Source organism: Streptomyces rapamycinicus NRRL 5491, assembly GCF_024298965.1.
In the GTDB taxonomy this organism is placed as follows: domain Bacteria; phylum Actinomycetota; class Actinomycetes; order Streptomycetales; family Streptomycetaceae; genus Streptomyces; species Streptomyces rapamycinicus.
Map to the genome: position 1 here is coordinate 10854970 of NZ_CP085193.1, position 114265 is coordinate 10969234.

Here is a 114265-nt window from a genome sequence, read left to right on the forward strand (position 1 = left end):
GGAGGCGTCCAGCTCCGAATCCAGCACGGACTCTCCTTCGAGGAAACAACAGGCGAAGGGCGACGCCGGGGAGATGGTGATCGGATCGCCGCGCGCCGCGATGGACTCGGGACAGCCCTCGTGGATGGACGCCTGGCCGGCGCGCCGGAAGGCCGGGATGGTCCGGGTCGGCCGCGCCGAGGGCTCCTCGCCGCGCAGGACGGACTCCAGCAGATCCACGGTAACGAAGTCGGCGAGCCTGGGCACCGCGAAGTCGGCCACCTCCTGCGCGGTGCGCATGACGTCCAGCGTGCTGCCGATCTGCTCGCTGGCCTCGTTGAGCAGTGCCAGCCGCTCCCGGGCCCGCCAGCGGTCGGTCACGTCGATGCCCATGTAGCACACGGCCACCGGACGTCCCTCGGCGTTGTCCAGGCGGAAGAAGGAGGTCGAGTACGCGTGCTCGCGGTGGGGCGCGGCCATCGTCCAGCCCCGGTACTCGTAGTCGATCACTGGCTTGCCGGTCTTCAGCACCTGCCGCATCTGCGCCTCGAGCGCCTCGGTGTCCAGCCCCGGCAGGCACTCCGCCATCCGGCGCCCCATCCGCTGCTCACGGGGCAGCCCGCCGTAGCGCTCCAGCGTGTCGTTGAGCCACACATACCGCAGATCCGGGCTGAGCACGGCGATCCCGACCGGCGACCGGGTGAGGAACGCCTGGAGCAGCGAGCCGCTGAGCGCCCAGGTCGGGATGGAGCCCACATCGATCCCGGAGACCAGCCAGGAGACCTCGCCGTCCGGGTCGCGCATGGCGGAGATCCGCAGCCCCACCGCGATCCGGCGGCCGTCCCGGTGCCGGAGCCGGCCCAGACCGCCCCAGCCGTCGTGCTCCTGGCACCACGAGCCGATCGCCTCGGCTTTCGCCGCGTCCTCCGGCGCCGCCAGCAGCATCCTGGCCGACTGCTTCATCGCATCCGCCGCCGGATAGCCGAGAAGTCTTTCCGCCGCCGGGGTCCAGCCGATGATGGTCCCTGTGGCGTCGATCAGCGCCGAGGCCGCATCCGCCATGTCGAACGGGACATGCGTCTCGGTCGGCGCGATTCCCTGGGGGATGGCCATCGCACCCGTCCCATCTGCGGATACATTTCCCTTAATACTATGACTCCTGCGCCTCCCCGGTGGTGAGCCGTGCGACCACGAGCGCGACGAGGATGATCCCGCCGTAGATCGCCTGGATCCAGAACGACGACACCTGGGCGAGGGCCAGCAGGTTCTCCAGCATCCCCAGCAGCAGGGTGCCCAGCAGCGCCCCCAGCAGGGAACCCCGGCCGCCCCGGAGACTGATCCCGCCGATCACCGCGGCCGCGAAGACGGTGAAGATCAGACCGCTGCCCTGATTGGCGCCCAGCGCCCCGACCCGCCCGGCCAGCACCAGCCCGGCCACCCCCGACAGCGCCCCGCCGATCACCAGGACCGCCCACCCCACCCGGCCGGTGCGGATGCCCGCCGCCCGGGCGGCGGGGGCGCTGCCGCCGATCGCGTACACCGCGCGGCCGTGCCGGTGGTAGCGCAGCATGAACCCGGCGAGCGCGAAGCACAGCGCCGTCAGCCACACCGAGATCGGCACCCCCAGCCAGTCCCGGGACCCCAGGGCGAAGAACGCGTCCGGCGCGCTGAACAGCGTCCTGCCCGAGACCAGGCCGATCAGCACGCCCCGCAGCACGATGTTCATCGCCAGGGTCACGATGAATCCGTTCAGCCCCAGCCCCACGATCAGCGCCCCGTTGACCGCGCCCACGCCCGCGCCCACCAGCGGGATCAGCAGCAGCCCCGCCCAGGTGGGCCACCGGGTGCCGAAGCCCGCGTCGGCGGCCGGGATGACGACCAGGAAGCCGAGCGCGGGGGCCAGGCCCGCGATGGACTCCAGGGAGAGGTCCATCCGGCCGCTGATCAGGATCATCGCCTCGGCCAGCACCAGCAGCCCCAAGCCCGAGGACGCCCCCAGGATGTTGACCAGGTTGTCCCCGGTGAGGAAGCCGGGGTTGCCGAGCGCGCCGATGACCAGCAGCAGGACCACCGCGGGCAGCAGCGCCAGATCGCGGATGCCGAGCGGGACGAGGCGGCGGACGCGGCCAGGCGCGTGGGGTGTGCGGAGGTCAGCCATGGCCGAGGGGGACCCCCTCGATCGCGGCGATCAGCTCCCGCTCCGCCCAGCCCGCCCGGTACGCGGCGGTCACGAAGCCGCCCGCCATCACCAGCACCCGGTCACAGGCCCGCAGATCCTCCGGCTGGTCGGAGACCAGCAGCACCGCCCGCCCCTCGGCCCGCGCCCGCAGCGCGACGTCCAGCAGAGCGCGCCGGGACCGCACGTCCACCCCGGCCGTGGGGTCGATCAGCACCAGCACCCGCGGATCCGTGGCCAGCGCTCGGGCCATGGCCACCTTCTGCTGATTGCCGCCGGACAGCGCGGTCACCGGCTGCGCCGGGCCCTCGGTGGTGATCTCCAGCTCGTCGATGGCGCGGCGGGCGACGGCGTCCCGGGCCGAGGGCCGGATCAGCCCGCCGGGCCCGAGCCGTCCGCTGACCGGCATGGTGATGTTCTCGGCCACCGACAGCTGGGGGACCAGCCCCTCGGTGTGGCGGTCGCGGGGCAGACAGCCCACCCCGGCGGCCAGCGCCGCCGGGACGCTGCCGGTCCGCAGCGGCCGGCCGAGGATCTCGATCCGCCCGCCGGTGGGCCGGTGCAGACCGGCCAGGGCGGCGCCGAGCTGATGGCTGCCGGAGCCGGCCAGTCCGGCGAGGCCCACCACCTCCCCGGCCGCGAGGGTGAGGCTGACGTCGTGGAAGTACGGACCGCTGAGCCGGTCGATCCGCACCGCCACCGGCCCCGCGGCGCCCGGCCTCGGCGGGGCGGCGGGGGCCGGGGCGCGGTACGGCTCGGCGGGCCCGCCGGTCATCGCCTCGATCAGCGCCCGGGTGGGGAGTTCGCCGACCGGGGCGGTGACGATCCGGCGGGCGTCCCGCAGGACGGTGACGGTCCGGCAGACCTCGTAGATCTCGCCCAGCCGGTGGGAGATGTAGAGGAAGGTGACCCCGGCGTCCTGGAGCCGCCGCATATGACCGAACAGCCGCGCGGCGGACCGGCCGTCGAGCTGGGCGGTGGGCTCGTCGAGGATGATGAAGCGGGTGCCGCGGGACAGCGCGCGGGCGATCTCCACCAGCTTGGCGTCCTCGACGCTCAAGACCCGCGCCACGGCGTTCTCGGGCACCGGCACGCCCCAGGTGTCCAGCAGGGCACGGGCCTCCCGGCGCAGCCGCCGCCAACTGACCGGCAGCCCCCGGGAGGTGACCGGACGGCGGCCGAGGAACAGGTTCTCCGCGACCGTCAGTTCGCCGATGACCATCGAGCGTTGGTGCACACAGGCCACCCGGCGGTCCCACGCCGCCCGGTCGGCGGGGGCCGGGGCGGGCTCGCCGTCGTACGCCACCGTCCCCGCGTCCGGCCGCTCGAGGCCGGTGAGGATCGCGACCAGCGTGGACTTGCCCGCGCCGTTGCGGCCGACGAGGCCGTGCGAGGCGCCCGTCCGTACGGCGATCCCCGCGTCCCGCAGGGCCACCGTGGGCCCGTACCGCTTGGTGATCCCGCGCGCCTCGGCCAGCGGGGGCGGCTCCCTGGTCATACCCGGTTGCCCCACAGGGAGCGGTCGTCGACATTGGCCCGGGTCACCAGCGGGGCGGGCAGCTGGTCCTCCAGATTGCCGCCGGGCAGCCGGACGATGGTGCTGCCGTGGCCGGTCGGCCCGGCTCTGAAGGGCTTCCCGGCCATGGCCTGCTTGATGTAGCGCATGCCGTAGACGGCGTAGAGGTCCGCCGGCTGGGAGACGGTGGCGTCGATGAGGCCCTTACGGATCGCGTCCAGCTCCTGCGGGATCCCGTCGTTGGAGACGATGGCGATATGGCCGCGCCGGCCCGCCGGGACCAGGGCGCGGTGGCGCTGGAGGGTGCGCAGGGTGGGCGCCAGATAGACGCCGCCGGCCTGGAGGTAGATGCCCTTGATGCCGGGGTGGGCGCTGTAGAGGGCCTCCAGACCGGCCGCGGCCTTCTCCGCCTGCCAGTCGGCCGCGATGTCCAGGATCTTGATGTCCGGGTGGTGCCGCGCCATGCAGCGGTCGAAGGCGGCCGTGCGGTCCCGGCCGTTGACCGAGGCCAGATCGCCCTCGATCTGCACCACCGTGCCCCGCCGCACGGCGCGGCCGAGGCTGTGGCACGCCTTGACGCCGTACGCGCGGTTGTCGGCCCGGACCACGATGGCCACCCTGCCCCGGTCGGGGGCCACATCGACGGCGACCACCGGCACATGCGCGCGCCGGGCGGCGCTCAGCCCGGGGCCGATGGCCGCGGAGTCGATCGGGGAGACGACCAGGCCCTTGACGTCCTGGGCCAGCAGATTGTCGATATCGGTGATCTGTTTGCCCGGGTCGCTGTCGGAGTTGACCGTCGGCAGCACCCGTACGCCCGCCTTCCTGGCCTGCTCCGGGATCTCGTCGTTGTACGCCTCCCAGAAGGGGGAGGTGAGCAGCGGCAGCACCACCCCGACCTGGTCCGAGTCCGCGCCCCCGCCGCAGCCCGCGGCGGCCGGGCCGCACAGCAGGAGCAGGAGCAGGGCCGCGGTGGCGGTGGTGAGGCGGTGGGGCATGGGGTCTCCGGCACTCAGGACGAATACTCCATATCAACACAGAACGGGCGGCAAGGAGGGGAAAGCCGACCCTTGACAACCCTCCGGTGTACGCCTGAGGATCGCCGCGTGAACTTGTCAGACAGCCAGACAGGTGGTTCCGGATTCACCGCCCCGCGTCGCGTCAGCGCGATGGAAGCGGTTCTCAACCACCTCCGGGAAGCGATCGAGCGCGGCGATTACGCGGTGGGGGACAAACTCCCCTCCGAGGCCGAGCTCTGCCGACGCCTGGAGGTGAGCCGGCCGGTGCTCCGCGAGGCCCTCAGGGCCCTTCAGACCATGGGGCTGACCGCCTCGCGCACCGGCAAGGGCACCTTCGTCATCTCCAGCGGTCCGGTGGAGGACCCCACCTTCGGCGACTACGTCGCGAGCGACCTGCTGGAGGTGCGCCGGCACATCGAGATCCCGGTGGCGGGCTACGCGGCCCGGCGCCGCTCCGCCGAGGACCTCGACCACCTCTCCCATCTGCTGGAGCGGATGGAGCGGGAGACCGACACCACCGCATGGGTGGCGATGGACACGCTGTTCCATCTCGCCGTCGCCCAGGCGGCCCGGAACCCGGTCTTCCGGCGGGTCATCGAGGAGATCCGCGATGCCCTGGCCCGGCAGTCGGCATTTCTCAACGAACTCGGCGGCCGCCGCGAGCAGTCGAACCGGGAGCACCGGGCGATCGTCGAGGCGCTCGCCGACGGGTCCGAACACGACGCGGTGGAGGCCATGTCCCACCACCTCGAACGCGTGGAGACCACCCTGACCTCCATCGTGCGGCCCGCTGCGGCGGACAGCCGGACGACAGCACCGACAGAAGGCGGACAACAGGCGTGAGCGAGCAGTCCCTCCGGCAAGAAGACCGCCAACAGCACCAGGCCGGCAGCCCCGCGCACGTGGACGCGGGCGACGCCGGTTACAGCAAGTCCCTCAAGGCCCGGCACGTCAACATGATCGCCATCGGCGGCGCCATCGGCACCGGCCTCTTCCTCGGCGCCGGCGGGCGGCTCAAGGACGCCGGGCCGTCGCTGGCCCTGGCGTACGCGGTCTGCGGCGTCTTCGCCTTCCTGGTCGTACGCGCCCTGGGCGAGCTGGTGCTGCACCGGCCCTCCTCCGGCGCGTTCGTCTCCTACGCCCGTGAGTTCCTCGGCGAGAAGGGTGCCTTCGTCGCGGGCTGGATGTACTTCCTGAACTGGGCCACCACCGGGGTCGCCGACATCACGGCCGTGGCGACGTACACCCACTACTGGGGGATGTTCACCGAGATCCCGCAGTGGGCGATCGCCCTGATCGCGCTCGCCGTGGTGCTCACGGTCAATCTGATCTCGGTGAAGATCTTCGGTGAGCTGGAGTTCTGGTTCGCGATCATCAAGGTCGGCGCGCTCGTCGTCTTCATGGCGATCGGCATCTTCCTGCTGGTCACCCGCGAGCAGGTGGCCGGTGGCAGCACCGGCCCCAGCCTGATCACCGACCACGGCGGCGTCTTCCCGCACGGTGTGCTGCCGATGCTGCTGGTCATCCAGGGCGTCGTCTTCGCCTACGCCTCCGTGGAGCTGGTCGGCGTGGCCGCGGGCGAGACCGAGAACCCCGAGAAGATCATGCCCAAGGCGATCAACTCCATCATGTGGCGCGTGGGCCTGTTCTACGTCGGCTCCGTGGTGCTGCTCTCGATGCTGCTGCCCTCCGGCTCCTACTCGGGCGACGAGAGCCCGTTCGTCACCGTGCTTTCCAAGATCGGCGTCCCGGCGGCCGGCGGCGTGATGAACCTCGTCGTGCTCACCGCCGCGATGTCCAGCCTCAACTCGGGGCTGTACTCCACCGGCCGGATCCTGCGCTCGATGGCGATGTCCGGCTCCGCGCCCAAGTTCACCGGCGCCATGAGCCGCACCCATGTGCCCTACGGAGGCATCCTGCTCACGTCCTTCTTCTGCGTGCTGGGCGTGGGCCTGAACTATGTGGTGCCGGACAAGGCGTTCGAGATCGTGCTCAACTTCGCCGCGATCGGCATCCTCTCGACCTGGGCCGTGATCATGCTCTGTCATCTGCTGTTCTGGCGGCGGGCCCAGGCCGGCCAGGTCAGCCGCCCCGGCTACCGGCTCCCCGGCTCCCCGTACACCGAGATCGTCACCCTGGGCTTCCTCGCCTCCGTACTCGTTCTGATGTGGGCGGACGGCGGCGCCAGCCGACTGACCGTGATGGCGCTTCCGGCGATCCTGGCGGCGCTGGTCATCGGCTGGTACGCGGCCCGCGGCCGGATGAAGGACCCCTCGTGAACCCGCACTGAGGAATCGTTTCTCCGCGCGGCCGTACCACCCCCGGACGCCCTCTCCCTCCACCACCAGCCGGAGGAATCCCACCCCGTGAACACCCCCGACCACGAGAGCACCACCATGAACACCCCCCTCGGACGGACCGACGACGCGACCCGCCGCACCCCGGCCGAGCCCCCCGCCATCCGGGAACCCCGCCATGTGCCGCTCGCCCATGTGGTACGCGGCGGGGCCATCGAGGGCGTCCACCACGGCTCGGTCGTCGTCCTGGCCGCCGACGGCCGGGTCGCGTTCCAGGCCGGCGACATCGACGTGGCCTTCTACCCGCGCTCCGCGCTCAAGCCCGTCCAGGCCGTCGCCCTGCTGCGGGCCGGGCTGCCGCTGGACGGGGAGCTGCTGTCGCTCACCGCCGCCAGCCACTCCGGCCAGCCGCGCCATCTGGACGGCGCCCGCCGCATCCTCGACCGGGCCGGGCTCACCGAGGCCGACCTGCGCAACACCCCGGACCTGCCGTACGGCGCCGCCGAGCGCGACGCCTGGCTGCGCGACGGCGGCGAGCCCACCCGGCTCGCCCAGAACTGCTCCGGCAAGCACGCCGCGATGCTGCTCACCGCCCAGCTGCGCGGCTGGCCGCTGAGGGACTACCTCGACCCGGCCCATCCGCTGCAGCGGCTGATCGCCGAGACCGTGGCGGACCTCACCGGGCAGGGCATCGCCCGGGTCTCGGTCGACGGCTGCGGCGCGCCGCTGTTCTCCGTCTCCCTGCGCGGGCTCGCGACGGCCGCCGGCCGGATCGCCTCCGGCGCCATGGACACCCCCGAGGGGCGGGTCGCGGCCGCCCTGCGCGCCCATCCGGACATGGCGTCCGGCACCGACCGGGACGTGGCCCGGCTGATGCGCGCCGTACCGGGCCTGATCGCCAAGGACGGCTTCGAGGGCGTGCAGATCGCGGCGCTGCCCGACGGCCGGGCCGTCGCCGTGAAGATCGCAGACGGTGCGGACCGCGCCCGGATGCCGGTGACCGCCGCGGCGCTGGCCCACTGCGGGATCGACCCCGGCGCCCTCGCCGAGTTCGCCACCACACCGGTGTACGGCGGCGGGGCCGCCGTCGGCGGTGTGCACCCCACCGACGTCCTGGCCCAGCCCACCACCTGACCGCCCACCGTTCCCAGGAACCGAGGAAGACCGCACACCATGAGCGCCACCGGCCATCGCCGCGAACACGACCTGCTCGGCGACCGCGACGTCCCCGCCGACGCCTACTGGGGCATCCACACCCTGCGCGCCGGCGAGAACTTCCCCATCACCGGCACCTCCATCTCCGCCTATCCGCATCTGATCAGCGCCCTGGCCGCCGTCAAGGAGGCCGCCGCCCGCGCCAACGAGGACCTCGGGCTGCTCACCTCGGAGAAGGCCGACGCCATCGCGGCCGCCTGCCAGGAGATACGCCGGGGCGCCCTGCACGACCAGTTCATCGTCGATGTGATCCAGGGCGGCGCCGGGACCTCGACCAACATGAACGCCAACGAGGTGATCGCCAACCGGGCGCTGGAACTCCTCGGCCACGAGAAGGGCGACTACGCCCACCTCCACCCCAACGAGGACGTCAACCTCAGCCAGTCCACCAACGACGTCTACCCCACCGCCGTCAACGTCTCCACGATCATCGCCGTCCGTGAGCTCCACACGGCCATGGAAACGCTGCGCCAGGCGTTCGCCGCCAAGGCCGAGGAGTTCCGCGACGTCCTGAAGATGGGGCGCACCCAGCTCCAGGACGCGGTGCCCATGACGCTGGGCCAGGAGTTCTCGGCGTACGCCGTGATGCTGGAGGAGGACCAGAGCCGACTGCTGGAGGCCGCCACCCTGGTACACGAGATCAACCTCGGCGCGACCGCCATCGGCACCGGCCTCAACGCCCCCGAGGGCTACGCCGAGGCCGCCCGCCGCCACCTCGCGGCCATCACCGGACTGCCCCTGGTCACCGCCGCCAACCTGGTGGAGGCCACACAGGACTGCGGCGCGTTCGTCCATCTGTCGGGCGTCCTCAAGCGCATCGCCGTCAAGCTCTCCAAGAGCTGCAACGACCTGCGGCTGCTCTCCTCGGGCCCGCGGGCCGGGTTCAACGAGATCAACCTGCCCCCGGTGCAGGCCGGTTCCAGCATCATGCCCGGCAAGGTCAACCCGGTGATCCCCGAGGTGGTCAACCAGGTCGCCTTCGAGGTGATCGGCAACGACGTCGCCATCACGATGGCAGCCGAGGCCGGACAGCTCCAGCTCAACGCCTTCGAGCCGATCATCCTGCACTCCCTCTCGGAGAGCGTCACCCATCTGCGCGCCGCCTGCCTGGTGCTGGCCGAGCGGTGCGTCGCGGGCATCACCGCCAACACCGAGCGGCTGCGCACCTCCGTGGAGAACTCCATCGGCCTGGTCACCGCGCTCAACCCGTACATCGGCTACGGCGCGGCCACCAGCATCGCCAAGGAGGCCCTCGCCACGGGCCGCGGCGTGGCGGAACTCGTCCTGGAGAAGGGCCTGCTGCCCGCCGACCGGCTGGCCGAGGTGCTCCGGCCGGAGGAGGTGGCCGGACAGCCCTCAGGGCTCCGTTCGTAGCCGCGCGACCGCCGGGGCCGAGCTGCGGGGGAGCAGTTCGCCGGGGTGGTCCGGGCCTGCCACGTCGATGCGGACGCTGTCGGCGATGCGGTAGGGGCGGTGCGCCAGCACCGCCCCGACGCGTCCGCGCAGCCGGGACATCGCGGCCCGTACGGTCACCGTCCGCGTCGGGTCCCCGAACAGGTCCTGGGCCAGCTGGGCCGCCGTGCGCCCCTCGGGGTGCGCGGCGAGCACCAGCAGCACTTCGGCCTGGCGGGCGCTGAGTTCATGGGTCCAGGTGCCCGAGGGGCCCGAGAAGGTCAGGGACCAGTGGTGCGGATGGCGTACGTCCAGCAGCAGATCGCCCCAGCCGGCCGGACCGCCCCCCTCGGCGGGCTCGCCGTCCAGCACCCGCAGCAGATGGCCGCCGGGCAGCGGCTCCACCGCGCACGCGCCGAGCGCCGGGAGCCACACCGGCCCGTCGTACGGCGCCTTCGCCAGCGGCAGCCGGCGCTCGCGCGGGGTCACCCCGGTCACCCCGGCGATCCAGCCGTGCTGATCGATCACCACGGCCTTGCCGCGGATCCGTGCCAGCAGCGGCGCGGCGACCGCGCGCAGGCCTTCCAGCTCCCGGCTGTGGGCGATGCGCAGTTCGCCCTCGGCCCACCGGGCGGTCGCGGTGACCAGGGAGAGCACCGTCGGATGGGCGGTCCCGGCGGGGCCGCTGACGTCGATGACGCCCAGCAGCCGTCCGTCGCGCGGGTCGTGGACCGGGGCGGCGGCGCAGCTCCAGGTGTGGAAGGCGCTCACGAAGTGCTCCGCCGAATGCACCCGTACGGGGGACTTCACGGCGAGCGCGGTGCCGATTCCGCTGGTCCCGGCGACGTCCTCGGCCCAGTGCGAACCCTCCACGAGCGCGATGCCGTCGGCCTGCCGACGCACCCCCCGATGGCCGTCGATCCACAGGATCCGGCCCTCCGCATCGGCGATGATCATGATGTGCGCGGCCGCCTCCGCCGCCTCCAGCAGTCCGTCCCGCAGGGTGGGCAGCACCTCGGCCAGCCGGGTCTGCCGCCTCCGGCGCTCCAGTTCGTCCAGGCCCAGCGGCCGTGGCGCGCGGCCGTGATCGGGGTCGAGGCCCAGGCGCAGCATCCGGTCCCAGGAGGCGCCGATCACCGGGCGGGCGGGCAGCGGAAGCCGCCCCCGGCTCAGCGCCGCCTCGCGGATCACCGCCATGAGACGGGCCGATTCGGCGGGGCTCAGCGCGGCCAGGGGACTGGCGTCGCGCGGGTGCTGGATACGCATGGATGGCAGCCTTCAGCCTCTGCTGAGCGGGGCTTCGTTGCTCCGCGATTGTAGTGAAGAGGTGCGGCGGGGGCTGCGGTCGTGAAGCCGTGGAGAAGCGGCGATGACGAAATGCGAAGCTCTCCGGGCCATGGCTCCTACGGGGCGGGCATGGCCAGTTCGGCCCAGATGGTCTTGCCCGTGGCGGTCTGCCGGGTGCCCCAGCTCTCGGTGAGCTGGGCCACCAGCAGCAGTCCGCGGCCGCCCTCGTCGAAGGCGCGGGCGCGGCGCAGATGCGGTGCGGTGGCGCTGCCGTCGGAAACCTCGCAGATCAGGGCCCGGTCACGGATCAGCCGCAGCCCGATGGGCGGGGTGGCGTGCCGGATGGCGTTGGTGACCAGCTCGCTGACCACCACCTCCATGGTGAAGGCGGCCTCTTCGAGCCCCCACGCGGCCAGCCGTTCGGCGGCCTCCCGGCGGGCCCGGGCCACCACGGCCGGGTCGTCCGGCAGCTGCCAGGTGGCCACGCTGTCCGCGTCCAGCCCCCGGGTGCGGGCCAGGAGCAGGGCGATGTCGTCGGTGGGGTGGCCCGGCAGGAGCTCGGTCAACACCGCCTGGCAGAGGCCGTCCAGGGCGGCGGCGGGCCGGGCGAGGGTGGCGCGCAGGGTGTCGATCGCCCTGTCGACGTCCCGGTCGCGGGACTCGATCAGACCGTCGGTGTAGAGGGCCAGCAGGCTGCCCTCGGGCAGTTCGAGCTCGGCCTTCTCGAACGGCAGGCTCCCCAGCCCCAGCGGTGGCCCGCCGGGCAGGTCGAGCAGGGTGGCGGTGCCGTCGGGCGTCACCAGCACGGGCGGCGGATGCCCGGCCCGGGCCAGCGAGCAGCGGCGGGAGACCGGGTCGTAGACGGCGTACAGACAGGTGGCGCCGACCTGCGCGTTGGTCACCCCCACGGCCTCCGCCGAGTCCACGGCCTCCGCCGGGTCCGCACCACCGTCGTCGTTCTCCGTCTCCTCCGACAGATGGTTGATCAGATCGTCCAGATGGGTGAGCAGCTCATCGGGGGCGAGATCGACGTCGGCGAGGGTGCGCACCGCCGTCCGCAGCCGCCCCATGGCCGCTGACGCCCGTACGCCATGGCCCACCACATCGCCGACGACCAGGGCGACCCGGGCGCCCGACAGCCGGATGACGTCGAACCAGTCGCCGCCCACCCCGGACCGGGAGTCGGCCGGACGGTAGCTGGAGGCGACCTCCACCGCGGCGCTCGGGGGCAGGGTGCGCGGCAGCAGACTGCGCTGCAGGGCCAGCGCGGTGTGCCGCTCGTGGGTGTACCGCCGGGCGTTGTCGACGCAGACGGCGGCCCTGGCCGTCATCTCCTCGGCGAGCAGCAGATCGTCCTGCTCGAACGGCTCGGGGCGGCGATGCCGGGAGAACGTGGCCACGCCGAGGGTGGTGCCGCGGGCCCGCATCGGAACGGCCATCGTCGAATGGAGCCCGAACCGGCGGATCATGGCGGCCCGCTCCGGTGCCTCGTCGGCCCACCGGGCGACGGCGGGGTCGGTGACCCGGTTCAGCATCGCCCGCTCGGCCTTCAGACACTCGGCCGCGGGGGAGAACTCGGGGTAGGCGGCCACCTGCCCCGGCTCCAGCACGGCCTCCGGGCAGCCCGCGAAGACCGACCGGCAGGCGACCCGGCGCAGCAGCACATGGCCGCCCGGCGGGCCGGGGCGCGGTTCGCCGCCGTCGTGCACCGCGGGCAGCAGATCGACCGTCACGAAGTCGGCGAGTGCCGGGACGGCCACATCGGCCAGCTCCTGCGCGGTCCGGTCGATGTCCAGGGTGCCGCCGATCCGCACACTGGCCTCGTTGAGCAGGGTCAGCCGCTGCCGGGCGGTCAGCTGGGCGGTCGTGTCGTGCGCGGACAGCATCACGGCCGCCGTCCGGCCCTCGCCGTCCAGCAGCGGGGCGACGACGGCGGACCAGGCGAGCGGGCGGGGATGGCCGGGCATGGGCGTGGCCAGCTCCAGCCGCTGCCCCTCGCCCGTCTCCAGCGCCCGCCGCATCGTCCGCTCGGCCGACTCGGATTCGGGGCCGGGCAGGATCTCCGGGATCCGCAGCCCCCGCATCTCCGCCTGCTCCAGGCCCATCACCCGTTCCAGGTCGTGGTTGGCCCAGCGCAGCCGCAGCCCGGTGTCGCAGACCGCCATCGTGCAAGGGCCCTGGAGGAAGGAGCGCCGCATCAACTCCTCGTCCCCCGCGGCGTCCCCGGCGCGCGGCACGGCGGAGATGATCAGCCACTCGGGGGCCCCGGCGGACGAGGTGCGGCGGTGCGCCAGCAGCCCCAGCCGCACGGTGGAGCCATCGCGGCGCAGCAGCGTGACCCGCCCGTTCAGCCGGGCCGGCGGGGAGGGGGAGCGGAGCGCGGCCGGCACCTCGGCGCGGGCGGACGAGGAGTCCTGGAGCAGCTCGGCCACGGGCCTGCCCACGATCTCGGCGGGGCGGTAGCCGAGCAGCCCGCGGGCCGCCTCGTTCCACTGGGTGACGATGCCGTGCTCGTCGACCGTGGCCTTGGCGGTGGCCCCCTCGCCGAGGAGATCGCCCGACCGGACGGACCACTCGTCCCGCGGGGTGTCCGGTCGCGTCATGCTGTCATCTCACCCTTGTCCCGGTCCTCCGCCGTGGACGAGGTGACGGCTCCGCCGTGGCGCCCTTGGCGGAAAGTGAACCAATGGTCGCGTCTTCAAGTATGCCCACGGTGAGAGGGGTCGGCACACGGTGCGCGGCCTGCGCATGATGGCCGGAGCCGGCTGTCACTCTCTGCTGGTACTGTCCCGGATCACAGCGAAACGAACAGAAGTTCTGCAAGGGGTGGGGTTTATGGCCATGGTCGTACATGGGGGACATGGCAGGGGCGCCCGTGCGGCCGGTGCCGTACTCACCGCCGTGCTGCTCTGCGGCGGCGCGGTCGGCTGCGGATCGTCGGGGGCGGACGGGAAGTCCGAGGGCAAGGCGGGGGAGAAGTCCTCGGAGCAGGTGCGGATGGCCCCGGCGGCGGCCGTGCGCGCGGCCGCCGAGAAGAGCGAGAAGCTCACCTCGTTCCGCTACCGGATGAGCGGCCGCACCCCCGAGGACGGGCGGATCGAGGGCGAGGCGGCGATGAGCACCAAGCCGCTCGCCGTCAGCATGAAGATGCGCGCGGCCGGCCAGGGCTCGGACGCGGCGGTGGAGATCCGGATGGTCGACGGGGCGATGTACCTCGACGGGGGCAAGGAGGCCGCCGCCGGGCTGGACGGCAAGACCTGGCTCAAGCTGGACCTCGGGGCGCTGGGCGAGAAGGCGACCGGCGCGCTGGCCGGCGGTTCGCTGTCCCGCCAGGCCGACAAGAACCCGGCCGAAGAGTCGGCCTTTCTCTCCGGCGCCGACGATGTGAAGCGGGTCGGCGAGGAGACCATCGACGGGGTGCGCACGACGCACTACCGGGGCACCATCAGCCTCCGCCAGATGCGCGCGAGCCTGAAGGGCGAGGACGCGGCGACCCGCGAGCGCCGCGAGAAGAACCTCAAGGCGTACGAGGGAATGGGGGTCGACCGGCTGTCCATGGACATGTGGATCGACCCGGACGGCCACACCAAGCGGTTCCGCATCCGCGGCGAGGGGGACAAGGGCCCGCTCGACATGACCATTACGTTCTCGGCCCTCAACGAGCCGGTCACGGTGCAGGCGCCGCCGGCGAACCAGACCATGGACCTCTCCGAGCTGGCGCGGGGGGCCGAGGGCTGATCCGGCGGGGGCGGCTTCGCCTGTGGGCGGCCGCGGCGGGCTCAGGCGCCCGGTGCCCCCGCCCCGGCCGTGAGGGCCGAGTCGTCCTCCACCCGCGCGCCGGGCAGCCGGTGCCGGGCGGCGATGAGGGCGGCGTCCACGTCCCGCGTCCCGGTGGAGACGCACAGGGTGTAGGCGAGGTCGTCCATCCGCTGCCGTACCTCGGTGCCGCCCGAGTCGGCGTGCAGCGTCCGCAGCGTCTCGTACTGCTCGATGAGGTTCTGAAGTACGACCGGGTGGGCCATCAGCACGGCAAGTGATCCTTTCTCAGCCGACGGGTTGACGCCAGGCGTGTACCCCCGTGGCCGGGGGCCATGTACGTGATTCGGCTGACAGGGCCCGCGGGGGGATCGGACGCGGGTCAGATGTCGTGCCGCTCCAGGGGCTGGTTGGCCGGGCCCTGGAGCACCCGGCCGTCGGTGCCGAAGCGGGAGCCGTGGCAGGGGCACTCCCAGGCCCGCTCGGCGGTGTTGAACGCCACGAGACAGCCCAGATGGGTGCACCGGGCCGAGACCGCGTGAGCTGTGCCGTCCTCGTCCCGGTAGACGGCGCGGCGCCGCCCGTCCAGGCGGACCACGGCCCCGGTGCCCGGGGCGATCCGGTCGACCGAGTCGGCGCCCGGGGTGCTCAGCCGGTCGCCGACGAAATGCTTCCCGACGTGGAACTGGTGGCCGAGCAGCGCCGGGGCCTCGCGCAGCGCGGTCCCCAGCCGCCGGGGGTCGTACAGCCCGGCCCACTCCGGCCGCTCACCGCCGATGAGCGCGGTGAGCAGCCGGCCCGCCATGATGCCGCCGCTCAGGCCCCAGCCCGCGAAGCCCGTCGCGACATAGGTGTGGCGCGCGCCGGGGTGGAAGGGGCCGATCAGCGGCACGGTGTCGGTCGGGTCGTTGTCCTGCGCGGCCCAGCGGTGGGTGATCTCCACGCCGGGGAACCGCTCCCGGGTCCAGTCCGCCAGCCGCTCGAAGCGCTCGGCGGTGTCCCCGGTGCCGGGGGTGAAGCTCTCCCCGGTCACGATCAGCAGCCGCCGCCCGTCGCCGTACGGCGCGGTGCGCACCGACCGGGTGCGCTGGTCCGGGGTGATGTACGCGCCCCGCGGATCCCGGTCGGCGGGAAGGGGACCGGCCACGACGAGTTCGCGGCGCGGCGAGAGCCGGGCGAACAGCAGCGCCCGGTCGAACACCGGGTAGTGGGTGGCGATCACCACGTCCCCCGCCGTCACCACCGCCCCGCCCTCCGTGGTGACCCGGCAGGGGGTGCCCTCCTCCAAGCCGGTGGCGCGGGTGTGCTCATGGATCCGGCCGCCTCGGGCGCGCAGATCCTCGGCCAGCCCGAGGAGATAGGCGCGCGGATGGAACTGCGCCGCTCCCTCGACCCGGACCGCGCCCGCGACCGGGAAGGGCAGCCCGGTCTCCGTCACATACGAGGCGGGCAGCCCCGCCTCGCTCGCGGCCTCCGCCTCGGCGCGCACGGTGTCCGCGCGCGCCGGGTCCTCGGTGTAGGTGAAGGCCGGGACGCGCTCCAGATCGCAGTCGACACCGAGCTCGGCCGCGATCGCCACCGCCCGCTCGACGGCCTCGGACTGCGACCGCGCGTACATCCGCGCGCCCTCCGGCCCGCGGGTGCGCCGCAGCCGGTCGTAGATGAGCGAATGCAGCGCCGTGAGCTTGGCCGTGGTGTGGCCGGTGACACCCGCCGCGATCCGGCCCGCCTCCAGCACCGCCACCCGGTGCCCGGCCCGGGCCAGCTCCCACGCGGTGCTCAGCCCCGCGATCCCGGCGCCGATCACGGCGACATCGACCTCCAGGTCCTCGGTGAGGGCCGGGTGGGGGGTGCCGGGCGGGGCGGTGGCCATCCAGTACGACTCGGGCGCGCCGGGAAGTTCCGTCATCGTCCCCGAGTGCCCACCGGCGCCCGCCTGAAGCGGCTGGGCGGACGCGGCGGGCGAACCGGCCGCCGCCTACACCGGGCCCTCGGCCGCGATCAGCGCCGAGGCGGCCCGGGAGTGCGGCGAGTCCAGGGTGGTGAGCTGCTGCCCGGCCCGCTTCAGCAGCGCAGCCCGCTTTCGTCTGGGCTGGCGTTGATTGAGCATCGGGGCAGGTGGGGGCGGGCGCGGGCCGCATCGCCGACCACCGGCCAGTGGGGGCGAGGCCTGGTGGCGGCATCTGTGGCCTGGAGCCGAGGCCGTTGCCGGACTGCGGATCCCCATGGTCCGGAGCCCCGGTGGGGGTGCCCCCTTCACGAAAACACTTGATCTGATGCAACTAATTCGTCAAACGTCTTCGAGAGGGGTACCCCGACCCCCCGCGGTCCGGATCGGCGCGAAGACCGGGCCGGAGGGGGCCGCGACCGGGGCCCGCCCCCACCGGCCGACCGCCGGCGACGGGCCTTGGCCAGGGCACCCCCGCCCCCATGCTCAAAGGCGCCGAAGGCGCGAAACGGCGCCGCACAAACTAGTCAACGCGGCCCCGGTGCGCGCATGGCGTGCAGCGGTCCGCGGTGCAGCGGCGTGGTGCGCCACCGCGCGGTGAAGACGCGGTCGGCGAGGGAGCAGGTGACCACCAGGTGGTGTGGGGTCTCCAGGAACGCGATGTCCACGGTCAGCGTGTCCGGGTCCGTCCAGCCCCCGCTCACCGCCGTCGGAACGGGCGCCTCCGGCCCGGTGTGCACCCGCCACCCCGCGCCGTCGAACCCCAGGTCCAGCCGGGACGCCCGCTCGGCCAGCGAGACGGCCCAGCCGCCGGAGCCGTCCTCGGCCACGGTGACCCCGGTCAGGGTCGGCTGGTCCGCGCAGACGCCGCCTTCGGGGGTGAACTCCGCGCCCGACCAGGCGCCGGGGTCCGAGAGCGGCGCGGGCTTCGCCGCCGGCGGAGGCAGGGCGAGCCGGGACAGCCGCCGCTCCAGCGCGGCGTCCTCGTCCTCGCGGCCGGTGAGCGGCGCGTCGCCGAACGCGGGCAGCAGATGTTCCCAGACCGCGTCCAGGACGGCCTGCATCCGCTCGGTGTCCGCCGTCGTGGCGATCACCACATCGTGCTCGGGCAGCACCAGGCAGAACTGCCCGTACGCCCCGTCGCCCCGGTACCCGTGCCGGGACATCCAGAACTGGAGCCCGTACCCACGCCGCCAGTCCGGCCCAGAGCCGCCCGCCATGGGCTCCTCGGTCGGGATCCACAGCCGGGTCGCGTCCTCGACCCAGGAGGCCGGAAGCAGCCGCTCGCCCTCCCACTCACCGCCGCGCAGATACAGCAGCCCCAGCCGGGCGATCGCGTCGGTGGCCGCGAACAGCCCGCTGAAGCCGAGGTCGCGCCCGGCCGGCACCTGCAGCCAGGCCGTCTCGCCGATGCCCAGCGGATCGAACAGGCGAGGCCGCAGGTACTCCGTCAGCGACTGCCCGGTGACCCGCTGGACGATCGCGGCGAGCGTGTACGTGGCGGGCTGGTTGTACGCGAAGACGGTGCCCGGCGCGCGATCCGGCGGCAGTCGCAGGAAGCCGCGCACGGGCTCCTCCGGATCCAGCCCGAACGCCCGCTCCAGCGTCTCCTCGAGGTGTCCGCTGGCCATCGACGCGACATCGCGTACGAGCATGGCGCGACTGCCCGGGTCGGTGATCTCCGCCTCGAACTCGGGGAAGTACGAGATCACGGGGGCGTCGAGGTCCAGCAGACCGTCGGCGGCGGCCAGCCCCGCCGCCGTGGAGGTGAAGCTCTTGCTGAGGGAGTAGAGCAGATGCGGCCGCTCGGCGGTGTACGGCGCCCACCAGCCGGAGGCGACCAGCCGGCCGTGGCGCAGGATCATCAGACTGTGCGGCTCGATGTCCGGCGCGCCCTCGACGGCGTCGAGGAAGGCGTGGACGCCCCGCGCGTCCACGCCCTCGGCGGCGGGGGTGCTGGTGGGCAGCGGATGAGCACTCATCAGACGGGTCCTCGTGGGGTCAGGAGTGGGCTGCGCCAACCCTCCCCGGCGGGGCGGCGGGTGTCCAGAGGGTTTTGTGCCGCCCGGCCGGGCGGAGGGCGCGGCCGCGGCGGGCCGGGGGCTCGCTGAGAGGATCGGTGGTGACGGATCGACGGTGACGGATCGCCGGTGATCCGCGAACGCACCAGACGCCGGAAGGAACGAACACCTCGTGACCGACTCCGTGACCGATCGCGTGACCGACGACGACGCCGTGCTGACGCGCGTCGAGGGCCGCGCCGGACATCTCACCCTCAACCGGCCCCGCGCCCTCAACGCCCTCACTCATCCGATGGTGACCCGCGTCGCCGAGGCCCTCACCGCCTGGGAGCGGGACCCGGCCGTGGCGGCCGTGGTGCTCGACGGGGCGGGGGAGCGCGGGCTGTGCGCGGGCGGCGACATCCGCCTGATCCACCAGGACGTGACCTCGGGCGGCGGCGCGGCCTCGCGGGCGTTCTGGCGCGACGAGTACACGCTCAACGTCCGGATCGCCCGCTACCCCAAGACCTACGTGGCCCTGATGGACGGCATCGTGATGGGCGGCGGCGTCGGGGTCTCGGCCCACGGCGGTGTGCGGATCGTCACCGAGCGCTCCCGGGTGGCCATGCCCGAGACCACCATCGGCTTCGTACCGGACGTCGGCGGCACCCATCTGCTGGCCCGCGCACCGGGCGAACTGGGCACGCATCTGGCGCTCACGGGAGCGTCGGTGGGCGCCGCCGACGCCCTGCGCTGCGGGCTGGCCGACCATGTCGTCCCCTCCGGGGAACTGCCCGCGCTGACCCGTGACCTGGCCGCGGAGCCGGTGGCGGACGTCCTGCCCCGGTACGCCGTCGAGGCCCCGGCCGGGACCCTGGACGGCCACCGGGAGTGGATCGACCAGTGCTATGCGGCGGACACCGTCGAGGAGATCGTGGACCGGCTGATGGCCGTCGGCGAACCGGCCGCCAAGGAGACCGCCGAGACCCTCCTCGCCAAGTCCCCCACCGCGCTGAAGGTCACCCTGGCCGCCGTCCGCGGAGCCCGGGCGCTCGGCTCGCTGGAGCGCGTCATGGAACAGGAGTACCGCGTCTCCTGCGCGGCCCTGTCCCGCCCGGACCTCGTCGAGGGCATCCGCGCCCAGGTGATCGACAAGGACCGCCGCCCCCGCTGGACCCCGGCGGCCCTCGCCGAGGTCACGGACGCGGAGGTGGCCGGTTTCTTCGCGCCGCCCGTCGACGGTGACCTTCGCCTCGGCGACGCGCCGTAGCCGGACGATCCGTCGACGTCGATGGGGGGACCGTCGGCGTCGACGGAGCAAAATAGTGTGCCAAGCGGCACGCCTCGACGGGGCGACCCGGCCCGGCGTGCGGTCACCAGCTGCTCTTGGTCACCCCGGGGAGTTCGCCGGCGTGGGCCATCTCGCGGAGCCGGATGCGGGACAGTCCGAAGGTGCGCAGATGGTTGGTGCTGAGGGTGAGCCGGATGCGGCGGCCCTCGCTCGGCAGCCAGTAGCGCTTGCGCTGGACGTTGGGATCGAACCGGCGCTTGGTGCGGCGGTACAGCCCGGTATCCACCCCGCGTACCGGCCCGTCGTCTTCCGCGACCGGGCCGCCGGCCGCGTCGAGCGGTTCGAGTGGCGCTACGGACACGGGCTGAACGCAGCAGCAGCGCCGGCCGGCCCGTGCGATCACGAACGCGCGGGGGATGGCGCTGCTGCCCTACGTCCCGGGCCACGGGGTGCCCGCCGTGTGGCAGGAGGGGGATCAGCCCGCCGCAGGCGTCACGATCCGTCGGACGTCCTCCAGGAATTCACCGGCGCACCGGCTCGGTGCTGTCGGCCGCCGTGTTCAGATCGCGGTCGAGGGTCTCCGGGGACATCCGGGTGGCGACGAGGCTGACCGCCGTGACCAGCGACATATAGATGGCGACCGGTATCCAGGAGCCGGAGAACGCGGTGAGGAGCGCGCTGCAGATCAGCGGGGCGACCCCGCCGCCGATCAGCGAGGAGAACTCCCGGCCCAACGTGACGCCCGCGTAGCGGTAGCGCTTGCCGAACAGTTCGGGGAAGTAGCTCATCTGGACGCCGACCGAGCCGTGGCAGGCCAGGATGAAGCCGATGACGATGGCCACGGTGATGGCCACGTGGGAGCCGGTGTTCAGCGCGATGAAGGTCGGGGCCGGGAGCAGTACCAGCGCGGCGGCGATGGTGGAGTACACCGGGCGCCGCCCGAGGCGGTCGGAGAGCGTGCCGAAGCAGATGGCCGCCAGACCGCCGCACAGGGCCCCGATCAGCAGCACCTGGGGGACGAAGTCCTTGTCGACGCCGACGCTGGACACCAGGTAGGAGGCCATGAAGACCTGGTACGTGTAGGACTGGGTGCTGACGCCGAAGTTCATGAACAGCGCCAGCAGCATGGGCTTCCGGCCGTGCTGGAAGACCTCCTTCACCGGTGAGGCGGGCCGCTCCCGCTGCTCCTTGAGTTCGGTGAAGACCGGACTCTCGTTGAGCTTGCGGCGCAGCACCAGGGCGATCACGGTCACGAGGAGGCTGCTGCCGAAGATCAGCCGCCAGCCCCAGCTCATCAGAGCGTCGTCGGACAGGCGTTGGGCGAGGATCCAGGCCACCGCGCCCAGGGCGGTGCCCAGCGCGGCGCCGGTCATGACGAGGGAGGACAGTCTGCCGCGACGTCCTGGGGCGGCGGTCTCGGTGAGCAGGATGGCGCCGCCGGACTGTTCGGCCCCGGCCCCGAACCCCTGTCCCATACGGCAGATGAGCAGCAGGATCGGGGCGAGCAGCCCCACCTCGTTGTAGGTGGGCAGCAGTCCGATGGCGAGGGTGGAGCCGCCCATCAGGAGCAGGGTCGCCACCAGCACCCATTTGCGGCCGAGGCGGTCGCCGTAGCGGGAGAAGAAGAGCCCGCCGAGCGGGCGGGCGGCGAAGCCCACGGCGTAGGTGCTGAAGCTGGCCAGGATGCCCACGGACGGTGAGGCGTTGGGGAAGAACAGATCGCTGAAGATCAGCGCCGATGCGGTGCCGTAGATGACGAAGTCGTACTGCTCGAGCGCGGTGCCGATGAGACCGGCCAGGGCGGCGCGGCGCACCGTGCGGGGGTCGGCGGGTGGTTCGGAAGGGGTGGAAGGGCCGGAGGGGGAAGTGGCCGGCGACGGGGGACGCGCCGTGGCGGGGGTGGGATTGCTGTCCATGATCCATGCCTCCTTGAACGGATCGATGCAGCGGAGCGGTGGAGGGGAGGGCAGGCGAAAGGGGACGGGGGAAGTGGGGAGGGACGGGGGAAGTGGCGAGATGGGCGGGATAGGGGGCGGGGTCAGCGGTGGGCGGGGGTCCGGAGGGCCCCGGCGGCGTCGGCTGCCGCGGCGGCGGGGCCGTGGCGGACGATGAGGTCGATCAGCTCGGATACCCGGGCGGCGAAGTCCGGGTGGTCTCTCAGCCCGTCGCCGAGCAGCCCGCTGTCCAGGACGGCCTCGACGAAGGACGGCCCGGAGGCGGTGGCGCCCCGTGCGGCGATGGTGGCGAGCGTCTCCCGGGCGGGGTCCGCCATCGCGGTGGCGTGGGGGCCGGGGGAGAAGCCGGGGCGCGGTGCCACGCAGCACAGATAGGCGGCGACGGTGAGGGCGAGATGGTGGGGCATGCGCCCGGCCCGCAGGTGGAACAGGGCGGGTTCGGGGACCCGTTGGCGCAGTTTGACCGAGCCGTCGGAGCCGACCTGCCGGGTGCGGTGGCCCAGGGCGGTGTTGGCCCAGCGGTCGAAGAGCTGTCCGATGTAGTGGTCGAGGTCGATGTCGGTGGGCACGGTGAGGGTCGGCAGATAGTCGTCGTGGAGCACCGCGCGGGCGGCTTCGGCGATGAACGGCCGGGCGGTGGCGCCCGGGATGGTCTCCCGTCCGTCCAGCGCGCCGAGGTAGGCGATGAGGGAGTGGGTGCCGTTGAGCAGGCGCAGCTTGAGCAGTTCGTAGGGTTCGACGTCGTCGGTGAAGAGCGCCCCGCCGGTTTCCCAGCGCGGGCGTCCGGCGGCGAAGCGGTCCTCCATGACCCACATGCTGAAGGGTTCGGCCGGCACCGGGACGGTGTCGCGTACGCCGAGGTGGGTGGCGACGGCGTCGCGGTAGGTGCCGGTGGTGGCGGGGACGATGCGGTCGACCATGGAGTTGGGGAAGGCCACGGCGGATTCCAGCCAGGGCGCGAGGTCGTCGCGTTCGGCCGCCGGGAGGGCCTGGGTGAACTCGTGGACGAGCCGCCTGGTCTGGGCTCCGTTGCCGACGAGGTTGTCGCAGCTGAGCACGGTGACGGGCCGGGCGTGGGTGCGCATGCGGCGCTGGAGGCCGCGGACGATCTGGCCGATGGTGGTCCGTGGTGGCGTATCGCCGCGCAGGTCGGCCTGGACGGCGGGGGCGTCGAGGTCGAGGCCGCCGGTGCGCGGGGAGAAGGTGTAGCCGTGTTCGGTGACGGTCAGGGTGATGACGGCCGTGGTGCGGGCCGCGAGGGCGTCGAGGAGGTCGTCGGGCTGTTCGGTGGCCACGAGGGTGCCGGTGTGCACGGCGGGGACGGTGACGCGGGTGTCGTCGGGGGAGATCTCCACGACGGCGTAGGCCATCTCCTGGTCGCGCATCGCCCGCGCCACGGTGGCGGAGTGGCTGGCGACGCCGAGGATGCCCCAGGGGCCGTCGGTGTGGCGCAGGGCGGCGGCGGTGTGGACGGCCTGGTGGGCGCGGTGGAAGTTGCCGAGGCCCAGGTGGACGATGCCGGTTTCGGCGGGCGGGCGGGGGAGGGTGAGGGCGGCCGCCGGGGCGGTGGCGTGGCGGAGGCGGGGGAGGGCGTGGGGCATCGGTGTCACCAGTCCGTCATCGAGCCGTCGAGCCGTCGCGCGACCGGCAGATAGGCGGGTTCGTAGGGGTGGCGGGCGGCGAGTTCCTCGTCGATCTCTACGCCGATGCCGGGGGTGTCGCCGGGGTGGAGGTGGCCGTCGGCGTAGGACCAGGCGTGCCGGAACACCTCGTGGACCAGGGGTTGGTAGCCCATGTACTCCTGGATGGCGAAGTTGGGCGTGGCCAGGCCGAGGTGGAGTGAGGCGCCGAGGGCGATGGGTGAGATGTCCGAGGGGCCGTGCGGTCCGAGCCGTACCTGCCAGAGGTCGGCGAGGGTGGCGATGCGCCGCAGATGGCTGATGCCGCCCGCGTGGCTGACACAGGTGCGGATGAAGTCGATCAGCTGCTCGGTGATCAGCGTCTGGCACTCCCAGACGGTGTTGAACACTTCGCCAATGGCGAGCGGGACGGTGGTGTGGTGGCGGATGTGCCGCAGCACCTCCTGGTTCTCGGCGGGGGTGACGTCCTCCAGCCAGAAGAGGTCGGCCGGTTCCAGGGCGCGGCCGAGCCGGGCGGCCTCGCCGGGGGTGAGCCGGTGGTGGGTGTCGTGGAGCAGTTTCAGCTCGGGGCCCACGTGTTCGCGTATCCGGGTGAGGAGGCGGGGGATGTGGCGGAGGTAGGCGTCGGTGTCCCAGGTCTCCTCGACGGGGGCGGCGCCCCGGCCGGCCGGTTCGTATCCGGTGCCGGTCCTGCTGACCCCGTAGACCATCTCCAGGCCGGGGACGCCGCTTTGGGCCCGGACGGCGCGGAAGCCGCGGTCCCGTCGTACCTCGATGGACTCCAGCAGCTGGGGGAGGTCCCAGCCGGTGGCGTGGGTGTAGGCGAGGATCCGGTCGCGGACCGCGCCGCCCAGCAGCTGGTAGACGGGCTGTCCGGTGGTCTTGCCCTTGATGTCCCACAGCGCGATGTCCACCGCGCCGATGGCGGTCATGGTCACGGGTCCGCGCCGCCAGTAGGCCCCGCGGTAGAGGTATTGCCAGGTGTCCTCGACGCGGGCCGGGTCGCGGCCGATGAGGAGGGGGGCGAGGTGGTCGCGGAGATAGGAGGCGACGGCGAGTTCACGGCCGTTGAGGGTGGCGTCGCCCCAGCCGGTGACGCCGTCCGCGGTGGTGATCTTGAGGAGGACGAAGTTGCGGCCCGGGCTGGTGACGAGGACGTCGACGGCGGTGATGGTGTCGGTCGTCGTCACGGGGCCACCGCCACCACGTTGTGGAGCGGTTCGCCCGCGGCGAGCCGGCGGATGTTGGCGGTGATGTCGGCGGTGCGGTGGACGAAGGTCTGGCGGGTGAGGCCCGAGGAGTGTGGGGTCATCAGCACGTTGTCCAGCGTGTCGAAGGGGTGCTTGCCGGGGGCGGCGGTGTGCCCGTCGGCCGGGTAGTGGTACCAGACGTCGATCGCGGCGCCGCCGATGGTGCGGTCCCTCAGCGCCTCGTACAGCGCGTCCTCGTCCACGACGGGGCCACGGCCGACGTTGACCAGGACCGCGTCCGGGCGCATCCGGGACAGCTCGGCCGCGCCGATCAGCCCGGTGGTGTCCTCGGTGAGCGGCACGGACACCACCACGGCGTCGCAGCTCTCCAGCAGGGCGTCGAGGTCCTTGACGGCCCCGGCCCACAGCAGTCCGTGGGCCGCCGCGTCCACGTCCCCGCTCCGGGTGACGGCGACGCCCCGCGCGCCGAACGCCTGGAACAGCCGCCAGCAGCGGGCCCCGATGTGGCCGAAGCCGACGAATCCGACGGTGGCGGCGGTCAGGTCCTCCGCCCAGGGGGCCCGTGGGTCATGGGCGGGCGAGTCCCAGTGTGCCTCCCGGCGCAGCGCGGTGTGCTGGCGCAGAAAGCCACGGCGCATCAGGATCGTGGCGGATACGAGGTATTCGGCGATGGCGTTCTCGTGGTGGAAGGTGTTGGCCACCCAGGTGCCCGGCGCCAGCGCGGCGATGTCGATGTTGTCCGTTCCCGCTCCGGCGGCGTGGACCAGCCGGAGCCGGGTGGCCGCCGCCGCCATGGCGGCGGTGCACCGGCCCGAGACGAGGACGTCCGCGTCCGCCACGGCGGCTTCGACCGCCTCGGTGTGCCGGGGGTCGGGCCAGCGGACGGCCGTGCCGTGGGGGAGGGCGGCCTCGAACTCGGTGCGCAGCGGGGCGAGATTGGGGTCGGCGACCACCACGGTCAGGGGGTCGGCGGTCATGAGGCGTCCTTGGTGGCGGGGATGGCGGGGACGGCGGGTGTGCTGGGCACGGCGGTCGTGGCGGGCGCGATATCCGTGGCGGGCGTGCCGGGCGCCGCCGTGGCCGTGGCGGGCCGGTGCCGGGGGGTGTGGGTGGTGGCGGGGCCGGTGGAGTCGCGCACGATGAGCTGAGTGGGCAGCCGGTGCGTGCGCGGGATCTGCCGCTCGCCCGCGAGGACCTGCCCCAGCATCTGCAGGCTGAGCGCCCCGGCGCGGGCCATCGGCACGGCGACGCTGGTCAGGGACGGCTGGGAGACCTCGGCGAAGGGGATGTCGTCGAACCCGATGACGCTGAGGTCGCCGGGCACGCTCAGCCCCAGCGCCCGGGCTCCGGTCAGCACACCGAACGCCATCAGGTCGTTGTGCGCGATGACGGCGGAGGCGCCCGAGGCCATGACGCTCGCGGCGGCGGCGGTGCCGCCCGCCACCGTCTCGGACTGCCAGCCCAGCAACTCCAGCTCCAGCCCGGCGCGTTCGGTCTCGGCGCGTACGAGGTCGACGCGGTGGGCGTTGGACCAGGAGCGCCGCATGCCCTGGATGTAGGCGATCCGCCGGTGTCCGAGGGCGGCGAGGTATTCCACGGCCTGGCGCATCCCGTGGGCGGCGTCGGCGAGCACACAGTCGGTGCCGGACGTTTCGCGGTTGACCAGCACGGCGGGGGTGCGGCCGCAGATGTCGAGCACATCGTCCGCGTCCAGCCGGGGAGAGCACACGACCAGGCCGTCCGCCCGCTCCTTCAGGTGTGCGAGGACCTCGCGCTCACGGTCCGGGTCGAGGTCGGTGTCGGCGAGGACGACGGTCTGCCTGCGGTGCCGGCACTCGCCCTGTGCGGCCTTGACGAAGGCCCCGAAGACGGGGTTGGCGATATCGGGGACGACGAGCGCGACGGTGGCGGTCTCGGCGCGGGCCGCGGTGGGGCTCTCGGCGGTGCGCGCCACGGGTGGTTCGTACCCCAGTTCCTGCGCGACGGTCAGCACCTTGCGCAGGGTCTGGGGGCCGAGCCGGCCGGGGTCGCTGAACGCCCGGGACGCCGTGGACAGCGCCACATTGGCGCCCTTGGCGACATCGGTCAGGGTGGGGGCCATGGCAGCCCGTTACCGGTGTGACGGGGTGGGGTGGATGAACGGCATGTGGCATGGTCTTCACCGTTGCGCAACCTTGTCAATGCTTGCCAAAACATTGGCAAGGCCGGTCGGCGCCGAAGTCTTCCGTGGTCCGGAGGGGTCTTTCCCGATCCGGCGAAGTCTTCCCCGGCTCAACGGGTGCATGCGTGCGCGTGTATGCACATAATGGCGGCATGGAGTCGCATCACCACGGACATCGGCACCAGCTCGCTCATCTGCTGAAACCGCACTCCCACGAGTCGGCGCAGAAGGTCGACTCCGCGCTGGAGTCCTCCGCCGAGGGCATGCGCGCCCTGTGGCTCTCCCTCGCCGTCCTCGGCGCCACCGCGGTCCTCCAGGCCGCGGTCGTCGTGCTGTCCGGCTCGGTGGCGCTGCTGGGCGACACCGTCCACAACGCCGCCGACGCGCTGACCGCGCTGCCGCTCGGCGTGGCGTTCGTCCTGGGGCGCCGCGCGGCGAACCGCCGGTTCACCTACGGCTACGGCCGGGCCGAGGACCTGGCCGGGATCGTCATCGTCCTGACCATCGCCGCCTCGGCGGCCCTGGCCGCGTACGAGTCCGTGGAGCGGCTGCTGCACCCGCAAGCCATGTCCCACCTGGGCGTCGTCGCGGTCGCGGCGGTCCTCGGCTTCATCGGCAACGAATGGGTGGCCCGGCACCGGATCCGGGTCGGGCGGCGGATCGGCTCGGCGGCCCTGGTCGCCGACGGGCTGCACGCCCGCACCGACGGCTTCACCTCCCTGGCCGTGCTGCTGGGCGCGGGCGGCGCGGCGCTCGGCTGGCAGCCCGCGGACCCGATCGTCGGCCTGGCCATCACCGCCGCCATCCTGCTCGTCCTCAAGGACGCGGCCCGCGAGGTGTTCCGGCGGCTGATGGACTCCGTCGACCCGGCGGTGATCGACGCGGGCGAGGCCGCCCTGCGCGAGGTCCCCGGAGTGCTCGGTGTGACCGAGCTCCGGATGCGCTGGATCGGCCACCGGCTGCGCGCCGAGGTCACGGTCGAGGTGGACGGGGGCCTGGATCTGCGGGCGGCACACGATGTGGCGGTCGGGGCCGAACACGCCCTCCGCCACGCGGTGCCCCGGCTGACCGCGGCCCTGGTGCACACCGATCCGGCCCCCGGGCCGGGCGCGGAGGACCCGCATCGGCTGCTGGCCCACCACGCCGTGTGAGGAGATCCCGTCGGCGTCCGCCGCCGAGGCTCAGTCGTGCGGCGGGGCCCCGGTGACCATGTGGTCCGCGTGGTTGACGGCCTCGGTGACCAGCCGGCGCAGATGGCCGTCGTGAAGGGAGTACACCGAGCGGCGGCCCTCCTTGCGCACCCGGACCAGCCCGGCCAGCCGGAGCTTGGCCAGATGCTGGCTCACCGCCGGGCGGGCCGCCCCGCTGGCCTCGGTGAGGGTGTTGACATCGGCCTCGCCCCGGGCGAGGGACCACACCAGATGCAGCCGGGTCGGGTCGGACAGCAGCGAGAAGACACCGGCGGCCGTGGCGAACTGCGCCGCGCCGCTGGGATGCGTATGCGACCGGGTCGCAGTTGGGGAGGGTTCGCTGACCGGCATGTCCCCATCGTAGAGCGGCGGGCGAACGGCGGACCCCGCTCGGCCCGCATGGTGTCGAGGGGGAGGGCCCTGGCCGGTGGCCGAAACCCGGCACCATACTGGGGCCCATGCACTACGCCGTCTCCCGCCAACTCCCGCTGCCGCGCGCCCTCGGGCCGGTCAGCGGCTCGCACCCGCGCCGCCGGACCGGGTACGGCCTCGACACGGGCCGGGGCTGAGCGATGGGGGACACGGTGAACACCCCTGCCGGACCGGGGGAGTTGCGGCGGCGCATCGGGGTCTTCGACGCGGTCGTGGTCGGCCTGGGGTCGATGATCGGCGCGGGTGTCTTCGGGGCGCTGGGGCCCGCCGCGCGGGAGGCGGGGACGGGGCTGCTGTTCGGCCTGGTGGCCGCAGGAGTGGTGGCGTACTGCAACGCCACCTCCTCCGCGCGGCTGGCCGCCCGCTATCCGCGGTCCGGTGGCACCTATGTCTACGGCCGTGAGCGGCTGGGCGACTTCTGGGGGTATCTGGCCGGCTGGGGGTTCGTGGTCGGCAAGACCGCCTCCTGTGCGGCGATGGCCCTGACCGTCGGCTCCTACGTCTGGCCCGCCCAGGCACACGCGGTGGCGGTGGCGGCCGTGGTGGCGCTGACGGCCGTCAACTACATGGGTGTGCACAAGGCCGCCTGGCTGACCCGGGCGATCGTGGCCGTCGTGCTCGCGGTTCTCGCCGCCCTGGTCGTCGCACTCCTCACCGCCGGGGAGGCAGACGCCGCACGGCTGGAGATCGGCGGCGACGCCACCCTCGGCGGGGTGCTGCGCGCGGGCGGCCTGCTGTTCTTCGCCTTCGCCGGATACGCCCGGATCGCCACCCTCGGCGAGGAGGTCCGCGACCCGGCGCGCACCATCCCCCGCGCCATCCCCCTCGCGCTCGGCATCACCCTGGCCGTCTACGCGGCGGTCGCGATCGCCGCGCTGACCGTGCTGGGCAGCGGCGGGCTCGGCGCGGCGGGCGCCCCGCTGGCCGACGCCGTGTGCGCCGCCGGGCTCCCGGGGCTGGCGCCGGTGGTACGGGCGGGCGCCGCGGTGGCCGCGCTGGGGTCGCTGCTCGCACTGATCCTGGGCGTCTCCCGGACCACCCTGGCCATGGCCCGCGACCGGCACCTTCCGTCCGCACTGGCCGCCGTGCACCCCCGGTTCGCGGTGCCGCACCGCGCCGAACTGGCCGTGGGCGCGGTGGTGGCGGTCCTGGCGGCGACGGCGGATCTGCGCGGTGCGATCGGGTTCTCCTCGTTCGGGGTGCTGGCCTACTACGCCGTCGCCAACGCCTCCGCCTGGACCCTCACCCCCGCCGAGGGGCGGCCACCGCGGATCGTGCCGGGGCTCGGCCTGGCCGGCTGTCTGGTGCTGGCCTTCGCGCTGCCGGTCTCCTCGGTGGTCTCCGGCGCGGCGGTGCTGGCCCTGGGCGCCGCGGCCTACGGGGTGCGGCGCGCGACGGCCGCGTAGGCGATCCCCGCCACCGCCGTCGCACGAGGACCTTTCCCCCATCGGCCGACCGGCTGGGGGATGGCGGAACGGGGAGTGTGCCCTGATCGCTTCCATTCGTCACGGGTGCTGGGGCGGGGCCCCGACGCGAAGGAAGGGCCGACTATCGGGGTGCGTCGTCCGACCGCTGCCGGTCCACGCGCCGGGCGGCCTCCTCGACCCACGGCGGCAGCGGCCGCCGCTGCCACAGCGTGGCCGGCAGCCGGGCGAGCAGACCGCCCAGCGCGGCCCGCGCCACCGGGTCCCGCCCGGCCTCGGTGAGCAGCCCGGCGGTGCGCCGGGCGGCGAGCGGCAGTGGGCGGCGCAGCCAGCAGCCGATCAGCTCGTCGCGCCGTATCAGGGCGGTGCGCTCGTCGTCGCGCGATGCGGGGCCCGGATGGTGGTGGGCGACCACCTCGGGGCAGTACGAGAGGCCCCAGCCCATCGCGGCGAGGTCGTACGCGAGCAGCGTCTCCTCGCCGCCGGAGAGGACCAGCGGATGGAAGCCGCCCACTTCCAGGAAGGCGTCGCGGCGCACCACGGCCCCGCGGGCGAGGAAGCCGAACACCTCGTGGCCGGGAAGGTCCTCGGCCCGGCCGACGGGGGAGGCGGCCAGCGCGGCGTTGAGCGGATCGGGCCGCTCCGCCGGGCCGACCCGTACCTGGGCCGCCAGCAGCCCCAGCCGCGGATGGCCGTTCAGCAGGGTGGCGGCCCGCGCCAGGGCGCCGGGCCGCCACCAGGAGTCGTCATCGCTGAAGGCCACGTAGGGCGTGCCGATGGCGCGTACGCCGTCGTTGCGGGCGAGCGTGCCGCGGTTGGCCCCTTGTGCCAGGACCCGCACCTGGGGAAAGCGCTCGGCGACCATGGCCCGGGTGTGGTCCGTCGAGCCGTTGTCCACGACCACGACCGGTGGCCGCTCCGGCAGGGCGGTGAGGTGTTCCAGGGCGGTGGCGAGTCCTTCGGCGCGGTCTCGGGTGGCGAGGACCACGCCGACGGAGGGGCCTGGTGCGTTCACGGCCACCAGGTACCCCGCGCCCCGGCCGCTATGCGGTGGGCCGATCCGCCCCGCCGGTATGCGATGCTCGCCCGGGCGTCCATATCGGCGCGCCGCCGTTGAGAGTGATCTATGTCATGTTCGACACCGCCGTCCCGCGGGTACGGTGCTGACAGCTATCGCGCAAGAGGAGCGGCTCGTTTGTCCCTGGACCTGTCATCCGTCATAGCGGCGACCACGCATTGGCTGATCAGGGCCTATCCGGCGGCCGACGGCGCGATGAACGCCGCGCTCGCAGAGGCGCAGGCACGACAAGCCGTGACCGTCGCCGCGTGGCTGCGCTACCCGACCACCACCGACGCCGCCCTGGTGACCATGGCCGGACCGGGCGGTTCCTACCGGCTGGACTGGCTCGTGGACGCGGAGCCGTACGAGATCCGCGGCCCCGACGGCGTCTGGCGCACCTGGGTGGACGAGGTCGTGGCGAGCTGGGCGGCGGCCCTGCTCACCTGCTCGACCCTCGCGTCCGAGGCCGTGGCGGCGCTCGCCGACCGTGAGCACGCCGCCGGGTCGCCCAGGGAGTTCCGGCGGCTCACCGAGCCCGACGCCCACGACTGGCAGGCCGCGCCGCTGATGCGCCATCCGGACCTGATGGCGTGCGTCGTGGATCTGCACCGTCCCCAGTTGCTGGAGCGTCTGCGGCTGCTGCGCAGCGACGACCAGACGCCCACCAGCGCGGCTTGACGGCGCCGACCCGCCACGGGGCCGGGCTCACAGCGCCTGGAGGACGCCTTGCGCGTTCACGGCGACGCGCTCGCCGCGGGGGCAGTGGCCACCCAGGTGGACCACGGCCAGATGCACATCCGGGTAGCGCCGGGCGATCTCGTGGATGCCCGGGAACATCAGCGTGCCCCCGGTGATGTGCACCGCAGTCGTGCCGACGAAGAGGAACTCGGCGGCGCCGTCCGGGGGAGGAGGGGCGGAGCGGGAGGAGTGCGGGGAGGGGCGGGAGTCATGTTCCGGGCAGCGCCTCTTGCGGTTCCGTCCGGCCGGGGCTGAACATCGTGGCGGCCGCGCCCTCGTGCAGCGACTTCAGCGTCGCGCGCTGCCGCCGCGCCCGGTTCAGCAGCTCGGTGAGCCGATCGGGGTCCAGCCGGGGATCCTCGCCGGCCGCGGCCAGCAGCGCGTGCCACAGCAGCGCCTTGCCCTCCACTCCGATCCGCAGCGACTCCAGCTCGAGGACCGTGCTGAGCCCCGAGCGGCGCCGCAGCCGGCCGTTGGGCTTCAGCCGCCCGGCCTTCTCGCCGAGCCGGCCCCCGTAGACCTTGTAGCGGCGGACGGGCACCCCGAGGTCGGCCATGACGGTCAGGAGCGCGTCGCGGTCCTCCATGATCTGCGCGGCGACGTCCTCCAGGTCGCCGCCGAAGGGTGACTCCCGGTGCTCGCGGGCGGTCCGGCGGGCCAGCTGCATTCCGGCCGTCGCCCCGGCCAGGTGGTCGTTGAGGTAGATGCCGAGCATGCGGGGGGATGTCGGTGTCCTGGGCTCGCTCATGATCGTCCTTTGCGATTCGGCACGGTCGTACCGGCCCACGCGACCGGTCGTACCGGGCCCATGGGCGTATCGGGCCACGCGACCCACGGAGTGCCCAGCTCCGGCCGCCTCAACCAGCCCCCGCGCTCCCGTCACCCGTCCGGACGGCCGACGGCGCGCGTTCGTTCCGCTTGATGTGGACGATGGTCGCCTCAGGGACGAGCTCCCAGAGGAAGTCCATGCACAGAAGGCTGAACGGTGTCTTCTCGCACCAGGTCGGCTTTCCCGCGTCGGTGGCCGCCCCCCCGAACATCGTGCCGACCGCGCGACGAAGGATCTCGAGCAGTTCGCGCCGATCGCTGAAGTACCTCGGGACCACCCGCCGGTGGCTCCGGGGCTCGAATAAGTCCCGGCACCGCGCCCGCGCAACGGAGATATCTCCGGGCTAGCGTCTTGGCGTGATCGCAGAGAGCATTTCCGTGCTGGTCGACATTCGGAAGTACGACGGCAGCGTGAGCGCGCGGTGGACTGCCACCCGGCTCGGTGAGGACGGGCACGGCGTGTGGCTGAGCACGGCGCAGGGAGTTCCCGTCATTTCGGCCAAGGGCGGCTGGACCAGCCGGTTCGCATACGTGATGTTGGTGCCGCGCGGTGAGTGGTGGACGGCCACGTTCTGTGCGGATCCCGGCCCCGAGATGTACTGCGACGTGTGCACGGTGCCCGAGTGGAACGCGGACGGGACCGCTTTGCGCATGATGGACCTCGATCTCGGTGTCGTGCGGCCGCGCGGGGGCACGGCCCATATCGAGGACGAGGACGAGTTCGCCGAGCACCGAGTGCGCTACGGCTACCCCGACGGCGTCGTGGACAAGGCACGAAAGACCTGCGAGTGGTTGACGGAGGCGGGCCGTCGCGACGGTGACGGCGTGGAACCCTTCGCCTCGGTGTACCGCCACTGGCTCGGTCTCATCAGATAGGCCGCTCGCTCAGGCCCCCACAACCCCGTCCACGCCCTCGCGCAGGAAGTCCGCGTGCCCGTTGTGGCGGCCGTACTCCAGGAGCACATGCACCAGCACCATCCGCAGCGACACCTCCTCGCCCCACCGGGGCTGATGGCCCGCCAGGTCGAGCGAGTCCGCCTCCCGCTCGATCCGGCGGGAGGTCTCGACCTCCGCCTCCCAGGCCGCGAACGCCTCGGCTCCGGTCGCCTCGCTCACGTCGTACGCCGCCTGGAAGTCGATCACCGGTGACCAGACCATCGGCGCGTCGTTGTCCTCGAACACCCTCCGGAACCAGGCCCGTTCGACCTCGGCCAAGTGCCGCACCAGGCCCAGCAGCGTCAGCGTCGAGGGAGGCATCGACCGCTGCCGCAACTCCTCGTCCGTCAGCCCCTCGCACTTCATGGCGAGCGTCGCCCGCTGGTAGTCGAGGAAGGCGCGCAGGGTTTCGCGCTCGTCGCCGAAGTGGGGTGGTTCCGGGCGGCTGTCGGCGGTCATGGTCGTTCGTCCTCCTCGACGGCTGGGCGGGTCCTTGGGCGGCGCTGTCCGGGCTCAGCTGTTCGGCCTCATGGGACCACGGCCGCCGGGACCCGGCCGCACCGGGGGCATGGCCGAAACGCCGAGAAGGGCTTCCCGGCCCGGGGCCGCCCAGGGCCGGGGCCGCCCCGGGCCGGGGGAGGTGGTCAGTCCTCGTCCTCCTCGTCCTCGAAGGCGTCGCCGATCTCGTCGACGACCTCCGCGGCGACCATCCCGCCGACGACGCCGACCGCGACACCCGCCGCGACGCCTCCGACGACCGCCGCGGTGCTCGGGCCGGAGCGCCGCCCGCCGTCGTGGTGGTGGTCCGCGTGCCCGTGGCCGTGACCGTGCCCGTCGTGCTCACCGTGGCCGTAAGAGCCGTGGGCGCCGTACGAGTCCTGGGCGCCGTACGAGCCATGGGAGCCGTAAGAGCCATAGGCGGCGCGCCGCTCGGCGAGCCGGCCGATCCAGGCGTCGACCTCGGCGTTCCAGTCGCGGTGCTCGACGCCCTCATGGCCGACGGTGAAGAGCGTGAGGGCGTCCTCCCCCGAGGAGAAGAGCCCGCCGCGCTTGTCGGCCTCCAGGACGACGTCCATGCCGCCCGGGTTCGCCAGGAACGTCACCTCCAGCTCGTTGATGGCGTGGGCGTACTGGGGAGCCGGGGTGAGCTCGATCTCCTGGTAGAACGGCAGCCGCTGCCCGGTGCCGCCCACATGCCCCAGCTCCAGGTCGGCGGACTTGAAGCCGAAGCCGAGCTGCCCCAGCGCCTCCAGAATGGCCTCCTGGACCGGCAGCGGGGCCACGGTCAGCTGGTCGAGGTCGCCCTTGTCCTTCGCGCCCGCGACCTCCAGCCCGGTGCGGACGCCGAGGATGATGCCCAGCGGCTGCCCGTACAACTCGGTGATCGGCGTCTCCCAGGGGAGGTGGGCGGTGAACGGGAGGCCGCGGTGCTCGCCCTCGGCGAGCCGGAAGCCGCCGCCGACGGTGAAGCGGTCGAAGAGGACGACCCCTTCCCGCTCCTCGTCGCCGTGTTCGTCCTCCACCCGGGCCACGAGCTCCAGCGTGATCTGCTCGATCTCGAAGTCCGCCGTGCCGCCACGGAGATGGACCTGACCGGTCAGCGGCCCGCCGGGGCGTACCGGGCCGGGGTCCAGCACCGTGTCCACGGTGGGCCCGCCGACACCGAGCGAGCCGAGCAGTCGTTTGAACACCATGGGGGCGTCCACTCCTTCAATGTGCGTACTGTCGCGTGTGCGTAGGGGTGTGGGGGGTTACGGGCGCGTGCGGCGGCGGATGACCGCGGAGGACGGCGGCCGGGCGGCGTCGGGCCGTGCGCCGTGGAACGTTCGCGGCCGGTGGCACGTTCACCGTGTGTCCTCCCTCCGTGCTTCTACATGCGTGTAGAAGCATAGGGGTGTGTGCCGCGCCGAGACGGCCCATCCCGGCGCGTTGGTGGCGGAAGTCCGAAAATGATCACTCGTGGGGCCGTGCCGAGTGCCCTTCGGGCGAGGCGGCGACGCGCAGGGTGCCCGCCACCGTGTCCGCGAAGGCCCGGGCCAGCGGCGGGAGCGCGTCCCAGCGGCGCGCGGCCCAGCCGACCGGCAGCGGCGGCAGCGCGGGGATCGGGACGAGCCGCAGCGGCCCGTCGTCCCCGGGTACCGGCAGCCCCGGCAGGGCGGGCACCACGGCACGTCCCAGGCCGAGTTCGGCCAGCAGCAGGGCCGTGTCCCAGTCGGCGACGCCGGTGTCGGAACCGGCCCGTACGCCCAGCTCGGCCAGGGCCGCGTGGAGCTGCCCGCCGGAGGTGGAGTTCGGCGGCAGCCGTACGAGGGGGATTTCGGCGAGGTCGGACACCTCCACCCGCGAGCGGGCCGCGAGCGGATCCCCGGCCCGCATGGCGAGTACCCACGGCAGTTCGGCCACCGGCCGCTGCTCGACACCGCGCACCGTCCCGCCGAGCGTGATCCAGGCCAGGTCCAGATTGCCGGCGATGAGGGCGCCGAGGCAGCCCCGGCTCGAACTCTCGGTCTGGAACTCCAGGTTCACCTTCGGATAGCGGCGTCGGAACGAGACGATCGCCTCGGCCATGAAGTGCCGCACGGTGGTGCTGCCGGTGGTGACCCGCACCGAACCGCTCTCCCCGTGCACCAGGTCCCCCAGGCGCCGCAGCGCCAGATCGAGCCCGGCGATCCCGTCGGCGGCGGCCTCGCGCAGGATGCGTCCCGCCGGGGTGGGCACGACGCCGCGCGCCTGGCGCTCCAGCAGGCTGACGCCGGTCTCGCGTTCCAGCCGCTTCACCCGCTGGCTCACCGCCGACTGTGTGCAGGTCAGCTCCCGGGCCACGGCGCTGAGGCTGCCGGCCCGGCACACGGCCACGAACACCCGCAGATCGTCCAGAGTCATAACCCCCAAGGTAGAGCTTGGAGTTGGCGAGCAATTCCCAGGATTGACTGGGGTGGCCGGTGGTCGCGACGATCGTCGCAGGGCTCAGGCGGCAACCCGTACGGCGCTCGCACGAGGATCCGGACCGGGTGGGGGCGCGGTGCGGGTGCCGACCTGCCAAGCACCGAAAGGACACGACTGTGGCTGCCGCTCCCCCTCCTGCCGCCGCCGACCGGGCCGTCACCCTCCTGCGCCGACTCGGCGCCGCGCGTATCGCCCACCCCGGCGGCAGCACCCTCCTCGCCCACCTCCAGCGCGTACGCGCCCGGCTCGCCGCCTGGGGAGCCCGCCCCGAGCTCCAACTCGCCGGGCTGTGCCACGCGTTCTACGGAACCGATGGCTTCCCGGTCACCCTGCTGCCCCTCGGCCGCCGCGGCGAACTCGTGGCGGTGATCGGCGCGGAGGCCGAGGCCATCGTGTACCTCTACGCGAGCTGCGACCGTAAGGCCACCTGCCCGGCGCTCGGCGACACCGACGCGGTCTTCCACGACCGCTTCACCGGCCGTGCGCACACCCCCGGACCCCGGCTGCTCCGGGACTTCGCCGAACTGTCGGCCGCCAATGAGCTCGACCTCGCCCGTCTCGACCCCGCCCTGCGGGAGCGGCGCGGCCCCGAACTCCTCGCCCTGTTCACCCGCTGCCGCCCGCTGCTCAGCCGCCCGGCCTGGCTGGACGGCCATGCGATCCTCGCGCCTTCCCCGCTCGCACGCGACTGAAGTGCCTGCTCAGCGGCGCGGCCCGCGGGCGCGGGTGTGATATCGCCGGGAGCGCGGGACCGCAAAACGGCGCGCCGAACCGTTCACCTTTTCGGCTCGTTCTCGTCGTCGGCGCGTACCGGGCGGGATTTTGTGATCACGAATTGCCGGAAGCGTTCGCGCACGGTAATGGCTTGGTCAACTTCATGGAGAGGGTGAAACGATCTAGGAATTCCCCGTGAAGGAGATGACCGGATCAATGTCTTGACCGGAATCATGCCGAGCGCGGAAACTCAAATCGCACTCACGCATCAGGAGCCGCAAGCGACGTTCCGAACCCTGCGATACCGGTTTCGCGGGGGGCGTGCGACCGGGGGAAGTACCAGGAGAAAATGTGTGCGCGGCGGAAAATCCGCGCGCGTGATCTTCACTTCCCCTCCTCATCTCTTGATGCGCTGAAGAGAATGGAGGGGGAATGCCGACGCCCGCGGGCTATCCCGGTGTCTACATCGAAGAGCTTCCCAGCAGCGTCCGTACCATCGCCTCGGTCACCACCTCGGTGACCGCCTTCGTGGGCCACACCCGGCGGGGCCCGCTGAACACCCCGGTCCGCATCACCAGCTTCGCCGACTTCGAGCGCCGTTTCGGGGGCCTCACCTCGCAGAGCGCGGTCGGCTACGCGGTGCACCAGTTCTTCGGCAACGGCGGCGCCGTGGCGGTCGTCGTCCGCGTGACCAAGGCCGGGACCGGCAAGGCCGCTTGCGTCACCCTCGAATCCACCGAGGGCCACAGCGAATGCCCCGTGCTGGAGGTGCACGCCAAGGAGCCCGGCCACTGGGGCTCGGGCCTGCGGCTGGCCGTCGACTACGACACCCCGTGCCCGGAGGAGACCTTCAACCTCCATGTGCTCGACGCCCGGGGCACCTCCCGCGAGTCCTTCGCCAACCTGTCCATGGACCCCGCCCACGGCCGCCACGCCGAGACCGTGATCAACGCCGGGTCGGCGCTGATCCGGGTCAAGGTGGTCGGCGAGGGCCGGCCGGACCCCTCCGGCACGGTCTCCAAGCCGTTCGCGGAGGAACTCCCCGATCTCGAGGTCGAGCTGACGGTCAAGATCGGCGAGGTGGAGCGCGCCTTCATCCTCTACGACCCGGACTGCGACGGCGAGGCCCCGTGCGACGTCACCGAGCTGGCCCTGCTCCTGGAGCGCAAGCTGCGCGCGCTGCCCGACGCCCCCGGCAAGCACGCCTTCGCGGGCACCGAGGTCACCGCGTTCGGCCGCCGCCTCCAGGTCGTCGCCGGCTCCATCGACCCCGACGACGTGGTGCGCTTCCTGGGCGAATGCGCCAATGACCTGGGCCTGGAGGCATCGGTCAACCCGCCCGTCTTCCCGCTGTCCGGCGGCGAGGACGGCGCCCCGCCCGGCCCCCGCGACCTCATCGGCGGCGAGGCGGACAAGACCGGCCTCCAGGCGCTGCGCGACATCGAGGACGTCAACCTGCTGTCGCTGCCCGAGCTCGCCGGATACGAGTCCGTGGGCGACATGGTCACCGTGCTGTCGGCGGCCGACCGGCTGTGCCGGGAGCGGCGGATCTTCCTGCTGGTCGACGCGCCCTCCGCCTGGGGCAGCGTGGACGCGGCCCGCGCCGGGATCGGCGCCTTCGAGCCGGTCCGCAGCGACCACGCCGCGCTGTACTTCCCGCAACTGCGGCTCACCGACCCGCTCACCGGGCGGCTGCGCGCCTTCCCGCCCTCCGGGGCGCTCGCGGGCGTCATGGCCCGTACGGACGGCGAGCGCGGCGTGTGGAAGGCACCGGCCGGGACCGAGGCCCGGCTGGCCGGGGTGTACTCGCTCGCCGTCCAGCTGACCGACCGCGAGAACGGGCTGCTCAACCCGCTGGGCATCAACTGCCTGCGCACATTCCCGGTGGTGGGCCCGCTGGTCTGGGGCGCCCGCACGCTGCGCGGCGCCGACGCGCAGAGCAGCGAATGGAAGTACGTGCCGGTGCGGCGGCTGGCGCTGCATATCGAGGAGAGCCTGCGCCGCGGACTGCAATGGGTCGTTTTCGAGCCCAATACTGAGCAGTTGTGGCAGCAGATCCGGCTGAACGCTTCCGGCTATCTCCACACGCTGTTCGAGAAGGGCGCGTTCAAGGGCGGCACTCCGCGGCAGGCGTACTTCGTCAAGTGCGACAAGGACACCACGACGGACGAGGACATCGCAGGCGGCATCGTGAATGTCGTGGTCGGTATTGCGCCGGTCAAGCCCGCGGAGTTCGTGATCGTCAAGATCCAGCAGATGGCCGGACAGTTCGAGATTTAGGAATGTGATGGCTGAGTTCCAGGTCAACGCCCATCGCTTCGACCCGTACAAGAACTTCAAGTTTCTGGTCCTCTGGGACGGTCGTACGGTCGCTGGCATCAGCAAGATCAGTCCGCTCAAGCGCACCACCGAGGTCGTCAAACACCGCAACGGCGGCGACCCCAGCTCACCCCGCAAGTCCCCGGGCCGGTCCGAGTTCGAGGGGATCACCCTGGAGCGCGGCGTCACCCACGACCCCGAGTTCGACCGCTGGGCCAACAAGGTCTGGCAGGTCGGCGCGGGGCTCGGCGCCGAGGTCTCGCTCGCCGACTTCCGCAAGGACATCGTCATCCAGGTCCTCAACGAGGCGGGCCAGGTGGCCGTCTCGCACAAGCTCTACCGGACCTGGCCGAGCGAGTACCAGGTGCTCGGCGAGCTGGACGCCAACGCCAACGCGGTCGCGATCCAGAGCCTGAAGCTGGAGTGCGAGGGCTGGGAGCGGGACTACGAGGTGCCGGAGCCGGAGGAGCCCTCGTTCACGCATCCCGCGTAGGCGGGGGACGGCGGCGGTCATCGGGACGGCGGCGGTCATCGGGACGGCGGCCGTCATCGGGGCGGCGGCGGTCATCGGGACGCGACGGCGGCAGGTCACGGGTACGGGGAACGGCACGGTACGGGGAGCGGACGGCCTGAGAGATGGGGAACACGGGGCCCGCGGAGCTGCTGGCCATCTGGGAGGCGGGGCTGGCGCACCACGGCCCCGGCCGAGCCCTGCTGCTGCACCGGGCGGCCCGCCCGGAGTCCGCGGCGGACGAACTGCTGTCGCTCCCGCTGGGCGAGCGCGAGGCGGATCTGTACGCCCTGCGGCGCGCGCTCTTCGGCGAGCGGATGCAGATCCGGGCCGAGTGCGGTGCGTGCGGCGAGGCCATGGAGTTCGACCTCGACGCACGCGACCTGGGCGTGCGCCCGGGGGAGCAGGACGGACCGCTCCGGGTGGAGGAGGGCGAGTGGACGGTCGAGTTGCGGCTGCCCACCGTCGCCGACGTGGAGGCCGCCGCGCGGGCGGCGGCCGAAGCGGGCGGGCCCTTTGGCGGGAACGGGAACGTGACCTCGGACCCGGCCTCGGACTCGTACGGCGGCGAGGCCGAGCGAGAGCCCACCGCCGCCGCCCGCGCCCGCCGGGCCCTGCTCGCCCGCTGCATCGTCTCCGTGCACCGTTCGGGGCGGCCCATAACCGCCGATCGCCTCCCCGCGGCCGAACTGCCGGAGCCGGTGCAGCGGCGCCTCGCCGAGGCCGCCGAACGCGCCGACCCCGCGGCCGATGTGACGCTCAACGTCGCCTGCCCCGAATGCGGCGAAGCCACCCCGGCCGAGCTGGATATCGCCTCCTACCTCTGGGCCGAACTCGACCACTGGGCCCGCGACCTGCTCCTCGATGTCCACCTGCTCGCCACCGCATACGGCTGGAGCGAGCCTCAGATCCTGGCGCTCAGTCCGCTGCGGCGCCGTTACTACCTGGAGCTGTGCGCAGATGGCTGACTACTTCGACCGGCTGCTCGCGCGGCACGCCCCCGCCCCTGTCCCCGTACCCGGGCCCGCGGCGGGCGGCGGCGTCGGCGAAAGCCCGGTCCGGGTACGGCCGCGGCTGCCCGGCCCGTACGAGCGGATCGAGGCGCTGCGGGGGGAACCGCCACTGCCGGATGAGCCCACGCCTGTACGGATGTCCCCGCCCCCGGCAACCGACCGCTACCAGGAGGTGGTCCGGCACGACCGCGAGGTCAGGACCGACCGGCACACCGTCGTACGCGCCGAGCCCACACCGTACGAGGACGTGGCGCGGCACGCCGAACCCCCCGCCCCGGCACCGATGTTGCTCCCCAGCGCACAGATCACCGCCAGACCGCACCCGGCCGCACCCGACACCTTGGCCACCCGGCGGGGCGTCACGGCGTCCCCGGCATCCGACACCACACCGGCCGCCGCCGGGCCCTCGCCCGGCTTGCCGTCCGCGGACGTGTGGTCCGCGGTGGCCGCCGCGCCGCTGCCGCCCCGCGCGGCCGGCCCCGCCCCGGGCCGCGAGGCCGCGCGGCTCCCCGTCGGGCGGCGCCGCGCCCGGTCCGCCCAGCGCACGGTGCACGTCCAGATCGGGCGGCTGGAGGTCACCGCCGCCGCCCCGCCCGGCGCCGACCGCACCGCGGGCGCCCGCGCCGGAACGACGGGACGGCGCGCGCCGGCGCTGAGCCTGGAGGACTACCTGGCACGCGGCGAGAGGAGGGACTGACACCATGAGCAACGGACTCGCCTTCGCGACCGTCACCCAGGCCCTCGCGCTGCTGATCGCGAACAATCTGCGGCCCGAGATCGACATCGCGGTCACGGTGGACACCCGGAGGCCCCCGGCGGAGCCGCCCACCGAACCGACCATCAACATCTTCCTCTACCAGGTCACCCCGAACGCCTCGCTGCGCGCCACCGACCTGCCCACCCGCGCCTCGGACGGCACCCTGCTCAAGCGACCGGCCGCGGCCATGGACCTGCACTACCTGATCAGCGCGTACGGCGAGGAGTCCGAACTGGTCGGGCAACGCCTGATCGGCACCGTGGTACGCATCCTGCACGAGATCCCGACGCTGCCGAAGGACGTGATCGAGGAGGCCGCCCGGCGCTCTTACCTGACGGGCAGCGACCTGGCCGATGCGATGCAGCGGGTGCGCTTCACCCCGACACAGATGGACGTGGACGAGACCTCAAAGCTCTGGGGGATGCTCTACCAGACCCCGTATGTGCTGTCGGTCTGCTACCAGGGCTCGTTGGTCCTGATCGAGGGGCGCGAGCGCCCGGTCCCGGCGAAGCCGGTGGAACGGCCCACGGTGCGGGTGCTGCCCTTCGGCGCACCGGGAGCACCGGAGCCACCCACCCTGCCGGGTGCGGAGCGACCCGAGGAACCCGCCGGGACGGAGGCGTCGACGGAGGCGTCGGCGCAGGCCGAGGCCCCGTCGCCCCCGCAGCCCGCCAAGAAGCGCCCCGCCGCCGCGAAGACGGCCGCGGCCAAGACCGCCAAAGCCGCCAAAGCCGCCAAGACCGCCAAGGCGGCCGCCACCAAATCGGCCGCGGCCAAGACCACGAAGTCCGCCGCCGCCAAGACCGCCGCCTCGCCCGCCCGTACACGCAAGTCCACGCCCCGGCGCCGCGGCGGCCGGTCCGAGGACACGGAGAGCTGAGGCACACGGTGGGGGAGAAGGGGGCGGACGACACCATGGGCACGAGAGACGGCCGCGCATCGGCGGCCGACGAGGCCAGTGCGAGCGCGGACGCCATCGCGGCCGAGGACGGGCAGGCCCTGGCCGCCGCGGTCCAGGCCGTACTGGCCCGCATCGACGCCCACGCCCGCCGCGCCACCGCCAACGGCTCCCGGCCCGGCGCCTCCGCACCCCGCGATACCGCCACCGTCGACGCGCCCAGCGCCCCCGCCACCGATGCCCAACCGCCCCCCACGCAAGACCACGGGCAACACCACACCACCGCACACGCGCACCCCGCCCCGAAGGAGATCCCCGGCCCCGCCACGCTCGACGCGCTTGTGGCCTGTTTCGGCCTCAGCGCCTTCGAGCGCCAGCTCGTTCTGCTGGCGGCGGCCGCCGAGCTGGACCCCACCGCCGCCGCGCGGTGCGCCGCCGCCAGCGGCGATCCGGCCCGCGCGTACCCCACCTTCTCGCTCGCCCTCGCCGCGCTCGACGAGCCGCACTGGAGCGCGCTCACCCCCGTGTCGCCGCTCCGCCGCTGGCGGCTCATGGACCTCGACGACGAGACCCGGCTCACCACTTCACGCCTCCGCATCGACGAGCGCATCCTGCACTTCCTGGCCGGATCGCCCTACCTCGACGCCCGGCTGCACGGACTGCTGCGCCGCGCCCAGCCCCCGCGGACCCTGCCCCCCTCGTACGACCGGGCCGCGGACCAGGTGGCCGCGGGCTGGAACGAGTCCCGTCCGGAGGCCCCGCTGCGCGTGGAACTCGTCGGCGGAGACCTGACCACCCGTACCGACATCGCCGCCGCGGCCGCCCACCGCACGGGACTCGCGCTGTACGTCATGGCCTCGGACGACGTCCCCACCGACGCGGCCGAACGCGACCGCCTCGCCCGGCTCTGGCAGCGCGAGGCCGTGCTGCTGCCCGCGGCGCTCCTGCTGGAGGCCGGTGAGACGGACCGGGAGCAGACCGCCGCCACGGACGCGTTCATCGATGCCGCCGCCGTACCCCTCGTCGTCTCCAGCGAGGACCCGCGCCGGACCGGCCGCCCTCGTGGCGAGCGGGTCGCCGTGCCCGGGCTGGACGACAGCGAACAACTCGCCCTCTGGGCGGAGGCCTTCGCCGACATCCCGCGGATCGAGGAGGCCCATCTGCGGTCGCTGGTCGCCCAGTTCCAGCTGCCGCCGCACATCATCCGCTCCGCGGCCGCCGCCGTACGCCGTGACCTCCCCGACGCCGACATGGACGCGCTGGACCCCACCGAACTCGCCTGGCGCGCCGGGCTCATCGAGGCCCGCATCGGCCTGGACGAGCTGGGCCGCCGGATCGAACCCGAGGCCGCCTGGGACGACCTGGTGCTCGCCGACCACCAGGCGCGGATCCTGCGCGAGGTCGTCGCCCACGTACGGCAGCGCGCCACCGTCCACCAGGAGTGGGGCTTCGCCGCGACACTCCGCCGCGGCCTGGGCGTCACCGCCCTCTTCGCGGGCGGCTCCGGCACCGGCAAGACCCTCGCCGCCGAGGTGATGGCCAAGGAGCTGGGCCTGGACCTCTTCATCATCGACCTCTCCCAGGTGGTCAGCAAATACATCGGCGAGACCGAGAAGAACCTGCGCAAGGTCTTCGACGCCGCCGAGCGCGGTGGCGCACTGCTGCTCTTCGACGAGGCCGACGCGCTGTTCGGCAAGCGCAGTGAGGTCAAGGACAGCCACGACCGGTACGCCAACCTGGAGGTCAGCTATCTGCTGATGCGCATGGAGGCGTACCGGGGCCTGGCCATCCTCACCACCAACATGAAGAAGGCCCTCGACCCGGCCTTCATGCGCCGGATCCGCTTCGTCGTGGACTTCCCCTTCCCCGGCGAGAGCGAGCGCGCCGAGATCTGGCGCCGGGTGCTCCCCGCCCGGGCGCCGACGAAGGACATCGACCCCGAACGCCTCGCCCAACTCACCGTGGCAGGCGGCTCGATCCGCAACATCGCGCTCTCCGGGGCCTTCCTCGCCGCCGAGGAGGGCGACCGACTCCAGATGCGTCACATGCTGGCGGCGGCGCGCACCGAGTACCAGAAGCTGGACCGTTCGCTCACACCCTCGGAGGTCACCGGATGGGTCTGAACGAACGGATGGGCCTGAACGGCCCGACGAGCCCGAGCGACGGGATGGGTCCGAGCGACCGGATGGCTCCGAGCGAGCAGCCGAGCGCCATCCACGTCGACATCGGCGAACTGGCGCTGTCCGGCTTCGGCGCCGGGCTCGACCCGGAGCGGGTCTCGGCGGCGTTCCAGGCCGAGCTGGCCCGGCTGGTGCGGGAGCGCGGCGTACCGCTGGCGGCGACCGGGGAGGGCGCGGCCATCGAGGCCCTGTCCGGCCTGCCCCCGCTGCCCGCCACCACCTCCCCGGCCCGGCTGGGCGAGGCCCTGGCCCGGGCCGTGCACGCGGGCCTGTCCGGAAGGGGGCGGGAGGGCACATGAGCAACACACCGTCCACCACCCAGGACGACCGCGCGTCCCAGTCCGCCAAGCGCCGCAAGCGCAAGGAGCGGACCGGCAAGGCCCGTACGCCCGAACCCAAGGACATCGTCAGCGGCGCCGGACAGCCCCTCGATCCGAGCGTCCGGCGCGACCTCGAAGAGCAACTCGGCCACGACCTCGGCCAGGTCCGCCTGCACACCGACCGCGACGCGGGCCACCTCACCGAACTGCTGGGCGCGGACGCGGTGGCGGTCGGACAGGACATCTTCTTCCGCGAGAACGCCTATCGCCCCGGCACGGCGGAGGGACGCCGCCTCCTCGCCCATGAACTGCTCCACACCGTCCAGAACCCCCACGGCCTCGGCACCCTGCGCGCGGGCCGCGACCTGGGCGCGGTGAGCCTGCCCCAGGACGCGATGGAGCGCGCGGCGGAGGGCACGGCGCGGGAGCTGGCACGCGGCGGGCAGCCGGACACCGAGACGGAGCCGCAGCCGTCCGCGACCCCGGGCTGGCTCCGCTACGCCACGGTCGACGCCGACCGCAACCGCATGGAGAAGCTCGACCCGGCGACCCTGGTCGACCGCCTCGCCAACAGCGTCGTCCGCTCCCTGCGCGGCGACCCCGAGGACCGCTCCAAGCGCACCCGTATGCAATTGGCGCGGATGCCGGACGAGGTGCAGGACGCCGTCCTCGACCGGCTGGAGGCCAGGCTCCTCAGCTCGGAGCACGAGCGGGTGCTCGACTTCGTCGACGAGATCGAGGCGGACGACAACCTGGAGCGGGAGTCGCCGGCCGCCCCGGACGTCGAGCCGGACCCGGTCGAGGACTTGCTGTTCGAGCGCGAGACGCGGCGGCGGAGGGCGGAGGAGCGCCGCGAGGAGGAGCAGCGCCCGGCGGCCGCACCGGGTCCGGAGAAGGACGAGCCCGCGGGTGAGGACGCGCCGGGCAGTACGCCGCGGAACGGCGGGGGCGCGGCCGAGAAGGAGGGCCGGGGCGGGAGCCAGGAGCAGCGGCCGGGCGCCGACGCGGGACAACGCGAGGGCGGAAGCCCTTCGTCGGGTGGGAAGTCCGGCGGTTCGGCCTCGGCGGCCGCCCAGTCCGGGGGCGGGCAGCAGGGCGGCGAGAAGAAGGCCGAAGGCTCCGAGCAGGGCAAGGAAGGCAAGGAGGGGGAGGGGAAGGAAGGGCAGGAGCAGCAGGGCGTCGCGACGCCGAGCAAGGAGGAGTCGGCGGCCAAGAACCGCCCGGGCGCGGTCGATTCGCTGGTGGCGGGTCAGCAGCTGAAGCAGCAGGACAAGCGTGGAACGGACAAGCCCACCGGTTCGCCGACGGTGTCCGGCAAGGACACCCAGTCGCCCGGCGCGTTCTCCACGCTCGAAGGCGTACGCGCCCAGGATCTCGACGGTCCGGAGGAGCGGGCCGAGGAGGATCCGTTCGGTTCCGGCAGCGAGTCGGAGGTCGAGGTCGGGGGCGCGGAGGAGAGCGCCTGGGACACCAAGCTACAGCCGGAGGACTTCCTGCCGCAGCAGGACCTCGACGTGTCCGGCGTACCGACCGCGGACACGCTCGACCCCGCCTCGTCCGCCGACGCCCCCGTCCCGTCCTTCCCCGCCCCTCCGCCGACCAAGGCCGACAAGGTGCAGGCCGAGCGGGACGCGGAGGACGCCGAGGACGAGGCGGAGGACGCCGAACCCGCGGAGGACGCCGCCGACGTCGAGCCGTCGGTTGAGGCGGACGAAGGCGCGGCGGCGACAGGCGACGGGCTCGGCGGCCTCGCCCTGGAGCAGGCCGCCGAGAGCCGACCGGGACCGGCCGCGACACGCGACCCGAAGAGCGGCGCCGACCCCAAGGACGGGCCCGTCGTCGCGCAGACGACGGTGCAGGAGGCCGCGGGCAGGTCCGAGGACGGCAGCGAAGCCACGGAACAGGCCGCGAAGGAGGAGAAGGGCACACCTGCGGCGGGTGACGCGCCGGGCGGCGCGCAGGAGAAGGCGTCCCAGCAGGCGGTGGGCGGTCAGGCGGCGCAGGAGCCCGGGGCCAGGGCGGAGCAGAAGAAGGCGGACGCGGAGCCGGCGGCGGCCCAGAGCGAACCCACGGCGGACGCCAAGTCCCCCTCACCCGCGCGGGATACCCAGGTCACGGGCGGATCCAACGCGGATACGCCCGGCGGGGCGAGCAGCGGGGCGCAGAGCGAGCAGGGCGCGCCGGCGGAGCGTACGGAGACCCCGGCGGCGGAACCGGCGCCGTCCGCGCCGGAACCGAAGAAGTCCGCCGAGCCCGAGCGGACCGCCCAGCCCGCGGCCGCGGCCGCGTCCGCGAAGGAGACACCGGCGCCCAAGGCCGCATCGGGCGCGAAGGCCGCGGCGCCCAAGTCGGCACCGTCCGCCAAGACATCAGGCGGCGGTGGTGGCGGCTCCCGAGCCGGTGGCGGGGGAGGCGGTGGTGGCGGCAAGGCATCCGCCCCGGCCAAGAGCAAGAAGAAGGACTCCGGACCGGCCCCGAACCTCTCCCAAGTGTCCCCGGAAGCGGGCCTGTCCACCGCCTCGAAGCTCAAGCCCCATGTGGCGCTGCAGGCCATGACGGGCGTGAGCGGCTCCGTCAATCGCACCGTCGGCGACGAACACAAGGCGCTCGCCGCCGCCCCGCCCTCGATGCAGCGCCCGGCGGGTGCCCCGCAGACTCTCCAGGGCAAGCCGAAGACCGACGCCCCGGCCCAGTACTCGCAGGATCCGGCCCAGAAGTCCGAGGCGCCGGAGAAGGAGGACGCCAGGGTCGAGGGCGCCAAGGAGCCCGAGGGCCAGATCGAGGCGGAGAAGGCCGAGGAGCCCGGCGGCTGGGACACCTTCAAGATGGCCCTGGGCTTCATCGGGGGCAAGATCGTGAACGGGGTCGCGAGTCTCTTCGGCGCCGACAAGCCCGTAGTGGACCCGCAGGCGCTGGCCGCGAAGTTCGCCGGGCTGCCGACCAAGGACGAAGCGCTCAAGCAGGCCCAGGCGGGCAACGCGCCGGGCGTGCAGATGCAGGGGTCCGCCGACCAGACGGCCGGTGAGCAGGGCTCGGCCGTCGACACCAAGGGCCAGGAAACCGTCGCGACGGGCCGCGACGACGCGGGCCGGGGGATGGGCGAGGATCAGGTCTACCCCAACGCTCCCAAGGAGCAGATGTCCGCCAAGGTCCCCGGGCAGCAGGGCGGCGCGGGCGGCGGTGCGCCCGGGGGCGGCGCGACGACGGGGGCCGTGCCTCCCGAGGCCGCGTCGGAAGTGGCCGAGCACGAACGCGGACCGCAGTTCCAGGCGGCGTTCACCGACGGCCACAAGAGCATGTCCGAGGGGCGGCAGACCAAGGACCGCGACTTCCGGGACGGTCAGCAGCAGCACAAGCGGCAGGTCGACGCAGAGGTCACGGCCAATACGAAGAGCCAGGCGAGCGAGCGCGAAAAGGCGATGACGGAGGTCACCGCCAAGCGTCAGGACTGGCGTACGGAGCAGGACAAGGAGCTTCGGTCACTCGGCGACAAGAAGACCGACCGCCACGAGAAGATCCGCAAGGACGTCAAGGACAAGGAAGAGCAGACCGACAAGGACGTCGACAAGGAGAAGGACGACAGCGACAAGAAGATCCAGGACAAGGGCGACCAGGCCGAACACGATGCCGAGAAGAAGCGCGACGACAGCGTCGAGGAATCGGGCAACTGGGTCAGCAGGGCCTTTGACTGGATCAAGGACAAGGTCATCGAGATCAAGAACGCGATCGTCCGCGTCATCAGGGAGGCGCGGGACGCGGTCGTCGGGTTCATCAAGAACTTCAAGGAGACCGTCGAGCGCTGGATCAACGACGCCCGTAAGGCGATCGTCGACGCGATCAAGAACTTCATCAATGACCTGATCGAGTTCGCCAAGGCGATGGTGCGGGCCGTCATCGACCTGGCCAAACGCATCCGGAACTTCATCACGGGCCTGATCAACGCCGCGATCGCCCTCGTCAACAAGCTCGCCACGATGCTCAAGCAGGCCATCACCGACCTGCTGAACGCCCTCGGCAAGCTGCTGAGCAGCATCCTTGACGTCCTGAAGAAGATGCTGCTGGACGTCGTCAAGGCCGTCGTGGACGCGGTCAAGCAGGTCCTGGACTTCGCCTCCAAACTGCTGGGCGCGCTCGGCGACTTCATGCTCATCGCGGTGGACTTCCTCTCCGACCCCGGCGGCTGGCTGAGCGGAGCGAAGAACTCGGCGGTGGACGGTGCGAAGAACCACCTCTTCCGCGAGGTGAAGTCGGCCGTCAAGGAGTGGTTCCAGTCCAAGATCCAGGAGATTATCGGCGTCCCCAAGGCCATCCTGGACAAGCTGTTCAAGGGCGGCTTCACGCTGGAGCAGATCGTCAAGGAGACGTGGGACGCGATCGTCCCCCAACTCCCCTTCATCATCGGCGAGATCGTCATCACGAAGGTCATCGCCAAGCTGATCCCGGGAGCGGGCTGGGTGATGGCCGTCATCGACGCCATCCGCACGGCCATCGGCGCGCTCGGCGCGATCCTGCGCGCGATGGGCGCGGTCCTCGACTGGCTGAAGCTCGTCCGCATGGGCGGCGCGGGCCTCCTCTTCGCGAAGGCCGTCGCGGCGGGCATCGTGGCACTCCTCGAACTGGCCTACCAGGCGCTGCTGTCGGGGATCGGCAAGTACGTGGCGAAGGTGGGCCGGCGCTTCAAGGCCATCGCGGCGAAGCTGGGCCAGGGCAAGGGTGGCAAGGGCGGCGCGGGCGGGAAGAGCGGCGCGGACGGGGAGGGTTCGGACGGCCGGGGCGGCAAGCCGGGCACTGAAGAGAAACCGCAGGAGCCGACCGCCGCACCGAAAACAACGACGCGCCCGACGCCAACCACCTCGAAGCCGAAGCCGGGCGCCGAACCGACGCCCAAGAAACCCACAACGCAGCCGCAGACCAAACCAACGAAGGCGGACACCCCCGGCAGGCCCAAGCCCGGCCCCGCCGACACCAAGCGGCCCACCGGCGCCAACGACAAGAACGGCCGCCCGAAGACCGAGGAAGACGAAAGGCCCGACACCCGCCCAACCCCAACGCCCAAGCCCAAGCCCAAGCCGGAACCCCCGGCGAAGCCCAAGCCCGAGCCGCAGCCCAAGCCCAGCCCGAAGGACGGCAAAACCCCGGGCACCCCCAAGGACGACAAGGGCCCCGAGAACAGGCCGAAGAACGACGACAAGCCCTCAACCAAGGACCCCAAGGACCAGGACCCCACCAAGCCCAAGCCCGACAGGGACGACCCGAAGAAGCCCAAGCCCGACAAGGACGGCGACAAGCCAGGCCCCCGAAAGCCCAAGCCCGACAAGGACGGCCCCGGCAGGCGCCCGAACAAGAAGGGCCCCGACAAGCGCAAGCCTCACCCCGACAAGAGCGGTCCCGGCCGACCGAAGACCAAGTCGCAGAAGGAACGGCGGAAGAAGGACGAGAAGTCCAAGGAGTCGAAGGACGCTCGACTACGCAAGATCGTCGCACGGATCCGGCCCAAGCTGAATTCCATGCTCGACAAGGGAACGCCCCGCCCCGTGATGCGTGCGGCGATCGCAGGCATGCGGCTCTGGTACCGGCTCACCGGGCTGTCGATCCAGGGCGGCGAATCCTTCGGCATCGAAGCCTGGCTGAACCCCCGGGACCTTTTCCTTAAGGGTCTGAAAGTCACCATCCCGCAAGGCGAAGTTCTGGCCTTCGCTCGAAAATTGGCACTGGACCTTGAAAGCGATCCGGAAATCGTTGCCGCAAGGAACAAGAACCTTGAGTCCCGAGATGCGAAGGGGAGGTCACCGCGGAAACGCGAGAAAGGGCCCACCCCACTTCCTGTGCGAACCGGTGCCGCACGGCAACATGGTCCGCTCGCCCCTGGTAAGAAAGAATTTTGGGAGACCCCGAACGGCGTTGTGACAAGGACCCAAAAAGGAGAGTTGGCTGCATACAAATACGTCAGCAAGGGCGGCTCCTACAACACGCAGACCGATTTTCGGGGCAATATCACAACAGGAATCGCAGACGACCTGAAGCAGCGTAGACTTGAACCGCAGTTCGCCGAGTTCCTATTGAACAGGTTCACCGGCCGTGACACGGGCGAGGTGCCCGAGGAGATTGGTTTTACCGCCCCTGCGTTCACCATCGACCAGCAGGAGACCGAACGCGACCCCATCGCCATGGTCACCAACCTCATGATGGCCCAGCGGCTTGACAATGCGAGAGAATGGGAGATGCACGGGATCGGCCCGCAGAACTACAAGGGAATATTACTGTCCACACCTGCGGCCTTCCGCGGGTCGGAAAGAGCTGGCACTGCGCTCAATGACGCGATAGCTTCGAACCGATCTTTTGAGGAGCTGTACGAGGAGCGCCAACTGCAGCGCGACCTGGAACTCAGTATCCTGAAAAGGGACGAGGACCCGTCCCAGACGGATCCTTCGCTCGCCGCCACCCGCGAAGAGTCGGACAGAAAATACGACGCGCGCAAGAGGGGGATTGATAGTGCACCCAAGCTGGCGAAGCGGCACATACAGCAAATTTCGGCCTGGATCAGAGAGTTCGGGATTGAGGACGAGATCCGCAAACATATCCCCGCCGAGGGATTCGACACCAAAGAGGAACGCGCGGAATCCATCAAGAAGAAACTCTTTGAGATCATTACGAAGAAGGTCCGGGAAGCATATCTGAGCTCCTTGCGCTGACACCGAGGAAGAACGAGAAGGTGGTCCCATCACATACATGAGCGATCGACACGTACTCCGCCCGGGGGTGGGCAAATTCGCGGTGCGCGAATTTGCCCAGCTGCTCCGCTGGCCCATGGTTGAAGACATCCCACGAAACGGGGATGAGGGCGTCGATGGCCTGACCGAATGGGAACTACCGGACGAAACTTCTTTCTTCTGCTGCGAAGATGCCGACTTCGGAATTCCCTACATTGCCTTCACGGGTCTGCACCGGCATGCGGTGGCTCCTTTCGTGGCACAGGCAGACGCCGCCCTGAATCCGTGGAAGCTTGAGGAACTCTTCAAGAAGTACGACGAGGCACAAGATGGGCAGGAAATCGCGGAGGCCACCCTGCTCATCGGAATCGCCGCACCCAACGACTTCCATGATGGCGTCTTCACAAGAATCAGCGCGTCCTTGGAGAGCGACAATGAGAATGTGCGGTGGATCGGGGTGTGGTCCACGACATACACAGGATATGAAGATTTCCTACCGGGAATTCAGCGGATGCGCGCATCAGATCCGGTCGACTGGGTGAGAAAACGAGCCGAAACCGTACTGGCGGCCTTTGCCGAAGTGGATGGTGAGCAGTGACCTGCTACCCCGACATCCCCAAACCCATCCGCTCCGGAATAGTCCTCGTAGACCCCGAACGCGGCACCCCCCAACGCATCATCATCCTCCAGTTCAACCCCGACACCCTGGAGCGCTCCCTCTCCCCCCAATCCGCCGGCGACCAAGCCGACAGCGGTGGAGGCGGCAGTGGAAGCGGGGACAAGAACGAGGCGCTGCGCCTCAAGGGCCCAGCGCAGGAGACGTGGAAGTTCACCGCGGAGATAGACGCGACCGATCAGTTCGAGGTGGCCGCGCCAGACGGGATACACCCGCAGCTCGCGACGCTCGAAATGCTTGTGCAGCCGACCACGGCCAAGTTGCGGGAGGCCATGCGGCTGTCCAAGAAGGGGACCATCGAGATCAGCCCGATCGAGATGCCGCTGACCCTCTTCACCTGGGGGAGTAAGCGGGTCATGCCGGTCCGCATCACCGAGCTGTCCATCAACGAATCGGCGTTCGACGTCAATCTCAACCCCATCCGCGCATCCCTCAGCATCGGGCTGAAGGTGCTCACCGTCAGCGATCTGCCCGCCGGCCACCGGGGCGCCGAGCTCTATCTCGCGCATCTCGCGCAGAAGGAGCGGCTCGCGGCGGCCGCGCGTGGTGGGGCGCTCAGCGCGCTGGGGCTGAACAGTGGGGACATCGGGCTGGGGAGGGTGTAGAAGCAGATGGCCGGGTCACAGCCGCAGCCTTACGAGAGCGCGCTCGACGCGATTCCGGGGGCGCACCCCTACCCCCGCTCCAGCCGCTACCACGACGCCGAGGTCGGGATCCACACCCAACCCGACGGCACGCCCGTCCGGTACGTCAAGCGGCGGCTGTTGCCGCCAATCGGCGCAAACCCCGAGGAGACGGAGACACACACCGTCAGCAGCGGCGAGCGCCCCGACCACCTCGGGCAGCGCTATTTCGGCGACCCCGCCGCCTGGTGGCGGATCGCCGACGCCAACCCCGTCCTCGACCCCCGCGAGCTGACCGCCGAGCCGGGCGAGGAGATAGAGATCCCGAGCGGGTTCCCGGGCGGAGGCGGTGGGCGCCGTGGCTGATGAGCCCGTCGGGCAGGGGCCCATCCACCTCGAATTACGGATGGGGCCCAAGCTCACCCGGCCCGTGCCCCCCGAGGTCACCGCGGCGCTGCTGTCCGCGCAGATCACCAGCACCGCCGGTGAACGCAGCGGTTTCCAGATGGCGTTCGACCTCACCAAAAGGGGCGCGATCATCGATCGGCTGCTCCCCGAGGGGTTCTTCGACCCCCGCACCCGCGTCATCGTCACGGCCGCGGTCAAGGGCACGCCGATCGTCCTCCTCGACGGGCTCATCGTGCGCCATGAGGTCGGGGCCAGCAATCAGCCCGGGCAGACCACCCTCACCGTCACCGGCGAGGACCTCACCCTCCTCATGGACCTCGAGGAGCGGACCGACCGCTATCCCAACCTCCCGCCCTTCAAGCGCGTCGGCCGGATCCTCTCGAAGTACACCGATTACGGGATCGAGGCGGACGTCATCGAGGAGAAGATCCTCCAACCGCCCAACGCACAGCGCCGCGTGGACTACCAATCCGGCACCGACCTCCAGTACGTCACCGATCTCGCCCAGGCGAACGGCTATGTCTTCCACCTCATCCCGGGGCCCGTGGCCGGGGTCTCCACCGCCTACTGGGGGCCCGAGAAGCGGATCGGCACAGCTCAGCACGCCCTCACGGTCAACATGGACGTGAACTCCACGGTCGACCAGCTGACGTTCGCCTATGACGGGACCGCCCGCGAGGAGCCCCAGGCCCGCTGGCAGGACCCCACCACCCGTACGTCCACCCTCCTGGCCCAGCCCGACATCAGCCCCCTCCGGCCGCCCCTCGGCAAGCGGGCCACCCCGGCCCTCAAGCGCAAGACGCTCTCCGGCACGGCCAAGATGGACCGGGCGCAGGCCGAGGCGGAGGCCCTGGCGAGGGCCGCCACCACCGCCGACGCCATCTCCGGTTCCGGCTCGCTCGACGTCAACCGGCACGGGTACATCCTCCAGCCACGCCAGCTCGTCGGCGTCCGGGGCGCCGGGGTCACCTACGACGGGGAGTACTACGTCAAGACCGTCACCCATCATCTCCGGCCCGGTTCTTTCCAGCAGAACTTCACCCTCACCCGCGAAGGGCTCATCGCCCGGAACGGCACCGTTCGGCCCTAAGGATCAGGAGCCCCTATGGCGGCCACGCCCAACAACCGCTTCCTCGGCAAGTTCCGGGGCCGGGTGCGGGACAACCAGGACCCGCTCGGGATAGGCCGGATCACCGTCGAGGTGCCCGATGTCCTCGGCGATGAGCCGTCGACCTGGGCCATGCCCTGCTTCCCCTTCACCGGGGATCAGCAGCGGCCCGCCGGGCAGTACGTCGTGCCGTCCGCCGGGGCCGGGGTGTGGGTGGAGTTCGAGCAGGGGGACCCCAGCTTCCCCATCTGGACGGGGTGCTGGTTCGGGGCCAGGGAGCAGCTCCCGGAGGACGCGCGGACCGATCCGGCGACCGCGCACCCCGTGGTGATCCAGACGCCGGGGAAGCACAAGATCGTGATGTCCGACGTTCCGGCCGAGGGCATTCTGCTGCAGGCGCCGGGTGGCGCGTCCATACGGATCGACGCGACCGGAGTGCACATCGACAACGGCCAGGGGGCCTCCGTTTCCCTGGTCGGAGATCAAGTCGACCTGAATCAGGGCCGGTTGACCGTGCCCAAGAAGCGATAGTCAGCAGCGAACGGGGAGGGACAAGGGACGTGTCCGGGAATTCCGGGAACCTCGTCAGCCATACCGCCGTGATCAGTTGCCCGCACGGCGGACGCGTACGGGCGGCATCCGTTCCGTCGTCCGGTGTGCGGCTCGACGGGCAGCCCGTGCCGACCGCCGACGACGTCTTCACGGTCGTCGGCTGCCCGCACACCGTCGACCGCGTCCCGCTGCCGTGCACCACCGTCCGGTGGACTCCGGACCGCGGCGCGGTGCTGATCGACGGCGTGCCCGTCCTGCTCGACGCCTCCTCGGCACAGTGCTTCAGCGCGGGGCTCGTGCCGCAGGGGCCACCCGTCGTCTCCGCCGCGCGGCAAGGAGTCATGTGCGGATGAGGACACGGACCGGCAGGACACACACCGTACGGACCGATATCGCCTTCCCGTTCCGGATCGACCGGCGCGGGCGCACCGCACACGCCGACCACGACGACCACATACGCGATCTCATCGAGCAGTTGCTCTTCACCAGCCCCGGCGAACGCGTGATGCGGCCCGACTTCGGCTGCGGGCTGCTCGACCTCGTCTTCACGCCCAACAGCCCCGAACTGGCCTCCGCCGTCGAGCTGTCCGTCCAGGCGTCGCTGCAGCGTTGGCTCGGCGAGCTGATCGAGGTGGAGTCCCTGGACGTGGTCAGCGAGGAGAACGTCGTACGCGTCCATCTGCGGTATGTGGTGCGCGCCACCGCAGGCCTGCGCGATGAGGTGTTCGAGGGGAGGGGTGCCGCGTGAGTCACCCCTCCACCGCGTCGCGGCGCGATCGCATCAGGGCCGCTCACCTCAATGGCGTGGACGCCGTCGAGGTCGGCGACGACGGCATCACCCTCGCCGTCACCTTCCTCGGCAAGGCCCCGCACGGTCTGTGCCCGGAGAACGTACGGGTCGACGGCGGCCGCCGGATCACCGGCATCGAGGTCATGGAGATCTCCGTCGAGCGCGAGGAGGACCCCGAACTCGACGACAAGCTGTACGTCACCGTGGACCGGGCCGGGGACACCTCCGCCTACCGGCTCTCCGTCGTGGACACCGATCCCTACGGGCGGCCCGGCACCGAGCCGTTCCCCGGCTTCGACCAGCGGTACTTCTCCGCCGAGTTCACCTTCCGGCCCGACTGCCCCACCCCCTTCGACTGCGCGGAACGGCAAGAGGAGCGGGACGAGCGCGACCTCCCCGCCACCTTCCGGCCCGGGCACGCTCCCGCCCCCGTCATCGACTACACCGCCCGCGACTACGACACCCTCCGCCAGGTCGTCCTGGACCGGCTCCGCCTCACCACCCCCGACTGGGTCGAGCGCGGCGCCGCCGACCTCGGCATCACCCTGGTCGAGCTGCTCGCCCACACCGCCGACCAGATCGGCTACCAGCAGGACGCGGTGGCCACCGAGGCCTATCTCGACACCGCCCGCCGCCGGGTGTCCGTGCGCCGCCACGTACGGCTCATCGACTATCCGATGCACGACGGCTGCAACACCCGCGCCTTCGTCACCGTCGAGACGGTCGAGCCGCTGACGCTGGAGCCGGGGGAGTACCGCTTCGCCGCCGTGGACATCCGTACGCTCGGCCCGCTGGACCGGCCGGACATCGGGGCCGTGCTGGACGACCGGGAGCTGGCCGTGCTCGATGAGCGCGGATCGGTGGAGGTGTTCGAGCCCGTCGTCACCGACCGCCCCCTTCATCTGCGGCCGGAACACCACCGCATCCGTCTGTGGACCTGGGGCGGCGAGGTGTGCTCGCTGCCCGTGGGCGCCACCTCCGCGACGCTGCGCGACGCGTGGGCCGACGAGGAGTGCCGGGCCCGCGCGCTCGATCTGCGCCCCGGCGATCTGCTGCTCTTCGAGGAGGTGCGGGGGCCGCGCTCCGGGACGCCCGGCGACGCCGACCCGTCGCACCGGCAGGCCGTGCGCCTGAGCTCCGTCACCCCCGCCGTCGACCGGCTCGCCGAGCAGCCGGTGCTGGAGGTGACCTGGGCGCGGGAGGACGCGCTGTCCTTCCCGCTGTGCCTGGCCACCCGGGGCGGCCAGGACTGCGCACCCGTCGAGGACGTCAGCGTGGCGCGCGGGAATGTGGTGCTGGTCGACCACGGCCGCTCGCTGACCCATCGCTGCGGCACACCGGAGACCCTCACCGTGCCGCCCGTCCCCGCCGTCGCCGGGTCCTGTGATCCCCCCGCCTTCGGCTGCTTCGACAAGGACGCCGGGAACGCGCCCGCCCGGCTCGTCGACTCCCTGCTGGACCGGGCCCGCCACGGGCGGCAACTGACCCCCGACGACGTACGGGAGCTGTTCACCACCGTCGGCCCGGAGGCCACCGGCCGGGCCGGGATCGGTCTGGAGCCGGCCGGGCGGCGGCGCGAGAAGGTCGTGCCGGGCACCGCGTACGCCCAGGCCGAGGCGTTGCGGACGCTTCTCGCCCAGTCCGTCTACCCCGGGATCGTGCCGCGCTTCCGGCCCGTACTGCACCAGTCCCCCGTCACCCAGGCCGTGCCCTTCCCCGATCCGCGCCATATCGCGGCCGGGCAGGCCGAGCATCTGGCCGCCATCCCGGGGCGGGTGCGGCAGCGGCTGACGGAGCTGTGGCGCGGCGCCCGCGACCGCGACGGGCTCTCGGACGAGGAGATCGCCGAGCTGACCGTCCTGTTCGGACTGCGCGTCCTGGAGCGCCTCGAACTCGCCCGCCACCCCGTCCGCGCGCTGCGCGAGCTGCTGCACCGCTGCGACCGGCTGCTCGACGCCAAGCTGGGGCGCCTGGCCGCACTGACCGCCAGAGCACGGGCGGGCACCGTCCTGGACGGGCGCATCGCCTGGGAGATCGCGCACAGTTGGGGCCGGGCGTACGCCGCCGGGCTGCGCCCGGAGGATCCGGTGCTGCACGGTCCGGCCGCCGCTCTCGTCCAGGACCCACGGGCCGCGCTCCCCGCCGTCAGCGTCGAGGACGGCGACGAGACCTGGACACCGCGCCGCGATCTGCTCACCTCCCGCCCCCGGGACCGCCACTTCGTCGGTGAGCTGGAGGACGACGGCCGCATCGCGCTGCGCTTCGGCGACGGCCGGTACGGCGCCGTGCCGAGGCCCGGGGCGCGTCTCGCGGTCCACTACCGGACCGGCGGCGGCACGGCGGGCAACGTCGGCCCCGAGGCCATCAACCACCTGGTGCTGTGCCGGGATCCGGACGCGGCGGACACCGGACAGCCCCTGCCCGTGGCCGGGGTGCGCAATCCGCTGCCCGCCGTCGGCGGCACCGGGCCCGAGCCGGTCGAACAGGTCCGCCGGCTCGCCCCGCTCGATCTGAGGCGCACCCGGCACCGGGCCATCACCGCCGAGGACTACGCGGCGCTCGCCTCCGAACTGCCCGGGGTGCGGCGCGCGGCGGCGGAGATCCGCTGGACCGGCAGTGTGCGGGAGGCCCATATCGCCATTGACGCGTACGGGACCGGGGCACCGCCCCCCGCCCTCCTCGACGCGGTCGCACACGCCCTGGAGGGCTACCGCCGGATCGGACACGACCTGGTGGTCGGTCCGGCCCGCGCCGTGCCACTGGACATCGCGATCGAGGTGTGCGCCGCGCCCGGACACCAGCACGGGCAGATCCTCGCCGAGCTGTACCGGGCGCTGGGCGGCCGCCGGTTCTCCGGCGGGCGGCTCGGCTTCTTCCACCCCGACGCGCTGACCTTCGGCGAACCGGTGCGGCTCAGCCGCCTGGTGGCCGTCGCGGCGGCGGTGCCGGGGGTGCTGAGCGTTGCGGTCACCCGGCTGCGACGGCTGTGGCACGAGGGGCTGGAGGGGCCGAAGGAGCCCGATGACGGCACCTCGTACGAGACGTCACACGGCGAGGCGCCGACGGAGGGCATCCTGCGCATCGGCCCCCTGGAGATCGCCCAATGCGACAACGACCCCGACCGGCCCGAGAACGGCCACCTGGTCATCGAGCTGAAGGGGGCCCGATGAGCGACCACCCCGACCACGTCAACTCCGGCGACAGCGGCTGCGGTTGCGGTTGCGGAGGCCACGACGAGCGCCGGGCCGCCCCCGGCACCCCGCACAACCCGCCCGGCCGCACCGCCCTGGACTATCGCGTCGGCGACTACGGCGCGTTCCTGGCCGCCATGCTCGACCGGCTCGCCTCGCCCGCCTACCCCGCGCTGCGCGGCCTGACCGTACGCACCCCGGACGACCCGGCCATCGGGCTGCTGGACGCCTGGGCGGTCCTGGGCGACCTGCTGACCTTCCACTCCGAGCGGATCGCCGACGAGGGCTATCTGCGCACCGCCCACGACCCCCGCTCGCTCGCCCTCCTGGGGCGGCTGGTGGGGCATGTGCCACGGCCGGGCGTGGCCGCCGACACCCATCTCGCGTACACCCTGGACCGGGATCCGCGCGCCGAGGACGTCGTGGTGACCATTCCGCGCGGGGCCATCAGCCACAGCGTCCCGGCGGCCTCCGACGAGGAGTCGCAGACTTACCAGACGAGCGAGGACCTGACGGCCCGGTGGGCGTGGAACGAACTGGCGGTGCGCCGCCGCCGGCCCGCCCTGATCGGCCCCGACGACCTGCGGCGCCGCTCGGAACTGCTGGTGTCCGGGACCTCGCTCGGGCTGACCGTGGGCGACCAGTTGCTCTTCGTCTTCGGCGGGACGGCGGAGTCCGGGGGCGGCGGCCGACACTTGCTGCTGCCGGTGGCGCGGGTGAGCGTCGACCGCGACGAGGACGTGACGGCGATCGGGCTGCCACAGTCCGCCCCGCCGTCCCTCAAGGAGTTGGTGGACGAGGTACGCCGGTGGATCACCGACCCGGAGGCGGACGAGGACCCGGACGACCGGGGGGACGCCGAACCCACGCCGGACCACCCCGATCCGCGTCCCGTCAGCCGGCTGATCGAGGACTTCGACGCGCAGGTCCTGGCGCCGCTGCGGGGCGACCTGGACGGAATCACCACGTCCGGGCAGCTCGCCCGGCGGCTCGCCGAACCGCATGACCGGCTGGCGGAGGCGCAGGTGCTGGCCGCCCCGTACGAGGAGGTCGCCGCCTGGTTCGAGCGGCTGGAGGCGGTGATCGGCGAACTGCGGGAGCGGGCGGGAGAGTTGGACGCCGCCGGGTCCGGCGAGGTGCGGCTGCGGTCCCAGCTCGCCGAGGACCGGCCCCCCGCGGCCGACAGCGCCACCGAAACCGACGGCCCCGCCGCCGGGGCCCACGGCTCCGCCACCGGGCCCGCCCACGGCACCGCCGCCGTGCGCGCGCTCGGCGCCGTCCTGCCCGCCCTGCGCACCCGCGTCGTACGGCCCCCGTCCGGCGCCCGCGCCACTGCGGCGCACGATCCGCGGCGGCTCTTCGGGCCGGGTTCCGACCTGGCCGCCGGGCTGCTGTCGGCCCTCGATCCGAGGGTGCGGAGCGGGATGTACACGGCGTGGCGCCGCGCCGCCCCGGCCGCCACCACCCCGCCGGGTACCGTCCCGCTGCTGCGCGAGCTGCTGGCGATGCGGGTGACGGCCGCGCCCTTCGGAGCGATGGCGCCGCTCAAGCCGGTGCAGGACGACCGGGGCCGGGTCATCCGGCAGACCGACTGGCCGCTGACCGGCGGTGAGCTGACCGCCGTACGGATCGTGTACGACACGGCGGTCAAGGCGCCGGTGAAGGCGGAGTTCCAGCACATCGAGACCGGGACGTCATGGCAGCGCAGCGAGAACCTGCCGCAGACCGCCGAGTTCGAGCTCGGCCCCGGGAAAGTCCAGCTGTCCACCCGCGTCGGCCAGGACCACGACCTGGGCTGGCTCCGGGGCCGCCCCACCGATTCGCAGGAGCCCGGTGTCACCGCCACCCTGCTGCCCGGACTGCCCGCGCTCACCCTGTTCGTGTCCCGGCCCGCCGAGGACGGGCGGGTGCACGTGGTCGTGGACAACGGGGACACCAAGCAGTGGATGCTCAGCCGTGGCGAACCACCGAAACAGATCGGCTACGGCGCCTATGAACTGACGCTGCGCTTCACCCCCGGCAGTGAGCCCCCGGCCGTCGAGATCGGCATCGCCACCGTGCCCGAGCCCACCAACCGCTATGTGCTGCCGCTGGATTCGGTGCAGAACTCCATCACGGTGGGCAGCTGGGTGGCCATCGAGCGCCCCCGCAAGGGGTCCGGTGAGCCGGACGGCGTCCCGGGCGACAAGAAGCTCGCCTCCGTCACCACCCGCGTCGTCACCGTGCGCACCGCCGCGTACACCAACTACGGCATCACCGGCCGCGGCACCCAGCTGACCCTCGCCGACCCATGGCTCGACGAGCACGATGTGCTGCTCTCCGCGATCCGCGACACCACCGTGTACGCGGGCGGTGAACCGCTGCGCCCGGCGGACGAGCCGCTGGGCGAGGATGTGCACGGCAACGAGATCGAGCTCGCCGAGCTGTACGACGGGCTGCGGCCCGGCCGCCGGATCATCGTCTCCGGCGAGCGCACCGACATCCCGGGTCCGGGCGGGCCGGGCGGCCCGCCCGGGGTCCGGGGCACGGAGCTCGCGGTGATCGCCGCCGTGGACCAGCGCGTCGACCCCGACCTGCCCGGCGACCATGTGCACACCACGCTCACCCTCACCGCCGATCTGGCCTATCGCTACCGCCGCGAGACGGTCCGCGTCCAGGGCAATGTCGTGCCCGCCACGCACGGCGAGAGCCGGGACGAGCCCATCGGCAGCGGCGACCCGGCCGTGGCCGGCCAGACCTTCACGCTGTGGCAGTCGCCGCTGACCTGGCTCCCCGCGGACAACCCCCTGGGCGCCGTCCCCGCCCTCGAGATCCGCGTCGACGGGCTGCTGTGGCACCGGGTGGACAGCCTCGCCGGACGCGGGCCGCGCGAGCGCGTCTACGTCACCGGGACCACCGCCGACGGACGGACCACGGTGACCTTCGGCGACGGGGTGCACGGGGCCCGGCTGCCCCGCGGCCACGAGAACGTACGGGCCCGCTACCGCTTCGGCACCGGCGAGGCCGCCAACGTGCCCGCGGACCGGATCACCCAGGCCCTCACCCGGCCCCTCGGTGTCACCGCCGTCACCAATCCGCAGCCCGCCACCGGGGGCGCGGACGGCGACGGTCCGGGCCTGACCCGCCGTACCATCCCGCTCGCGGTCTCCGCGCTCGACCGGCTGGTCTCCCTCCAGGACTACGAGGACTTCGCCCGGTCCCGCGCGGGCATCGGCCGGGCCGCCGCCCGCGAACTCTTCGACGGGCGGCGCAGGGTGCTCCATGTGACCGTGGCCGGGGTGGACGACGCGCCGATCGGCGCCGACGCGGAGGTGCTGCGCGCCCTGCGCACCTCGCTGACCGCCTACGGGGACACCCGGCTGCCGGTCCGGGTGGACGTGCGGGAGCTGGTGCTGCTGGTGCTGGTGGCACGGGTGAAGGTGGCGCCGGACCACTCCTGGGAGCTGGTCGAACCCCGGCTGCGCCAGGCCCTGCTGCGCGAACTGGGCTATCCGGGGCGCGAGTTGGGGCAACCGGCCGCGCTCTCCGAGGTGCTGGCCACCGCCCAGTCGGTGCCCGGTGTCGACTACGTGGACGTGGACGCCTTCACCGGAGTCCCGGCCGCCAGCACCCCGGGGGAACTGGCCGACCTGGCCGCCCGGCTCACCGAGCCCGGCGCGGTGGTCCCCGCCCGGCCCGCCGAGTACGCCGAGGACACCTACCGGGTCACCGCAACGGACGGCGAGACACTCACCGGCATCGCCGGACGCCACGGCATCCCGCTCGCCGAACTGCTGCGCCTCAACCCCGACATCACCGACACCCGCCGCCTCGCCGAGGGCCGCTCGGTGTCCGTCTTCCGCGGCATCCGCCCGGCGCGGCTCGCGATGTTCTCACCCGATGTCCCGGACACGCTGATCCTCACGGAGGTCACCTCATGAGCAGGGAGCCGGACGGGCTCGCCGAGCTGCTTCCGCAGTGGCACCGCCTCAGGGACGCCGAGGCGGGCGAGCCCCTGCGCGCCCTGCTCGCCGTGATCGCCGAGCAGGTCGATCGGGTACGCGAGGGGGTGGAGCACCAGTACGACGACTGGTTCGTGGAGACCGCCACCGCATGGGTGCTGCCGTACCTCGGCGATCTGGTGGGCTACCGCCCGCTGCCCGGTTACGAGCGGGTGCCGGCCACCGGACTGCGCGACGGCGGGCCGCCGGACGCGTCCCTGGCGCGGCTGGCCGAGGCGCTGGCGCCACGCCGGGACGTGGCCGCCACCGTGGCCTACCGGCGGCGCAAGGGCACGCTCGCGCTGCTGGAGGAGCTCTCCGCGTCGGTGGCCGGATGGCCAGCCCGCGCCGTCGAGCTCTCCCGGCTCACCGCGCACCACCAGCCGGTCAAGCTCTACGGCGGGACCGGCGGCGCTGCGGCGGACCTGCGCAGACTCTCCCGGGGCCGGCTGGCCGATCTGCGGGACGGGGCGGCGCTGGACCTGGCGGGCGGGCCGTTCGGCACGGTGGCGCGCTCGGTGGACGTACGGCGCGCGGGCTCCCGGCGCGGACAGGGCGGCCACACCCCGGCCGGGGTCGGGCTGTTCGTATGGCGGCTGAAGCCGTACCACGTGACCAGGGCGCCCGCGTACTGCGTCGACCGGGCCCGCAACCTCTACACCTTCTCGATCCTCGGCAATGACACGCCGCTGGTGACCCGGCCCGAACCCGAGCCGTCCGCCACGAGTATCGCCGCCATCGACAACGTGCCCGCGTACCTCCGCCGACGGCAGCTCGCCGGCCATCTCCTCGACACTTACGGACCGGGCAAGAGCCTCACCATCTGGCGGGACGGCCACGACGAGCCCGTGCCGCCGTCGGACATCGTGGTGGCCGATCTGACGGACTGGCGCTACCGCGCCAAGCGCGGCCAGGTGGTCATCGACCCCGAACTCGGCCGGATCGCCTTCGGCTCGCGCACCGCGCCCCGCCACGGCGTCTGGGTCACCTACCACTACGCGTCCCCCGACGACATGGGCGGCGGGGAGTACGACCGGGACGACCGCGAGACCTCCCCGGCCGCCGAGGTCTACCGGGTCGGGCCGGGGTGCCCGTACCAGCGGATCATGGACGCGTACCGGCAGTGGCGGCATGACCGGCGGGGCGGGCGATGCGGCCCCGAGGGCATCATCGAGATCACCCACAGCGGTGCCTACCAGGAGCAGCTGGACTTCGACCTGGACCCGGGCGACCGGCTCGAACTGCGCGCCGCCGAGGGCACCCGGCCGGTGATCCGGCTGCTGGACTGGTACAGCAACCGCCCCGACGCGCTCAACATCCGGGCGCGGGAGGAGCACGGGAACACCGGTGGCGAGGCGCCGCGCATCGTGCTGGACGGGCTGCTGATCGCGGGGCGCGGCCTCAACGTCACCGGGCCGGTCGGCGCCGTGGTGCTGCGCCACTGCACCCTCGTCCCGGGCTGGTCCCTGGAGCCGGAGTGCGAGCCGCGCTCGCCCGACGAGCCCAGCCTGGTCCTGGAGCGCACCACCGCCTGCGTCCAGATCGAGCGCAGCGTCCTCGGCACCATCGAGGTGATCGGCGAGGAGGTGCACACCGACCCGCTCGCCCTCCATATCCGCGACTCCATCCTGGACGCCACCGGACACGACCGCCCGGCGCTGTCCGCCCCGGACTGCCGCCACGCCCACGCCGTACTGCACGCCCACCGCACCACCGTCATCGGCGAAGTGCACACCCACGCCGTGCGGATCGGCGAGAACAGCCTCTTCACCGGGCGGATGCACGTGGCCCGGCGCGGTGTCGGATGTCTGCGGTTCAGCTATGTGCCGCCGGGCTCGCGCACCCCGCGCCGCCACCGCTGCCAGCCGGATCTGGTGGGGGCCGAGGAGGCGTCGCGGGTGCGGCCGCTGTTCGGCGGCGAGCGCTACGGCACTCCGGTGTACGGGCGGTTGGCGGCCGGTTGCGCGGAGGAGATCCGCCGGGGCGCCGAGGACGGCGCCGAGATGGGCGCGTTCCACGACCTGTACCAGCCGCAGCGCGAGGACAGCCTGCGGGCGCGGCTCGCGGAGTACGCGCCGGCGGGCACGGACGCGGGAGTCATCGCCGTGACGTGAGCCGATGTGACACCGACACCGACGCACCGGCCGGCCAGCCAGTCAGCCCGCCCGCCCGCCCGTCCGAGCCGCGCCCGCCAGACTTCCGAACCTTCCGAGGGGGACCCCTTCCATGCACGCCGATCTCTCCCGACTCACCTTCCGGCCCGACCGGCGCTACTCCGCCGTCGTCGCCCAGCAGGGCCGCGTACAGCTCGACGCCGACGCCAACGAGCAGACCGCGATTCAGCTCCACCAGGCCCGTACGCTCGCCGCCGACCTGATCGGGCAGCACGGCGGCCCGTCCGCGGACGCCGGATTCCACATCCGGTTCAAGGGCGGCAGCCGCGATCTGGACGACCTGATCATCGAGGGCGGCCGCTACTACGTGGACGGCATCCTGTGCGACGCGACCCGGCCGCTGCCCGGTGCGGCGGTCGAGGACGAGGCGGCGGACGGGGCCTCCGGCGCGGAGGGCGAGGCCGACGCGCCCGAGCCGGACGAGCCGCCCGCCACCTGGACCTACTGGGATCAGCCCGACGCCTACCGGGACCCGGAGCGGCCGGGCGACCGGCTGCCGGAGCAGCGCCCGTTCCTGGTCGCCCTGAAGGTGTGGGAGCGGTCGGTGGCCGCCGCCGAGGACCCGGCGCTGCGCGAGGTGGCCCTCGGCTCGGCGATGCCGGACACGGCGGCGCGGGTCAAGGTGGTCTGGCAGGTGCTGCCGGTGGAGAGCGCGGCCCTGGAGCTGGAGAACCCGGGAGGGGCGAGCAAGGAGCAGGTCGGCAAGGCGTTCGAGGCGTGGGCGCGGAAGGCCACGGCGCCCGGGTCCCGGCTGGCGGCGCGCGCCGAGCGGCCGGAACACGCGGACCAGGACCCCTGCCTGGTCCGCCCGTACGCCCGCTACCGGGGGCCGGAGAACCAGCTGTACCGGGTGGAGATCCACGAGGGCGGCACGGCGAAGGAGGCCACCTTCAAATGGTCCAGGGAGAACGGCTCGGTGGTCCTCCCGGTCGACGAACTCGACGGTACCTGGGTCGAGTTGGCGTCGCTGGGCAGCGACGACAAGCTGGATCTCAACGTCGGGGACCTGGTGGAGTTCGTGGACACCGCCTACACCAGCCGGGGCGAACCGCTGCCGCTGCTGCGGGTGGAGGAGGCCGACCTGCCGGGGCGGCGGGTGCGGCTGTCCGGTGAGCCCGAGCCGGGTGTCGGCCGCCGCCCCGAGCTGCGGCCGTTCCTGCGCCGCTGGGACCACCGGGAGACCACCCGGCGCCCTCGCAAGGGCGCGGCGGCGCGGCTGAGGCGCGGTGCGCTCAAGGTGGAGGAGGGCCGCTGGCTGCCCCTGGAGGACGGAGTCGAGGTGTACTTCGCCCCCGACGGCGCCTACCGTTCCGGGGACCACTGGCTGATCCCGGCCCGCACCGCCACGGGCAGCGTGGAGTGGCCGCTGAACACGGCCCGCAAACCGCTCCTCCAGGCCCCGGCCGGTATCCAGGCGCACTACGCGCCGCTGGCGTGGGTGACCGCCGAGCAGGCGGAGCTCGATCTGCGGATGGTGTTCGGGCCGCTGTCCGTGCCCGCCCCGGCCGCGGACGCGTCGGCGCTCGCGGCGGAGGCCGAAGCGGCGGCCGGGACCAGGGCCAGGGAGGACGCCGAACCGGAAGCCTAGGCCCGGTCCGGAGCCGATTGAGTTCCGTGCCCGTGGCATCCGTACATCACCATGCCTCATCCCTAAGGAGCACATCACCATGGCCACGCCGCTCACCGCCGACCGTCTGCTCAAGGCGCTTCGCGACGAGGGACTGGAAGTCCATGAGTACCGCGACTGGCGGACTCACAACCGCAACAGCAAGGGCCCCTGGGGGCCGGTCAACGGTGTGATGATCCATCACACCGTCACCAAGGGCACGGACTCCTCCGTGGAGCTGTGTTACGAGGGGCACTCCTCGCTGCCGGGGCCGCTGTGCCACGGCGTCATCGACAAGTCCGGCGCGGTCCACCTGGTCGGCAACGGCCGCGCCAACCACGCGGGCCTGGGCGACAGCGACGTGCTCAGAGCCGTCGTCAACGAATCGGCGCTGCCCGCCGACAACGAGGCCGACACCGACGGCAACCGCCACTTCTACGGCTTCGAGTGCGTCAACCTCGGCGACGGCGAGGACCCCTGGCCGGAGGCGCAGAAGCTGGCGATCGAGAAGGTGTCCGCGGCCATCTGCCGGGCGCACGGCTGGACCCAGCGCTCGGTGATCGGCCATCTGGAGTGGCAGCCGGGCAAGGTCGACCCGCGTGGCTTCACCATGGACAGCATGCGCAGCCGCGTCGCCAAGCGGCTCGGCGCCAAACCGGACGGCCCGGCCCCCAAACCACCGGCGACCTACGAGCCGTTCCCGGGCGCCGACTTCTTCCGGAACGGCCGCGAGAGCAAGATCATCACAGCGATGGGCAAGCGGCTGGTGGCCGAGGGCTGCGGACGCTACGAGGAGGGCCCGAGCCCGGAGTGGACCGAGGCGGACCGCAAGTCCTACGCGGCCTGGCAGCGCAAGCTGGGCTACTCCGGCGATGACGCGGACGGCGTCCCCGGCAAGACCAGCTGGGACAAGCTGCGCGTGCCGAACGTCTAGCGTCACACCGGTTTCCCTCAGGCCGCTACGGCGGCTTCCCCGCGCCGGGGGCGGAGCGAGGAGCGGTCAGCCGTCCTCGCTCCCGTCCCCGGGGCAGCCCGCGTCCAGCAGCGGGTCGATACCCGCCCGCAGGAAGCGCAGCAGGGTGTCGTCCGGCGTGGCGGCCAGCGCCGGTGTGCGGATGGCCAGGCGCAGCAGGGTGATGCCCATCAGCCACGCCGCCATCAACTCGGCCCGCAGTTCGGCGTCCTCGCCCTCCAGACGCCGCGCGAACCCCTCCGAGAACACCTCGGTGATCTCCTCGCGGAACCGCCCGACGGTCTCCTCCCGGCTGGAGGAGCGCAGCTTGGTCAGCAGCGGATGCGGGGCCTCCTCCTCGGTGGGCCCCCTGGAGACCACGTCGCAGATCCACGCCGACACCTCGTCCAGCGGCAGATGGCGCAGTGGCTCGAACATGCCGGTGCTGGTCGACACCGCGTCGAACAGCGCCTCCTTTGAGCCGAAATAGCGGTAGACCAGGGCGGCGTCCACCCCCGCGTCCTTGGCGATGTCGCGCACGCTGCAGCCGTCGTAGCCGTATCTGGCGAACCGCAGCGCGGCGGCGCCCAGCAGGGCGCTGCGCGTGCCCGCCGCGTCGTATCTGCGGGCGCGGCGCGGGTGGTCGTCGCACCCTCCTGTGTCGCTTGCCCGGTTCACCTGTCGTACCTCCGCCTGGACCGTGCCGTACATGCTGCCGGTTCAGCCTCGCATGTCCAGAAGTCACCCACTGTTGTCATCACTTGTTGACCAAGCTGTGGGTCGGCGCGTTATGTTTTGTCAACGCGTGGTGACTTTGGTCGCCGCAACGCACGGTCCAGGCCGGACGACGGTGTCCAACCTGCTCGTATCCCGACCGGGCGGCCCCGCGCCGCCCTCGCCACGCACCCGCATCTGACCCCCAGCAGAAGTGGTGATCCCCTGTGCAGATACGACGCGTCGCGGTGGTGGGCACCGGCTATGTCGGGCTGACCACCGGCGCCTGTCTGGCCACCCTCGGCCATCGAGTGGTGTGCGCGGACACCGACCACCGGAAGGTCGAACGGCTCCGGCGCGGACAGGTCGACATCCTCGAGCCCCGGCTGCCCGAACTCGTCCGGGAGGGACTGGACTCCGGGCGGCTCGCGTTCGTCCGCGACACCCGGGCCGCGGTCGCCGACGCCGACGTGGTGTTCCTGTGCCTGCCCACCCCGATGGGCGTCGGTGGCGCCGCCGACCTGGCCGCCGTCGAGGCCGTGGCGGACCAGATCCGCGACGCGCTGCCGCGCGGCAGCGTGGTGGTCAACAAGTCCACCGTGCCCGTGGGCACCGCCGAGCGCGTCGCCGCGCTGCTGGACCGCCCCGACGTGGCCGTGGTGTCCAACCCCGAGTTCCTCCGCGAGGGTTACGCGGTGCGCGACTTCCTCCACCCCGACCGCATCGTGGTCGGCGCCGCGGACCGGGACGCGGCGCGACGGGTGGCGGACCTGTACGCCGGACTGGACGCCCCGCTGGTGCTCACCGACGCCGCGGGCGCCGAACTCGTCAAGTACGCGGCCAACTTCTTCCTGGCCATGAAGCTCTCCTTCGCCAACAACCTCGCCACGCTGTGCGAGCACTTCGGCGCCGATGTGGACGATGTGCTCACGGGTATCGGCCACGACCCCCGCATCGGCTCGGCCTTCGTCAAACCGGGCCCCGGCTGGGGCGGCTCCTGCCTGCCCAAGGACACCCACGCCCTGCTGACGGTCTGCCAGGAGTCGGGCGTGGACTTCCCGCTGCTGGGCGCCACCATCGAGACCAACGTCGAACACCAGCGGCGGCTCGTCGAGCGCGTGGTGGCCGGATGCACCCGGGGCGACGGCTCGCTGCGCGGCGTACGGCTGGGCGTGCTCGGCCTGGCGTTCAAGGCGGGCACCTCCGATCTGCGCGACTCACCGGCCCTGGCCATCGCCCGGCTGCTCAAGGAGCGGGGGGCCGAACTCCACGCCTACGACCCCGCGCTCAGCGAGACCCGCCCCGACCTCAGCGATCTGCTCACCCTCGCGGACACCCCCGAGGAGGCCCTCCGGGGAGCGCGTGCCTGTCTCGTCCTGACCGAGTGGCCGGAGTTCCGCGCCCTGGACTGGGAGCGCGTCGCCGGACTGCTCGGGTCCCCGGTGGTCTACGACTTCCGCAACCTCCTGGACCCGGACCGGCTGCGCCGCGCCGGACTCACCTGCGAGGGCATCGGCCGCACGCCCGCGATGGCGCGCTGACCGCCCCGCCCGCCCCTTCCTCGCCGTATCCCTCCCGTACGAGACCCTTCCCACAGAAAGGCCCCTGCGTTGCGGGTACTGTTCACTACGCTCGGCAGCCCCTCCCACGGCCGCGCCCAGCTTCCCCTGGCCCGGGCCCTCGCGGCGGCCGGTCATGAGGTGCTGGTGGCCACCACCCCGGTCCTCGCCCCCGTCTTCGCATCGGACGATGTGCGGGTGACCACGTGCCTCGACGACCTCTCCCCGGCGACCTTCCTCGGCCCCGCGATGGCCGAGGAGGCCGGCCCGGCCGGTCCGCCGGACATGGCCCGGATGGACGATGCGGAGCGGCAGGCCTTCCTGCTGCGCGTCGTCGCCAAGGTCCTGTCCGGCCCGATGGCCACAACGCTCCTGGACGCCCTGCTCCCCGTGGCCCGCGACTTCCGGCCCGACCTCATCCTGCGCGACGGCATGGACCTCGGCTCCTGCCTCATCGCCGAAACCCTCGGCATACCGCAGCTGCCCACCCCTTCCGGGAGCAGCAACACCTTCAACCCGGACAAGGTGCTGCCGCACCTCAACGCCCTGCGGCAGCAGCACGGGCTGTCCATCTCCGAAGACCCGCTGTCGGTGGTCCCGCACGGGCGGATCGACTACGTACCACCGGCCTTCTCCTTCGCCCAGCACCTGCCGACGTCCTGGGCCTACCGGCAGACGGTGGACGTGGACCGCGGTGCCGTGCTGCCGCGCTGGGTCGCCGAACTGCCCACCGACCGCCCGCTGGTGTTCGCCGCCATCGGCACTGCGATCCCCATGCTCCGCGACAAGGCGCGCGAGGCGGACGACTCCGCGCCGGCCATGCCGACGCCGGACCCGGTGCAGACGCTGCAGACCATGATCCAAGCGGTGTCGCGGCTGGAGGAGTGCACCGCCATCCTCGCCACCGGGGGCATCCCCGTGGACACCGACGGGGTGCCGCCCCATGTGCACATCACCGAGCGGCTGCCCCAGCCACTGCTGCTGGAATCCGTGGACATCTTCCTCACCCACGGCGGCTTCAACAGCATCCGCGAATCGCTGCGCACGGCGACACCGATGGCGGTGCTGCCCCAGTTCGGCGACCAGCCCGGCAACGCACGGCGGGTCGAGGAACTCCGGCTCGGCAGGCACATCACCGACACCACGGCGGACGGTATCCTCGCCGGCTGCCGTGAGGTGCTGGCCGACGAAGGCTGCCGCGCCGTGGCCCGCCGGGCGCGGCTGGAGATGCTGGCGCTCCCGGAGATCGACAGCGCCGTCCTCGACCTGGAGAAGCTCGCCGGATAACACCCCGCGCGGAGCCCGGGCCCCGCGCCCGGGCTCCGCGCCCCCGCTACGTCCCCCACGCGCGGCAGAGAAGGTTCGCAGGTACGTATGTCCTCCTCATCCACCACCACCGAGCCCACCGAGCCCCGGACCCCCGCCCGGCTGACCCACCGCCAGGTCGTCACCGTGCTGTCCGGGCTGATGCTCGGCATGTTCCTTGCCGCGCTGGACCAGACCGTGGTCTCCTCGGCGCTGCGCACCATCGCCGACGATCTGCACGGACTCACCGCCCAGGCCTGGGTGACCACCGCCTATCTCGTCACCGGCACCATCGTCACCCCGCTGTACGGAAAGCTCTCCGACATCTACGGCCGCCGCCCCGTCTATCTGTCCGCGATCGTGCTGTTCACCTTCGGGTCGCTGCTGTGCGGATTCGCCACGTCCATCCACCAGCTCGCGGCCTTCCGGGCGGTCCAGGGCCTCGGCGGTGGCGGGCTGATGTCCCTCGCCATGACGATCATCGCCGACATCACCTCGCCACGGGAGCGCGGCCGCTACCAGGGCTACATCACGGCGGTGTTCGCCGGGTCCAGTGTCATCGGCCCCCTGGTGGGCGGGGTGTTCGCCGGGCGCGCCACTCTGCTGGGAATCGACGGATGGCGCTGGATCTTCCTGGTCAACGTGCCGCTGGCGGCCCTCGCCATCGTGGTGATCCTGCGCGTGCTGCACGTACCCCACCAGCCCGTACGGCACCGGCTGGACTACGGCGGGGCGCTCACGCTGGCGGTCGGCATCGTGCCCCTGCTCGTCGTGGCCGAACAGGGGCGGAGCTGGGGCTGGGCCTCGCCCCTTGCGCTGGTGATGTACGCGGTGGGCGTGGTCGGGCTGATCGCCTTCGTACTGCTGGAGCGGCGGATGGCGGATGCCGCGCTGCTGCCGGTCAGGCTGTTCCGCATCCGCGCGTTCCGGCTGGGCACCGTGCTGCACTTCACCGTGGGCATCACCATGTTCGGCGCCATGACGACCCTTCCGCTCTATCTCCAGCTGGCCAAGGGCATGAGCCCGATGGGGGCGGGCCTGGCCACGCTGCCCACCATGGCGGCGAATGTCACGGTGACCCTGGTGGTGGGCCGGCTGATGTCACGGACGGGCCGGTTCAAGGTCCAGCTGGCGGCGGGGGTCGGCTCCCTCACTGTCGCCATGCTGGTGTTCGCCACGCTGAGGGACGACAGCCCGCTGTGGTACGTGGCCATCGGCATGGTGTTCATGGGCGCGGGCCTCGGCGCGGCGATGCAGACGATCACCACGCTCGCCCAGTCCGAGGTGCCCGGGCGGGACATGGGGGCGGCCACCGCGTCGGTGAACTTCTTCCGGTCCAACGGCGGCACGGTGGGCGCCGCCGCCTTCCTGTCCATCCTCTTCTCCCTGGCCGGTACGCGGATCAGCGACCGCCTGGCGGTGGCCTCCCAGGACGCGTCGTTCCGCAGGCTGGCCGGGGAACCGGCGAACGCGGAGGCGCTGAAGGGCGTCGTACGGCCCGACGGCGGGGTGAACCTGGAGGACTCCGCCTTCCTCCACCACCTCGATCCGGCCGTGGCGCAGCCGTTCCTGGAGGGCTATGTGAGCGCCCTGCGCGTGGTCTTCCTCACCGGGGCCGCGGTGGGCCTGATCGCCTTCGTGATCGCCGCCTGGCGGGTGCCGAACACCCAGCTCTCCGCCGACTGACGCGGTCGGCGGGAGCGGGCGGCCACACCGAGGCGACGGCGAGGCGACGGCGAGCGGACCACCGCACGGACCGGGTGGGGCCGGGAGCTACCAGGGCGCCGGAGTGCCGTCCCAGGAGAAGAATCCGCCGGTGGGCCCGGTGTCCGGGAGGAGGGCGAGCCGGACCGCGCCCGCCGCGCCCTCGGCCGGATCCCCGTCGCTCCCGGCGGCGCGGGCGTTCAGATCGGTCCTGCGCAGTCCGGGGGCCAGTGCGTTGACCTTGAAGCCTTCGGAGGCCAGGGCCTGCGCCGTGTAGAGGGTGAGAGCGTTCAGGGCCGTCTTGGAGGAGCGATAGGCCGCGCCCGACCCGGCGGACACGGCGAACGGGTGCTCCGGGTCCGCGCTCCAGGTCAGCGAGCCGGTGCCGCTGGAGACATTGACGATCCGGGGCGCGTCCGAGCGGCGCAGGGCCGGGAGGAATGCGTTGGTGACGGCGAGGACGCCGAAGACGTTGGTCTCATAGGTCCGGCGGAAGTCCTCGAGACCGGCCTCGGGGGCCGTGGAGCCGCCCGCCATGATCCCCGCGTTGTTGACCAGGATGTCCAGCCGTTCCAGCTGGGCCGCGGCCGTGGCGACGCTGTCCGCGTCGGTCACGTCGAGCACCATCAGCCGGGCGTCGCCGCCGATCTCCTCGACGGCCCGCCGCCCCCGCTCGGCGTCGCGCGAGCCCACGTACACGGTGAGTCCCTCGGCACCGAGCTGGCGTGCGATTTCCTTGCCGATGCCCTTGTTGGCACCGGTGACCAGTGCTGTGCGATCGTTCATGGCACCAAGGGTTCCCCGGCCACGTCCACCCTGCCAGGGACAACCTGTCCCAGGCAGTACCCGTCAGCCCAAGGAGGCAGCATGGCGAGGCATGAGCTGGCCCGCTTCCTGCGGGACCGCCGCGAGGGGCTGCGTCCCCAGGACATCGGCCTGCCCGCCGACCCCCACCGCCGTACGCCCGGGCTGCGGCGGGAGGAGGTGGCGGAGCTGGCCCATATGTCGGTCGACTACTACACCCGCCTCGAGCAGGCCCGTGGCCCCCGGCCCTCGCCGCGCATCCTGGACGGGCTGGCGGGGGCGCTGCGGCTCGCGCCCGCCGAGCGCAGCCATCTGTTCCGGCTCGCGGGGACGAGCGCGCCCCCGGGCGCGCGGGCGGTCCGGCGGGTCCGCCCGCATGTGGCCCAGATGCTCCGGCGGCTGCCCGACACCGCGGCGATCGTCACCGACGCCGCCTACGACGTGATCGCCTGGAACCCGCTGGCCCAGGCCCTGCTCGGCGACGACCTCGGCCGGGACGGAAACCTCGCCCGCCGCCGCTTCCTCGGCCGGGGCCACGCGTACGAGAGCTCCAGCGCCGAGGAGTTCGGGCACATCGTGGTCGCGCGGCTGCGCCGGGCCGCCGACCGCTACCCCCGGGACGCGGCGCTCACCGAGCTGCTGGGCGAACTGCGCACCGGCAGCGAGGAGTTCCGGCAGATCTGGGAGGAACGGCCGGTCCACGCCCCCGGACACCGGACCAAGACCGTCGACCACCCCACGGCCGGAACGCTCCGGCTCAACTGCGACGTCCTGCTCGTCCCCGAGGACGACCAGGAGGTGGTCCTGATCACGGCCGACCCCGGGTCCCCCTCCGCCCGTACGATCCGCGGGCTCGCGGTCGCGGTGGCGGACAGGACGAGCGCGATGGATGCGTCAGTTCCGTGAATTGCCGAACAACAGGCGGTACACGACCAGGAGGACGAAGGCGCCACCGATCGCCGCGCCCCAGGTGGCGGGGTCGAAGAACTCCTTCTGGACCGGGCGGTCGAAGAACTTCGCGGAGATCCAGCCGCCCACGAACGCCCCCGCGACGCCGATGGCCGTGGTGCCGACCAGCCCGCCCGGGTCGCGCCCGGGAAGGAGGATCTTGGCGATGACTCCGGCCAGCAGGCCGAGGATGATCCAGCTCACGATACCCACGTTGTTCGTCCCCTTCGTCGTGCTGTCGTGCTGTTGTGCTCTCGTGCCGGGGTGAGTGAGCCCGGTCGATGACGTGTTCAGTCGGTTGTGCGGGTGTACGGGCGTCAACGAAGACGCTGCCCGCTCGGCGGTGGTTGCGAGCGGCTTGATCTTCCTGATGCCCGGGGAGCGGTGCGCCATGCCTGGACCGGATGTGAGGGCCGTGAGGGGATTCGGTCAGCCATAGGACAGGTTGGAGCAGGGGTCGTCGTCGGCGGAGCGGGCGTCGTCGGCCACGTGGGAGGACGGCGTGGACGGCGCGGAGGGCGCGGCGGGCGTGGAGGCGTCGGGGGAGGGCGCGGTGAGGTACGTGCGTCCCAGGGTGAGGCTGATGCCCGGGGTGGTGGCGGGGCGCAGTCCGGCGCCGGGGAAGAGCCGGGCCACGGTCTGCGCCCGGTCCCGCTCACCGGGGCCGTAGCCGACCGCGGTGGTGGCGTGGTCCTGAGTGTCGGCGTTCGTGGCACCGGTCACGGTGAAGCCATGCGTCCTGAGCGTGTCCGCGGCGCGTGCGGCGAGGCCCGGGGCGGTGGTGCCGTTGTAGACGGTCACGCTGATGCCCGCGCCCGACACGGTGGACGTGGCACTCGGCGTGGCGGGGTCCCGGGGTTCGTCCTTCTTCCCGCCGGCCGACTTCCCGTCGATGGTGCGGTCGGCCCTGATGTCCGCCCAGAGCCCGTCGGCGTCGGGGTGGACGATGGCGACCCGTTCGCCCTGGTAGCGCCAGGGGATGGTGACGAACTTGGTGTTGTGCAGATCGATGTCCTTCATCGACATGGCGAAGGACATCAGCTTCTTCGCGGAGCCGAGCCCCGGGTCCACGGTCATGGACTTGGTGGCCGCGTCCGCCAGCGGATACAGCGTGGTCGGGTCGATTCCCCGGCTCTTCACCTTCTTGAGCAGGGCGGAGATGAACGCCTGCTGCCGCCGTATGCGCCCGATGTCGGAGCCGTCGCCGATCCCGTGGCGGATGCGCACGTAGTCCAGCGCCTTCTGCCCGGAGACCGTCTGGACCCCCTTGCTGAAGATGCGCTTGCCGCGGGTGGACCGGCTGGGGCTCAGATCGCGTTCGTAGACGTCCTGGGGCACGCACACCTGGACGCCGCCGACCGCGGAGGTCATCCGGGAGAAGCCCTCGAAGTCGATGACGACGGTGTGGTCCATGCGCAGCCCGGTCAGCTTCTCGACGGTGTTCTGGGTGCAGGCCGGATTGCCCTGGGCGGTCTCGCCCACGGAGAACGCCGAGTTGAACATGGCGTTCCGCTGCGTCCTGGTCCATGAGCCGTCCGGCAACCGGCACGGCGGGATGTCGACCAGGGTGTCGCGGGGTATCGACACCCCGACCGCGTGCTTGCCATCGGCGTAGACGTGCAGCAGCAAGGCGGTGTCCGAGCGACCCACGTCTCCGGTGCCGCCGCCCAGCTTGCTGTTGTCGCCCGACCGGGTGTCCGAGCCGATGACCAGCACGTTCTGACCGGCGGCGTTTCCCTCCGGCCGGTTGTCGGAGAGGCCGTCCGACCCGAAGGTGGTGATGTTCCCGTTCAGCTTGAAGTAGAGCCAGCCCACTCCGCCGCCCAGCAGCACGAGGAACGACACCACGATCACCAGGGCGATCCGCAGCGGGCGGCGCCCCTTGCGCTGCCGCCTCGCGTCCGTCCGTTCCGCGGTGCCGCTCCCCGTAGTCTCCCCGTCTCTGCCTGTCATGCGCGTCCTTCGTCCGGCGGCTGTTCGGAAGAGAAGACGATCGATGCTGGCCTGAGGTTCTATCGATACGCAAGGGCATGTTTTACAGCGTGTGGTACGACACGTCCCCGCGGTGCCGGAGGGGCGGGGCGGTCAGCGGGCCAGGGAGACGGCGAACGGCCGGAATCCATGGCGGCGCAGCACATGGGGAACCAGCAGTACGAGGGCTTCGGTGGCACGGGCGGTGGTGATGTCGCCGAGGTCCTCGGTCCACTCGGGCTTCCAGCCGAGGTCGGCGAGGAGGCCCGCGGTGATGGCCTTGGCGTCCGCGTCGTCGCCCGAGAGATAGACGGTGGGCGGCGTGGACAGCTCGGCGGGGGCGGTCATGACCGGGAAGAGCATGGTGTTGAGGGTCTTGACCACCCGGGTCGCGGGCAGGGCCCGCTGGAGCCGCTCGGCCAGGCTGCTGCCGGGGTAGCACAGGTCCGAGGGGAGCCCGTCGGGCGTGTGGCGGGCAGCGTTGGAGACATCGATGAGGATCTTGCCCGCCAGCTCGGTGCTGAGGGCGGAGAGGCGTTCCAGGGCGGTGTCGCCCGGGGTGGCGTTGATGACGATGTCGGTGGTGGCGGCGGTGGTGCGCTGGTCGGCGTGGCGCAGCTCCGGAACGGCGCCGGTCCCGTCGGCCGGGGTCTCCTGGGGCGGCTGCCGGTGGCCGAGGGTGATCTGGTGGCCGGCGGTGGCGAGTGTGCGGGCGAGGCCGCTGCCGACGCGTCCGGTGCCGAGGATGCCGATGCTGGTCATACGAGTGAACTCCTTGCCGGGGGCGGGTGGTCAGGCGATGGGCGACAGGACGGAGACGGCCTCGGCGTGGATGCCGGGGGCGGTGGCCAGGAAGTCACCGGCGGCCAGGTCCCAGGGATTGCCCCGGGTGTCGGTGACGGTGCCACCGGCCTCGGCGACCAGCAGCGCGCCGGCCACCAGACCCGAGCGCACATCGGAGAACTGCCAGAACGCGTCCATGCGCCCGGCGGCCACATGGATCAGCTGGAGGGTGGCGGGCACGGAGACCCGGACGACGAGGCCGTGGATCAGCATCCGGGTGACCGACGTGCCGATCCGGTGGAAGGTGTGCTCGTCCTCGCCCGGCCGGGCCTGGCCCGTGCCGACCAGGGCCGCGCCCAGGTCCGTCTTGGCCGACACCCGCAGGGGAGCTCCGTTCAGCCGGGCGCCGTGACCGGCCACCGCGGTGTACCAGTCGCCGGTCAGCGGAAGGTGGACGACGGTGAGCACCGGGTGGTTGTCGCGGACGAGGGTGGCGGTCACGGCCCAGTCGGACATGCCGTGCACATGGTTGATGTTGCCCTCGGCCGGGTCGACGATCCACCACTCGCCCGGCGGCAGCGCACCGCCCTCCAGCTCGTCCTCGGCCCAGCGCGCACCGGGCCTGGCGGCCATCAGCGGCTCCTTCAGGACGTCCAGCACCGCGTCGTCGTTGGCGTGGATCTCCGCGACGATCTCGTCCAGCGCCACCCCGCGGACGTGTCGGGTGTGGCGCTCCCGCAGCAGGTCCCCCGCGGTGCGGACGGCCTCGGTGACCCGGGTGAGCAAGGTGGCGTCGAGGCCGGTTTCGGAGGTGGTGGTGCCGGTGGACGTGGACATGAGTGCTCCCGCGAATGGTGAGAGAGAAGGGGAGGCTTGGCGCGCGCTTCGCCGTCTGTGTCTCGACCGTAGGCACCCCTCACCGATGACGGCAATTGCACATATGGCACGGCTGGGTTTACCCGCGTGCAATCGAGGACGGCGGGCCGACAAGCGAAACCGCCCGGGCCGAAGCGTTCGCTTCGGCCCGGGCGGTTCGCCGGGTGGCGGCGTGGTCAGCCGACGGCGGGGACGGGTTCGCGGGGCGATCCCGCCGGTTCCTCGGGAACGAGGTCGTCGGCGGCCGTGTCATCGGGGTTGAAGGGCAGGTCGCCCCGGAGCACCGCCCGGGTCCGCGCCTCGTCCAGCTGCCCCTCCCAGCGGGCCACGGCCAACGTGGCGACACCATTGCCCACCAGGCTGGTCAGGGCCCGCGCCTCGGACATGAACCGGTCGATGCCGAAGATCAGCGCGAGGGCCGCCACCGGGACATGGGGGACGGCGCTGAGCGTGGCGGCCAGGGCGACGAAGCCCGAACCGGTCACCCCCGCCGCGCCCTTGGAGGTGAGCAGCATGACGGCGAGCATGGTCAGCTGCTGGGTGAGGCTGAGGTCGACCCCCACGGCCTGGGCGAGGAACACCGAACCCATGGTGAGGTAGATGGCGGTTCCGTCGAGGTTGAAGGAGTACCCGGCGGGCAGCGTGATGCCCACGACCGGCTTCGAGGCGCCCGCGTGCTCCAGCTTGGCCATCATGCGCGGCAGCACCGGTTCGGTGGACGAGGTGCCGAGCACGATCAGCAGCTCCTCCTTGATGTAGCGGAGGAACGGCAGCAGGCGCAGTCCGCCCATGCGCATCACCCCGCCGAGGACCACCAGCACGAAGAAGAGCGCGGTCAGCCAGAACGAGCCGACCAGCAGCGCCAGATGGCGCAGGGTGCCCAGACCGTAGTTGCCGATGGTGAACGCCATCGAGCCGAAGGCGCCGATCGGGGCCAGCCGCATGATCCAGCGGATGAGCCGGAACAGCACCGTGGAGAGCTTCTCGACGCCCGCGGCGATGCTCGCCCCGGCCTCGCCACTGGCCTGCAGACCGAAGCCGAACAGGACCGCCACCAACAGCACCGGCAGGATCTCCTCGCCGGTCAGCGCGGAGACGAGGGTGTCCGGAATGGTGCTCAGGATGAAGTCCGCGAAGCTCTCATGGGCCTGGGTCGCCTCGGCCGGGAGGCTGTCGGTGCTGAGGGTGGAGACATCGACGTGCAGTCCGCTGCCGGGCCGTACGACGTTGACCACGACCAGCCCGATGACCAGGGCGATGGTGGTCAGGATCTCGAAGTAGACCAGGGCCTTGAGGCTCACCCGGCCGACCGCTCTGCGGTCGCTCATGGCGGCGATGCCGTGGACGACCGTACAGAAGATGATCGGCGCGATCATCATCCTCACCAGCGCGACGAAACCGTCTCCCAGCGGTTTCAGCTCCGCCCCGAAGGAGGGCCACAGCGAACCGACGACGACCCCGGCGAGGACCGCGAGCAGGCACTGGACATAGAGGCGGGACAGCAGCAGGCGGATGCGGCCGGGCCGGTCGGGGGCGGCGACGGTGCCCGGCGCTGCGGCGTTGCGGCTCATACGGGGCGTCCTTCCGGGACGGGAACGAGAAGTTCGGCTCGGGCGATGCGCCGGGCGGCGCGGTGCAGCAGCACCGTGGGGGACGCGCCGTCCGGTGTGGGGACGGCTCGGGCGGTGATGACGCCCGCGGGGGTGCCCAGCCGCAGCGTGCCGTCGGCGGTCTGCCGCGTGACGCGGTGGGCGAGGGTGCCGGGGGTCGCGGCGGCCGTCGCCAGGGCGACGGCGGAGGTGAGGCCGATCGCCGGATGCGGGGCGTGCATGGAGACCATGCGTACGGCCACGTCGTACTGGTCCTGAGTGACCGGGTGACCGTGGGTGGTGCGATATGTTACGGGGCCGCCGACGACGCCGACCTTCGGCACCGCGTGGCTGACCGGGGCGTCCTCGCGGACCAGCCCCATCGCGAGCGCCGCCTTGCGGCGCAGCACGGTGAGCGCGGGCACCACGGTGGCGAACGCGGCCAGGGATTCGGAACCGTCGAGGCCGAACGCCTTGGCGTCGAAGAGCGCGGCAGGCGCGCCCGCGTCCACGAGCGAGGCTTCGACGGGGCCGTCCGGCCCGGTCAGGGTGTCCAGGGGGCGGCCGGTGGGCAGGGCACGGCCGGTGGTCGAACCCGCCGGGTCCTGGAACCCCAGCAGGACCGGCACCCCGAGCGCGTCGGTGCCGGGCACCACGGCGGTGCCCTCGTCGGGCGCGGTCAGGCCGGGGGTGGGGATGGTGCCGGTGAGGCGGGCCCCGGTGTTCACATTGAGCATGCGGACGGTGGTGGTGTCCGAGGTGATCGGCACCAGACCGCGGTGGACGGCGTACAGCGCGACCGCGGTGGCGCAGTTGCCGCAGTTGCTGGTCCACTCCACCCGCTCGTCGCCGATGCCCACCTGCGCGAAGGCGTAGGAGACATCGACGCCCGCCACTTCCGACAGCTGGACGATCGCGGCCTTGGAGGTGGTGGACGAGGCGCCGCCGACGCCGTCGATCTGCCGGGGGTCGGCCGCGTTGAAGGCGGCGAGCAGCAGGGTGTCGGCATCCACTCCGGTGGCCACCACATCGTGGTGGTCGAAGATCCAGCACTTGCTGGTACCCCCGCGGATCATCTCGCCCTGCAGACGCAACACAACGGACTCCCCATGGCCGTGGAATCGACACCCCGCCGACGGCTCCTCCGTGGGCGGTGGCATCTACGGTGTGTTACCGCAGCGTGAAGTACAATCTCGGAAATCTGCATGGGTATTAAGCAGAACTGAAGGCTTGAGGTGATGTCGTGCTGGACGTCCGGCGCATTCTGCTCTTCGCCGAGGTGGCCCGGCGCGGCTCCGTGACGGCCACCGCCCGCGCCCTGAACTACACACCATCAGCGGTGTCGCAGCAGGTCAGCCGACTGGAGACGGAGGCCGGCCAGCCGCTGCTGGACCGCCACGCACGGGGTGTCACCCTCACCGACGCCGGGCGCGCCCTCGCCGACCGGGGGGAGCGGATCGCCCGTGAGCTGAAGGCCGCGGAGAGTGAGCTCGCCGACTTCGCGGGGCTCCGCGCGGGCACTCTGCGCATCGGCACCTTCCCCACCGTCGGCGCCTCGCTGCTGCCGCCCGCCGTCATCGCCTTCCGCGACACCCACCCGGACGTACGGCTGACCGTGCGCAGCGCCCGTATCGCGGGCCTGTGGTCGATGCTGGAGAGCCGGGAGATCGAGATGTCGCTGATGTGGGACTACGACTGGTGCCGCATCGACCGCGAGGACGTGGACATCACCCCGCTCCTCGACGATCCGCCCGCCCTCCTGGTCGGTGACCGCCACCCGCTGGCCACCCGTACCGACGCCACCCTCGCCGATCTCGCCGACGATTCGTGGATCACCCGTGCCGACCGCCATCCGGTGGCCGAGGCCCTGGTGCGCAGCTGCCGGGCGGTCGGCTTCGAACCGCAGATCGCCTATGAGGCACACGACTACCAGGAGGCGCAAGGCCTGGTGGCCGCCGGTCTGGGCGTGGCGCTGGCCCCGACCCTGGCCCTGGAGGGCATCCGCCCCGGCGTCAGCGTGCTGCCGCTGCGGCCGCCCGCGCCGGTGCGCCGGATCCTGCTCGTGCGCATGGCCGACCACGCCCTCACCCCCGCCGCCGGGGCGTTCCTCGGCTCGCTGCGGGAGAGCGCCGCGGCCCGGCGGACCGACGCGCTGGACGCGGGCGGACGGGCGGTGGTGCCGGATCCGCGCTCCGGCTCATGACGGGCTCTCACAGCGAGGAGATCACCCGCCTGCGGTCCTCCACGGCCCGGCGGGCGAGCCGGGAGGCGGGGGCGAGGCGGTCGTACTCATGGATGGCCCCGCTGTGCAGATGCAGTTCGGTGGGGATGTCGGCGTCGGCGAGCCGCTGGGCGTAGGTGACGGCCTCCGCACGGAAGATGTCGAGCTCTCCGACCTCGACATAGGCCGGTGCCAGGCCCTCGACGGTGGCGACGCGCGCGGGCGCCACCTGTGGCGGGACGTCGTCGGTGCCGAACGCCGCGCCCAGCAGGGCATGCCAGCCGGTCCAGTTGTCGTCCCAGGTCCAGGCCACATAGGGGGTCAGCCGGGGATCCGGGGTGAGAGTGCGGTCGTCCAGCATGGGATACAGCAGGGCCTGGCGGGCGAGCGGGACGCCCCGGTCACGGGCGAGGATCGCCACGCCCGCGGCGAGCCCGCCCCCGGCGCTGTCACCCATGACGGCGATGCGGCGGGGATCGACCCTCAGCTCGGGCGCCTGCTCGCCCAGCCAGATCAGCGCGGCGAACACATCCTCCACGGGGCCGGTGCCGGTGGCCGCGTCGGGGGCCAGACGGTAGTCCACGGACAGGAACGGCACCCCGGTGGCCTGGACGTACCCGGCGACCACGGAGTCATGGAGATCGACACTCCCGGCGATCATCCCGCCGCCATGGGCGTAGACGACCGCGGAGCCCGGCGCGGACTCGGCCTTCTCGTACCAGCGGACGAGGATCTCCGCCCCGTCCGCGGACCGCACCTTGTGCGAGGACGCCTTCACCAGCGGATAGCCGGACGGGTACGCCGGGAGCAGTGAGGCCATCCACCGCAGCGAGGCCGTGCCCCTGGCGCGCAGCGTCCGCCAGTCGTCGCGCTCGGGCGGGGGAGTGGGGTCGCTCTGTTCCGCGAGGGCCTGGAGAACCGCGGCGAGCTCAGGGTCGAGGGTGAAGGCCATGGTCGACTCCGTTCGAGGACGGCGGGGCCGCTGCCCCAACTGTCCTCATAGACTGCCGAGTTGCGCTCGAGGCCCGGTACAGAGGCTGGCGGCGGCCTGACGGCTGCTACGGGGTGTTTCCGGCGGATCTTGCCCCTCCCCGCCCCTCCCCGCGGCATCGGTATGCGGCTCCGATATGTGGCTCCCGCCGTGTGCGGCGCTCCGCCTCCGGACTCCGGGGTCCAGGGGCGGCGAAGCCCTTGGTATCGGGAAGGGGCGGGGAGGGGAGCAGCACACCGCAGGCGTCCGCCTCATCCGGGCCGCAGCGAGTCCCTCAGCTTCCTGGCCGCCTCGGTCTCGGCGATGTACTTGCCGGGCCCGGCCGCGCCGAGTTCCTCGTACAGCGCCACTGCCTGCTCGGCCGCGGCCAAGGCCTCCGCACGGCGCCCGTCCGCCGCACCCGAGGTCATTCTTCGGCCGCGCCGGGCTCCTATGATTTGTGTACCCGCTATATCACCCGATCGGGGTGCATCGTTCGCGGGTGCGGAGCCGAGGTTCAAGGGGGCCGGGGCTCAAGGGGGCCGGGGCTCAAGGGGCCTGGCCCCATGCACCGGTGCCCCGGCCGGAACGAGTCCGGCCGGGGCACCGCGCTGTCGCCTCACGGGGCTTGTGGATCAGTCCCGCTGAGCGTCCTTGGGAAGCTGGCGCCACTTCACCTCGGTGGTGGTGTCGTACGTCCAGTCGAGCATCTTCTTCGCGTCCGGGTAGCGGTCCGCGTCGTTGAGGATGACTCCCACGACCGTCTTGTCGCCGCGCTTGGCGGCGAACACCAGGCAGGGACCGGCGGGGGTGGTGGTCCCGGTCTTGACGCCGATCGCGCCCTGGTACGAACCCAGCAACGTGTTGGTGTTGTCCCAGGAGTAGTACCGGGTGTGGCCGTTGGCCGCCGGTGCCTCCTGCTTGGTGGACACCGACTTGACAACCGTGTCGAACGTCGCGTTCTCCATGGCGCGCCGGGTCAGCTGCGCCAGGTCATGGGGCGTCGAGTAGTTGTCGGCGTCGGCCGAGACACCGTCGAAGGAGTCGTACTTGGTGTTGGTCAGCCCCAAGTCCTGCGCCTTCGCGTTCATCTTGGAGATGAACGACTCGGTCCGCTCGGCGGTGGTGTCGCCGGTGCCGAACGTGTCGGCCAGCGCCATCGCCGCGTCGCAGCCCGACGGCAGCATCAATCCGTACAGCAGCTGGTTGACGGTGAGCTTGTCACCGGTCTGCAGGTCCGCCGTGCTGGCACCGGACTTGGTCACATAGTCGCGGTACTCCTGCTTGACGGTGACCTGCTTGTTGAGGTCCAGGCCTCGGGACTCGAGCACCACGAGGGCAGTCATGATCTTCGTGGTACTCGCCATCGGACGCTTGGTGTCGGCGTCCTTGGCCATCAGCTCCTTGTTGGAACCGGTGTCGAGCAGGTAGGCGCCCTTGGCGCTGACCTCCGGTGGCGGTTCGGCCGAAGCCTGGGCCATCGCCACCGGGACCGCGATCGCTACGGCCACCGTGGACGCGACCGCCGCGACTCTCCAGCGGCGGGTCACGGTTCCACGACGTTTATGCATTCGCCCTCCGTTTCGCTTGTTGAGGTGTGTTTCGGGCGACCGCATCGTCTCACCAGGCGAAAATCGGCCATGCTCCGGGGTGGCGGACACGCGGTGTCTTTGGGGAAACAACTAGTTTCCGGACCACCGCAGTTGACCCGGTGGCGGATTCGGGACCAGTCACGCGCGGCCCCGAGCGAGCGCCCGCTGAACCGCGATCTGCCACACTCATGGTGTGAACCGGACACTCGATCACGATGCGCTGCGCGGACGTGTCGCCGTGGTGGCCGGGGCGACCCGTGGCGCCGGGCGCGGTATCGCGGCCGCGCTGGGCGAGGCCGGGGCGACCGTCATCTGCACCGGACGCAGCAGTGTGTCGGGCCGGGGCGGGTCGGACTACGACCGGCCCGAGACGATCGAGGAGACGGCCGAGCTCGTCACACGGCTCGGTGGTACCGGTATCGCCGTACGGACCGACCACCTCGACCCCGGGCAGGTCGGGCGGCTGGCCGAGCGCATCCGCCACGATCACGGCGGCATCGATGTGCTCGTCAACGACATCTGGGGCGCCGAGCGGCTCAAGGGCGGGCCCGCCGACTGGAACACCCCGATCTGGGAGCACGGCCTCGAGGACGGACTGCGCATCCTCCGGCTCGGGCTGGACACCCACCTGATCACCTCGCACCACCTGCTGCCACTGCTGATCGGCGAGCCGGGCGGGCTGCTCGTGGAGATGACCGACGGCACCGCCGCGTACAACGCCGACCGGTACCGCATCTCGGTCTTCTACGACCTGGTGAAGACCGCGGTGAACCGGCTGGCCTTCTCCCAGGGCCATGAGCTGGCGCCGCACGGGGCGACGGCGGTCGCCGTCACACCGGGCTGGCTGCGCTCGGAGATGATGCTGGAGGCGTACGGGGTCGGCGAGGGCAACTGGCGTGACGCGTTGCTCCCGGACCGTGGCGAGGGCCGCCCGACCGCCCCCGAAGCCTTCGCGTCCTCCGAGTCGCCGCGCTACGTCGGCCGTGCCGTCGCGGCCCTGGCGGCGGACTCCGGCCGGGCGAGGTGGAACCAGCGGTCGGTGAGCTCCGCCGAGCTCGCCCGGGAGTACGGGTTCACCGACACCGACGGCTCGCAGCCCGACAGCTGGTCCGCGACCTGAAACGGTCGAGTACGGGGCGCGCCCGGCCGCTCAGCGGGGGTGGGCGATCGCGCAGCGTACGCAGGTGGTCGCCGAGGGGCGCGCCTCCAGGCGCTCCGCCGGGATCGGCTCGCCGCACACCTCGCACCGCCCGTAGTCGCCGCGGCCCAGCCGTTCCAGCGCCTCGTCCAGGGTGGTCAGCTGATCGCGGGCCTGGGCCAGCAAGGCGGCGACGTGGGCTCGCTCGAAGGCGGTGCTCGACCCCTCCGGGTCGTGCTCGTCGTCGACCGCCACCAGGGCGTTCGACGCGACGATCGCGTCGAATTCACGGTTCAGGGCGGCGATCCGCTTGCTGGTTTCGGCGTGCTCGGCCGCCAGCCGTTCGTGGATGGCTTCGCGCTCGGCCGGAGGGAAAGCGGCACCACCGGATGAATCGCTCATGCCCGGCACAACCCCGGCGGGCCCGGTCCGCATTCCGGTTGCCGCCCTTCCCCGGAGGTCTTGACGTCTCCCGGGCCCGATGCAATGGATGGGAGCGCTCCCAAATCGACCGTGCGTCCACCGTACGGACGCCATCACGCGCTCACTCCTTGGAGTCACGATGAGACGGAAGAGATCCTTAGCCGCCTTACTGGCCTTATTGGTCAGCCTCTTCGGGATCGCGGGTCTCGGCCGGACCGCCCACGCCGACCCGGCCCGCCAGCGGGCCCCCGTGGCCGCGGGCCTGCACATCGGCGACGGCCGCCTGCTGGAGGGCAACGGCAACGACTTCGTCATGCGCGGTGTCAACCACGCCCACACCTGGTATCCGGGCGAGACGCGGTCGCTGGCCGACATCAAGGCCCTGGGTGCCAACACCGTCCGGGTCGTCCTGTCCAACGGGCACCGCTGGACCAGGAACAGCCCCGAGGACGTGGCCGCCATCATCGCCCAGTGCAAGGCCAACCGGCTCATCTGCGTGCTGGAGGTGCACGACACCACCGGCTACGGCGAGGACGCCGCGGCCGCCACGCTCGATCAGGCGGCCGACTACTGGATCGGGCTCAAGAGCGTGCTCACCGGCCAGGAGGACTACGTCATCATCAACATCGGCAACGAACCGTGGGGCAACACCGACCCGGCCGGCTGGACCGCCCCCACCGTCGCCGCCGTCCAGAAGCTGCGCAACGCCGGGTTCCAGCACACCATCATGGTGGACGCCCCCAACTGGGGGCAGGACCTGCAGAACGTGATGCGCACCAACGCGCGGACCGTCTACGACGCCGACTCCACCGGCAACCTGATCTTCTCGATCCACATGTACAGCGTCTATGACACGGCGCAGGAGATCACCGACTATCTGAACGCCTTCGTGAGCGCCGGGCTGCCCATCCTCATCGGTGAGTTCGGCGGCCCCGCCGACCAGTGGGGCGATCCGGACGAGAACACCATGATGGCCACCGCCCAGCGGCTGAAGCTGGGCTATCTGGCCTGGTCCTGGAGCGGCAACACCGATCCCATCCTGGACCTGGCCACCGACTTCGACCCGGCCAGGCTCACCGACTGGGGCAAGCGCGTCTTCAGCGGCCCCGACGGCATCGCCGAGACCTCCCGAGAGGCCACCGTCTACGGCGGCGGCTCCGGCACCGGCTGCTCGGTCGACTACCGGGTGGCCGGCGAATGGGGCGGTGGCTTCCAGGGCGAGATCACCATCCGTAACACCGGCACCGCCGCCCGCACCGGCTGGACCCTGGGATTCAGCTTCGCCAACGGCCAGACCGTCACCAACATGTGGGGCGGCACGCCGCGGCAGAGTGGTGCCGCGGTGACCGTCACCCCCGCCTCGTACACCGCCACCATCCCCGCCCGCGGCTCGGTCACCCTCGGCTTCACGGCGGGCAAGGGCGCCACCAACGCCGCGCCGACCGCCTTCACCCTCGACGGCGGCGCCTGCGCCACTGGCCAGCGCCGGGAGCAGCACCGGGAATTCGGGGGCGATCGTGAAATGTTAAACTAACTAGCGCACCCCGTGCCCGGCGCCGGCCGGTTCCCCCCGTGCTGGCCGGCGCCGTTCCCGCCGGTGCGAGGGCTCAGTGCAGGGACTCCACCGCGTCCCGGCTGAACGGGGTGAGCTCGCTCACCCGGCCGTTCAGGACCTTGTCGGCCCACTCGGGGTCGGCGAGCAGTGCGCGGCCCACCGCGACGAGGTCGAATTCGTCCCGCTCCAGAGGTTCCAGGAGCCGGTCGATGGAGTCCACGGCCGCGCTGTCGCCGGAGAGGGAGCCGGGGTGGAAGACGCTGTCCAGGCCGACCGAGCCGACGGTGATGACCGGCTTGCCGGTGACCTTCTTCGCCCATCCGGCGATGTTCAGATCCGATCCCGTGTCGGGGAACTCCGGCTGCCAGTAGCGCCGCCCGGAGGCGTGGAACGCGTCGACCCCGGCCTCCGCCAGCGGCGTGAGCACGGTTTCCAGCTCCTTGGGGTTCTCGGCGAGCCGGGCACCGTAGTTGTCGGACTTCCACTGGGAGAACCGGAGGACGACGGGGAAGTCGGGCGCGACCCGCTCGCGGATGGCGGCCACGAGGTCGGCGGCGAACGTGGTCCGGGAGGCCGGATCGCCGCCGTAGGTGTCGGTCCGCCGGTTGGTGCGCTCCCAGAGGAACTGGTCGATGAGATAGCCGTGCGCGCCGTGCAGTTCCACGCCGTCGAAGCCGATCTCCTCGGCCGCCCGCGCGGCCTTCGCGAAGGCGCCGATGACGTCGTCGATGTCGGCGAGGGTCATCGTCTCGCCCGCTCCGGGCGTGCCGTCCAGCTCGATCCCGGACGGGCCCATGGACGGGGCGTCGGGGAACGGCGGCGCTCCCGCGGTGCGCCGTATGCCCACGTGCCAGAGCTGGGGCATGATCGCGCCACCGTGGGTGTGCACGGCGTCAACGACCTTCTGCCATCCGGCCAGCTGCTCCTCGCCGTGGAAGCGGGGGACGCCGTCGAGGTAGCCGGCGGACCGGTGGTCGACGGTGGTGCCCTCGGTGATGATCAGGCCGGTCCCCGCCGCCGCCCGTCGCGCGTAGTACGCGGCGACATCCTCACCGGGGGTGCCGTCGGGGGAGTGCCCACGGGTCATGGGCGCCATGGCGATACGGTTCGGCAGCTTGGCCGAACCCAGTGTGAACGGGCGGGACAGTGCCGTGGCCAGGCGGGTGTTCACGGTGTCGCTCTCCAGACGTGTCGTGCCGGGGAGGCTTCCCCCGGAGCCTCCGAAACTGTGAGTCTAAAAGATACAGTTTTCACGGGGTAAACTGCAACTATATCGATTGCTTTTTTGGCGAGGGCGGAACGGCACCGTCGAGTAGGCTGTGCCCCGATCCGCGGGCGGAGGTGGCGAAGGTGTTGGACATCCGGTTCTCGCGTGCGCTCCAGGTGATGCTGTTCCTCGCCGTGGCCGCCGAGAACGGGTCCGGGCCGCTGAGCTCCGCCGAGCTGGCCCACAAACTCAACGCCAACCCGAGCCTGGTCCGGAAACTCCTCGTCCCGCTGACGGACGAGGGGCTGGTCGTCTGCGTCAAGGGCCGTACCGGCGGGGCGCGGCTGGGGCGGCCGACCGACCGGATCACCCTGGCCGAGATCTACCGCTGTGCCGTCGGCGACAAGCCCCTGTTCGCCCCCTCGCCGGGCGGGGAGCCCGTGTGCCCGGTGACCGCGCACGCCGGTGAGTACTTCGCCACGCTCACCGCCGAGGCCGAGGAAGCGGTCCTCGAATCGCTGGGCGACCGCACCCTCGCGGACGGCGTGGGTGAACTGCGCCGCCTCTCCACGGGCCACGCCCGGCAGGGCTGATCCGATCCGGACCGACGTGGCCGTGCCGGCTCCTCATCGGCTGCCGCTCCCGGGGACGGCACCCTACTGGGCCGGAAGGCCATCGCCCCCGTCCGGCTCGGACATGGCCGCGCGGCGCAGATGTTCGGCGAGCGCCGCGGCGGCGGTGGACGACGTCCGGGCCTTTGTGCCCCAGGCCAGCAGATGGTGGCGGCGTGCCCAGGGATCGCGGAGGTCGCATACGTCGAGCGGATGGTGGGGCGCGATGGCACGGCGCGGCACCACGGCGAGACCGACACCGGCGGCCGCGAGGGAGACCAGGGTGTTGAGGTGGGCGACGGTGGTGCGGTAGCGCACCGCCGGAGCGTGCGGACCGAGGTTCTTCTCGATCGAGCGTCGCAGTGAGGAACCGGCGTCGAGCCCCACGAGCGGATGCTCGGCCACCTCGCTGTAGGTCACCTCGGTACGCCCCGCGAGGATCCCGCCGCACTGCCCGATCACCACCAGCGAGTCGTCGCCGAGGGGCTCCGTGGTGAGACCGCAGTCGCGGGCCTCGCGGTCGAGGACCACGCCCAGGTCCGCCTCGCCGTCGGCGAGCATCCGCACGGTGCGCGGGGTGCGGCTCTCGGACACCTCGACGTCGACGTCCGGGTGCGCGCGGAGGAACGAGACCAGGGCCCGTGGCACCAGGCGGTGCATCGCGGAGCCGCCGCCCAGCAGGATCAGCGGGGCGGTCGGCGGCCGGGCGTAGCTCGCCACGGCGCTTTCCAGCCGCGCCGTCCGATCGAGCACGTCCCGTGCGTGGCGGGCCAGCGCCGTCCCCGCCGGGGTGGGGCGCACGCCCCGCCGGCCTCTGATCAGCAGGTCCACGCCCGCGTGGTGCTCGAGCGAGCGCACCCGCGCGCTGGCCGACGGGAGGCTCAGATGCATCCGGCCGGCGCCCGCCGTGATCGAGCCCTCCGCCACGATGTGAAGGAAGAGCCGCAGGTCGTCCAGGTCATACCGCACCCTGATGAGCCTAAGGCAGAGCCTTGGGCCGGCTACGCGGATCACGCATTGTGGCCCCACGGCCCATGGGGCGATGCTCGGCGGGTGTCCGAGACGGTGCTTGTTCTGCTGGCGGGTGTGGCCGCCGGGGCGTTGAACGCCATCGGGGGCGGGGGCACGTTCGTGGCGCTCCCCGCCCTGGTGGCGGCCGGTCTGTCCCCCGTGACGGCCAACGCGTCCTCGACCGTGGCCCTCGTCCCCGGGAGTGTGGCGAGCGCGTGGGTGTACCGGCGCGATCTGGCCCCGGTCGGGGACACGTCCACGTGGGCCCTGACGGCGGTCAGTGTGATCGGTGGCGGGCTCGGTGCCGGTCTGCTGCTGGTGCTGCCCGCGGTGTCGTTCGACGCCGCGGTGCCCTGGCTGCTCGCGTTCGCCACGGTGGTCCTCGCCTTCGGGCGCCGCGTCTCCCGCGCGGTGAGCGAGGCGAGGGGGCGTGCGGTCGGCATGAGCCCCCGGGCCGTCCTGGCCGGTCAGTTCCTCCTCGCCGTGTACGGCGGATACTTCGGCGGTGCCGTAGGCATCATGATGCTGGCCGTGTGGAGCATCGGCCTCGGCCTCGACACCTCGACCGGCAACCCGATGCGGGTCGCCCAGATCACGGCCATCTACCTCAGCGCGACCGGGCTGTTCCTCATCGCCTCGGACGCGCTGGGCGCACCGCGGCTGCTCGCCGCCATGCTGGCCGGGGCGGTGGCCGGTGGTGTGGCCGGGGCGTGGATCGCCCGCCGTCTGCCCGCGTGGCTGCTGCGGGGTGTCATCCTGACCACCGCCGTGACCATGACCGTCCTGTATTTCCTGCGCGGCTGAGGACGCGGCCCGTTACGACAGCGTGTCCGCCGCCCGTTACGACATCGTGTCGGCCACCACGGACGCCGCGTCCGCGATCAGCTTGTTGTCGAACGGGGTGTCCTTGTCACCGCGGTACGACATGATCGCCATGACCAGGGGAGCGGCGTCGGGCCGCCACACCACGGCGATGTCGTTGCGGGCGCCGTAGTAGCTGCCGCTGCCGGTCTTGTCGCCGACCTGCCAGCCCTTGGGCATTCCGGCCCTGATGAGCTCGTCCCCCGTGGTGTTGGTCCGCAGCCACTTCGTGAGCTGGGCGCGCTCTCCCTTGTCGAGGACATCGCCGAGGACGAACGCGCGCAGGTCCTTGGCCATCGCCCGCGGGGTGGTGGTGTCATGTGTCTCGCCCGGCACCCATCGGCTCAACTCCGGCTCGATGCGCTCCATTTGGATGACGTCGTCGCCCAGCTTCTCGAGGGTGGCGTCGAGGCCCTTGACCCCGCCGAGCTGGTCGAAGAGCAGATTGGCCGCGGTGTTGTCGCTGTAGCGGACGGCGGCGTCGCACAGCGCGCCCAGGCTCATCCCGGTGTCCACGTGCTTCTCGGTCACGGGGGAGTTGTCGACCAGATCGTCCTTGGAGTACCGGATCACCCGGTCCAGCCCGCTCAGCTTGTACTTCCGCAGTACGGCACCGGCGGCCAGCGCCTTGAACGTGGAGGCGAAGGCGAACCGTTCGCCGTCGCGGTACGCCACCTCGTGTCCGGTGCCGGTGTCGATCGCGTAGACCCCCAGGTGCGCGTCGTAGGAGCGCTCCAGCTTCTTGAACTCGCCGGTGACCGCCTTCGCGTCCGCGCCCGTACTCGCCGTACCGGCCCTCTCGGCGGAGGTGGACGAGGAGCTCGACGGCCCCGACGCGTCCGGGGAATCCCCTTCGCTGCAGGCCGTCAGCGGGACGAGCAGCGCGAGCGTGGCGAGCGCGCTGACAGCGGTGTGCCGGGTACGGGTGAATCGCATGGTCCGAACCTCCGGTTGGGTTCCCGTCACGCGGGGCGCACACGGGATGGGATGACCGGGCCCCGCTTCCGGGGCGTGGTCATGGCGTGGGGATCACCCTCGCCGTCGGGTGGCTATGCGGTCCAATACGCTCATGCGCTTCTCCATGCTGATCTGGCATAGAGTGCGGGGGTGGATCTGGTGGGAGTGTGCCGGGCGTTCGTCAGCGTGAGCGAGCGGGGGAGTTTCACCGTCGGGGCGGCCGCCGCCCGGATGTCGCAGTCGGTGGCCAGCCGTCGCGTGGCCGCGCTGGAGGAGCGCTTCGGGGAGCAGCTCTTCGAGCGCACCTCGCGGCGGGCCGTCCTCACCCCGTTCGGGCGGGAGATGCTGCCGGTGGCCAGACAGCTCGTACAGGCGGCCGATGTGCTGCTGCACGAGGCGGAGGCGGCCAAGCGCAAGCCGTGGCGGCTCGCGGTGCCCGGTATCTGCTCCACGGCCGGTCTCGCCCACCTCGTCGCCCAGGCGCGGGGGCACGGGGTCACCCTGGATCTCCGCGTGGCGACGCCCGCGCGGCGCCTGGAGCTCATCCACGCACAGCAGGTGCGGGCCGCCCTGCTCGCGGTGCCCGCGGACGAGGCCACGTGGTCGGTGCCGCTCGGACTGGCCGGAGTGCGGGATCCCGGTGTGCGGCGGGTCTATCTCGAGACGTTGCGGGTCGGCCGGTCCGCTCGGGGCCCGGCCCGCCGGATATGGATCCAGCCGGAGGACGATGTGCCGCACATCCGCGACCCGCTCACCCGGCTGCGCGACGCGGTCGGTCTGCGGCCCGCGCAACTCGTGGCCGCCACCGATCTGACGACCGCCGCCGCCGAAGTCCTCTGCACCCGCGACCTGTTGCTGTGCTCTCCCGCGCAGGCCGAGGAACTCGCCCTGGAGTGGCGGCCCATCGGTGAGATCGCGCTCAGCCGGGGATTCGCCCTCGCCGCCGCCGCGGACGGCAACCCCCAGCACCTCGAAGGGCGTCTGGGCGGCGCCATCGCCCGCTGCCTCGGCGCGGGCACCGGGGAATGGCGTACACGGGCGGACACCGCGGAAGGAGCCGGAGCATGAGCACCGAGGCACTGCTGAGCGATCTGCGCGCGCAGTTGCGCGACGGCGGCCTGCACGGCTGTCTGCTCGTACGGGACCTCCACACGGGGGACGAGGTGGGGATCGACCCGGACACCCAGCTGCCCTCCGCCTCCCTGGTCAAGGTCCCGCTCGCGCTGGCCACCATGGAGCGCGTCCGGCGCGGCGAGCTCGACGGAGCCACGATGCTCGATGTGCCACCCGGGCGGATCACCACGCCCGGTCCCACCGGGCTGAGCCGGTTCCGCCACCCCGTCCGGATCGCGGTCGACGATCTGCTCTACCTGAGCACCTGTGTGAGCGACGGAACGGCGGCCGACGCGCTGTTCGGCCTCACCCCGCCCGCCCAGGTGGCCGAGATCCTCCATGAGCTCGGGCTGCGCGGCATCACCGTCCGGCACGGTATGCGCGAACTGAGCGAAACCCCCGTTGAGCGCTTCGACGCCGCACAGGTGCATCTCGCCCACGCCCTCGCCATCGACGCCGGCACCAGCGGCCGCGGCCACCGGGTGCCGCAACTCGACACCACCCGAGCCAACACCGGCAGCGCACGCGCCTGGGTGGAACTGCTCCAAGCACTGTGGACACCGTCGAAAATCCACCCCGAAGTGGCGCTGCGCGTACGCGACCTCATGGCCCACAACGTGCTGCGGCACCGGCTCGCCCCGGACTTCAGCTCCGACGCCACCACCTGGTCCTCCAAGACCGGCACCCTGCTCAACCTCCGCCATGAGATCGGGATCGTCGAGCACTCCGACGGCCAGGTGTTCGCCGTCGCCGCGCTCACCGAGTCGCTGGTGCCGGCCAATGTCCAGCCCGGCGCCGAGGCCCTGATGGCGCAGGTGGCCCGCACCCTGCGCGACCACCTCCGGCAGCTCTAGGGCCCTTCTGGCAGATCTCCGTGGAAGAAGGACCCTGGGCCATGGTCAGAGAGTGCGGCCGAAGAGGTCGAGCAGGGCCTCCCAGTGGCGTTCGGCGGCCTCGGTGTCGTAGGCGGAGGTGTCGGCCTGGGTGAAGCCGTGCTGGGCGCCCGTGTAGACCTCGGTGCGGTGGCGGACACCGGCCTCGTTGAGGGCCTTGTCCAGGCGCTCGATCTGCTCGGGGGGCAGGGAGCGATCCTGGTCCGCGTGTCCGAAGTACAGCTCGGCGGTGATCTGCCCGGCCACCGTGTGCGGGCTGTCCGGCTCCTCCGTGGCCAACTGGGCACCGTGGAAACCGGCTGCCGCGGCGACGCGATCGGGGTGCGCTCCGGCGGTCCGCAGGACCAGCCCGGCGCCCAAGCAGTAGCCGGTGAGGCCCACGGGCCCGTCGGCGGCCCGCGGGCAGGACGCCAGCCAGTCGAGATAGGCACCGGCGTCGCTCATGGCACGCTCGGGAGTGAGCTCCCGCGCGATCGGGGCGATGTGCTCGAAGATCGCCGGACGCGCCGCCGGGTCGAGGAAGTCGGGCAGCTCCACCACCGGAGCGCGCCCGTGGCGGTAGAACACGTTGGGCACCAGCACGGTGTAACCGGCCGCGGCCAGACGGTCGGCCATCCCGCGCAGATGGGGCCGGAGGCCGAACGCGTCCATGTAGAACAGAACGGCCGGGTGGCTGCCGGTGTCGTCGGGGTGGGCCAGATAGGCATCGGCGATGCCGTCCTGGGTGGGGATGTCCACGGCTGATCCGCGCACTGCGGCCATGTGGGGGTTCCTTTCCTCGATGCGTACCGGACGGCGCGCGAGCACCGCCGAGCAAGATCTCCAGCCTCTCCGGCGGATTGTGCCACTCGCCGTCGGCGCGTCGGACGCCACGTTCGCCGATGGCCGATTCGCTCCCTCCCTGGAGGCGCCACTCGGGCAGAGCGGGTCCTAGGGGGGTCCGGCGGACCACGCGGCGGAGCCGCATGGTGATGCTTTCCCCTCCCCGCCCCTCCCCGCTACCGGGGGCTTCGCCCCCGGACCCCGGGGTCTGGGGCGGAGCCCCAGTTGAGGGAAGGGGCGGGGAACAGCCCGCCGCAGGCGTCAAGATCCGCCGGTCGGCCCCTAGACGTAACCCTCGGGCAGGGCGGCCCCACCGGCGCGGACGTGTCCGATCGCCGCGGCGATCGAATAGCAGTCGAAGAGCGCCGAATGCTCCTTGCCGGCCGCGGGTTTGGGCAGGCCGAGCGCTTCCCACAGCCGACCGGAATTGGCCGGGGCAGTCACCGGCGCGATGGTGTTCAGCCATGGCCGGATGTTCAGGAAGGGGGTGGTGAGAAAGCCGTTCTTGACCTGCTCGCCGCGGGCCCGGGCCCATCCCACGTTCTCCCCGAGGACGACCATGTCATTGCCGTAGGAGAGGACGGACTGCCCCCGGCAGAAGGCCAGGAAGTCGCCGATCGCCTCGGCGGGTGCGACTCCCTCGCGGTCCAGGGTCTGCTGGTCGATACCGGTGAGGCCGGTGAAGAACGGGGACAGCCGGGGATTGACCACCGGTCTGACCAGCGCCTCGTATTCCTCGACGACGGAGTAGGCGTCAGCGGAGGAGTCGGTGCTGATGCGCAGCGCGCCGATCTGAACGATTTCGCGAAGCTGGCCCGGTTCCGACCAGTCCTGCTCGAGCGCTCCCGACCAGGTGGTGAACTCAAGGTCGAACACGACAAACGTCGACAAACGGTCTCTCCTCGATATGCGGTGCGGGCGAATGAACCGTACGAGTCGCCGCGCAGGAGGCTACTCCTCCGTGCTCGGCCATTGACGCCGACGGTCGCCAGTCCTACCGTCAGGTTCGATTTCACGGTCAACGTACGAAATATCGAACAAGTAATGGCATGGCCCTGACATCCACGAGGAAGGGCACCACCATGAAGGTTCCTTCGGGTCTCACGAGGGTGAGAAGAGCGCTGCTGTCGGTGGGTGCGACAGCGGCCCTCGTCCTCGGACTCCTGGCCGGCGGTACGGGCACCTCCCAGGCCGCGGCCTCCCTGCCGTGCGACATCTATGCCGCGGCCGGTACGCCCTGCGTGGCCGCGCACAGCACCACCCGGGCCCTCTACGCCTCCTTCAACGGCCCGCTCTACCAGCTGAAACGCGCCTCCGACAGCGCCGTGACCGACGTGGGAACGCTGACGGCGGGCGGCTACGCCGACGCCGCCCGGCAGGACTCCTTCTGCGCCGGAACCACATGCGTGATCAACGTCATCTACGACCAGTCACCGCGCCACAACCACATGCCCATCGAACCGGCCGGCACCGCGGGCCCCGCCAACTCCGGTGTGCCCGCCGACGCGTTACCCGTGACCGCGGGCGGCCACCAGGTCTACGGCGCGTCCTTCTCCGGGCGCATGGGCTACCGTCACACCGCGGCCTCCGGGGTCGCCGTCAACGGCCAGCCCGAGGGGATGTACATGGTCACCTCCGGCACCCATGTCAATGGCCTGTGCTGTTTCGACTACGGCAACGCCGAGGTGCGGATCGCCGACACCGGCAACGGCCACATGGACGCCATCAACTTCGGCACGGAGTGCTGGTTCCCGCCGTGCAGCGGATCCGGGCCCTGGGTGCAGGCGGACCTGGAGAACGGCCTGTTCCAGTCGGACAGCGGCTACAGCGAGAACCCCTCGAACACCGGCAACTCCGCGCCCTTCGTCACCGCCCTGCTGAAGAACAACGGACAGAACCACTTCGCCCTCAAGGACGGCAACGCCCAGTCCGGCAGGCTCACCACCCAGTACGCGGGTCCTGAGCCGTCCAGGCCGGGCTACTCGCCGATGCACCAGGAGGGCTCCATCGTCCTCGGCACCGGCGGCGACAACAGTAACGGGTCCATCGGCTCGTTCTTCGAGGGCGTGATGACCAGCGGTCTGCCGACCGACGCGGCCGACGACGCGGTGCAGGCCAACGTCGTGTCGGTGGGCTACGGCGCGCCCAGCCCCGTGGCGGGCGGCACCCTCGACGCGGGCTCGACGACGTCCCTGCGCGCCACCACCCCCGGCTACACCGACCGCTACGCCCGCCACCAGGCCAACAGCGCCGTCACCTCCGTGGTGTCCTCCGGGAGCTCCGCACTCGACAAGGGCGACGCGTCCTGGATCGTGCGCCGTGGCCTCGCCAACGCCTCCTGCGTGTCGTTCGAGTCGCGCAACTACCCCGGCGACTTCCTGCGCCACTACGACTACCAACTGCTCCGGCAGCCGATGGACGGCACCGCCGTCTTCCGGGCCGACGCCACCTTCTGCCCCCGGACCGGCAAGAACGGCCAGGGCACCTCGTTCGCGTCCTACAACTACCCCGACCGGTTCATCCGCCACTACGAGAACAAGGTCTACATCGCCTCCAACGGAGGGTCCAACCCCTTCGACAGCGCCACGTCATGGGCCGACGACGTGAGTTGGCGGGTCTCCACCCCCTGGACTCCGTAGGACGACCTGGCCCGCCGTAGGACGACCTGCCGCCGCGGGACGGCGTGGGGAGCCCTCAGTCGCGCAGGCTCATGCCGCCACAGACCGACCACACCTGGCCGTTGACCCACTCGGCGTCGTCCGAGAGGAGAAACGCCACGGTGCCCGCCACGTCCGCGGGCTCGCCCAGCCGCGGACTGCGGGCGATCTTCAGCGCCATGGCCTGCAGCCGCTGGTCGTCCCGCTGCTTCTGGGTGTCGCCCATGACCAGCCCGGGTGCCACGGCGTTGCAGCGGATGCCCTCCTTGCCCCAGCGGGAGGCGATATGGCGGGTCAGCGCGTTGATCCCGGCCTTGGAGGCGGCATACGCGGGACGCCGGGGCTCCCCTCCCCAGGCCGCGCCGGAGGAGGTGTTCACGATCACGCCGCCGCCCTGGGCCAGCAGCCGCGGGATGACCGCCCGGCAGGTGAGGGCGTAGCCCAGCAGATTCACCTCGTGGGTGCGCCGCCACACGGCCGGGTCCATCTCCAGCAGATCGGTGTCCCGGCCCAGGTGCTCGTCCGAGAGGTCGGCGCCGACGTTGTAGAGCCCGTCGACCCCGCCGAGTTCGGCGGCGGCCCGGTCGATCAGCGCGCCGATCGACTCCTCGTCGGCGAGGTCGAACCGGACGGCGACCGCGGTGCCGCCGGCCTCGGCGACGCGCTGGGCGGTGGCCTTCGCGCCCGCGAGGTCGATGTCGCCGACGACGACCGAGGCGCCTTCCCCGGCGAGCCGTTCGGCCGTGGCGGCACCGATACCGGTGGCGCCACCCGCGATGACGATCCTCTTGCCCTGAAGTCCCCTCATGCCTCTCTCCCACTGACAGAGGTCCGGAACCGACAAAAGCACGCGTCATCATTCCACGACGAAGCTCGATAGTCTCCAGCCCGGACGGCCGTATGCGGGGCGGCAGTTGGCCGCCCCGCGCCGTGCCTCAGGAGAACCGGTGCCTCAGGAGAACCGGTGTCTCAGGAGAACCGGTGTCTCAGGAGAATGTGCCGAGCTCGACCCGGTCGGGGTCGGGTCCACCGCGCGTCCCGGTGTCGAGCGCGTCGATGGCGGCCACTTCGTGGGGGGTCAGGGAGAAGTCGAAGATCCCGATGTTCTCCGCGATGCGGTGGGGTTTGACCGACTTCGGGATCGCGGACAGGTCGTGCTCGACCTGCCAGCGCAGGATGATCTGGGCCGGGCTCTTGCCGTACTTCTCGGCGAGGCCGGTGATGGTGGGCTCCTGGAGCGGATCCCTGACCTTGTCCGCGCCCTCGCCCCCGTAGCGGTTCACCCCGCCGATGGGCGACCAGGACTGGGTGAGGATGCCATGGCGGACGTCGAACGCGCGCAGCTCCGGCTGGCTGAAGTTCGGGTGCAGCTCGACCTGGTTCACGGCGGGCACGACCTCGGTGCGCGCCATGAGGGCGGTCAGGTGTTCGGGGGTGTGGTTGCATACGCCGATGGCCCGCACCCGGCCGTCCGCCAGCAGCTTCTCGGCCGCCTTGTACGAGGCCACCGTGGTGTCGTACGCGGACGGGACCGGCCAGTGCAGCAGATACAGGTCGAGGTGGTCCAGGCCCAGCTTGGTGAGGCTGGTGTCGAAGGCCCGGAGGGTGGAGTCGTAGCCGTAGTCGGTCAGCCACAGCTTGGTGATGACGAAGATCTCCTCGCGGCCGATGCCCGATCGGGCGATGCCCTCACCGACCTCCTTCTCATTGCCGTAGGCGGCCGCGGTGTCGATCAGGCGGTAGCCGTTGTCGATGGCCGTCGTCACGGCGGGGACGGTCTCGTCGGGCGGGCTCTGGTAGACACCGAGGCCGAGGGCGGGCATCCGCACGCCGTTGTTCAGGGTCAGAAGCGGGGCTGGTCCATTCATACGGGATCCTTGGGTGAGTCGGAGACCGGCGGGTCCGGCGCCGGTGCCGTGGCCCCGGCACCGGGCAGAGCCCGCTCGTACTGCGACAGGGGTTCCCAAAGACGGGCCGCTCGCTCGCTCCGCACCCCGAACGTCACCACGTTGGCGTGCTCAGGGAGCCGTGCCCGGCCTCCGAGGCCGCCGCTCCACCCTCGTAGGGCGGGGGATCACGGTGACGAGCTGTGCTCGCCGGCCGTCATGTCCTGCGTGCCGATCACCGAGAGAAGCTCCAGCTGCGCGGCGCCCTCGGTGCCCGGCGGGGCGCTGAACCACAGCAGCCGCTGGTGGCCGTCCTCGCTGAACAGGGAGTGGCAGTCCAGCTCGATGACGCCCAGCGAGGGGTGGACGATGCGCTTGTGGTCGGTCCGCCGGAGGGCCACGTCATGGGTGTCCCAGAGGGCGGCGAACTCCTCGCTGCGGCGGCGGAGCGCGGCCACCATCCGCCGTACCTCGGAGTCGCCGCCGCGCCGGGCGGCGACGGCCTGGAGGTCGGCCACGAAGACCCGGGAGTGGTGGGAGTGGTCCTCGGGCGGGTAGACCCCACGGGCGTCCGGATCGGTGAACCAGCGGTAGACGAAGCTCGCCGCGGGGCCGCGCACCGCCGGGGGACGGCCGATCAGCGCCGCGGCCAGCTCGTTCTGCACCAGCGTCTGGTGCAGATCGGTGATGACCTGGGCGGGGGTGGTGGTGAGCCGGTCAAGCAGGCCGAGCAGGGCCGGCTGGACCTGCGCGGCCGGGCCGTGCGCCGCCGGGGGGACGGGCCGGCCGGTGAGGTGGAACAGATGGTCGCGCTCGTCGCCGTTCAGCCGCAGCGCGCGGGCGAGCGCGGTCAGCACCTGGGCGGAGGGCTGGACGCCGCGACCGCGCTCCAGCTCGGTGTAGTAGTCCGCGGACAACCCGGCCAGCTGGGCGACCTCCTCGCGCCGCAGGCCGGGCACCCGGCGCCGCGGACCGGCGGGCAGCCCGACGTCGGCCGGGCGGATGCGGTCGCGCCGGGACTTCAGGAACGCGGCGAATTCGGAGTGGTTCACGCCTCCCATGGTCGCTTGTACCGGTGAGCTGAGCCAGGGGCTGACAACCCCTGGGTGGAGAGAGCCGTGGCTGGCCCGGCGATCCCCGCCCAAGCTGGGAACACCGAAGGGGCACGGCGGCGAACGACGCCGGCGCCCCGGGGGCCACGGCCCTTACGCCGTGGCATCCACCCACCAGCACATGCCCCAGGAGTCTCCATGTCGCCCCAGGAAACCGCGCCCCAGCACCCCGCCGACCGGCCCCGCGTCGCCATCGTCACCGGAGGCTCCCGCGGCATCGGCCACGAGGCGGTGAAGCGGCTGGCCGCCGACGGATACGCCGTCGTGATCGGCTACGCGGGCCACCGCGAACCGGCCGAGGCAGCCGCCGAGGACATCACCGCCGCCGGTGGCCGGGCCGTCGCCGTCCAGGCCGACGTCGCCGACGAACAGCAGGTGGCCGCGCTCTTCGACACCGCGGAGTCCGAGTTCGGCGGTGTCGACGTCGTCGTCCACGCGGCCGGCCGGATGTATCTGGCGCCCATCGCCGAGCTGGACCTCGCCGAGCTGGACACGCTGCACCGCACCAACATCCGCGGCACCTTCGTCGTCGCCCAGCAGGCCGCCCGCAGGATCCGCGGCGGCGGGGCGCTCATCACCTTCTCCACGTCCATCGTGGGCCTGGCCCTCCCCGCCTACGGCGCCTACAGCGCCAGCAAGGGAGCGGTCGAGGCGCTCACCCTGATCCTGGCGCGCGAGCTGCGCGGGCGGGACGTCACCGTCAACACCGTGGCCCCCGGCCCCACCGCCACCGACCTGTTCCTCGACGGCAAGGACGAGGAGACCATCGCCCGGATGGCGGCCCAGCCCCCGCTGGAGCGCCTGGGCACCCCCGCCGACATCGCCGAGGTCGTGGCCTTCCTCGCCTCCCCGGCCGGGCACTGGGTCAACGGTCAGCGGGTCCGCGCCAACGGCGGCATCGTCTGACCACCGCCGCACAACCCGCTTCCCCCCCATCTCTCGCCCGTAAGGACCCCATGCCCTCCGACACACCCACGACCATCCTGGTCACCGGGGCCTCCAGTGGCTTCGGGGCGCTGACCGCACGCGCCCTGGCCCGCGCCGGCCACACGGTCTACGCCGGGATCCGGCAGCCGGAGACCCGCAACGCCTCCGCGGTGGCCGAGCTGAACCGCTACGCCACCGACCACGACGTCGACCTGCGAGCCGTGGAGCTCGACGTCACCTCACAGGACTCCGCCGACGCCGCCATCGCCCGCATCCTGGCCGACCGGAACCGGCTGGACGTGATCGTCCACAACGCCGGACACATGGCCACCGGCCCGGCGGAGGCCTTCACCCCCGAGCAGCTGGCCCATCTGTACGACGTCAACGTCCTGGGCACCCAGCGCGTCAACCGTGCCGCGCTGCCGCATCTGCGGGCCCGGGGCGAGGGGCTGCTGGTGTGGATCGGCAGCTCCAGCACCCGCGGCGGCTGCCCGCCCTTCATCGGGCCCTACTTCGCCGCGAAGGCCGCCATGGACGCCCTGGCCGTCAGCTACGCCGCCGAGGTGGTCCGCTTCGGCATCGACACCGCGATCGTCGTCCCCGGCGCCTTCACCTCGGGCACCAACCACTTCCGCCACGCGGGCGCGCCCGCCGACCCCGACCGCGCCGCCGCCTACGACGAGCGCTATGGCACCCTGCTGGCCGAACTCGACCAGCGGCTGGCCGCGCTGATTCCGCCGGACGCGGACGCCGCGCACGTCGCGGACGCCGTCGTACGCCTGGTGGCCCGGCCGGCCGGCGCCCGCCCGCTGCGCACCCACATAGACCCCAGCCGCGACGGCAGCGAAGTCGTCTCCGCGGTCGCCGACCGCGTCCGCGCCGAGTTCTTCCGCCGGGCCGGGCTGGACGATCTGCTCACCACGGGCAGCTCACTGTAACCACACCCGAATCGCACCCTCGAACACACCGAAATCCCACCTACGAAAGAGAACGGCCATGCCCTTCGCGAACTTCAAGGTCCCTGCCGGATCCCTCGACGAGAAGCAGAAGGAGGAGATCGTCACCCGTGCCACCGAGCTGTACGTCGAGATCTACGGTGAGCGCGCCCGCGCCACCACCCTGGTCCTGGTCGAGGAGGTCACCGACGGCGGCTGGGGCATAGGCGGCAATGTCCTGACCCTTGCCATGCTCCAGCAGCCACCCGGCAACTGACACCACCGGACCCCAGCGCCCCGGCGTCCCCATCTCCCCCGGGGACGCCGGGGCGCTCCCCCGGGAGGAGGATCTCTCCCTCCCCCGGGGGGGATGCCGGGCTACTCGGGCCGGACCTCCTGGAGACCGGCGCCGACCCGCGCGGCCTCGGCGTCGCGCCGGGCGACGAGCGAGGCATGGGTCGGGGCGCCGGGCACGGTGGCGGGGCGGTCCTCGGCGAACTCGGCGCGCAGCACCCGCACCACCTCGCCGAGGTGGTCCAGCTGTTCCAGGACGGTCTTCAGCGGCAGCCCGGCGTGGTCCATGAGGAACAGCTGGCGCTGGTAGTCGCCGAAGGAGTCACGGAAGGCCAGGGTCTTCTCGATGGCCTCCTGCGGGCTGCCCACGGTCAGCGGGGTGTCGCGGGTGAACTCCTCCAGGGACGGGCCGTGGCCGTAGACCGGCGCGTTGTCGAAGTACGGGCGGAACTCACGCACGGCGTCCTGGGAGTTGGGCCGGATGAACACCTGGCCGCCGAGCCCGACGATCGCCTGCTCGGGCGTGCCGTGGCCGTAGTGGGCGTAGCGGCGCCGGTAGAGGTCGATCAGCTGCTGGAAGTGCTCCTTGGGCCAGAAGATGTTGTTGGCGAAGAAGCCGTCGCCGTAGTAGGCGGCCTGCTCGGCGATCTCCGGCGAGCGGATCGAGCCGTGCCAGACGAACGGCGGCACCCCGTCCAGGGGTCGCGGGGTTGCGGTGAAACCCCGCAGCGGGGTGCGGAACCGCCCCTCCCAGTCCACCACGTCCTCGCGCCACAGCCGGTGCAGCAGGGCGTAGTTCTCGATGGCGAGCGGAATGCCCTGGCGGATGTCCTGCCCGAACCACGGATAGACCGGACCGGTGTTTCCGCGCCCCATCATCAGATCGACCCGGCCGTCCGCCAGGTGCTGGAGCATGGCGAAGTCCTCGGCGATCTTCACCGGGTCGTTGGTGGTGATCAGCGTGGTGGAGGTCGAGAGGATCAGCCGCTCGGTGCGCGCCGCGACGTACCCGAGCATGGTGGTGGGGGAGGACGGCACGAACGGCGGGTTGTGGTGCTCGCCGGTCGCGAAGACGTCGAGGCCCACCTCCTCCGCCTTCAGCGCGATCCTGACCATGGCCTTGATCCGCTCGTGCTCGCTCGGCGCCGTGCCCCTGGTCGGGTCCTCCGTCACATCCCCGACCGTGAAGATCCCGAACTGCACCGGACTCACCCTCCTCCGAAGTAGTTGATTGTTGAACTATGTCAACGGAGGGGCTCCCTTGTCTATTCCGGCGCTTCGGGCGCTAGCCCGCCGTGACCGGGGCCGGGCTGAACGTGACGGGCAGCGAGTCCAGGCAGCGGTACCAGAACGAGTCCACCCATCTCAGCTCGTCGGGCGCGACCGCCAGCGTCAGGTCCGGAACCCGGTCCAGCAGCACCTCGATCGCCGTCTCCGCGATGATCCTGGCCGTCTCGGGACCGCCCGCCGGGCAGCCGTAGTCGCCGCCGCTGAACGCGACATGGGAGTGGTTCCCGGCGTGGCCGACGGGGGTGTCGGGCCACAGCAGCGGATCGGCGTTGGCGGCGGCCAGGCCGAGGACGACGAGGTCGCCGGCGTGGATGCGCCGGCCGCCGAGGTCGGTGTCGCGGGTGGCGTACCGCCCGATGAGGTTCTGCAGCGGGGAGTCCGCCCACAGCACCTCGTTCATGGCCTCGCCGATGCTGCGGCGGTTGCCCGAGAGGGTCATGGCGAAGCGCTCGTCGGTGAGCATCAGCCGCAGCGTGTTGCCGATCCAGTACGAGGTCAGCGGCAGTGCCGCCGCCATCAGCACCATGACGTCAGCGGTGTGCTGCTCCTCGGTGAGGTCCGGGGTGTTCAGGATGAACTGCGAGGTGAGGTCGGGGCCCGGTTCCTCGCGCTTGGCCCGCACCAGCTCCGTCACGTACCCGGCGACCCGCCGCTGACCGGCGATGGCCTCCTCGTTGGAGAGGAACGACACGGTCAGCCCCGCCGCCAGGGCCTCCAGCCCGGCCTCGTCCTGGGACAGGCCGAACAGCTCGGCCGTGGCGAGGGTGGGCACCGAGTAGATGTAGTCGTACACCAGATCCGCCCTGCCGCTCGCGACGAACTTGTCGATCAGCTGATCGGCGAACCGCTCGCAGTGGCCGCGCAGCACGAAGGGGTCGATCGTGGCGAGGGCCTCGGTTGCCGCCGTCGCGCGCCGCTGGTGCTCCTCGCCCTCGGTGAAGGTCATCATCGGGCTGTAGGCCACCCACGGCATCAGCGGCCAGTCCGGCGGCACGTTGTCCCAGCCGTTCCAGCGGCGCGGGTCCCGGCCGAACGTCTCGGTGTCGGACAGCACCTGACGGGTCTCGCGGTAGCCGAGTACGAACCAGGCGTCGATGTCGCCTTCGAGGAGGACCGGGGCGACCGGTCCGCTGTCCTGACGTATCCGCTGGTACGTCTCGTCCGGGCGGCGCCGGAAGTCCGGCCCGTACAGCCGCGCGGCGTGGGCGGGGCAGCCCGGGGGCGGCGCGTCAGGCGTGTCCGGCGCGTCAGGCAGGTCCGGCGCGTGCTGCGGGGCCGGTGTGTCCTGGCTGTCCTGGTCGTCCTGGAGGTTCGTCACCAATGGTCTTCCTCGGAGCGGCGGGCCTACGGGGTTGCCGGGAGGCTAACAGCATCCGCTGCGGCAGGCGGGCCCATCGCGCAGCGCGGGGCTGCCGTGAATGCGTGAATACTTCCGTGAATTCGCCGAGAGAAATGCGATTGCGGGTTCCGGACACTGTCGGGGATCGGGTGGCCGTCGCCGTGCGGGAGAGGGCGGTCGTTGACGCGCGTTGACGCGTCGGAATTCCTCGTTCAATGCCGCGCGCGACCCGTTCCGCTTTTGCCGAAAAGGGCAGTCCAGCAGTCGCGAGGCGATTTTCCGTACCGGGCCGGGGGCGGCATGCCTGGCCGGATACCGTTCTGACCACCTGCGGGATCTTGGCGTGCGCACTTCATCACGCGATACGGTGCGCCCGGGATTTCACCGGGGGCATCCGCTCCCTGTCCCGATCAGAAATTGGGGGGACTGGTGCAGATACGCAAGGTCGTTTTAGCGGCGAGCGGAGCGGTTTTCGCGTTCGCCCTGACGATTCCGGCGGCCGCGTCCGCCGATTCGCACAGCACCGTCACACGCGGTGCGGACACAGCGGTGTCCACGCACAAGAGTGCCGCGTCCCGCTCATCCACGGAGTCCGCCGAGAAATACTGGACCCCGCAGCGTATGCGCAGAGCCGTCGAGGCCGACACGCCCTCCGACGCCAAGGCGTCGCGGAAGGCGGCCGCCGACGCGGCGGCCGAACCCGCTCAGCTCGCGAATCCGCGGAAGGCCACCGCGAAGAAGGCCCGCGGGGTGCGGATCGCCACCTCGATCGTGCAGGGCAAGGTCTTCTTCCACAACCCGACCAACGGCGGCGACTACGCCTGCTCCGCCGCGGCGGTCAACAATCCCACGAAGAACATGGTGTTCACCGCGGGGCACTGCGTCCACGGTGGCGCGGGTGGCACCTGGGCCACCAACTGGGTGTTCGTGCCCGCGTACTACAACGGCTCGCGGCCGTACGGAACCTGGTCCGCCAAAACGCTGACCACGTTCAACGGCTGGATCAACAACAGCGACCTGAACTACGACATCGGCGTGGTCAACGTGTGGGACAACGGCGCCGGCAAACTGGTCGACACCGTCGGCGGCATGGGGCTCGGCTACAACTACGGGTACTCCAACACCGTGACCGTCTGGGGCTATCCGGCCGCCTTCGGCTACGACGGCGAGGTGCCCTACGTGTGCCAGAACATCCCCACGTGGCAGGACGGCTCCCGGGTGCAGAACGGGTGCACCATGGTCGAGGGCGCGAGCGGTGGCCCCTGGCTCCGGGACTACAACGAGACCACGGGCCTGGGGACCGAGATCGGCGTCACCAGCACCCGGACCGATCCGCCCGCCTATATCGACAGCCCCTACTTCGACAACAAGATTCAGACGATCTACGACAACACCGCCAACGGCTGAGCACCACACACACGGCGGTCGGCCGGGGTCCCCGCGCTCAGGGGCCCCGGCCTCCGGCATCCGCAGCGCCCCGTCCTCGGGAGAAGGCGCCCCACCACCGGGAGAGAGAACGCCATGCGCCCGCTCACCGCAGTCCTCATCACCGCGGCGGTCGTGGGAACCGGCATCGTCGCCGTCCTGGCCGTCACCGCCCGGGGCGACGACTCCGGCGGTCCCCCCGCCCCGGACACCCCACGGACCCATCGCGCGGATCCGCCGGACCCCTCGTACTGGACACCGGAGCGGCTGCGCGACGCACGGCCCGCGCCCATGCCCACCGACCCGGGCCAGGGCCGGGGCGCGGGACCGGACGTGGGGCCGGACGCGGGGCCGGGTGAGGGCCCGGGCGCGGGAGGCGGGCGGCAATCGCCGCCGTAGGTGCGTAGGGTGGCGCGGGTGCGAATAGCTGTGTCCTCCGGCCGGCGCGCCGGTTATCGACGTTGGCCGGGGCGGATCGTGATCGCCGCGCTGGCGCTGTGGTTCCTCTTCTCCGTCTACCAGGACGTGCGGGAACGGCTCGTCCTCGACCCGGACCTCGACACGGAGGCGTTCGCCGGGGACTGGGTGCCGATCGGTTCCGGAGCCCTGGCCGGGGCGATGGCCGTGCTGGCCGTCGTACGCGATGTCCGATGGGTCCCGCGGGCCGCGCTGGTGGCCTGTGCCGGAACCTTCGCGGCCACGGTGGCCTACCACCTGATGCCGGTGAACATGGTGACCAGCGAGTCCAGCGGCACCGAACTCATGGGCCTGCTGTTCCTCCTCGCCGTGGCGGTGCGCCGCTGCACCCCCTGGTGGGCCCTGCTGTCCGTGGCGGCGATGAGCGTCAGCGTGTTCTCCATCCCGCTCCTGCGGGACTCCGACCCCGGTGACTTCTCCGACAACACCGCGCTGTTGCTGGCGCTGGCCTTCGTCTGCGGGCTGGTGCTGCGGCTCTACGACGTCCAGCAGGAGCGCACCGGACAGCTGGTGCGGCAGGAGGAACGGCTCGCGCTGGCCCGGGACCTGCATGACACCGTGGCCCACCAGGTGACCGCGATCGTGGTGCAGTTGCAGGCCGTGCGCCATGTCACCGGGCGGGGCACCCCCGATCCGCAGGCGCTGAACGAGATGCTCGAGGCCGTCGAGAACGCCGGCGGCGAGGCGCTGACATCGATGCGGCGCCTGGTGGGTTCGATGCGCGGTGACGACACCCCGCGGCATCCGGAGAACCTGGGTGAGGTCCTGACCCGCATCGTGGACGAGGCACGGGGGACGGGGCTGCCGGTCCGGCTGGACCTCGGGCGGGATCTGCCGGAGGACGTACCGGCGGAGGTCACCGGAGGGCTGAGCCGCGTCCTTCAGGAGGCCCTGACCAACGCCCAACGCTATGCGCGCGGAGTGCGGTCGGTGGATGTCTCCGCCCGGGTGGCGGCACGCCATGCCGAACTGGTCGTGGAGGACGACGGACACGGCTCCCCGTCCGGACACCGCGGCAGCCTCGGCCGGCTCGGCGGCGGCTTCGGCATCATGGGCATGCGGGAGCGGATCGAGCTGCTCGGCGGCGCCTTCGAGGCGGGCCACCGCGCCGAAGGCGGATGGCGGGTCCGCGCCTCCGTACCGCTGCGCCCCGACGAGGCCGCGCGCACCCCGCGGACCCGCGGGCGGCACGCCGTACGAACCGGGTTGCGGCTACGGGAGGGCAGGACGGCATGACCATACGCATCCTGGTCGCGGACGATCAGCATCTGGTGCGGGCCGGGTTCCGCATGGTGCTGTCGGCCGAGTCCGACATGGAGGTGGTGGCCGAGGCCGCCGACGGGGCCTCGGCCCTGTCCCTGGCCCGCGAGACCCAGCCGGACGTGTGCCTCGTGGACATCCGGATGCCCCCGCCCGACGGTCTGGAGGTCACCCGCCGGCTGGCCGGCGGCGGTCGGCCCGGAGCCCCGAAGGTGGTCGTGGTCACCACCTTCGACCTCGATGAGTACGTGTACACGGCGCTGTCGAACGGAGCGTCGGGGTTCCTCCTGAAGGACGCCGGTCCGGCGCTGCTGACCGAGGCCGTACGGGCGGCCGTCCGCGGGGACGCGATGGTCGCCCCGCAGATCACCCTCCGGCTGCTCCAGCACTTCACCAAGAGCCGGCGGCGCGCCGCACATGAGCCGGCCGAGCCGCTGACCGACCGGGAGGAGGAGGTCATCCAGGGCATCGCCCGCGGACTGACCAACCCGGAGATCGCCGCCGAGCTGTACATCGCGCCCAGCACGGTCAAGACGCATCTGGGCTCGGCCCAGGCGAAGCTGGGCCTGCGCAACAGGGTCGAGATCGCGGCCTGGGCCTTCCGCACGGGGCGCGCGGAGTAGCGGTCCCGCGGCGATCTCCCCCGATCGGGGGATGCGACTCCGGATGGTCGGGGGATCCGCGCGGGGGTGGCCGGGCGGGAGGCTCATGGGCGTCGCCATCGGGCGGCGACGCCCTCCGCCACGAGGGCCATCCACCGAGCGCTCACCGAGGATCGGCATGCACGCACACCAGCCCCCTTCCGCCCCGGAGTCCTACGCGGCCCACGCGACCGATCTGACGAAGGTGTACGGCACGGGGGACACCCGTGTGGTGGCCCTCGACGCGGTCACGGTCGGCTTCGGCAAGGGACGGTTCACCGCGATCATGGGTCCGTCGGGATCGGGGAAGTCCACCCTGATGCACTGCGTGGCCGGGCTCGACTCGCCGTCCTTCGGCTCGGTCCGCATCGGTGACACGGAGATCGCCTCCCTGAACAACCGTCAGCTCACCCGGCTGCGCCGCGACCGCGTCGGCTTCGTCTTCCAGGCGTTCAACCTGCTGCCCACCCTGAGCGCCCTGGAGAACATCACCCTCCCCATGGACATCGCGGGCCGCAAACCGGAGCGGGCCTGGCTGGAGAGCATCATCCAGACCGTCGGCCTGGCCGACCGGCTCGGCCACCGGCCCGCCCAGCTCTCCGGTGGCCAGCAGCAGCGCGTCGCCGTCGCCCGCGCGCTGGCCGGGCGGCCCGACATCGTCTTCGCCGACGAGCCCACCGGCAACCTCGACTCCCGCAGCGGCGCCGAGATCCTCGAGTTCCTGCGCGGCTCAGCGAGCGCGCTGGGCCAGACCGTCGTGATGGTCACTCATGACCCCGTGGCCGCCTCCTACGCGGACCGCGTGGTGTTCCTCGCCGACGGCCGCATCGTCGACGAACTCCACGCGCCGACGGCCGAGGCCGTCCTGGCGCGCATGGGCCGCCTGACCCCGGCACACGCCTGACGCCCGCGTACGCCTGACGCCCGCGCCACGTACGCCCGACACGCGTACGCCCGACGCGCGCCACGTACGCCCGACGCCCGCCCCGCTCCCCGAGCACCTCACACCCGGCACCCTCCCGGAAGGCCGCCCCGTGTTCCGTACCGCCCTGCGCAACGTCCTCGCGCACAAAGCCCGCCTGCTGATGACCATGCTCGCCGTCCTGCTCGGCGTGGCGTTCGTCGTGGGCACCCTCGTCTTCACCGACACCGTCGGCAACGCCTACAAGGAGCGGTTCCTCACCACCCTGCGCGATGTCTCGGTCCAGGCCACACCGCCCTACGACGAGAAGGCCGGCGAGCGCGGAACGGTGGAGGAGGACACACTGCGGCGCCTCCAGCGGCTGCCCGGCGTGGCGTCCGTCACCGGTTCCGTCGAGGGGTTCGCCGCCGTGGCCGCGAAGGACGGCCACCCCCTCGGCGAGGACCATGTGACCGCGGGGGGCAACTACTTCCCCCAGGCCGACGGCGAGGACACCCGCCACCCGCTGACCGCCGGGCGCGCCCCCACCGGGCCCGGGGAGGTGCTGCTGGACACCGCCACCGCCGACCAGGGCGGCTACCGGGTCGGCGACACGGTCCGGCTGGCCGTCGACGGACCGGTGCTGCACAAGAAGCTCGTCGGCATCGTCCGCACCGACGACACCCACGGCTCCGGCGGCACCCTGGCACTCTTCGACGACGCCACCGCGCAGAAGCTGTTCCTGAAGTCCGGCCGGTACGACGGAATCACCCTCGAGGCCGACCGCGGCACCTCCGAGGCGAAGCTCGCGGCCGAGGCGCGCCATCTGCTGCCCGCGGACTCCGACATCAGCACCGGGGCGCAGCTGCGCGAGCGGCAGCGGTCCGAGGCCGCCGATGGGACGAAGGGGCTCAGCCAGGTGTTGCTCGTCTTCGCGGCCATCGCCCTGTTCGTCGGCATCTTCGTCATCGGCAACACCTTCACCATGCTCGTCACCCAGCGTTCGCGGGAGATGGCCCTGATGCGGGCCGTCGGCGCCGAGCGCCGCCAGGTGACCCGCTCCGTGCTCATCGAGGCCGGCCTGCTGGGGCTGTGCGCGGGCGCCGCGGGGTTCCTCCTCGGCATCGGCGTGGCCATGGGCATCCGGCAGCTGTTCGCGTCCACCGGGTCCGGCCTCCCGGACGGGCCGCTGGTCGTGTCGCCCAGCACCGTACTGATCTCGTTCCTGGTGGGCGTCGTCGTCACCATGCTCGCCGCCTATGTGCCCGCCCGCCGCGCCGCCGCCGTGCCTCCCGTGGCCGCCATGTCCGCGATGCACACGCCCCCGCCCGTCCGCGGCCTCCGCAGGCGCAACGCGATCGGCGTCGCCCTGATCGCGATCGGTGTGCTCGGCGTGGTGTACACGGCGTCCAGTGGCGAACAGGGCAGGACCATCGTGCTCCTCCCGGCCGCCCTGCTGCTCATCGGCATCATCGTGGTGACACCGGCGTTCTCCGGCCCGGCCGTCGACCTGGCCGGGCCCCTGCTGCGCCGCTTCGGCGTCCCGGGCACGCTGGCGCCGCGCAACGCCCGGCGCAACCCCCGGCGGACCGCCTCCACGGCCTCGGCGCTGATGATCGGGCTGTCCCTGGTCACCGGGCTCACGGTGGTCGCGGTGTCCGCCACGACATCGCTGCGGGAGCGGGCCGAGCACTCCGTCACGGCCGACTTCGAGATCTCGTCGAAGAACAGCGGCCACCTGCCCGTGTCGGTCCACGACACCCTGGCGAAGTCCTCGGCCGTGACCTCCTCCAGCCCGCGGCGCCAGGGCGCCGTGCGGATCGGCGGAGACGAGGTGACCCTGACCGGTGTGGACCCCCGGACCATCGGCGACCTCCTCGACCCGAGCTTCGTCTCGGGCTCGTTCGCGGCCCTGGGCTCGGGCGGAGGCAAGAGCCTGCTGATCGACACCTCCATCGCCGACAGCTACGGATGGACGACGGGACAGCGGGTTCCGGTGGTCTACGACGACGGCAGCCGGGGCTCACTGGAGATCGGCGGCGTCTACCACGACGACGAATACCTCCCGTCCACCATGATGCCGCTGGCCACGCTGCGGCCCCATCTGAAGGAGATCGAGGACGCCTCGGTCCTGGTGCGCACCAAGGCCGGTGACGGCGACGCGGCACGGCGTGCCCTCCAGCGCACCCTCGACCAGAACCCCGTCATCCAGGTGCGGAACACCGACGACCTGGCCGAGGCGGCCGGTGGCGAGGCCATCACACTGCTCCTCAACGTCCTCTACGGGCTGCTGGCCATGGCGGTGGTGATCGCGGTCCTGGGAGTCGTCAACACCCTCGCGATGTCCGTGTTCGAGCGCACCCGTGAGATCGGGATGCTGCGCGCGGTGGGGCTCCAGCCCGAGCAGACGAAGCGGATGATCCGTCTGGAGTCCGTGCTCATCTCGCTGTTCGGCGCCCTTCTGGGCATCGGCGCGGGCATCTTCCTCGGCTGGGCCGCGGGCAAGCTCGCCTCCGACAGCATCCAGGGGTACGAGATGGTCGTCCCCTGGGGCCGTATCGCCGTGGCGCTCGCGGGCGCCGCGCTGGTCGGAGTGGTCGCCGGACTCTGGCCCGCCCGCCGGGCGGCCCGGCTGAACATCCTCACGGCCCTCAGGGCGGACTGAGGCGCGTCGCGGCCCTTACGCGACGCGTCGCCGTGAGGCACGGCTCAGGGGCTGCCGTAGGCCGCCACCATGATGTCCCGCACCACCCTGCTCATCTCCTGGCCCTTGGCGTTGGTGGAGTTGACGCTGTAGACGAGGGTGCGCGAACCGTCGCGGGTGGAGACGATGCCGGTGTTGTAGCCCCAGCGGCTGCCCGACTTCCCCCACACCTCACGGCCGCCCAGCTTCTTCATCGAGAGGCCGACCGAGTACGCGGCCGGGTCGCCGGTGGCGAAGTCCGCCACCTTCGGCAGCGTGAACATCTCCCGCAGCAGCGGGCCGCCCACCACCCGCCCCTGGAACAGGGCCTTGGTGAACCGCTCCAGGTCCGCCGTGGTCGAGATGATGTCCCCGGCCGCCCAGCCGTCCGTCGGCCCCCACACCGACACATCGCGCAGTCCGGTCGTGCCGTCGTCCAGCCGCATCGTCTGGTAGCCGTGGTTGTGCTCCCCGGCGATGTGCGGATCCGTCCCCGGCAGGTAGGTGTCGCGCAGCCCCAGGGGCTTCAGGATCCGGTGGGTCACCTGGTCTTCGTATGTGTCGCCCGTGATCCGCTCGATGACCAGAGCGGCGATGGTGTAGCCGATGTTCAGATAGTGCTGCTTCTCGCCGGGCGCGAACTCGCGCTCCTTCGCGGTCGCCGAGCGGACCATCTCCTCGGGGTCATGGATCCGGAAGCGGTCGGCGTACCACTCCTCGACCGTGTCCCCGGGCACGTCGGCGGCCGGGATGCCGTGCGTGTGATTGAGCAACTGCCGCACGGTGACCTTCCCGTACGACGCCGGGATCAGCTCCGGCAGATACGAGCGAGCGGTGCGGTCCAGGTCGAGTGTGCCCTCGGCGGCCAGCTGGAGGGCGACCGCGGCCGTGAAGACCTTGGTCACCGAACCGGCGCGGAAGCGGCCGGCCGG

98 protein-coding genes (2 of these 98 running past the window's edge) are annotated in these 114265 nt (G+C 72.1%); 52 read left to right on the forward strand and 46 right to left on the reverse strand.

Going from position 1 to position 114265, the window contains the following annotated elements; all coding sequences use genetic code 11:
* The 4 genes in view from LIV37_RS45215 to LIV37_RS45230 are tightly spaced (at most 37 nt apart) and all read right to left on the reverse strand, a layout consistent with a single transcriptional unit that may run on beyond the window.
* Positions 1-1092: the 5' portion of a SpoIIE family protein phosphatase gene (locus tag LIV37_RS45215; protein WP_020873772.1), read on the reverse strand. Its footprint begins 1380 nt before the window's first position; only the first 1092 of its 2472 coding nucleotides appear in the window; its start codon is at positions 1090-1092; the stop codon falls past the left edge of the window.
* A 37-nt stretch (positions 1093-1129) separates the two neighbouring features.
* The gene (locus tag LIV37_RS45220) at positions 1130-2137 is read right to left on the reverse strand and encodes an ABC transporter permease (protein WP_020873773.1); all 1008 of its coding nucleotides are present in this window, start codon (positions 2135-2137) and stop codon (positions 1130-1132) included.
* On the reverse strand, positions 2130-3653 hold the full coding sequence (locus LIV37_RS45225) for a sugar ABC transporter ATP-binding protein (protein ID WP_020873774.1): 1524 nt from the start codon (positions 3651-3653) through the stop codon (positions 2130-2132). Before LIV37_RS45225 ends, LIV37_RS45220 begins: the two co-directional genes overlap by 8 nt.
* Positions 3650-4669 carry a sugar ABC transporter substrate-binding protein gene (locus tag LIV37_RS45230; RefSeq protein ID WP_020873775.1) on the reverse strand — a complete coding sequence of 340 codons (1020 nt, stop codon included), beginning with the start codon at positions 4667-4669 and terminating at the stop codon, positions 3650-3652. Before LIV37_RS45230 ends, LIV37_RS45225 begins: the two co-directional genes overlap by 4 nt.
* 108 nt (positions 4670-4777) lie before the next feature.
* On the opposite strand from LIV37_RS45230, the gene LIV37_RS45235 reads away from it, so the two are divergent.
* From LIV37_RS45235 to aspA, 4 genes are all read left to right on the forward strand, one after another.
* Positions 4778-5533 carry a FadR/GntR family transcriptional regulator gene (locus LIV37_RS45235; RefSeq protein WP_121826608.1) on the forward strand — a complete coding sequence of 252 codons (756 nt, stop codon included), beginning with the start codon at positions 4778-4780 and terminating at the stop codon, positions 5531-5533.
* Positions 5530-6969 carry an amino acid permease gene (locus LIV37_RS45240; RefSeq protein WP_020873777.1) on the forward strand — a complete coding sequence of 480 codons (1440 nt, stop codon included), beginning with the start codon at positions 5530-5532 and terminating at the stop codon, positions 6967-6969. Before LIV37_RS45235 ends, LIV37_RS45240 begins: the two co-directional genes overlap by 4 nt.
* A gap of 117 nt (positions 6970-7086) precedes the next feature.
* On the forward strand, positions 7087-8121 hold the full coding sequence (locus LIV37_RS45245; RefSeq protein WP_121826762.1) for an asparaginase: 1035 nt from the start codon (positions 7087-7089) through the stop codon (positions 8119-8121).
* A 39-nt stretch (positions 8122-8160) separates the two neighbouring features.
* On the forward strand, positions 8161-9576 hold the full coding sequence (aspA, locus tag LIV37_RS45250) for an aspartate ammonia-lyase (protein ID WP_020873779.1): 1416 nt from the start codon (positions 8161-8163) through the stop codon (positions 9574-9576).
* On the opposite strand, the gene LIV37_RS45255 is transcribed toward aspA, so the two are convergent.
* Positions 9559-10860: a GAF domain-containing protein gene (locus tag LIV37_RS45255; protein WP_020873780.1), complete on the reverse strand. Its 1302-nt coding sequence runs from the start codon at positions 10858-10860 to the stop codon at positions 9559-9561. The genes aspA and LIV37_RS45255 overlap by 18 nt on opposite strands.
* 137 nt (positions 10861-10997) lie before the next feature.
* Complete coding sequence (locus LIV37_RS45260; RefSeq protein ID WP_020873781.1) at positions 10998-13484, reverse strand: SpoIIE family protein phosphatase; 2487 nt, start codon at positions 13482-13484, stop codon at positions 10998-11000.
* A gap of 232 nt (positions 13485-13716) precedes the next feature.
* Here LIV37_RS45260 and LIV37_RS45265 point away from each other — a divergent pair, with 232 nt between their 5' ends.
* Positions 13717-14619, forward strand: coding sequence for an SCO4651 family lipoprotein (locus LIV37_RS45265; protein WP_020873782.1), 903 nt, complete (start codon positions 13717-13719; stop codon positions 14617-14619).
* Between the two features lie 41 nt (positions 14620-14660).
* Here LIV37_RS45265 and LIV37_RS45270 read toward each other — a convergent pair whose 3' ends face one another.
* The 4 genes from LIV37_RS45270 to LIV37_RS45280 all read right to left on the reverse strand — a co-directional run bounded on the left by LIV37_RS45270 (position 14661) and on the right by LIV37_RS45280 (position 18567).
* Entirely contained in the window at positions 14661-14909 is a 249-nt protein-coding gene (locus LIV37_RS45270) for a DUF5133 domain-containing protein (protein WP_020873783.1), read from the reverse strand.
* Positions 14910-15019: 110 nt separating this feature from the next.
* Positions 15020-16546, reverse strand: a complete 1527-nt coding sequence (locus tag LIV37_RS45275; protein WP_020873784.1) for an FAD-dependent oxidoreductase — start codon at positions 16544-16546, stop codon at positions 15020-15022.
* 69 nt (positions 16547-16615) lie between these two features.
* On the reverse strand, positions 16616-16747 hold the full coding sequence (locus LIV37_RS51930) for a hypothetical protein (RefSeq protein ID WP_020873785.1): 132 nt from the start codon (positions 16745-16747) through the stop codon (positions 16616-16618).
* 365 nt (positions 16748-17112) lie between these two features.
* A complete protein-coding gene (locus tag LIV37_RS45280; protein ID WP_020873786.1) occupies positions 17113-18567 on the reverse strand; it encodes a serine hydrolase domain-containing protein in 1455 nt (484 codons plus the stop codon).
* 211 nt (positions 18568-18778) lie between these two features.
* Between LIV37_RS45280 and LIV37_RS45285 the strand changes: the two genes are divergently transcribed.
* Positions 18779-19855 (forward strand): enoyl-CoA hydratase/isomerase family protein, encoded by a 1077-nt coding sequence (locus LIV37_RS45285; RefSeq protein ID WP_020873787.1) that lies wholly within the window; start codon positions 18779-18781, stop codon positions 19853-19855.
* Between the two features lie 103 nt (positions 19856-19958).
* Here the strand turns inward: LIV37_RS45285 and LIV37_RS45290 are convergent, their stop codons facing one another.
* The 6 genes from LIV37_RS45290 to LIV37_RS45315 form a co-directional block, all read right to left on the reverse strand.
* Positions 19959-20162 carry a L28 family ribosomal protein gene (locus LIV37_RS45290; protein ID WP_121826761.1) on the reverse strand — a complete coding sequence of 68 codons (204 nt, stop codon included), beginning with the start codon at positions 20160-20162 and terminating at the stop codon, positions 19959-19961.
* A gap of 235 nt (positions 20163-20397) precedes the next feature.
* Complete coding sequence (locus tag LIV37_RS45295) at positions 20398-21792, reverse strand: MFS transporter (RefSeq protein WP_020873788.1); 1395 nt, start codon at positions 21790-21792, stop codon at positions 20398-20400.
* 122 nt (positions 21793-21914) lie between these two features.
* Positions 21915-23432: a mannitol dehydrogenase family protein gene (locus LIV37_RS45300; RefSeq protein WP_020873789.1), complete on the reverse strand. Its 1518-nt coding sequence runs from the start codon at positions 23430-23432 to the stop codon at positions 21915-21917.
* Between the two features lie 5 nt (positions 23433-23437).
* Complete coding sequence (gene manD / locus LIV37_RS45305; protein ID WP_185058133.1) at positions 23438-24643, reverse strand: D-mannonate dehydratase ManD; 1206 nt, start codon at positions 24641-24643, stop codon at positions 23438-23440.
* A 14-nt stretch (positions 24644-24657) separates the two neighbouring features.
* On the reverse strand, positions 24658-25659 hold the full coding sequence (locus LIV37_RS45310) for a 2-hydroxyacid dehydrogenase (RefSeq protein ID WP_020873791.1): 1002 nt from the start codon (positions 25657-25659) through the stop codon (positions 24658-24660).
* Positions 25656-26783 (reverse strand): LacI family DNA-binding transcriptional regulator, encoded by a 1128-nt coding sequence (locus LIV37_RS45315; protein ID WP_020873792.1) that lies wholly within the window; start codon positions 26781-26783, stop codon positions 25656-25658. Before LIV37_RS45315 ends, LIV37_RS45310 begins: the two co-directional genes overlap by 4 nt.
* Before the next feature lie 212 nt (positions 26784-26995).
* Between LIV37_RS45315 and LIV37_RS45320 the strand changes: the two genes are divergently transcribed.
* Complete coding sequence (locus LIV37_RS45320) at positions 26996-27994, forward strand: cation diffusion facilitator family transporter (RefSeq protein ID WP_020873793.1); 999 nt, start codon at positions 26996-26998, stop codon at positions 27992-27994.
* Between the two features lie 30 nt (positions 27995-28024).
* Here LIV37_RS45320 and LIV37_RS45325 read toward each other — a convergent pair whose 3' ends face one another.
* Complete coding sequence (locus LIV37_RS45325) at positions 28025-28384, reverse strand: ArsR/SmtB family transcription factor (RefSeq protein ID WP_020873794.1); 360 nt, start codon at positions 28382-28384, stop codon at positions 28025-28027.
* 221 nt (positions 28385-28605) lie between these two features.
* Between LIV37_RS45325 and LIV37_RS45330 the strand changes: the two genes are divergently transcribed.
* Positions 28606-29871 carry an APC family permease gene (locus tag LIV37_RS45330; protein WP_121826607.1) on the forward strand — a complete coding sequence of 422 codons (1266 nt, stop codon included), beginning with the start codon at positions 28606-28608 and terminating at the stop codon, positions 29869-29871.
* A gap of 142 nt (positions 29872-30013) precedes the next feature.
* On the opposite strand, the gene LIV37_RS45335 is transcribed toward LIV37_RS45330, so the two are convergent.
* Positions 30014-30904, reverse strand: coding sequence for a glycosyltransferase family 2 protein (locus LIV37_RS45335; protein WP_243146542.1), 891 nt, complete (start codon positions 30902-30904; stop codon positions 30014-30016).
* Between the two features lie 180 nt (positions 30905-31084).
* On the opposite strand from LIV37_RS45335, the gene LIV37_RS45340 reads away from it, so the two are divergent.
* On the forward strand, positions 31085-31627 hold the full coding sequence (locus LIV37_RS45340) for a hypothetical protein (protein WP_020873797.1): 543 nt from the start codon (positions 31085-31087) through the stop codon (positions 31625-31627).
* Positions 31628-31654: 27 nt separating this feature from the next.
* On the opposite strand, the gene LIV37_RS45345 is transcribed toward LIV37_RS45340, so the two are convergent.
* The 3 genes from LIV37_RS45345 to LIV37_RS52795 form a co-directional block, all read right to left on the reverse strand.
* Positions 31655-31810 (reverse strand): hypothetical protein, encoded by a 156-nt coding sequence (locus LIV37_RS45345; RefSeq protein ID WP_020873798.1) that lies wholly within the window; start codon positions 31808-31810, stop codon positions 31655-31657.
* An 85-nt stretch (positions 31811-31895) separates the two neighbouring features.
* Positions 31896-32435 (reverse strand): hypothetical protein, encoded by a 540-nt coding sequence (locus LIV37_RS45350; RefSeq protein WP_121826606.1) that lies wholly within the window; start codon positions 32433-32435, stop codon positions 31896-31898.
* A 109-nt stretch (positions 32436-32544) separates the two neighbouring features.
* A complete protein-coding gene (locus tag LIV37_RS52795; RefSeq protein WP_020873800.1) occupies positions 32545-32793 on the reverse strand; it encodes a sulfotransferase in 249 nt (82 codons plus the stop codon).
* Positions 32794-32872: 79 nt separating this feature from the next.
* Between LIV37_RS52795 and LIV37_RS45355 the strand changes: the two genes are divergently transcribed.
* Positions 32873-33391 (forward strand): ribonuclease FAU-1 family protein, encoded by a 519-nt coding sequence (locus tag LIV37_RS45355; RefSeq protein ID WP_020873801.1) that lies wholly within the window; start codon positions 32873-32875, stop codon positions 33389-33391.
* Between the two features lie 9 nt (positions 33392-33400).
* Here LIV37_RS45355 and LIV37_RS45360 read toward each other — a convergent pair whose 3' ends face one another.
* The 3 genes from LIV37_RS45360 to LIV37_RS45370 form a co-directional block, all read right to left on the reverse strand.
* A complete protein-coding gene (locus tag LIV37_RS45360) occupies positions 33401-33910 on the reverse strand; it encodes a DinB family protein (RefSeq protein WP_020873802.1) in 510 nt (169 codons plus the stop codon).
* A 185-nt stretch (positions 33911-34095) separates the two neighbouring features.
* Positions 34096-35145 carry a sporulation protein gene (locus LIV37_RS45365; protein ID WP_020873803.1) on the reverse strand — a complete coding sequence of 350 codons (1050 nt, stop codon included), beginning with the start codon at positions 35143-35145 and terminating at the stop codon, positions 34096-34098.
* A 259-nt stretch (positions 35146-35404) separates the two neighbouring features.
* Positions 35405-36334 carry a LysR family transcriptional regulator gene (locus tag LIV37_RS45370; RefSeq protein ID WP_020873804.1) on the reverse strand — a complete coding sequence of 310 codons (930 nt, stop codon included), beginning with the start codon at positions 36332-36334 and terminating at the stop codon, positions 35405-35407.
* Positions 36335-36513: 179 nt separating this feature from the next.
* On the opposite strand from LIV37_RS45370, the gene LIV37_RS45375 reads away from it, so the two are divergent.
* From LIV37_RS45375 to LIV37_RS45475, 21 genes are all read left to right on the forward strand, one after another.
* Positions 36514-37089 carry a DUF6817 domain-containing protein gene (locus tag LIV37_RS45375; RefSeq protein WP_020873805.1) on the forward strand — a complete coding sequence of 192 codons (576 nt, stop codon included), beginning with the start codon at positions 36514-36516 and terminating at the stop codon, positions 37087-37089.
* A 454-nt stretch (positions 37090-37543) separates the two neighbouring features.
* Positions 37544-39391, forward strand: coding sequence for a phage tail sheath family protein (locus LIV37_RS45380; protein WP_020873806.1), 1848 nt, complete (start codon positions 37544-37546; stop codon positions 39389-39391).
* Between the two features lie 7 nt (positions 39392-39398).
* Positions 39399-39923 carry a phage tail protein gene (locus LIV37_RS45385; RefSeq protein WP_014058531.1) on the forward strand — a complete coding sequence of 175 codons (525 nt, stop codon included), beginning with the start codon at positions 39399-39401 and terminating at the stop codon, positions 39921-39923.
* 143 nt (positions 39924-40066) lie between these two features.
* Positions 40067-40909: a T4 family baseplate hub assembly chaperone gene (locus LIV37_RS45390; RefSeq protein WP_020873807.1), complete on the forward strand. Its 843-nt coding sequence runs from the start codon at positions 40067-40069 to the stop codon at positions 40907-40909.
* Positions 40902-41651, forward strand: coding sequence for a hypothetical protein (locus LIV37_RS45395; RefSeq protein ID WP_121826604.1), 750 nt, complete (start codon positions 40902-40904; stop codon positions 41649-41651). Before LIV37_RS45390 ends, LIV37_RS45395 begins: the two co-directional genes overlap by 8 nt.
* Before the next feature lie 4 nt (positions 41652-41655).
* Positions 41656-42591 (forward strand): Pvc16 family protein, encoded by a 936-nt coding sequence (locus LIV37_RS45400; protein ID WP_020873808.1) that lies wholly within the window; start codon positions 41656-41658, stop codon positions 42589-42591.
* A 35-nt stretch (positions 42592-42626) separates the two neighbouring features.
* The gene (locus LIV37_RS45405) at positions 42627-44732 is read left to right on the forward strand and encodes an ATP-binding protein (protein ID WP_167525947.1); all 2106 of its coding nucleotides are present in this window, start codon (positions 42627-42629) and stop codon (positions 44730-44732) included.
* A complete protein-coding gene (locus LIV37_RS45410) occupies positions 44723-45088 on the forward strand; it encodes a hypothetical protein (RefSeq protein WP_020873810.1) in 366 nt (121 codons plus the stop codon). Before LIV37_RS45405 ends, LIV37_RS45410 begins: the two co-directional genes overlap by 10 nt.
* Entirely contained in the window at positions 45085-51801 is a 6717-nt protein-coding gene (locus LIV37_RS45415; RefSeq protein ID WP_243146541.1) for an eCIS core domain-containing protein, read from the forward strand. Before LIV37_RS45410 ends, LIV37_RS45415 begins: the two co-directional genes overlap by 4 nt.
* 37 nt (positions 51802-51838) lie before the next feature.
* Positions 51839-52417 (forward strand): hypothetical protein, encoded by a 579-nt coding sequence (locus LIV37_RS45420; protein WP_121826603.1) that lies wholly within the window; start codon positions 51839-51841, stop codon positions 52415-52417.
* Entirely contained in the window at positions 52414-53100 is a 687-nt protein-coding gene (locus LIV37_RS45425; RefSeq protein WP_020873812.1) for a hypothetical protein, read from the forward strand. The genes LIV37_RS45420 and LIV37_RS45425 overlap by 4 nt, the downstream gene beginning before the upstream one ends.
* Before the next feature lie 6 nt (positions 53101-53106).
* A complete protein-coding gene (locus LIV37_RS45430; RefSeq protein WP_020873813.1) occupies positions 53107-53484 on the forward strand; it encodes a LysM peptidoglycan-binding domain-containing protein in 378 nt (125 codons plus the stop codon).
* Entirely contained in the window at positions 53477-54616 is a 1140-nt protein-coding gene (locus LIV37_RS45435; RefSeq protein WP_121826758.1) for a hypothetical protein, read from the forward strand. Before LIV37_RS45430 ends, LIV37_RS45435 begins: the two co-directional genes overlap by 8 nt.
* 15 nt (positions 54617-54631) lie before the next feature.
* The gene (locus LIV37_RS45440) at positions 54632-55165 is read left to right on the forward strand and encodes a phage baseplate assembly protein V (RefSeq protein WP_020873815.1); all 534 of its coding nucleotides are present in this window, start codon (positions 54632-54634) and stop codon (positions 55163-55165) included.
* A 29-nt stretch (positions 55166-55194) separates the two neighbouring features.
* Positions 55195-55539 (forward strand): hypothetical protein, encoded by a 345-nt coding sequence (locus LIV37_RS45445; protein ID WP_121826602.1) that lies wholly within the window; start codon positions 55195-55197, stop codon positions 55537-55539.
* Entirely contained in the window at positions 55536-55934 is a 399-nt protein-coding gene (locus LIV37_RS45450) for a GPW/gp25 family protein (RefSeq protein ID WP_020873817.1), read from the forward strand. Before LIV37_RS45445 ends, LIV37_RS45450 begins: the two co-directional genes overlap by 4 nt.
* The gene (locus LIV37_RS45455) at positions 55931-59146 is read left to right on the forward strand and encodes a putative baseplate assembly protein (RefSeq protein WP_020873818.1); all 3216 of its coding nucleotides are present in this window, start codon (positions 55931-55933) and stop codon (positions 59144-59146) included. The genes LIV37_RS45450 and LIV37_RS45455 overlap by 4 nt, the downstream gene beginning before the upstream one ends.
* The gene (locus LIV37_RS45460) at positions 59143-63087 is read left to right on the forward strand and encodes a putative baseplate assembly protein (protein ID WP_020873819.1); all 3945 of its coding nucleotides are present in this window, start codon (positions 59143-59145) and stop codon (positions 63085-63087) included. The genes LIV37_RS45455 and LIV37_RS45460 overlap by 4 nt, the downstream gene beginning before the upstream one ends.
* Entirely contained in the window at positions 63084-65261 is a 2178-nt protein-coding gene (locus LIV37_RS45465; protein WP_020873820.1) for a hypothetical protein, read from the forward strand. The genes LIV37_RS45460 and LIV37_RS45465 overlap by 4 nt, the downstream gene beginning before the upstream one ends.
* A 112-nt stretch (positions 65262-65373) precedes the next feature.
* Positions 65374-66909: a DUF6519 domain-containing protein gene (locus LIV37_RS45470; protein ID WP_020873821.1), complete on the forward strand. Its 1536-nt coding sequence runs from the start codon at positions 65374-65376 to the stop codon at positions 66907-66909.
* A 79-nt stretch (positions 66910-66988) separates the two neighbouring features.
* Positions 66989-67861 (forward strand): peptidoglycan-binding protein, encoded by an 873-nt coding sequence (locus LIV37_RS45475; protein WP_020873822.1) that lies wholly within the window; start codon positions 66989-66991, stop codon positions 67859-67861.
* Between the two features lie 66 nt (positions 67862-67927).
* Here the strand turns inward: LIV37_RS45475 and LIV37_RS45480 are convergent, their stop codons facing one another.
* Positions 67928-68557: a TetR/AcrR family transcriptional regulator gene (locus LIV37_RS45480; protein WP_243146540.1), complete on the reverse strand. Its 630-nt coding sequence runs from the start codon at positions 68555-68557 to the stop codon at positions 67928-67930.
* Between the two features lie 263 nt (positions 68558-68820).
* On the opposite strand from LIV37_RS45480, the gene LIV37_RS45485 reads away from it, so the two are divergent.
* The 3 genes from LIV37_RS45485 to LIV37_RS45495 all read left to right on the forward strand — a co-directional run bounded on the left by LIV37_RS45485 (position 68821) and on the right by LIV37_RS45495 (position 73143).
* On the forward strand, positions 68821-70134 hold the full coding sequence (locus LIV37_RS45485; protein WP_020873824.1) for a UDP-glucose dehydrogenase family protein: 1314 nt from the start codon (positions 68821-68823) through the stop codon (positions 70132-70134).
* A 69-nt stretch (positions 70135-70203) separates the two neighbouring features.
* Positions 70204-71439, forward strand: a complete 1236-nt coding sequence (locus tag LIV37_RS45490) for a glycosyltransferase (RefSeq protein ID WP_020873825.1) — start codon at positions 70204-70206, stop codon at positions 71437-71439.
* Positions 71440-71526: 87 nt separating this feature from the next.
* A complete protein-coding gene (locus tag LIV37_RS45495; protein WP_020873826.1) occupies positions 71527-73143 on the forward strand; it encodes an MDR family MFS transporter in 1617 nt (538 codons plus the stop codon).
* A gap of 87 nt (positions 73144-73230) precedes the next feature.
* On the opposite strand, the gene LIV37_RS45500 is transcribed toward LIV37_RS45495, so the two are convergent.
* On the reverse strand, positions 73231-73947 hold the full coding sequence (locus LIV37_RS45500; RefSeq protein WP_020873827.1) for an SDR family oxidoreductase: 717 nt from the start codon (positions 73945-73947) through the stop codon (positions 73231-73233).
* 81 nt (positions 73948-74028) lie between these two features.
* Between LIV37_RS45500 and LIV37_RS45505 the strand changes: the two genes are divergently transcribed.
* Positions 74029-74871 carry a helix-turn-helix transcriptional regulator gene (locus LIV37_RS45505; protein WP_020873828.1) on the forward strand — a complete coding sequence of 281 codons (843 nt, stop codon included), beginning with the start codon at positions 74029-74031 and terminating at the stop codon, positions 74869-74871.
* Here LIV37_RS45505 and LIV37_RS45510 read toward each other — a convergent pair.
* From LIV37_RS45510 to LIV37_RS45535, 6 genes are all read right to left on the reverse strand, one after another.
* Complete coding sequence (locus LIV37_RS45510) at positions 74860-75126, reverse strand: GlsB/YeaQ/YmgE family stress response membrane protein (RefSeq protein WP_020873829.1); 267 nt, start codon at positions 75124-75126, stop codon at positions 74860-74862. The genes LIV37_RS45505 and LIV37_RS45510 overlap by 12 nt on opposite strands.
* 216 nt (positions 75127-75342) lie before the next feature.
* Entirely contained in the window at positions 75343-76866 is a 1524-nt protein-coding gene (locus tag LIV37_RS45515; protein ID WP_020873830.1) for an LCP family protein, read from the reverse strand.
* Positions 76867-76998: 132 nt separating this feature from the next.
* The gene (locus tag LIV37_RS45520) at positions 76999-77646 is read right to left on the reverse strand and encodes an NADPH-dependent F420 reductase (RefSeq protein WP_020873831.1); all 648 of its coding nucleotides are present in this window, start codon (positions 77644-77646) and stop codon (positions 76999-77001) included.
* A gap of 30 nt (positions 77647-77676) precedes the next feature.
* Positions 77677-78504, reverse strand: coding sequence for an inositol monophosphatase family protein (locus LIV37_RS45525; protein ID WP_020873832.1), 828 nt, complete (start codon positions 78502-78504; stop codon positions 77677-77679).
* A gap of 215 nt (positions 78505-78719) precedes the next feature.
* On the reverse strand, positions 78720-80114 hold the full coding sequence (gene dctA / locus LIV37_RS45530; RefSeq protein WP_020873833.1) for a C4-dicarboxylate transporter DctA: 1395 nt from the start codon (positions 80112-80114) through the stop codon (positions 78720-78722).
* Positions 80111-81229 carry a PrpF domain-containing protein gene (locus LIV37_RS45535; RefSeq protein WP_020873834.1) on the reverse strand — a complete coding sequence of 373 codons (1119 nt, stop codon included), beginning with the start codon at positions 81227-81229 and terminating at the stop codon, positions 80111-80113. The genes dctA and LIV37_RS45535 overlap by 4 nt, the downstream gene beginning before the upstream one ends.
* Before the next feature lie 146 nt (positions 81230-81375).
* Between LIV37_RS45535 and LIV37_RS45540 the strand changes: the two genes are divergently transcribed.
* Positions 81376-82335, forward strand: a complete 960-nt coding sequence (locus LIV37_RS45540) for a LysR family transcriptional regulator (protein ID WP_020873835.1) — start codon at positions 81376-81378, stop codon at positions 82333-82335.
* 7 nt (positions 82336-82342) lie between these two features.
* Here the strand turns inward: LIV37_RS45540 and LIV37_RS45545 are convergent, their stop codons facing one another.
* On the reverse strand, positions 82343-83305 hold the full coding sequence (locus LIV37_RS45545) for an alpha/beta hydrolase fold domain-containing protein (protein WP_020873836.1): 963 nt from the start codon (positions 83303-83305) through the stop codon (positions 82343-82345).
* Positions 83306-83958: 653 nt separating this feature from the next.
* Positions 83959-84894 carry a D-alanyl-D-alanine carboxypeptidase family protein gene (locus LIV37_RS45550; RefSeq protein ID WP_121826601.1) on the reverse strand — a complete coding sequence of 312 codons (936 nt, stop codon included), beginning with the start codon at positions 84892-84894 and terminating at the stop codon, positions 83959-83961.
* 214 nt (positions 84895-85108) lie between these two features.
* On the opposite strand from LIV37_RS45550, the gene LIV37_RS45555 reads away from it, so the two are divergent.
* Complete coding sequence (locus LIV37_RS45555) at positions 85109-86035, forward strand: SDR family oxidoreductase (protein ID WP_020873839.1); 927 nt, start codon at positions 85109-85111, stop codon at positions 86033-86035.
* Between the two features lie 30 nt (positions 86036-86065).
* On the opposite strand, the gene LIV37_RS45560 is transcribed toward LIV37_RS45555, so the two are convergent.
* Positions 86066-86455, reverse strand: coding sequence for a TraR/DksA family transcriptional regulator (locus tag LIV37_RS45560; protein WP_020873840.1), 390 nt, complete (start codon positions 86453-86455; stop codon positions 86066-86068).
* Between the two features lie 160 nt (positions 86456-86615).
* On the opposite strand from LIV37_RS45560, the gene LIV37_RS45565 reads away from it, so the two are divergent.
* Positions 86616-88010 carry a cellulase family glycosylhydrolase gene (locus tag LIV37_RS45565; RefSeq protein WP_121826600.1) on the forward strand — a complete coding sequence of 465 codons (1395 nt, stop codon included), beginning with the start codon at positions 86616-86618 and terminating at the stop codon, positions 88008-88010.
* A 73-nt stretch (positions 88011-88083) separates the two neighbouring features.
* Here the strand turns inward: LIV37_RS45565 and LIV37_RS45570 are convergent, their stop codons facing one another.
* Positions 88084-89202, reverse strand: coding sequence for an NADH:flavin oxidoreductase (locus LIV37_RS45570; protein WP_020873842.1), 1119 nt, complete (start codon positions 89200-89202; stop codon positions 88084-88086).
* 179 nt (positions 89203-89381) lie between these two features.
* Between LIV37_RS45570 and LIV37_RS45575 the strand changes: the two genes are divergently transcribed.
* The gene (locus LIV37_RS45575) at positions 89382-89831 is read left to right on the forward strand and encodes an RrF2 family transcriptional regulator (protein ID WP_121826755.1); all 450 of its coding nucleotides are present in this window, start codon (positions 89382-89384) and stop codon (positions 89829-89831) included.
* Between the two features lie 63 nt (positions 89832-89894).
* Here LIV37_RS45575 and LIV37_RS45580 read toward each other — a convergent pair whose 3' ends face one another.
* A complete protein-coding gene (locus LIV37_RS45580; protein ID WP_020873844.1) occupies positions 89895-90818 on the reverse strand; it encodes a LysR family transcriptional regulator in 924 nt (307 codons plus the stop codon).
* Positions 90819-90902: 84 nt separating this feature from the next.
* Between LIV37_RS45580 and LIV37_RS45585 the strand changes: the two genes are divergently transcribed.
* Entirely contained in the window at positions 90903-91664 is a 762-nt protein-coding gene (locus LIV37_RS45585; protein ID WP_020873845.1) for a sulfite exporter TauE/SafE family protein, read from the forward strand.
* A gap of 36 nt (positions 91665-91700) precedes the next feature.
* Here LIV37_RS45585 and bla read toward each other — a convergent pair whose 3' ends face one another.
* A complete protein-coding gene (gene bla / locus LIV37_RS45590) occupies positions 91701-92657 on the reverse strand; it encodes a class A beta-lactamase (protein WP_020873846.1) in 957 nt (318 codons plus the stop codon).
* Positions 92658-92828: 171 nt separating this feature from the next.
* On the opposite strand from bla, the gene LIV37_RS45595 reads away from it, so the two are divergent.
* Together LIV37_RS45595 and LIV37_RS45600 are read left to right on the forward strand one after the other, a co-directional pair.
* Positions 92829-93746, forward strand: a complete 918-nt coding sequence (locus tag LIV37_RS45595; RefSeq protein WP_020873847.1) for a LysR family transcriptional regulator — start codon at positions 92829-92831, stop codon at positions 93744-93746.
* The gene (locus LIV37_RS45600) at positions 93743-94645 is read left to right on the forward strand and encodes a serine hydrolase (RefSeq protein WP_020873848.1); all 903 of its coding nucleotides are present in this window, start codon (positions 93743-93745) and stop codon (positions 94643-94645) included. Before LIV37_RS45595 ends, LIV37_RS45600 begins: the two co-directional genes overlap by 4 nt.
* A 45-nt stretch (positions 94646-94690) precedes the next feature.
* Here LIV37_RS45600 and LIV37_RS45605 read toward each other — a convergent pair whose 3' ends face one another.
* Both LIV37_RS45605 and LIV37_RS45610 read right to left on the reverse strand, forming a co-directional pair.
* A complete protein-coding gene (locus tag LIV37_RS45605; RefSeq protein ID WP_020873849.1) occupies positions 94691-95446 on the reverse strand; it encodes a dienelactone hydrolase family protein in 756 nt (251 codons plus the stop codon).
* Between the two features lie 342 nt (positions 95447-95788).
* The gene (locus LIV37_RS45610) at positions 95789-96397 is read right to left on the reverse strand and encodes a 3'-5' exonuclease (protein WP_121826599.1); all 609 of its coding nucleotides are present in this window, start codon (positions 96395-96397) and stop codon (positions 95789-95791) included.
* 191 nt (positions 96398-96588) lie between these two features.
* On the opposite strand from LIV37_RS45610, the gene LIV37_RS45615 reads away from it, so the two are divergent.
* Complete coding sequence (locus LIV37_RS45615) at positions 96589-98145, forward strand: alpha-L-arabinofuranosidase B (RefSeq protein WP_121826598.1); 1557 nt, start codon at positions 96589-96591, stop codon at positions 98143-98145.
* Positions 98146-98200: 55 nt separating this feature from the next.
* Here the strand turns inward: LIV37_RS45615 and LIV37_RS45620 are convergent, their stop codons facing one another.
* From LIV37_RS45620 to LIV37_RS45630, 3 genes are all read right to left on the reverse strand, one after another.
* Positions 98201-98971, reverse strand: a complete 771-nt coding sequence (locus tag LIV37_RS45620) for an SDR family NAD(P)-dependent oxidoreductase (protein ID WP_020873852.1) — start codon at positions 98969-98971, stop codon at positions 98201-98203.
* Between the two features lie 178 nt (positions 98972-99149).
* On the reverse strand, positions 99150-100031 hold the full coding sequence (locus LIV37_RS45625; protein ID WP_020873853.1) for an aldo/keto reductase: 882 nt from the start codon (positions 100029-100031) through the stop codon (positions 99150-99152).
* A gap of 206 nt (positions 100032-100237) precedes the next feature.
* Positions 100238-101110 carry a helix-turn-helix transcriptional regulator gene (locus tag LIV37_RS45630; RefSeq protein WP_020873854.1) on the reverse strand — a complete coding sequence of 291 codons (873 nt, stop codon included), beginning with the start codon at positions 101108-101110 and terminating at the stop codon, positions 100238-100240.
* Between the two features lie 189 nt (positions 101111-101299).
* Between LIV37_RS45630 and LIV37_RS45635 the strand changes: the two genes are divergently transcribed.
* The 3 genes from LIV37_RS45635 to LIV37_RS45645 are packed head-to-tail and all read left to right on the forward strand — an operon-like array spanning position 101300 to position 103300.
* The gene (locus tag LIV37_RS45635; protein WP_020873855.1) at positions 101300-102067 is read left to right on the forward strand and encodes an SDR family oxidoreductase; all 768 of its coding nucleotides are present in this window, start codon (positions 101300-101302) and stop codon (positions 102065-102067) included.
* Positions 102068-102117: 50 nt separating this feature from the next.
* Positions 102118-103026 (forward strand): SDR family NAD(P)-dependent oxidoreductase, encoded by a 909-nt coding sequence (locus LIV37_RS45640; protein WP_020873856.1) that lies wholly within the window; start codon positions 102118-102120, stop codon positions 103024-103026.
* Between the two features lie 58 nt (positions 103027-103084).
* Positions 103085-103300, forward strand: a complete 216-nt coding sequence (locus LIV37_RS45645) for a tautomerase family protein (protein ID WP_020873857.1) — start codon at positions 103085-103087, stop codon at positions 103298-103300.
* A 101-nt stretch (positions 103301-103401) separates the two neighbouring features.
* On the opposite strand, the gene LIV37_RS45650 is transcribed toward LIV37_RS45645, so the two are convergent.
* Positions 103402-104520, reverse strand: coding sequence for an LLM class flavin-dependent oxidoreductase (locus LIV37_RS45650; RefSeq protein ID WP_020873858.1), 1119 nt, complete (start codon positions 104518-104520; stop codon positions 103402-103404).
* An 82-nt stretch (positions 104521-104602) separates the two neighbouring features.
* Positions 104603-105925: a cytochrome P450 gene (locus tag LIV37_RS45655; RefSeq protein WP_020873859.1), complete on the reverse strand. Its 1323-nt coding sequence runs from the start codon at positions 105923-105925 to the stop codon at positions 104603-104605.
* Between the two features lie 642 nt (positions 105926-106567).
* Here LIV37_RS45655 and LIV37_RS45660 point away from each other — a divergent pair.
* The 6 genes from LIV37_RS45660 to LIV37_RS45685 all read left to right on the forward strand — a co-directional run bounded on the left by LIV37_RS45660 (position 106568) and on the right by LIV37_RS45685 (position 113315).
* Entirely contained in the window at positions 106568-107353 is a 786-nt protein-coding gene (locus tag LIV37_RS45660) for a trypsin-like serine peptidase (RefSeq protein WP_020873860.1), read from the forward strand.
* A 114-nt stretch (positions 107354-107467) separates the two neighbouring features.
* Positions 107468-107770 carry a hypothetical protein gene (locus tag LIV37_RS45665; protein WP_020873861.1) on the forward strand — a complete coding sequence of 101 codons (303 nt, stop codon included), beginning with the start codon at positions 107468-107470 and terminating at the stop codon, positions 107768-107770.
* An 18-nt stretch (positions 107771-107788) separates the two neighbouring features.
* Positions 107789-109084, forward strand: coding sequence for a sensor histidine kinase (locus tag LIV37_RS45670; protein ID WP_148717927.1), 1296 nt, complete (start codon positions 107789-107791; stop codon positions 109082-109084).
* The gene (locus tag LIV37_RS45675) at positions 109081-109731 is read left to right on the forward strand and encodes a response regulator (protein ID WP_020873863.1); all 651 of its coding nucleotides are present in this window, start codon (positions 109081-109083) and stop codon (positions 109729-109731) included. The genes LIV37_RS45670 and LIV37_RS45675 overlap by 4 nt, the downstream gene beginning before the upstream one ends.
* 157 nt (positions 109732-109888) lie before the next feature.
* The gene (locus LIV37_RS45680) at positions 109889-110653 is read left to right on the forward strand and encodes an ABC transporter ATP-binding protein (protein WP_020873864.1); all 765 of its coding nucleotides are present in this window, start codon (positions 109889-109891) and stop codon (positions 110651-110653) included.
* Between the two features lie 130 nt (positions 110654-110783).
* Positions 110784-113315 carry an ABC transporter permease gene (locus LIV37_RS45685; RefSeq protein ID WP_020873865.1) on the forward strand — a complete coding sequence of 844 codons (2532 nt, stop codon included), beginning with the start codon at positions 110784-110786 and terminating at the stop codon, positions 113313-113315.
* A 44-nt stretch (positions 113316-113359) separates the two neighbouring features.
* Here the strand turns inward: LIV37_RS45685 and LIV37_RS45690 are convergent, their stop codons facing one another.
* Positions 113360-114265, reverse strand: the 3' portion of a protein-coding gene (locus tag LIV37_RS45690; RefSeq protein WP_020873866.1) for a serine hydrolase domain-containing protein. The gene runs 276 nt beyond the window's last position; only the last 906 of its 1182 coding nucleotides appear in the window; its start codon lies off the right edge, out of view — the gene reads right to left on this strand; its stop codon occupies positions 113360-113362.

What these genes read in the sequence shown, in the direction of transcription:
- LIV37_RS45310 (WP_020873791.1), bottom strand. Translation starts at nt 25,659, where the DNA reads ATGACCGCCGACCCCCTGACCGTGGTGGTCGCCGACCCCAATCTCGCC.
- LIV37_RS45410 (WP_020873810.1), top strand. Translation starts at nt 44,723, where the DNA reads ATGGGTCTGAACGAACGGATGGGCCTGAACGGCCCGACGAGCCCGAGC.
- LIV37_RS45525 (WP_020873832.1), bottom strand. Translation starts at nt 78,504, where the DNA reads ATGTCCACGTCCACCGGCACCACCACCTCCGAAACCGGCCTCGACGCC.
- LIV37_RS45495 (WP_020873826.1), top strand. Translation starts at nt 71,527, where the DNA reads ATGTCCTCCTCATCCACCACCACCGAGCCCACCGAGCCCCGGACCCCC.
- LIV37_RS45300 (WP_020873789.1), bottom strand. Translation starts at nt 23,432, where the DNA reads ATGCCCCACGCCCTCCCCCGCCTCCGCCACGCCACCGCCCCGGCGGCC.
- LIV37_RS45635 (WP_020873855.1), top strand. Translation starts at nt 101,300, where the DNA reads ATGTCGCCCCAGGAAACCGCGCCCCAGCACCCCGCCGACCGGCCCCGC.
- LIV37_RS45470 (WP_020873821.1), top strand. Translation starts at nt 65,374, where the DNA reads ATGCACGCCGATCTCTCCCGACTCACCTTCCGGCCCGACCGGCGCTAC.
- LIV37_RS45430 (WP_020873813.1), top strand. Translation starts at nt 53,107, where the DNA reads ATGGCCGGGTCACAGCCGCAGCCTTACGAGAGCGCGCTCGACGCGATT.
- LIV37_RS45600 (WP_020873848.1), top strand. Translation starts at nt 93,743, where the DNA reads ATGAGCACCGAGGCACTGCTGAGCGATCTGCGCGCGCAGTTGCGCGAC.
- LIV37_RS45630 (WP_020873854.1), bottom strand. Translation starts at nt 101,110, where the DNA reads ATGGGAGGCGTGAACCACTCCGAATTCGCCGCGTTCCTGAAGTCCCGG.
- LIV37_RS45605 (WP_020873849.1), bottom strand. Translation starts at nt 95,446, where the DNA reads ATGGCCGCAGTGCGCGGATCAGCCGTGGACATCCCCACCCAGGACGGC.
- LIV37_RS45440 (WP_020873815.1), top strand. Translation starts at nt 54,632, where the DNA reads ATGGCGGCCACGCCCAACAACCGCTTCCTCGGCAAGTTCCGGGGCCGG.
- LIV37_RS45395 (WP_121826604.1), top strand. Translation starts at nt 40,902, where the DNA reads ATGGCTGACTACTTCGACCGGCTGCTCGCGCGGCACGCCCCCGCCCCT.
- LIV37_RS45365 (WP_020873803.1), bottom strand. Translation starts at nt 35,145, where the DNA reads ATGGTGTTCAAACGACTGCTCGGCTCGCTCGGTGTCGGCGGGCCCACC.
- LIV37_RS45380 (WP_020873806.1), top strand. Translation starts at nt 37,544, where the DNA reads ATGCCGACGCCCGCGGGCTATCCCGGTGTCTACATCGAAGAGCTTCCC.
- LIV37_RS45265 (WP_020873782.1), top strand. Translation starts at nt 13,717, where the DNA reads ATGGCCATGGTCGTACATGGGGGACATGGCAGGGGCGCCCGTGCGGCC.
- LIV37_RS45645 (WP_020873857.1), top strand. Translation starts at nt 103,085, where the DNA reads ATGCCCTTCGCGAACTTCAAGGTCCCTGCCGGATCCCTCGACGAGAAG.
- LIV37_RS45390 (WP_020873807.1), top strand. Translation starts at nt 40,067, where the DNA reads ATGGGGAACACGGGGCCCGCGGAGCTGCTGGCCATCTGGGAGGCGGGG.
- LIV37_RS45660 (WP_020873860.1), top strand. Translation starts at nt 106,568, where the DNA reads ATGCGCAGAGCCGTCGAGGCCGACACGCCCTCCGACGCCAAGGCGTCG.
- LIV37_RS45330 (WP_121826607.1), top strand. Translation starts at nt 28,606, where the DNA reads ATGGGGGACACGGTGAACACCCCTGCCGGACCGGGGGAGTTGCGGCGG.
- LIV37_RS45360 (WP_020873802.1), bottom strand. Translation starts at nt 33,910, where the DNA reads ATGACCGCCGACAGCCGCCCGGAACCACCCCACTTCGGCGACGAGCGC.
- LIV37_RS45400 (WP_020873808.1), top strand. Translation starts at nt 41,656, where the DNA reads ATGAGCAACGGACTCGCCTTCGCGACCGTCACCCAGGCCCTCGCGCTG.
- LIV37_RS45255 (WP_020873780.1), bottom strand. Translation starts at nt 10,860, where the DNA reads ATGCGTATCCAGCACCCGCGCGACGCCAGTCCCCTGGCCGCGCTGAGC.
- LIV37_RS45560 (WP_020873840.1), bottom strand. Translation starts at nt 86,455, where the DNA reads ATGAGCGATTCATCCGGTGGTGCCGCTTTCCCTCCGGCCGAGCGCGAA.
- LIV37_RS45220 (WP_020873773.1), bottom strand. Translation starts at nt 2,137, where the DNA reads ATGGCTGACCTCCGCACACCCCACGCGCCTGGCCGCGTCCGCCGCCTC.
- LIV37_RS45545 (WP_020873836.1), bottom strand. Translation starts at nt 83,305, where the DNA reads ATGGCCTTCACCCTCGACCCTGAGCTCGCCGCGGTTCTCCAGGCCCTC.
- LIV37_RS45295 (WP_020873788.1), bottom strand. Translation starts at nt 21,792, where the DNA reads ATGGACAGCAATCCCACCCCCGCCACGGCGCGTCCCCCGTCGCCGGCC.
- LIV37_RS45620 (WP_020873852.1), bottom strand. Translation starts at nt 98,971, where the DNA reads ATGAGGGGACTTCAGGGCAAGAGGATCGTCATCGCGGGTGGCGCCACC.
- LIV37_RS45625 (WP_020873853.1), bottom strand. Translation starts at nt 100,031, where the DNA reads ATGAATGGACCAGCCCCGCTTCTGACCCTGAACAACGGCGTGCGGATG.
- LIV37_RS45280 (WP_020873786.1), bottom strand. Translation starts at nt 18,567, where the DNA reads ATGAGTGCTCATCCGCTGCCCACCAGCACCCCCGCCGCCGAGGGCGTG.
- LIV37_RS45505 (WP_020873828.1), top strand. Translation starts at nt 74,029, where the DNA reads ATGGCGAGGCATGAGCTGGCCCGCTTCCTGCGGGACCGCCGCGAGGGG.
- LIV37_RS45665 (WP_020873861.1), top strand. Translation starts at nt 107,468, where the DNA reads ATGCGCCCGCTCACCGCAGTCCTCATCACCGCGGCGGTCGTGGGAACC.
- LIV37_RS45615 (WP_121826598.1), top strand. Translation starts at nt 96,589, where the DNA reads ATGAAGGTTCCTTCGGGTCTCACGAGGGTGAGAAGAGCGCTGCTGTCG.
- LIV37_RS45450 (WP_020873817.1), top strand. Translation starts at nt 55,536, where the DNA reads ATGAGGACACGGACCGGCAGGACACACACCGTACGGACCGATATCGCC.
- LIV37_RS45260 (WP_020873781.1), bottom strand. Translation starts at nt 13,484, where the DNA reads ATGACGCGACCGGACACCCCGCGGGACGAGTGGTCCGTCCGGTCGGGC.
- dctA (WP_020873833.1), bottom strand. Translation starts at nt 80,114, where the DNA reads ATGAGCCGCAACGCCGCAGCGCCGGGCACCGTCGCCGCCCCCGACCGG.
- LIV37_RS51930 (WP_020873785.1), bottom strand. Translation starts at nt 16,747, where the DNA reads ATGCTCAATCAACGCCAGCCCAGACGAAAGCGGGCTGCGCTGCTGAAG.
- LIV37_RS45415 (WP_243146541.1), top strand. Translation starts at nt 45,085, where the DNA reads ATGAGCAACACACCGTCCACCACCCAGGACGACCGCGCGTCCCAGTCC.
- LIV37_RS45565 (WP_121826600.1), top strand. Translation starts at nt 86,616, where the DNA reads ATGAGACGGAAGAGATCCTTAGCCGCCTTACTGGCCTTATTGGTCAGC.
- LIV37_RS45245 (WP_121826762.1), top strand. Translation starts at nt 7,087, where the DNA reads ATGAACACCCCCCTCGGACGGACCGACGACGCGACCCGCCGCACCCCG.
- LIV37_RS45370 (WP_020873804.1), bottom strand. Translation starts at nt 36,334, where the DNA reads ATGACTCTGGACGATCTGCGGGTGTTCGTGGCCGTGTGCCGGGCCGGC.
- LIV37_RS45315 (WP_020873792.1), bottom strand. Translation starts at nt 26,783, where the DNA reads ATGGCCCCCACCCTGACCGATGTCGCCAAGGGCGCCAATGTGGCGCTG.
- LIV37_RS45405 (WP_167525947.1), top strand. Translation starts at nt 42,627, where the DNA reads ATGGGCACGAGAGACGGCCGCGCATCGGCGGCCGACGAGGCCAGTGCG.
- LIV37_RS45475 (WP_020873822.1), top strand. Translation starts at nt 66,989, where the DNA reads ATGGCCACGCCGCTCACCGCCGACCGTCTGCTCAAGGCGCTTCGCGAC.
- LIV37_RS45385 (WP_014058531.1), top strand. Translation starts at nt 39,399, where the DNA reads ATGGCTGAGTTCCAGGTCAACGCCCATCGCTTCGACCCGTACAAGAAC.
- LIV37_RS45325 (WP_020873794.1), bottom strand. Translation starts at nt 28,384, where the DNA reads ATGCCGGTCAGCGAACCCTCCCCAACTGCGACCCGGTCGCATACGCAT.
- LIV37_RS45520 (WP_020873831.1), bottom strand. Translation starts at nt 77,646, where the DNA reads ATGACCAGCATCGGCATCCTCGGCACCGGACGCGTCGGCAGCGGCCTC.
- LIV37_RS45230 (WP_020873775.1), bottom strand. Translation starts at nt 4,669, where the DNA reads ATGCCCCACCGCCTCACCACCGCCACCGCGGCCCTGCTCCTGCTCCTG.
- aspA (WP_020873779.1), top strand. Translation starts at nt 8,161, where the DNA reads ATGAGCGCCACCGGCCATCGCCGCGAACACGACCTGCTCGGCGACCGC.
- LIV37_RS45680 (WP_020873864.1), top strand. Translation starts at nt 109,889, where the DNA reads ATGCACGCACACCAGCCCCCTTCCGCCCCGGAGTCCTACGCGGCCCAC.
- LIV37_RS45320 (WP_020873793.1), top strand. Translation starts at nt 26,996, where the DNA reads ATGGAGTCGCATCACCACGGACATCGGCACCAGCTCGCTCATCTGCTG.
- LIV37_RS45675 (WP_020873863.1), top strand. Translation starts at nt 109,081, where the DNA reads ATGACCATACGCATCCTGGTCGCGGACGATCAGCATCTGGTGCGGGCC.
- LIV37_RS45500 (WP_020873827.1), bottom strand. Translation starts at nt 73,947, where the DNA reads ATGAACGATCGCACAGCACTGGTCACCGGTGCCAACAAGGGCATCGGC.
- LIV37_RS45550 (WP_121826601.1), bottom strand. Translation starts at nt 84,894, where the DNA reads ATGCATAAACGTCGTGGAACCGTGACCCGCCGCTGGAGAGTCGCGGCG.
- LIV37_RS45275 (WP_020873784.1), bottom strand. Translation starts at nt 16,546, where the DNA reads ATGACGGAACTTCCCGGCGCGCCCGAGTCGTACTGGATGGCCACCGCC.
- LIV37_RS45420 (WP_121826603.1), top strand. Translation starts at nt 51,839, where the DNA reads ATGAGCGATCGACACGTACTCCGCCCGGGGGTGGGCAAATTCGCGGTG.
- LIV37_RS45465 (WP_020873820.1), top strand. Translation starts at nt 63,084, where the DNA reads ATGAGCAGGGAGCCGGACGGGCTCGCCGAGCTGCTTCCGCAGTGGCAC.
- LIV37_RS45225 (WP_020873774.1), bottom strand. Translation starts at nt 3,653, where the DNA reads ATGACCAGGGAGCCGCCCCCGCTGGCCGAGGCGCGCGGGATCACCAAG.
- LIV37_RS45515 (WP_020873830.1), bottom strand. Translation starts at nt 76,866, where the DNA reads ATGACAGGCAGAGACGGGGAGACTACGGGGAGCGGCACCGCGGAACGG.
- LIV37_RS45640 (WP_020873856.1), top strand. Translation starts at nt 102,118, where the DNA reads ATGCCCTCCGACACACCCACGACCATCCTGGTCACCGGGGCCTCCAGT.
- LIV37_RS45460 (WP_020873819.1), top strand. Translation starts at nt 59,143, where the DNA reads ATGAGCGACCACCCCGACCACGTCAACTCCGGCGACAGCGGCTGCGGT.
- bla (WP_020873846.1), bottom strand. Translation starts at nt 92,657, where the DNA reads ATGCGATTCACCCGTACCCGGCACACCGCTGTCAGCGCGCTCGCCACG.
- LIV37_RS45350 (WP_121826606.1), bottom strand. Translation starts at nt 32,435, where the DNA reads ATGAGCGAGCCCAGGACACCGACATCCCCCCGCATGCTCGGCATCTAC.